Genomic DNA, 115343 nt, shown 5'->3' with positions numbered 1-115343 from the left:
ATGGCGAATGGTCTTCTGGACAGATTGAAGAAATGGAGAGCTTTGTCCGTTCTTCACTGCAAAACCATGATTGGATCTTCTCCAATCCGGGTCTGCCGTTTATCGGGCTGGGTGGAACCCTCCGTACTTTGGCTAAAATCAATCAGAAACGGCAGGATTACTCGCTTCCTGTGACACACCATTACGAAATGACAATAGAAGATGTCGATTATTTTTATAGCAGTCTGCCTCATCTCCCCTATGAAAAACGCAAAAAAACAGCCGGCCTGTCCAAAGACAGAGCCGACATTATCGTACCGGGTCTCATTATATTGAAAACGATCTTTGAAGCTGCTCAAGGCTCCGCATATTTGGTCAGTGGAGCGGGTCTGCGAGACGGCCTGTTTCATGAGCTAGTCAACGCTGAACAGCCTGTGGTGGCTAATCCGCTCATCGCGTCCATTCGCAATATCTTGTCGTTTGCTGTCCCGGTTAGCGAAGCGCATGTCAAGCGGGTTAACGAGTACGCCGTCCGGCTCTATGACACTTTAGCTGAGGGACCTTCAATCGCTATGGACAAACGCTTGTTACTGACCGCAGCAACTCTTTACAAAACAGGCGCAGCCTTGAATTACTATCACTTCCGCCAGCATTCCGTGTTCTGGATCTTGCACGCAGGCATTGGCGGCTTATCTCACCGGGAAACAGTGCTAGCCGCGCTGATCGCTGATTACCACCCTAAAAACCGGACTCCCCGCTTGCTGCGCACACATGCAGATATTTTGGAGCCTTCCGACGAAGAACGTGTACACCGGCTCGGCTCGCTGCTCCAGCTAGCAATCGGTATGGATCGTAGCGAATCCGGCATCATCTCCGGCATCCATCCCACGACAGGAGACGATGCGCTGCATATTCGCCTGGAAAGCAAGAGTGAACCGATTCTGGAGCAACGGGAGCTGGTGGCTGTCGCAAAAGATTTTCAAAAGGCCTGGAATCTTACGTTGTCGTGGTCCATTCTTCCTTCTTCCAGTTTTTAACCTTCATTGCTTCGAATTGGCTCCTGATGGGAGCCTCTTCGTTGTTTCTGGCTACAAATTGATAGCTGCCATTCGGCAGAAGCTGGCGTGCTTTTACATTATCCTTCAAGGATAAACGTAAAATATCCACTAGCATTTCTTTGATTCGGTCGTCATAAATTGGGCACATCAACTCAATCCGGCGAGTCAGATTGCGAGTCATCCAATCCGCGCTGGACAAGAATAGCTCCGAATGACCTGCATTTTCAAAGTAAAACAGTCTGGAATGCTCTAGGAAACGGTCGACAATACTGATAACCCGAATGTTCTCGCTAAAGCCCTCTACTCCAGGGCGTAAACAGCAGCCCCCTCGAATGATTAAATCAATCTTCACACCTGCTTGAGAAGCCGCATATAGTTCATCAATCATTTCCTGATTGGATAAAGAATTAATTTTAGCAATAATACGGGCTGGCTTGCCTGCAAGTGCTTGCTCCGCTTCCCTGCGGATCAGGTCGAACAGCTTATTTTTCATTCCCGTCGGAGCTACGGTGAAAGCTTGCGGGGTCTTGAGCGCCGAGAAGCCCGTGATTTCATTAAACAGCTCAGAGGCATCCTCACCCAGCACCGGATCCGCTGTGAATAACCCGATATCCGTATATACACGTGCCGTGCTTTCATTATAGTTGCCAGTTCCCACATGCACGTATCGTTTGAGCACATTACGTTCATGACGTACTATTAGAATAATTTTGGCGTGTGTTTTCAAGCCGACCAACCCGTATACTACATGACAGCCAGCTTTTTCAAGCGTACGCGCCCAAGCAATATTACGTTCCTCGTCAAAACGCGCCTTCAGCTCGACCACTACGGTCACCTGCTTGCCCGATTCGGCTGCACGTGCCAGAGCCGGAATGAGCTTCGATTCTCCATTGACACGGTACAGGGTCATCTTAATGGCCATTACATCTGGGTCCTCTGATGCCTCAATGATAAAATCAGTTACCGCATCGAACGATTCATACGGATGGTACACGAGCACGTCCCGTTTGCGAAGTACGTTAAAGATATCCTCTTGCGGAGGCAGTTCTTCCGGATACAATGGTTTGATTGCCGGAAATTTCAGATGCGAATACCCCTCCAAATGATCGGCAAAAGACGACAAAAACGTCAGATCTAACGGCCCGTCGATCTCAAATACATGATCGAACAGCTTGAATTCGCGTTGAAGTTCCATCAGGGCAAAGGGATTAATCCCTTTTTCCACTTCCAGTCTGACCGGTGCTCCCCGCCGTCTTCGACGCAGTTCTTTTTCAATCTCTTCGAGCAAATCTTCGATCTCTTCTTCATTAATGGACAAATCAGAGTTACGCGTAACCCGAAAGGCATGAACCGCCTCGGGGATATATCCAGAAAACAACGTTTGTATATGATGCTTAATCAGTTCCTCAATTAAAATAAATGATTTCTTCTTGCTATTGGAACGTAACGGCACCGAAACGACACGCGGAATATTGGAAGGCACCTGCACAATGGCAAAAAGCGGCTTATCCTCCTCCGTATCTCCTGGACGTTTCAAGACAACTGCCAAATATACGTATTTATTATGAACCAGTGGAAAAGGACGGCTTTGATCGACCGCCATCGGTGTAAGCACCGGAAATATAATTTCATGAAAATATGCATCCAGCGACTTGCGCTGTGTCGTATTTAAGTCATTATATTCAAGCAGCAAAAGACCTTTTTTCGTCAATAGGCGAGAAATATCACGATAGGTCCGGTATTGCTCGGATACCATGGAAACGGTACGCTTGATCAGGCGCTTGTACAAACCGGAAGGGGTATAACCCGTAAAATCCTTTTGCATAAAACCCGCCTTGATCTTCTCGCGCGTCTCTGCAACACGAACAGCCATAAACTCATCCAAATTGCTGGACACAATTGCTAAGAATTTGGCTCTCTCCAGCAACGGTGTATCTGCATCCTGAGCCTCCTGGAGCACACGACGATTAAATTCAATCCAGCTTAAATCTCGGTTAAAGTAACGTTCTGACCCGGCTTTATCCTTCTTCTGACTCTCTATCAACATATGGCCTCCATCAATTTCATGCAGTATAGTTACCCTTTATTGTACTATTAGATGAAACGCACTAGCATCACAGAAGTGTAAACGCAATGTAAAATGTGTGTAAACACACAATGGATGTTGAAAAGGTCAAACGGATGCTTTACAAAAATAGCATTAAGCGGTACAGTGTTTACGTCTGTTTCATAGAGTAGAATGACGAACCGTACCTTTTTCAGTTGATTAAGTTCATTATGATGTGTAATAACCACTTAGTAGCCACGTTCAATTGCTGATTTTCAAATGGCATGATATAGGGAGGATTTACATTATGGAACCCAAGAAAACGCCACGCGTACTGCAAAAAAACATCGAATTTTTTACCGCGGCGCTGTCTCAACACCTCGTTTCGGTCTGGCAAGAGGACCCAGCAGGCGTTTACTGTGAGATAGGCTGTGGTTATATCGAATTGTTCAGCAGCGAGATGATTCGGGTGCGCAATCAGGATGGGACCCCAAGCCATTATGACCGCAATATCACCATGTTTCAGCTAATCACGAAGGATCAGCCGATATAATTATTATATGCTATGTCTGCGCTGTTCTTCCAGATTAGAATGGTTATATGTTTAATCTACCAATTTTCATATCTGTTGAATCTTGCAGTTTTCTCCGAAAAAGCGCCATAGAGCGCTTTTTTTGTCGACTTTTTTTGAACATCGTTTGGAAAAGCAGTATGATAAGAAAGCATATTACCTAAATTTAAAGGGGAATCAACCGATGGAGCATACAACATCAGATGGGCGCATCCTGGTCATGACCGCGGTTGAAGGCGAACGGGAGGCTGTGCTGCGCGGCCTGAAAGGCGACACTCGCTTTGTGGTCGAGCTGGCTGGTGTAGGCGCTCCGTCCGCAGCGGCTTCAACCGCGCTGGCACTGGCCACTGGCGGCTACCGTCTGGTCATTAGCGCTGGAATTGGAGGCGGCTTCGTGGAGGTCGCTGCACTGGAGAGCGTCGTCGTTGCTGACGCGATTATTGCCGCCGACTTAGGGGCAGAGACGGCAGAGGGCTTCAGCAGCGTGGACGAGCTGGGTTTTGGCTCCAGCCGCATTGCCGTGAACGCTGCCACCGCGCAGCGATTCGTTCAGGCGTTGCGTGACGCTGGCCAGACGGCCGTCGCCGGACCGATCCTGACCGTCTCGACGGCCACCGGCACAGCGGCTACAGCGGAACGCCTAGCCAAACGCGTTCCCGGCGCTGCTGCCGAAGCGATGGAGGGTTATGGCGTAGCCGTGGCGGCCAACAGGTTCGAGCTGCCGATGATGGAGATTCGCACGATTTCCAATGCTGTTGGTCCACGTGACCGTGCATCCTGGCGAATCAAAGAGGCTTTGCAAGCGTTGGAAGCCGCATTTTCTACATTAACGGAGGTTATATAGATGCAAATTGCTTTTTCACCTTGTCCTAACGACACTTTTGTCTTCCATGCCTTGGTGCATGGATTGATTCCGGGCGCACCCGCGCTGGACATTACATTCGCCGATATCGACATCACCAACAATCTGGCGATCACACCAGACGGACTTGATATCATGAAAATTTCGTACGCTGCACTTCCTTGGGTGCTGGATGAATACGCCCTGCTGCCTTGTGGTGGTGCACTGGGCCGGGGCTGTGGACCGCTCGTGCTGACTAAGGAAGGTTCCACCGTCGAAGGTCCGGAAGCCCTATCCGCCAAGCGTGTAGCTGTTCCAAGTGAACGTTCCACCGCTTATCTGCTGTTCCGTCTATGGGCGGCCAAGCATGTGCCTGGAGGTGTCGGCGAGATCGTCGTGATGCCGTTCGACCAAATTATGCCTGCTGTCCGTGACGGAGAGATAGATGCAGGATTGGTGATTCATGAAGCACGCTTCACATATCCGTCCTATGGACTTAGCAAGCAAGTTGACTTAGGGAACTGGTGGGAAGAAGATACAGGGCTGCCGATCCCGCTCGGAGCTATTATTGCCCGTCGTACGCTGGATCTGGATGCGATCACCAACTGGATACGTGCCTCTTTCGAATATGCCTGGAAACATCCCGAAGCTTCGCGTGAATATGTATTGTCTCATGCGCAAGAGCTATCACCCGATGTTGCCCAATCGCATATCGACCTGTACGTGAACGATTTTACCGCCAATTTGGGCGACAGCGGTTATGCCGCCATTGAAGCCTTACTCGGTCGCGCTGCGCAGGAAGGGCTGGTGCCTCCGTTTGATTTAGCCAAACTGCGCCTTACGTCCACAACAACACGCTAAAAGGTGCAGACATGCCATGCATGTTATCTCCTGAATAGAGCAGCTTAAGCATATAAAACCTCCCGAACGAGCACATTGCCTAGCCATGCGCCCCATTCGGGAGGTTTTATGATTTCATATTGCAAATTCTCATTGGGTCTCGCTTGATCCTTATTCTTAGCTCTGTTCTTGCTCCACGACCTCGGTCTTAAACACGTTATCCAGTTTGGTACCCAATCGTTTGACCAGCGGCACCTTGATATCCCGACTCAGCTCTTTGAAAAAAGCGTCCATGTCACAATTAATCTTATCCAGCACGACCTTCACGGTGCCCTCTTCCAAAATCTGCTCATTCAGATCCTCAGGTACCGTAACCGAGATATCATACTTCTTGCATAACGTTTTAATGTAGCGGCTAAAGATTTCGATAAGCTCCTCATTGTTGAACTTCTCAACTGCAACTTGCCCTTTGTTCGTAAATTTCAAATTCACTCTCACGTTAGCATTTCCCCTTTTCCTTTTGACCATTTATTTTGGATAAACGTTGAACCATTCAGAGGCTCTTCAAAGAAAGGGCCTTACCGGTCGTTTTAGACTCTTGTCCTTTGATATACTAAGTATAACACATTAAGTCCGTTTTCATTTCCCAACTTGTCGTTTTATGATAAAAAATGATACATTTTGCGCATTTTCAGCATAATTTCTTTCTTTTCATGCCAATCATTAGGAATAGTTTATACACAAATACACAAGAAAACGCCTATCTCGCAAAAGAAAGACGTCTCCGTGTAGATGCTTAAGCAGTATGCATTTATAAAGGCTTCGTACATTCCCAACCGTGTGAACGATACTCACGCACAGCATCTCGTATATCCTCAATATCATCTGTATGCAGCAAAATCGCAGGTAGAATTACCCAGTACTCATTCTCCGCTAGATCAATAAATACGTCCTCGACATCATAATATTGCATATCGCCAAATGCCGTATCCCTGATTTTCTGTCCAACCAAAGGTGTAAAAGGGGAATCAAATGTTTTCATCACCTTCGTATATTCCTTCACACCCGTTGCCGAGATTTGCTGTGAAATAATGACACTCAATGATGTTACCTCCCTGACCTAATAATGCTCATTATAACCTTCTCTCAGACCTTCTACAAAACCATGCGCGAAAAAAATCATAAAAATCAATAGGCCAATGCCAATGGCAACGGAGCTGATAACGATAATCAGGATGCCTTGCGTGTTTCTTTGTTCCATCTTTCTAGTCAAAATTCCGAAAACAAGACCTATAAGCCCAAACAAGCCTCCAATGACAAAAAAACTAAATACGAACCCCAAACCTGAAAAAATCCAACCAAATAGAGCGAGCACCCAGCCCTGCGGCTGCGGCTCACTCTGTTTCATCTGCCAGCGTTCCCTCGCTGTAGGTGTGTACCTGTCCATATCCTAGCTCCCCCGCTCAATTTGTATACTTAAGACAAAAATCTGTAAAGTCCAGCATCGGATTAACGTTAGGTTCCTCCTATTGCTGACCAGTGAGCTTAAAAGTGCCGCCTTCCCGCTTACCAAGCGGATAATTTTGAACCGTCACTTCCACCTTCGTATTCTTATCCCATACCGGAAGCTTGTCAGATGTATTGTACTCCTTCATAGCTATGTCGATGACTTCCTCTGCCTTCTTCGTCAATGCAGCAGAAGACATATTATATTTGCCATAACCTTGATAAGCACCGCCAAAACCGAGATTAGGTTGGTTGTTCACATTCAGTAGCACACCCTTCAACTTGCCATCCTCTGCTACATCAAAAGTCACTTTTTCCAATACAAAATCATCTGTAACGACAGATGTCTGCTCTAACAGATGCGTTATGGATGACAGGTTGGCTGCTAATTTAACTTTTCCAAGTAGGGCCTCTGTATCATTTTGTTGCTTGGTTAAGGCTTGTGTTGTCTGTTTTAGCGATGCATTCGCTATAGTTAAAGAATTGACCTTCGTATTCAGATTATAATTCCATACCGCCAAGGCTATACAGCCTAGTACAGCTACTCCAGAAATGACCGTTGCTACAACTGCCAGCTTACGAATAGGCTGTGGTTGTGGCTCCACAGACTGAGTATGACCGCTTAACTCTCCCATACCAAACTTCCTCTCTATTTATATAGTCATATTTTACTATTCCCCTCTCTGATATTCTAGTATATTTTTCCTAATTCTATATTTTCTAAGCATTTGTACAGGAATTCGTTTCATTAGCCTTCGAGCTTTGGTTCGCTCGCTTTCCGGGAGAAGATGTATTTACCAAATACACACTACCTGCAATCAGCACCAACCCCACTACAAATGTCAAAGTGAGGGACTCTCTGAGCATGACCATACTAAAGAGTGTGGATAGCACCGGAATCATAAACGTATATGAGCCGACGGTTCCTGCATCCCCATTGTCGATTAGCTTAAAATAAATCATCCAGCCCATCGCAATCACGAATACTGAAATAAACAATAGAATCGCGATAAAGGAGGCTGTCCAGTGGATATCGCTCCATTTCTCGGTCGTAAACCCAATCCCGTTGAGTATGATCCCTCCCAAAATGAGTTGCATCGTCACCGCCCAAATGGAGTCCAGTTGTTTGCTTTTTTTCTTCATATAAATCGTTCCGAGCGCCCAGCACAGTCCCGAGGCTAGCCCCAACACAATGCCCAGCACAGACAAATGACCTGCCATTCCGCCTGAGCTAATCACGATCACTCCACCAAAACCGAGTACCAGTCCAATGACCTTCAGAGGAAACATACGCTCTCCCAACCACAGCCAGGAGAATAATCCCAACAAGATCGGTTGAAGGAATACCAAAGTGGAAAATAATCCTGCAGGCAAATAACGCAGTCCTACCGTCTGCAAGCCATAGTAGCCTGCAATATTAAATATAGCCAGCACAAGATATGTCCACGCATTTTGTCTAAGGCGTAAGGTTTTCCGATTACGCATAGCGAACAACAGCAGAATCACACCACCCAGCAGCGTGCGGATTCCCGAAAAAAATATCGGCGGCGTATCTGGCAAGGCCAGCTTGGTCAACGGCCAGTTGATCCCCCATACCATCACTAATATCAAGACAAGCCACAACGTAGCTTTAGGCGTTAATTTTTTCATAGATGTCTCTCTCCTTAGAATTTCATTGCGCATTGCTTACGACTAAAATCTGAACAGCCGTTTGCAAAGTTTTGCTTTACTAGCTTATACTGTGGTCACTAATAAATAAAATGAATGTTTTCAATAAGGGAGATAACTTTTCACTTATGACTATTACTCAGATTATGATCTTTGTTCGCGTAGCTGAAACACTAAACTTTACCCAAACTGCCCATGAGCTGCATATGACGCAACCTGCGGTCAGCCATGCCATCGCCAGTATCGAGAACGAGCTCGATGTCCAGCTATTGCTGCGCGATCGAAAAAAAGGCGTGCTCCTGACAGATATCGGACACAAGGTGCTGCTGCAATTCCGCATGATGCTGCAAAGCATGGAAAAGGTGCAGCAGCAGGTGGCCGCTGAAAAAGGCTTAGATGTGGGTACGATCACGATTGGTGCCTTTCCTTCTGCCTCGGCCTATTTTCTGCCCCCGATTATTGATCATATTCGTCAGCACTATCCGAACCTTGTTTTCGATTTACACGAAGGTTCCACGAATGAAGTCAAGGAGTGGGTACATACCAGAGAAATTGAAGCGGGAATCATCCTGTTGCCAGACCCTGAGGTAGATGTAATTCCTTTATGTCAGGATGACATGGTTATTCTCCTGCCTGACGGTCACCCTTTTCAATCGCGCGACAAAATCGCCATCCGAGACTTGAATCAACAGGAGATGATCTTTTGTAAAGGTGGACACGAGGTCGCCATTATGGAAGGTTTTGAACGTGAGCAGAGTCAGTTGCAGGCACAATTCATTACTCACAATATCAGCACCCTCGTCAGCATGGTCCGACAAGGACTAGGTATGGGCATTGTCTCTTCACTCGCCTTATCCACGTTCCCCCATGATCTGACCGTCAAGGAAACCACGCCTCTGATCACGCGTCAAATCGGTATCGCTATCCCCTCTCTACACAATGCTTCACTTGCTGTACAGTTATTTGTGCGTACTGCGCAGGAGCTGTTTACTGATTTGAAGCAATAGGGCATATGTGCAGAATTATTGAATCATCGAACAAGAGGAAAAGCTGCGTGCGAAAACTATTGAAAATGAAATGTGCTATACACGCATTTGGGACAATATAGATGGGGCGTTGAAGATCAATTCAGGGCATTGTAGCACGGTAAAATAGTAAAGCCTAACACCACTTGTAGAAAAGGGAACAGCCCTTTGTTATACTGGAAACAGAAGCTATACTATGTACTACGTGTCATATACCCTCACCATCAACTTTGGCTAAAATGTCTAATGGAGAATTTGTAGCAATGAGTGTCATTGCACGTATATGTGAGGAATTGGACTGTAAAATTGAAGAGGTTGTAGAGTTTATAGAGCAGCAACCATTAGATACAGCAAAAGAGCGCTAGCCTTTTTAGGGGTAGCGTTCTTTCTTTTTTATAACGCAATCAAGTAAAGCCGATCATGTGTTACTACCGACAATTCATCAAGTGGAGAGTAGAAGAACCACTTAATCGGCTCCCTCCAGTGATGGGTTAGTGCACATCATTTTTTAAAGCCACTTCTTGTCGTTCTTTTTATAAGAAGATAAAAACTCTACATTCTACTAAATATATATACTTTCCGTAGTTTAGAATCCAAGTATACGCTAATCTCTCTATTTTACGTTTTCATCTAGATAATATTTCAAACATATATAATATCATATATTTTTTGAAATATATTGACATAAAAAAGAATTAATTGTATATTTTAATAGAGCTCAAATCCAATCATTTCTAGAAATGACAACAAGAATTACATAAAAATAAAATATCTTTTTAATAAGGAGATGGATTTTTTGCATATTTACAAACACTTGTTGGTAGCTCCTATCGTTCTTTCATTAACGCTAATTGGATCCGTTAATGCATTTGCAAGTGGTGAACCTTCCAATCTATTGGATTTAGGAAACTTAACACTTCCTAAAGATCATGTGATTACTCCACAAGCTTTACTTTTGGATAACGACGTTACTTTTCCAGGAGAAGGAACCTCATATTTTAATTATAACGGAACAGCTGATCTTCGGTTCTATATAAAAAATACAGGTAATAAAAGGATTCATGTTGAACTTAACTTCCCTGGAGGTTCTCGGAATTTAATGAGAATAACACTTGCTCCAGGCGAATCTACTACCAATAATTTCCCTCTATATGATGTATATGGTCCTAGTGCTAACGGTCAATACTCTGTATACGTTTATAATGATGACGGTTCTAGAGGTTCATATCATATTTCAGCTCGGACGTTAGAATAAGATGTTTTCCCTTGAAATGTAATGTTTAATGTTATATTTTTAATAAATTACATTCAAAAACAACTAATTAATCACAAAAAAAAACAGGTGTCGGTATTTAACCAACGCCTGTTTTTTTATTTACATAAGCCACTTCAAATTAAAATATTCCCTGAAACGTTCAGCATACAGTCCCTTAGTTCCGATTAACAAGGTTCTTCGCTTGGTTTCCCTGCATCTGTAGCTGTACGGAAGCTTGAACCGCAGCCGCATGTAGCTACAGCATTCGGATTATGAATCGTGAAACCGCCAGACATACCAGACTCTTCAAAGTCGATTTCCAGACCGTCCAGATAGCGGATACTATCCTTTTCCACGACTACTTTCATATCCTGTACATTCATATATATATCCTGATCCGTCTCGTTGTCGTCAAAGCCCATGGCGTACGAAAATCCGGTACATCCACCTGGGGTAACACCCAGACGTAAAAACATATTCGGCGTTTCCTGCTGCTCCAGCATTTCTTTCAGGCGTTCAGCAGCGGAATCGGTGATGTTAATCATAGCTCCATCCTCCTCTTTTACTTCATGCTCCCCTTCAGTATACTCTCTTATTTGCAGGTGCTCAAGTCATGGAATGTCCTTCCGTTACAGGCTTAAACACCTCTTTTTCTACTCGTTTGTATTGAACACCAGTGGTGTGAGGTTTATAATAGGTGAAGAGTGTGTTAAAGAAACTGTCGGAAATTTGTCATTTCAAAGGCGAAATTATGAGACATCCATCATTGTAGCCTGGCATTGTAACATTTTTCACATATCGTATATCCGCGCTGCCGGATTTTACCGACGGAACGGGACATCCTGTGCGCATCAAGCGCTTGTGCCGCTAATTCGGCGGACAGCCTCGCACAGAGCAACTTGAAGGAGGAATAGGCATGTCCACATTAGTTACACCTTTTACAGACCGCAGAATGGCGGAAATTGTAGAAAAGGTACAAAACGGGATTCGTTTGAACCTCGAAGATGGTATATATTTGTATGAAACTGACGATATTCTCACACTGGGCCAGTTGGCTAACGAAGCTAATTTACGCAAGAACGGTAAAAAGGTTTATTTTATCGAAAACATGAGCCTGTACTTCACCAATGTATGCGAAGCGCGCTGCGCGTTCTGCAATTTCCGCAAGGATCAGGGGGAGGAAGGCTCTTATACGTTGTCTGGGCAGGAAATGATTGATTATGTAGAGCAACATATCCATCCAGGCGTAAGAGAATTCCATATCGTCGGCGGTCATAATAATCATGTGCCTTTCCAATACTATGTAGATTCATTGAAGGCACTGAATGAAAAGTATCCCAACGTTACACTGAAAGCATACACTGCAGCGGAAATTGACTTTTTCACACGCATAAGCGGCTTGAGTGTTAAAGAAGTTCTTCAAGAGCTGCAAAAGGCAGGACTTCAATCTCTGACTGGTGGTGGCGCGGAAATCTTATCTGATGAATATCGGAAGAAGATGCGTGTTACCAAAGCCAATGTGGACCGCTATCTTGAAGTACATCGTACGGCCCACAATCTCGGTATGAAAACTCATACGACGATGCTGTACGGTTCAGTCGAAACTTATCAGGATCGTATTGAGCACATGCTGCAAATTCGTGAATTGCAGGATGAAACAAATGGATTTATGGTATTTATCCCACTGTCCATGCAGCCGAAAAGCAAAAACGCCAACATCATGCGCCGCAACTCTGCTTACGAGGATCTCAAAACCATTGCGATCAGCCGTTTGATGCTGGACAATATCGACCATGTTAAAGCTTACTTCATTAATATTGGTCCGCAATTGACGCAGGTCGCTCTTACCTTTGGCGCATCTGATGTCCATGGCACGATTGTGCGCGAGCAGATCAGCCATGCCGCAGGTGCGTTGACTCCTGCCGGATTGACCCGCAAAGAGCTAATCTGGCTGGTCAAAGGTGCTGGACGCATACCTGTAGAACGTGACACCTTCTATAACGAAATCGAAGTTTTCGAATAAGTGTAACATCGGATTCAGATTTCCCGCGTGCATTTTATCCCCATTACTCACACCAAGCAGCCTCAAGCTGCCCCGGAACACGTCGGTCTGTCTGCTAAAGGCAGGCCCCTTTCCGGGCTTTACAACAACAAAACTTGTGCTAGATCGACAAGACACCAGACCATTTGCCGGGGACACGGTAACGAAAGGACGGCGGATTTTGATGAAAAATTTCGTTATTCTAGGGGGCGGCTATGGCGGCCTTACCATTGCCAAAGAATTGCTGGATAAACACATTCCCGACGATATTCAAGTTATTTTAGTGGATCGGATGCCCTTTCAGGGGCTGAAAACAGAATACTATGCCCTTGCGGCAGGTACCGTATCTGATTTTGATTTGCGGGTACACTTTCCGGATGAACAACGTCTTATTCGCAAATACGGAGAGGTCACTTCGATGGATCTTGAGAATAAAATGGTCCATTTTCAAGACGGTGAGCCTTTGCCCTATGACCAGCTTGTCATCGCGCTAGGTTGTACTGACCGCTTTCATAATACACCGGGAGCTGAAGAATACAGCTGTACGATCCAATCCTTTAATCATACCCGCCAAACGTATCTGCGCTTGAATGAAATCAAGCCTTATGGACATGTCCATATTGTAGGTGGCGGTCTAAGTGGGGTCGAGATTGCTGCGGAGTTACGTGAAAGCCGCGCGGATTTGAATATTACGATTATGGATCGGGGCGAGCGGGTACTATCAGCATTTCCGCAGCGTTTGTCTGCTTATGTACATGCCTGGTTCAAGGAGCATCAAGTGAATGCGCTGAATCACGTTGCGGTTTCCCGTATTGAGCCAGGGGCTATTTACAACCGTGATGAGCCAATTATGACCGATGCGGTAGTATGGACAGCCGGGATTCAGCCCGTTAAAATTGTGCAGGATTTAGCAGTTCCTAAAGACCCTCAGGGTCGCATCGTGCTAAATGAATATTATCAAATACCGGATCATCCTGAAGTGTACGTCGTCGGAGACTGTGCGAGCCTTCCTTACTCTCCAAGCGCTCAGGCGGCAGAGGTGCAAGGTGAGCAGATTGCCCACATTGTACGCGACCTGTGGAAAGGCCAAACGCCTCACCCGCATCCTTTAAAGCTACGTGGTACATTAGGTGCACTTGGCAAGAAGGCCGGGTTTGGTTATGGCTTTATGGGCAGTACCTCTTTGCGTGGACGAGTGCCGCGTCTGCTGAAGAGCGGTGTGCTCTGGAAGTCCAAACGCCATTTTGGCTAATTGGATATTCAACAACAAAGAAGACCTGCTTTCAGAGCAGGTCTTCTTTGTTGTTGCATCTATGAATAATACATATTTCCTACAAGAGGAAGCTGGCTTGCCGATGACTTCTATTTTTAATCCAAATCCAGGTTGTCCCATGCTTCGGCTTCTTTAATTTTGTTTAGAATCACTTCGTACAGAAGCTCTGCTGAATCTGCGGAAACAATTTCACCATTAACCATCGCATAAGGCTCAGCGTTACACTGACCGCAATTGCTTAGGCAGCCGTATTCAATCACATCATAATCCGGGTTCTGTTCTAGTTTGGACATAATCTCATCGGTACCAAAATGCATATTACTGGTGCAAAATTCAATAATAGGTCTTAACATTTTTTTCACCTGCTTTGGATGACGGGCATTTTAATTTGGCCCGCTTTGTAATATAATAAATAAGGTATAGGAAAGGAGTTGAATTCTAATGAGCGAAGCACAAAGCGTTCAAATGTATGATGAAGTAGCAGACGTACTGGATAAGCTCCGTCCGTTCCTGCAACGCGATGGCGGTGACGTTGAGCTGGTTGACGTTGAAGATGGTATCGTTAAGCTGAAGCTGGTAGGCGCTTGCGGCAGTTGCCCAAGTTCTACAATTACGCTGAAGGCAGGGATTGAACGCGCTCTTCTCGAAGAAGTCGAAGGCGTCCAAGAAGTGGTACAAGTATTCTAATGCTTGATGCATAATGATCAGAGAGTCTTGACTTCGGTAACGAAGCTCAAGACTCTTTTTTGTGTTACAACGTCTAAAGGATCTCTCGATCTTATATGGTTGGCCGAATGGGGTCCAATCCTCCGGACACATCCATAATATTACCCGTTATAAAATCCGAATGCTCCTCACACAAATAGGCGATCACTCGCGCAATGTCCTCTCCGCTTCCTGGACGCCCACGCGGTGTCTCTGTATCCTGCATGCCGATGACATCGGCAATCGACTTTTCCTTGTTCACTCCTCGGATATCCCCGGGACAGATCATATTGACCGTGATGCCATAGGGAGCTTCCTCTACAGCTAGTGACTTCGTAAAAGACACCAGCCCCACCTTAGCAGCTGCGTAGACGGCGCGATGCGGCCAAGCCCTTGCTTCTCCAGCATGACCAAAGCCAAAATGAATAATACGTCCCCATTGCTGGCTACGCATGTGCGGCAATACCAAATGATCCAGCAACATGGTACCGACCAGATTCCCCTGTATCATGGCATGAATCTCAGCCACACTGTAATCCGCAAACAGACGGCGTTCCCGGATGAACGGTCCGGCATTATTCACCATAATATCGACTCCGCCCAGCCGATCCTGCACTTCACCGATCAGCCTGGTGATATCTTCCTGAACCGAGATATCTGCTTGTAAAGACAGGCAGCGTACTCCCTTAGACTCAATTACCCGCTTAAGCGCTTCGGCTTCAGCCTGGCTATGGACATAATTCAGGGCAATGTCACAACCTTCATCAGCGAGACGCAGAGCGGTCATTTTACCTAAACCTTTGGCACTACCCGTTATGAGTGCGACTTTGTCTCTCAACAGTTTTCCTCCTCTTCACAGAGAACGGTCACCCCCAAGTATAAAATATTTAAGCAATCCCTACAACTCCAACCAAAAAGAAACCCCAGTCCTCTTGTTCAAGAGAAGCTGGGGTTTACGTTCAGCGCATTCTTAGTTTCTGCTTAAAATGCAGGGATAATTGCGCCTTGATATTTGTCTTCAATGAATTTTTTAGTTTCTGGAGATTGCAAAGCTTTAAGCAGTTTTTGGATCGCTTCGGAATCTTTATTATCAGGACGTGCTACCAGTACGTTAGCATATGGTGAATCTTTGTCTTCCAGTGCCAATGCATCCTTGGTCGGATTCAGCTTGGCTTCCAAAGCGTAGTTCGTGTTGATCAACGCAATATCCACTTCAGGCAACTGACGTGGCAGCATAGCTGCTTCCAAAGTTTTAAATTCCAGATTTTTCTTGTTTTCAGTAATATCTTTTACGGTTGCTTCAATGTTGCTTGCGTCCTTCAGCTTGATCAGACCTTGTTTCTCCAACAGCAACAATGCACGGCCTCCATTGGTCGCATCGTTCGGAATCGCTACTGTTGCACCGTCTGGAAGTTCATCAAGCTTTTTATATTTTTGGGAGTAGATACCGAATGGTTCCAGATGAACCGCGCCAACAGAAACCAGATCCATTTTACGCTCTTTATTCATCACATTCAGGTAAGGTACATGTTGATAAAAGTTAGCATCCAGTTGCTTGTCAAACAATTGTACGTTCGGCTGTACATAGTCGTTAAACTGAACGACTTGAAGACGAACCCCTTCTTTTTCCAACTGAGGCTTGATCGCTTCCAAAATTTCCGCATGTGGCACAGGAGAAGCTCCAACTTTCAGCTCGACTTCACGCGGTGACCCGCCTGTATTTTCGGCCGCATTGTTTGTATCCGATGTTGTGCTCTTTGTACCGCAAGCAGCCAGTACCGCAATTAATGTCAAGCTCAATACAGCCAATACCCATTTCTTCATGTTGTTACCCCTCCAATAATTTGTAATATTCAGGATCAGACGTCCTGATCAATAAGGATATCTATATGTTTTCCCTATTTTCGAGTATAATGCCGCACGAGGCGATCTCCTGCCATTTGCAGCAATTGTACCAATACGATCATCAGCACGACCGCAACGATCATTACAGCCGTTTCATAACGATAATAGCCGTAGTTGATTGCCAGCGTACCCAGTCCACCGCCCCCGATCATACCGGACATTGCCGTGTAGGATACGAGTGTAACGACGGTAATGGTTAATGCGGCGAGCAGGCCCGGCAGTGCCTCACGTAACAGCACACGCCGGATAATTTGTCCTGTCGAAGCCCCCATCGCTTGTGCAGCTTCAATGACACCCTTGTCCACTTCACGTAGTGACGTTTCGACAAGACGTGCGAAGAAAGGAGCAGCCCCGATAACCAATGGCGGAATGGTTCCCAGCACCCCGGTCGAGGTACCTACCAACGATCGTGTAAAAGGAATAAGTGCAACGATCAAAATGATAAATGGTACGGAACGCAAAATGTTCACGATGAAGGATAATACAATGTATATCACCTTCATCAAAGTCAACGAGGAGCGGCTCGCCAGAAACAACAATATACCGAGCGGCAATCCAATAACGAGGGTGAACAATGCAGATGCCCCGAGCATCTGAAGGGTTTCCAGAGTAGAATTCCCTAGCTCTTCCCAACTCACTTGCGAAAAATCAAGTTCGCTCATTGTCCGATCACCTCCACATCAAGTCCTTGCCCAGATACTTCGCGCAGCGTATTCTCTATATCTTCATGGTTTCCTTCAAAACGAACGATCAGCTGTCCATACGGTACGTTTTTAATCGTAGAGATGGTGCCCTGCAAGATCGCAAAATCAACACCCGTACTTCGAGCCGTACGCGACAGAATCGCATCATAAGTTTTACTGCCCAAGAAGGAGATACGTACTACCTGCGCCGATTCCCCGCTACCTGCTGCTGCAATCGCTGCTTGTAATTCCTCAGGATGTTCTGCCTCCCGCTGGATAAAATCCTTAGTTACCTGATGCTGTGGCTTCAAAAACACTTCCGCCACCGGACCTTGCTCCACGATATCGCCCTCATGAATGACGCCAACTCGATCACATATACTTTGAATCACATGCATCTCATGAGTAATCAATACGATGGTCAAATTAAAGCGCTGGTTAATATCCAACAGCAATTTCAGGATAGACCCTGTCGTCTGCGGATCAAGCGCAGACGTCGCTTCGTCACACAGCAGCACATGCGGATCACTAGCCAGTGCCCGTGCAATCCCTACCCGCTGCTTCTGTCCACCTGAGAGCTGTGACGGATATTTTCCACTGTGTTCTTTCAGTCCCACCAATTCCAGCAGCTCGCGAACTTTCTTGTCTAGCTCCTGCTTTGGGGTATTTACCAGCCGCAATGGAAATGCAATGTTGTCATACACTGTCGCCGAAGACAACAAATTAAAATGTTGAAAAATCATTCCGATTTTTCGGCGTTGCTTCTGTAACTGGGCTTGACTCACAGTCACAAGGTTAACCCCATCTACCCATACTTCGCCTGAAGTAGGGCGTTCCAATAAATTAATACAGCGGATCAACGTACTTTTGCCCGCCCCGGAATGACCAATCACCCCGAATATTTCTCCACGCTTTATAGAAAGGTTCAACCCGGACAACGCATTAACGCGTCGGTTACCTTTACCATAATGCTTGGTTAATTGCTTAATCTCTATCAACGTGCTGCGACCTCCTTCACTTCTTTCTTACCCTGTTAACCAGTTGTCATCTCTCGGGATTGTATAAAATCACTATTTATTTATACAAAAAAGAGCCCCTTTCACAGAATGAAAAGGGCCCCACCTTGCGAACCTTTTCTCATCTGCCAAAATCGCTATAACTCTAGCGGTTTTGTAGGAATTAGCACCATATGTTCCCTCCCGGTGCATTACACCGGGAAAGAACGGGTTGCCGGGCTTCATCGGGCCAGTCCCTCCACCTCTCTGGATAAGAAAAATATGTTAAACTCCAGCTTTAGCTGTCCGTTAAGTTTATATAAAAAAAATAATTCAAGCATTTTTCTGAAACTAGGTTTCAGTATAGATAGTTTACATTGCTTTGTCAAAGGATATTTTCTGTCATAATTATGGGCGCACTGCCCGGTTCTCCCATTGTTTCGCAGTATAAGAAAATGCGTTTGATAGCGACTGGCATACCATTTCCAAGCCCTGCTGCAAATCTTCCAGATGGTGATCAAGATCCTCCAGTTGGATTTTTCCATATAAAGCACGGTGACGTTGCCAGAGATCGTCCTGCATTTCCGTGTTCATATAATGTATTTCCGTATTTCGACGCTTACGCAAGCGATTGATGGCATCGTTGTATGTGTCCTTGATATCATTTAAATTATCAGTCAATACAGGATGCATTTTGAGATACTTGAGCTGTCTCAACACGGTAAAATACGAATAATGCGCCTTATACTGCCCTGTTTTTAAATCATACAAATCATTCATCCAATTACCAAGCTTATCCAAAATAGAGAATACCCGCACAAACCCATCCTTATAAAAGAAAACATACAAAGCATAATCGGATTTTTCCTCCTTGCTCATATCTTCAGCGTATCCGGCTTTCACTTTCATACGGAAAAAGGCGGCAGCATGATGGCTCTGCTCCAGTTCATCCAAAGACGACATCAGACCACGTGTTAAAATATCCGCCTTCCGAAAGTCATGGGTAGGATCACCACTGGCCTGGATTTGCCGTTCCAGCAAATGTAACATGTCTGACATGCTATTCATGGCATCCAGCAAGACGCCATGATTTTCACGTGGGGGCTCGCCCAACAGCTTGCGTATCATGCTTCACGCCTCCTTCATATCTGTAAAATCCGGCTGTTAGATGCTTGAATTGGCGTCAAGCGAAATAACTCGTCCACCGTTGATCTACAAGCTTAACTATATCCTCACGCGGTAGCACCTCATCAGGGTAGCCTGGCTTCATACGTGCATCCACTACAATCGGCAGCTTATAGTTCAGATGATGCAAACGTACTTCGCTGTCGGCGTACATATCTGTAGCGGGGTTAAAGCGTGTGAATACCGTCCACAGGAACGAGGCTTGGGAGCGAACAACTTCTTTGGCATCGTCCACGATAAAGACAAGCGGCCACTCTTGCTCACCCGCAGCTAATCGCTCCAATACACGCGCAGCGAGTTCAGGCTCCTGCTCAAAGGACGAGCCGGATATAACGAGGCAACCTCCGCAATAGGGTTCGATTTCACGAATTCCCGGCAGATCGCCGCCTTCATAAACGCGAGGCAATTCACGCACAGGTTCGCCTACCCCCATCAGAATCGCCTTGCTGCCGTGATTCAGCTTGCGGCCCGTGTAATCGAGTGTATCGTGAGACGTATGGTTAAAAATAAACAAATCTCTGGCTGGATTAAATCGCTCCAAAATGGTTTCTAGCAACAGGTTAAAGTCGGATAAATCGATCACCCGATCCGTCAGCATCAGGAATTTGGTCAACGACAATTGACCTTGACCCAGAATGGTAAAGCCGGATACCAGCGCTTCACGGGAGTAGCTTTCACGTACGACTGCCGCTGCCAGCGCGTGTACACCTGTTTCTGCATATGCCCATAACGACTTGACAGAAGGCATCACAAGCGGATAGGCGGGCGACAACAGACGTTGCAAAAATTCGCCGAGATAGTAGTCTTCCTGCCGTGGCTTACCTACAATGGTTGCCGGATAAATGGCATCTTTGCGGTGATGCATATGTTTGACATGAAACACAGGGAAATCATGTTGTAATGAGTAATAGCCAAAATGATCGCCAAACGGCCCTTCCGGGCGACGTTCATGAGGCGGCACATAGCCGCTGATCGCAAACTCGGCTTCTGCCGGAATGCGATGGCCTCCAAGCGGGTCTTCTGTCATGGGCAGCTTGCCCCCCATAATCAGAGAAGCCAGCAAGAGCTCTGGCAAGTTTTCCGGGGCAGGAGCAATGGCAGACGCAATCAGAGCAGGCGGGCCACCGATGATGATCGTCGTAGGCAACGGCTCATTACGCAGCTCTGCCTCATGATAATGGAAGCCGCCGCCTTTATGGATTTGCCAATGAATCCCTGTCGTCTGATCATCATAAATCTGGATGCGATACATCCCCAAATTATGGTCCTTGGACTGGCCTGGCTTTTCGGTATACACGAGCGGAAGCGTAATGAACGGTCCTCCATCCTCGTGCCAACTGGTTACTCTAGGCAGCGGAGCCAGCGGAGCATCCGTACGGCGAACGCCCAATACAGGAGCTTCGTTATGAGATACTGTTTTTAGTCCTACTTTTAGCATGTCCTTAATCAGGCCACGTTCATTCCACAACGCTTTGGGTGTAGGTGGAAGCAGCGTCTTGGTTGCACCTACAATTGCATCCATCAGTTGCTCTGGACGAGGGCCAAAAGCCATGTCCACACGGCGATTCGTGCCGAACAAATTACTGGCTACAGGAAACGGGGTTCCTTTGACATTGGTAAACAGCAGTGCCGGACCCTCTTCCTCAATGACTCTTCGGTGGATCTCAGCCAACTCCAAATAAGGATCGACAGGTGCTTCTATAATTTTAAGATCATTTTCTTTTCGCAGCGCTTCAATAAATTGGCGCAAATTCTGGTAGATCAACTGGATGATTCCTCCTAAGCAAATCAAGCCCTCGAGAAACTCGTGGGCCTGGTTTGTTTCTTATGATGTTATTATACGTGTTCCAACGCCTCTTGGGCAAAAATACGTTTCATTATGATCTACGAAATGCTTAGGTACGCTGTGCTTGGGTCGGAACAAGCTTGCGGTCCGGTGACAATTGCCATACACGATAGCTCAGATAAGCCAAAATGGAGAACAACGATGCAATCACCAGCATATGTCCCAGCACGATAAACATATAAATTTCAGGTCTGTTGACGTACAGCAGGATAATGCCAATCACCACTTGAAGTATGATCAATACGACCGATACGACACCTAGGGTACGAATATCCCGGTGATTCGGGTGATAACGGTACGAGTAGTGACCCACAGCCAAAATAATGACGAACAGCAGTCCGGCTGAAATCTGATGAAGCAGCAGTGGAGATATGAAGCCCCCAATATTTACAACCTTCTGGATGACCGAATGACTAAGCAACGCTCCTGAATAAACAGCAATATAGGTATAGATCGTTGATAGCCATATAAAGTTACGATAGCCCCGACTGACACGCCCAGGAATCAGACGTGGAGTGTAGCGTGAATCCGCATGCTCCTGCCAGGCTCCCAGCGTCATCATAGTCGCACTGGCAAAAGCGATAAGCGCAAAGCCAAAATGCAGTCCCATGACTGCAGCCGATTGGGAGAAGATGACAGCCAACGCCCCCATCGCACCTTGTATGATAACAAACAATAGCGTAAGCAACGAGAATAGCTGTAAATCCTTCCGATGCTTCATAAACAGCAAAAAGCCGACAAACGAGGCGATAGAAAGAATTCCGGCCATGGCACTGACGGAGCGATGAGAGAACTCAATAAGGGACGCGATGGTATGTGCCGGAACCAGCTTACCATTACAAAGCGGGAATTCTCGTCCACAGCCGAGACCCGAATCCGTTCGCGTCACGACACCTCCACCGAAGGTAGCCAAAAACATGACAATACATGTTACGAGTGCCAGCCATTTTAATATTCTAATTTTGTTATTCAATGAATTCACCCGTATCCTTCCAAATATAATATTTATTCACTTTAGATGTTGTGAAATGATCACTTAAAGTAATTATAACTGATATATCGTTCCTTGACATACGAGCTTTGTTGACAAAATGTGAACGTGTCCGTAAGAAAGCCGCCTCCTTCAAAAGGAAGCGGCTTTCTGTATAGCGTGATGATTAGGTTTCCCTTCGGAGCCCTCATACATACCGTTATCATTTATTTTGCCAAGTTAGCATGGACTTCTACAGCCCGGTCCAAAAACTGCTCGATTTCCTCGCGGGATTTACGCAGCCTGTTCACCAGACGTACCAGTTCTCGCCCTTCACTGTAAGCGATAAAGCTGGGAATCCCTAGAACATTTTGCTCTTGACTGACACTTTCGGCCTGCTCTACATCAATTTCAATTAATGTAAGCTTGTCTGCATATTGTTGTTCCACATCAGGCATGAACGGATCAATAAAATGACAATCTCCGCACCAGTTCGCCTTAAACACAGCTACCGTTACACCTGAAGTGGATATTGCCTTATTAAAGTCTTCATGAGAGACGATTTTTTGCATACATAATTCCTCCTTGAACTTCTTTTATGCAGGAAATCCTGTAGTTTCTATTGTAACGCCAAGTGAAGCTTTTGCACACACCCCTATTATGCTCACATGCCGATTGGAAGCCCTCTCATTGAGGCATACTAAAGATATACTTAAGAATCCACATAAGCGACGACATTCTAACAGCATACCCAACATACTTAGTGGAATACGGGGATGCCTGCACTTGAAAGGAGGTTATTTAAACATGTCTCTCACTGAATGGCTCCATGTGGCATCTCGACAGCTTCAGGGAGGGCTCAAGCTACTCGGCTCCGTTCCGCGTTTTGCGGAGGAGGCATGGGAGGGCAAACGTGCGGCCTGGACCGAATCCCGTAAATTACGCTATCCCTTACGTGATCTGCCGTGGGATTATCAATCGGCACAAGCCGCCATGAATGAAGTTGAAGCATTAATGCTGGTGAACGGACCCGCTACGCGTCCCTCTTCTCTTAATATGCCCTTATGCGAAACAGACTGTGAGCTGCTGGAGCGGATCAAGAACGATACAGCACAGGAGAATCGCAGCAACATCACGCGCACTGCCGCTTACCTTGAATGCTATCGTGGCTACCCGGAATTACACTGGGCATTACTGGCCCATCTGGTTTCTCGTAATGGCGGCTATAATATGACTGATCTGAAAGGAGAGCTCATTGGCGACCTGTTTGGCGAACAGGAAAAGGAGTGGCTGTATCGACTACTTGAGCGCTGTAACGCCCTTATTTTTCAGGACGCTTATCCACAGTTGCAGCTTTACATGCACAGCCGTCATTTGGGACGAAGTTGCTTCCATTTGTTGCCCTATTTTCACGTTTCGCCATTCATGAAGCCCTTTTGGGAACGTTTCTGGGCTTGGCGGGATAGTTCTCTTTTGACGGTGGCGCTCATTATTAATGAACAAAACTATATTGAAGGACGTGTCGTGAAAGATCCGTATTTTCAAAAATTTGTGACACACAAGCCGGGCTTTTATTTGCATGACTGGCTTCAGCTCAATCAAGTTATATTTCCGCTTGGGCTAAACGGTGGCCTTGCCGGACTTGTCATGGAGCGTTTCGGCCATCTGGACGAGCGGATCGGCTTTGGCAAAAGTCTCTACGCTATGTTATTTGGCCATCAGCAGGTACTGGATCAGGCATCCGCATTTGCTGCCAGCGTGCCGCATACCGGTTCTCGCAGCGACTATTGGCCGGGACTGTTCACTCCGAATGAACAAAAAGCGCTGCGCTCTCCAGAAGAGAGTGCAACGCTTTTAGCACATGAATGGCTCCCGCCAAGTCAACGTCTGTACAGCCCAGAACTGAACGCCGTCTGGTCAGATACAGCCTATGATCCGATTCCCCGTTATGACTGGTTTCAGGACGGTTCTACACTTGGGCATATCAGTGAACCAAGACGCCCTCTGTTATTTGCTATGCGCCATGAGCATCGCCACGGCATTCAAAAAACAGCAATGGCCCATGATGCTCATAATAGCTTTAGATCCTTTCATTGAACAGAGGAAGGATTCTTTTAGCTTCGTTGTCCAGTGGACTCACGCTGTAGGCGCATTAACGGACGCAATACCTTCTGCAACATACGCGGATAGTTGCCCAGCTCGTCCTTGCGCAATACGCGCAATACAACCAGCAATACCAAGTAGCATACCAGTACAACCGCTCCGGCAATACAGCACGCGATCAAGAAGGCTACACGCGCAGGCATCAGGTGTACCAGCAAAATGCAGGCTTCATTTACTCCGTACCCGATAGCGCCCGAGACTACGACAGCGGTTAGGAAGCCTGCCCAGCGACGGCCCATGATTGAGAAAGTAACAATACCTTTCAGCACACGCAAATTCAGCAACGTAATGACGAGAAAACATAATCCGGTTGCGGCAATAATTCCGTAAATTCCAAGCCAACCAGCCAGCAGCCAGCTCGCTGCCAACTTCACGACGATACCAACCATCACATTGACCATTGAAATACGCGGCTTGCCCATACCGATCAATATCGAATTAGAAGTCATCATCGTAATCTGGAAGATCGTTCCGAGTGTCAAAACAGCGATAATTCCGCTGCCTCCAAGCGAGCTGAACAACAGACCATTAATAGAATATGCAGTTACACATAAAGCCAGCACAATCGGCATTCCGGTCAGAATAGAGATACGCAAGGCAAGCGTCATCTGATTTTGTAAATGCTGTTCATCCTTACGGGCAAAAGCCGCCGAAATGATCGGAATGAGCGATTGACTGAGTGCAATGGCCAAAATTGGAGGAATACCTGCCACACTCTGTGCCCTAGAGCCTAGATAACCCAACTGAGTAGTCGCCTGATCCAATCCCACTTGTCCAGACAGCAGTCTAACTACAATCGACGTATCAATAAAATTAACCGCCGGAACCGTCAGAGACGACAATACGATGGGAATAGAGAGCTTAAAAATATCTTTGTAAATGCGCATCATAGGTAACGCGGAGCTTTCCTCTTGGAATTGCTCTTGACGATCTTGGCGATCCTGACGACGCAGTTTCACCGTGTAATACAACATGACCGCCAGAGCGCCGAGACTTCCCATGACACCCCCAAAGGAGGCACCCGCCGCAACCTCACGATCTCCATAGCCAAGCTTCAAAATAATAAAGGCGAGCAGAATTGCGGTTGCTACCCGTGCGACCTGCTCCACAATTTGTGAAATACCGCCTGCGGTCATATTACCACGTCCTTGGAAGTATCCACGCATCATGGCAATAGCAGGAAACAACAGCAAAGCGGGTGCCAAAGCCTGAATAGCCAAAGCAGACTGCGGAACCCCTGCTACATGCTCGGCAAAATAAGGCGCTCCAAAATACAGCAGCGCCGTAATGATAATACCCGCCACGGCCGCGAATATCAAAGCCGCACGATACACACGTCGCGCTTCCGCAGGCCGATCCAGTGCGTAGCGTTCCGAAACCATTTTACTCAGTGTGCTAGGAATACCGGCCGTAGCGACCGTGAGCAGCATCAAATAAGCGTTGTTCGCAATGGTAAACGAGGCGTTCCCGACGGAGCCGAGCAAATGCTCCAATGGAACGCGCTGTACCAGACCAAGCACTCTGGCCACCAAAGCTGCAGCGGCTAAAATAAGCGTACCTTTAAGGAATGTTTCTTTATTGGACAAAATGCGTTCCCTTCTTTCTTGCTGTTCACATGCATGCAAAAGCTCCGCAAAAAACAGTCATGGCCTGAGCCATCACCGGTGCGGAGCCGCATGTCGATTCTGTCTCTGTAAATCATAATAAACGAATCTCAGGTTAAAACACCCAAATTAAGAATACAATAATCATGGCAAGCTGCAAAATTACTTTCATCACGGTGCTAGTAAATAGGCCCAAGACGGAGCCAAAGCCCACTTTTATAGCTCGATCCAGCGGGGCTTTACCAATCAGCTCACCCAGCACAGCACCGATAAATGGTCCCAAAATCAAACCGAATGCTGGAATAACAAAAGGGCCAATAATGATTCCCACAGTACTAAGGATCGCTGACAGACGCGAGCCGCCAAATCGCTTGACTCCCCACGCATTCACAGCATAATCCGCAATAAAAAGGGCAACGACGATTAGTGTTTGTATAATCCAAAACAATGCATTGTATGGAGCAAACGAGAAAAACCAGCCGTATACAAAAAATGCAAAATAAATGGCGAGCGCCCCCGGCAATACGGGATACACCGCTCCCGCCATGCCCACAATGAACAGTACAATGACAACAATCCAACCTACAACGTCCATGGGCCTCCTCCTTCTCGTCTATTCATCTTGCTTGTGCACCATCATTTTATTACACAAGCACATAATCTCGAATCACTTCTACAATGCCGTCCTCATTATTCGAAGCCACAACCACATTAGCGGCTTCTTTTACCGTATCCTGAGCATTCCCCATCGCTACACCCAGTCCAGCCGCTTGAATCACAGCCAGGTCATTCAAACTATCACCTACGGCAACCACCTGCTCCATGGTAATGCCGAGCAGGTCGCACACTTCAGCGATGCCACTGGCTTTGGATATACCAGCTGGATTAATTTCCAGATTCGTCATCGAAGAATTGGAAATTTCAAGTCCCCCCATATCCTGAAGCTTGAGCAAAATTTGATGGCGAATTTCGTCATTTTCCGTATTATAACCGAATTTGAGCCATTCCTGTGTATCCAATGTGTCCGGCCAACGATCTCTGTTGTATAACTCCTCGGTTGAGTAAGCCCAGAACCAGGAGCCTGTTTCTACAGCAATCTGGTGCATCTTGCGAACAAGCTTCTTATCAAGTAAATAGCGGCGCCACAATTCGTGAGGTGATTTCCATACTTCACTGCCGTTTACAGTTACCATTGGCGTCTCCAGGCCGAGTTGCTGACCGTAAGGTAAAGCATGCATCGCTGCACGTCCAGTAGACAAGCATACATGAATCCCTTCCTGAATCGCCTTATTAATCCAATTAATCGTTTCCAAGCTTATTTCATGATTATCGTTCAGTAAAGTTCCATCCATGTCGAGCGCAAGCAGTTTGTATTTATATTGGTTTTCTCCCATGGTCTCTCTTCCTCCTGTTGTCCCTTATGTCCAACGACATTTTACCATGAAAAAGAGAAGCCCACAAAAGTATTCAAGTCCTTAATTCGCTGCCAGAGGCTTTTTGGGAATACCATCAAGCCCGTATACTTCGTCATACGCATCAAATATTTTACGCGCAACGGGTCCCGCGCTCGTCGCACCAAAGCCCCCCTCCGGGATGATCACGGCTACAGCCAGCTTCGGATTTTGACGCGGAGCAAAAGCGATAAATACCCCATTATCTTTAATTGTACGTCCCACCACCTGCTGAGAAGTCCCCGTTTTGCGGGCATAGTCATAGGGAAATCCGTTAAAGGCTTTAACATCGGTAGCCATGCCGCGAATCACAGTATTCCAGTACGTATCTGAAAAAGCGACCTCATTCAGCACCTTCGGCTTAAACTCACGTACGAGATTCCCCTGGTCATCCACAATTTTACTGACTAGATGAGGCTGCATTCGCTTGCCCTTGGTTGCCAGTACAGTCGTATACTGGGCCAGCTGCATCGCTGTATATTTCCCCTGCTGACCAAAGGATGCCTGTACCAAACGTGTCAGTGCACTTTCATGCTTACTGGTGTACTCCAGTCTGCCTGCCCACTCACCGGGCAGATCGACTTCCGTCGGTACACCCAGTCCAAATTGCTTCATATACTTGTCCCATACATCAATTCCCTGATGCATTCCTGCATTACTTCCGTATTTGGCATACAGCGGCTTGCCGATCATATCGACCATGAACGTATTTGACGAGACCTCAATAGCCCTACTAGGTGTTAGTGAACCATACACATGTCCGCCTGAATTACCGACTCGGCTGGAGCGATTTTTTCCATAGTACGCACTTCCTGTATCCTGATATGTTTGTCCAGGCGAAAACAGATTTTCCTTCAACCCGATCAGCACAGTCAGCGGCTTAATGGTTGAACCCAGCAGAACCGAGGATTCCGGGTGCGGACCCCCTTTTCCACTAGGTACAGATTTAATCGTTCCGTTCCCCATTTTATGCTGAATATCGTCATACACTGAAGGCGACGCACTTCCCGTTTTCCATACATTCGAGTCATAGTCCGGCATGCTGGCCATTGCTACGATATGTCCGGTCTCTACCTCCATTGCTACAGCGAAGCCAGTAGTTGCATCCTGATGAAGTTTACCCGATACGGCATGGGTACGAAGCCAGCGGAGTTGATCCATAATCGCCTGTTCAGTTTTTTGTTGAATTTCCTTGTTGATGGTAGAGTACAGATGGTGACCTTTCGCTGGAGGTGTAATGGATCTAATACCCTCCGGCATGCTTCGAGGGTTAACCTCTACCGTTTTATAGCCGTTTTTCCCTCTTAACTCGTCTTGATACTGAAGCTCCAAGCCATCATATCCGACAATTTCGCTTTCCGAATACACTTGTTCCGGTCTTAGAACCTCTGAATTGGCTTCATACAACTCTTTATATTTGGGTCGGTTCGCTCGGGCTCCTTTGAATTTGTACATATATCCAATCGTTTGTACTGCCACCCGATCCGGGTCATAATGGCGTACACTTTCTTCTATAACCTCTACACCTGGAAACTCTGTTCGATGCTCCAGAAAATAAGCAATTTCCTTCTGACTCAGGTCGGATTTGACCAAACGCGGAGTAAATCCCCTATATTGAATATAATCCGGGTCAAGTCGTTGTATAATTTCCTTTGCATCAAGTCGCTCTCCTTCGCTATGACCCAACTCGTTTAATTTACTAGCAAGCTTGTCAGCAAAAGCATTAAGTTCAGGAAGCAGCTTGTCCCCCGGCTTGCGACCTTTCTCCGTACGTTTGCTGTAATCCTTAGGCAAAGTCACATACAGGGATTGCATTGGAGTAGAATATGCCAGTCTAACCTTACCCGTGGAGTCATAAATCGTACCGCGACTCGGGGTTAGCGGAACATTTTTTGTATTTATGGATTGCTGCTGGCCCTTCAGCTCCTCTGATTGTATAAACTGCAATACAGCTAGTCTGGTAATGATCAGGGCAAACAGCACAAAAACACTAAAAAACAGTAGGTTGGTTCGTAAAACCGTCCGCTGTTTTCGCGTTTCTTCGTCCTCTTCACCAATTTTCTTTTTGAATGAAAATTTTTTATCCAAACTTCCTCTGTCCATATTAGCTGATCATTACTCCTTCCAATAGGTCTCATATTCCTGATCCTACCATATTTGAAACAAGAAACAAGGAAATCCAAGATGACAATTTTGTAAGAAAACGTATAAAAAAACACAAAAAAAAGCTTTCCTCAGCTCAGTGGCTAGGGAAAGCTTACCTGAAATAATATCTGTATAAAAATGATTATGGCTGTTTGGCTGTATTAGGATCGGCTGTCGCTGCGTCCTTTTTCTTTGGAACACCGTCCAAACCGTACACTTCGTCGTAAGCATCAAAGATTTTACGCGCCACAGGTCCGGCGCTCCAAGCTCCGAAGCCTCCTTCAGGAATGACAACTGCTACTGCAAGTTTAGGATTCTGACGCGGTGCAAAGGCGATAAATACCCCGTTATCTTTCAGTTCCCTGCCTACACTCTGCTGAGATGTCCCCGTTTTGCGAGCAAAGTCATACGGAAAACCTTTAAATGCGCTAACATCTGTCGCCATCCCGCGTATGACTTCATTCCAGTAGGCATCCGGAAATTTCACTTCATTTAGCACCTTCGGTTTAATTGTTTGAACTACATTGCCGTTGGTATCTTTAATTTGGCTGACCAAATGGGGCTCCATCCGTTTGCCCTTGGTAGCCAATACTGCTGTATATTGTGCAAGCTGAAGCGTTGTATATTTACCCTGCTGACCAAAAGAAGCATATGCCAGTTTAGATAATGAGGACTCTTTCGAATTATGAGCATACTCTCTGCGACCAGACCATTCACTTGGTAAATCCACACCCGTAGACACACCTAGCCCAAACTCCTTCATATAGCGGTCCCATACATTCACACCCTGATCTTCCTTGGCATTATTAATGTATTTGTTATACAATCTCTTACCTACCATATCGACCATAAATGCATTCGAGGAATGCCGTATGGCAGAAGCCGGGTCCAACCCGCCATACACGTGGCCAGAAGAGTTCCGTACTCGTGAAGAATTGTTACGCCCAAAATAGGCTGCTCCTGTATCCTGGTAGTAAGATGAAGTACTGAATAAACCTTCCTCCAGACCTATTAACACTGAAAGTGGTTTAATGGTGGAACCGAGCAGGACAACTGACTCTGGATGCTGGCCCGGTTGACCTGATCCAAAGGAGCGGATAGTACCATTTAAATATACATTTTGAATTTTTTTATAGTTATCATTGGATATATTTCCAGTTTGCCAATAATTCGCATCATAATCCGGCATACTAGCCATAGCTACCACATTTCCTGTATCTACTTCCATCGCTACAGCGAAGCCTGTTTTGGCATAAGGATGAGTCTTGCCAGACACAGCGTGTGAATGGAGCCATCTCAATTGATCCGTAATGGCTTCTTCTGTTTTAACCTGAATCTCTTTATTAATCGTGGAATAAATGTTGTTCCCTTTTTGCGGAGGAGTAACAGAATCTACACCCTCCGGCATGTTTCGAGGATCAATCGGAACCGTTTTATAGCCATTTTTCCCTCGCAATTGTTCCTGATATTGATATTCCAGTCCATCAAAGCCAACAGATTCATTATCCATATAAATGAGGCCCGGATCATTTTCAGCTGACATGGATTTTTGAATATTCTTATATTTATCCAACGTTTCACGCGCACTTTTATAACTTTTAATATAACCGACCGCTTGAACAGCTACTGTATCAGGATCGTAATGACGTACCGTCTCTTCAACGACATCTACGCCTGGAAACTCACTCTTATGCTGCATAAAATAGGCAACTTCATCTTTATTAAGATTCGTTTTGATCAGACGCGGCGTAAAACCGCTAAATCGTTGATAGTTCCGATCCATAGCGTCCATAATTTGCTCTGCCGTCATTTGCGGCTCATCTTTATTGCCATATTGAGCAAATCGATTTGCCAGCTTTTGTGTCATATTTTCTAGCTCAGGCAATAACTTCTTATCTGGATTACGCAAATTCTCCATGCTGTCACTATAGTTCTTGGAGAGCGTGATATACAGCGATTGTACAGGTGTCGAATACGCCAGTCGGTTCTGTCCGGTTGAATCATAAATCGTTCCGCGAATCGGCGTAAGTGGTACATTTTTAGTAACATTACTGGCCTCCTGCTGCTTGAGCTGAGGTCCATCTACAAATTGAAGTATCGCCAATCTTACAATTATGACTGTAAATATAATGAACGAGCTGAAAAAGAACAGATTAATCCGGAAGCTAAATCTTTTTCGGTCGGATGTCTCATTGTCTTTTCCTTGCTCGTTGTCCATCTTTCTCATGTGCCCTTTTCCACTCCTTCTTAAATCACTTTATCCTTGATATGTGTTTGGGCAAAACCTGGCGGGTTAAACCAGTCTCCACTTTGTGCCCAGGTCGGGTCTAACGGAACCCACTGATGCTGTCCGCTCAAATACACCTCATTCCAGGCATGGGACCCGTATCCTCCCTGTCCGTTGTATCCAAGACCTGTTACGACCTTGACCTGTAGCCCCTGCGAACGAGCCATCATTGAGTACAGGCGGGCATAATCAATGCACACTCCTTTACGTGTATCAAACGTATCTCTGGGCGTCTGTTCATGCCAGTCACCACGTTGCTCATAGGCTTCCACCTTACTGTAATCATAGCTAATGCGGGTGCCTACCCATTCATACAACGCTCTGGCTTTTTGCTCGTCACCGCTAGCCCCTTCTGTAATCTTGGCCGCTGCCTGAACGATATCGCTTGGAATGTCTCGGTCAATTATTTCGTATTTGCGCTGCATGATACCATTCAATTCCTTGGTAACAGCTTGCGTAAATACAGGGAGCTTATCCTTAATCAGAGTCCCGGACAACGGCTCAATGACCGATTGCGCACCTTGCTTATAAATCGGCGAAGCTTGTACGTAGCTGCTAAACCCGCTGTCTGGGTACAGACTTACGCCTATGAACAGCAGGGCTATGATCATCATGGCGCGAGCTCCACCAATAAGAGTACCTATGCCGGCCCCTGCCACCCTGCTGAAAAAACCCGATTTTTGAGGATGCCCATGGAGAGAGGAATCTGATTTGCCACCTACCATCAGCACATAAATGGCACGCAGTATAAACTGGGCGATAGCATAACTGAGCATGAACAATACGGCGAACCGCAGCAGTGGAAACCCCTCTATCCCCGCCACAAGCGTATAATAAAATTGCTCAATCCCACTTAGTTTTCGCTGTGGCAAATGCTCCATGTAAGCTGCCAGCCATTGCTGCACCTTTGGTGAAAGCCACATCGCTAACCCGAGCGAGCACAAAATACCCGCCACAGTGAGTATGCCATCCACAATGAGACTAAACAGCGCACCTACAGATCTGGAGGCTCCTCGCCTCCACCCCTGTATCAACGACAATACTACGATGGCGATCAGAAACACCGTCACGCCATTCCAATGAAGAATAGACTCCAGCCAGGATGGATTCATTGTGTTCCTCCTGTCTTTACGGCGACTGTGGCGGCTGTGCAGCAGCCAAGTCTTTCGCGCTTTCGATATATTTCTTGACTGTGTCACTCATACTCCATTCGCCCAGCGACATTCCCTGAAACCATACCTTGACCTTGTCCCCCTCAAACGGACCTTTTACTTCCAGGTTGGAACTGGTCACTGTAAATGTACCATCTCCGTTGGAGGTGTATTTGGCATTTTGCCCCTCTTTTATCATCATGTTCAAAGCCTCGCTCTGAACCTTGTTAATTGCATCATCCTTTGCCTGAGTCACGACCTTACCAACCTGTTCAAAGGAAATACCACTGTAGACTAGCAAGCCTGCAATCACAACAATGACGATCAGCCATTTTACGAGAGTTCTTACAATCTTCAATATGACTAACAATAGGACAAGCCCAATCACTATATACAGCCAGTTATCCTGAACGATCTGCCAATTATGTTCCAAAAACTCTGACCAGACGTTCTTATCCATTCGCTACACTCCCGTTTCCAACTACATGATTCAAATTGCAAAATTGTCTCTGTAATTATACATGATTACGCAATGTCCTGTCAGCTTAGGTCTTATACATACCTTGTCAATCAATTCTTGTCCATACAAAGTGGTCTATGTTCGTCCAATCTGGCGTACAACTTAGGAAGGGCCAATACGAAGTAACATGAAAGTTTACATTTAGGAAAGGGGGTCATTCACATGAAAACAGCCCTCTGGCTGTATCTCTTCTTGTTCATTGCCTTTTTTGATCTGCATGCACAATATCCTATTTTGACACCATTCGCCATCTCTCTGGGGGCAGCGCCTACCTTTATCGGTTGGATGATGGGAATTTACTCTCTGACTCACCTGCCTGGCAATTTGATGGCAGGTCCCAAAGTCGACAAACACGGCAGTCGCCGATATATTATGTTCAGCCTGACAGCCGCAGGCCTGATCCTGATCATTCAATCGTACATCCATACACCGTGGGAATTGCTTTTTCTGCGTGCGATTAGTGGTTATGTGTTGGCCTTTTTATCTCCAGCCTGTCTGGCCATGCTGGCGCAACTGTCCGATCATCCGGTTACGCAGGGAAAATATATGTCGGGACATGGTGTTGTCCACACGTTGGCCTCAGTTCTATCTCCAGCTGCGGGCGCATTTATCGTAGCCAGCTTTGGCTTTAGCGAGACATTTAGCTCCCTTGGTATCATTCTCGTAATCACGGGGCTTATGGCTTATTTCACCTTACCCAAAAAAGCACCCGCTCCGCAGGCCCAATTATCTGATGGTCATACGACACCTGCTCCACAGTCAGCAGCACAGACGCGGTTACCCTTCAATTGGCGTTACCTGCTTCTACCTTTTGTTTTGGCGTGCGCACAAGGCATTTTATTTTACGAGATCCCATTACGAAATAACGGTTCTGCGTCCATGATGTCCACCGGATTGCTCTTTTCCATCATCAGTTTGGGAGCACTCTGTACGCTCAGTTTGCTTTTTCTGAACAAATATTCACCGATGGTAAGGTTAATTTGCGGCATTATTCTGATGTCTTTAAGCTTCTACGCACTCGCCACCACGCCTGAAGCGACCATAGGCATCACCCTGTTTATTTTGGGAACAGCCAAAGGCATCATTTTTCCAGCGCTGGCCTCTCTTTTCATACGAATCGGAGGGGCTCGATTGGGCAAAACCTTTGCCCTACAATCCATTGCAACGTCTATCGGCTCCTTTGCCGGGCCTGTACTGGCGGGTCAGCTTCCGGATCACATATCTCCTTTTTTTATCGCATTTCTAATTTTGATGACTGGTCTACTATTCGTTCCTGTTCAGCGATTATCTCCTACACCACCACTATCTGCCTCGGGTCCTTACCATTCCTAATTATAACTAAGGGGCCATGCTGAGATGCTACCTTTAAAGCCCAAAATACGTTCTAGAGGGCTTACGCACAGTACCTAATACCCTGCTCCTCATAGACTAATTTGACTGAACAATTCAATACAAAGGGAGGTGCAGCCCATGAGCCACTGTCATCCTGTAAGCCCTTGCCCTGTTTTTGGAACTTCAACTGGTACCATTCTTGTTCTTTATATTCTGCTCGTCATCATTCTTCGTACTTGCTGGTTCTAATGTTCTAATTAGCCCTAACATCCGGCTTTGTAACCCATGCCTGCCACTTACGGCAGGCTGTTTTGTTGTTTTTTGCATGAGAACCCCTTTTAGAGCTAAACTATACACATATTCTTTCATTTCCCGGGGAATTTCGAGCACAGGCATCAAGCAAGGGGTGAGCAAAATGGCGATAACCGTGATTGTCGAAGGAAAAAATGACCGCAGTAAACTCCGCCGATTACTCGATCCGGAGGTCAACATTTTATGCACCTTCGGCACACTAAACTCAATAAAATTAGAATCCCTCCGCCAGCGGACTAAGCATGACGAAATATATTTATTTATGGACAACGACAGCTCAGGAAAAAAAATAAGAGGGGTGCTTGCAGACGCTTTTCCAGATGCACTTCATATGTATACACGCAAAGGCTATGCAGGCGTAGAAGGTACTCCAGATGAATATGTAATTGCCCAGCTGGAAAAAGCAGAGCTTGAGGAATACATTGTATACCCTCCTGTTCTTTAGTCCTGCAAATAACAAAAAAGCTGTCCTCAGGTCAATTTCATGCCTGTTGGACAGCTCTATATAGTACAGCTTCTAAGATTGGTATTAGAACTTATGAACCGTATCAACGATCATCAGCAAGAAGCTGAGTGTCAAATGGTTAATGGAAAAGAAAAATACTTTTTTTGCCCACGAATCCGTTTCTTCTTCCTTAATCGTAAAGCCTTTAAAGGCATAAAACGCCCAAAGCACGGACAGTAACACGGACACGATCATAAAAATCATACCGGCATATCCATAAGCATACATAAGGATGGGTACCGGGATCAGTAGCACAATATAAGGAATCATCTGAATCTTAGTCCGATGGATGCCTTTCACGACTGGCAGCAATGGAAATCCTGCTGCGCGATATTCCTCAACTCTGCGAATGGCAAGTGCCCAGAAGTGAGGAGGTTGCCATAAGAACAGTAGTGCGAATAAGAGCCAAGCACCCATGTCAATACGGCCCGATGCGGCCACATAACCAATTACCGGAGGCATAGCTCCAGAAATACCGCCAATGGATGTACTCCATGTAGATGAACGTTTCAACCAGAGTGTATAGATGCCAACGTAGACAAACATACCCAATATGCCCAGTAGTCCTGCCTTCACACCAGAGAAGAAGAATAAAACAGCCAATCCGACAATACCCAAAATAATAGCGTATGACAACACCGTTGTAGGGGTCAGACGTCCTGTTGGCAGTGAGCGATTACGTGTGCGCTCCATCTTCAAATCCAACTCACGGTCAAAGTAGTTGTTAAAGACACAAGAAGACGCCATAACCAGCATTGTACCTAAGAGTGTAAGAATTAACTTTATATAGTCAACGTCCCATTGCGATGCCAACCAAAAACCACCGAAGGCTGCAACCAGATTAGTACGAAGGATGCCTGGCTTGGTAACTGTAATAAAATCTTTCCAAGTGCCCGCCTTGCCGGGTGGTTTAGATTTTACAGAATAGGTAGCCGCATCCGAAGAAGTCTTATAACTAATATTATCCATTGTGAGTAACTCCCCCTTAGAGATGTATGAATTCGGGAGTAAGTTGAACTCCGATATAAATTTTATCATATACCTACCCCAAAAAGTTTGACAGAAAACGCACAAAACGTTCACAATTCAGATGGCAAATCACCCCTGCTGATCGTTTACAGTAAATTTGGGTAGTAATAAGTACAGGAAACAATACAAAAGGAGCGACAGATATGGATACAGCCACACACTTTGTCATGGGAGTCGGGTTGGCCGGGCTGGCCTATACTGATCCTGTCGTCGCCGGAGATCCCAAGCTAGCAGCGGTCATACTGCTCGCTACAGTCGTAGGGTCACAAGCTCCGGATTTTGACACCTTGCTTCGGTTGAAAAATAATGCAGCGTATATTCGCAATCACCGTGGACTGTCGCATTCTATCCCCTTCTGGTTGATATGGATCTTGTCCATAACGGGACTGATTTGCCTGATCTTCAGGGATGTGCCCCCAGGTCATGTAGCATTATGGGTAACGATTGCCGTCTGCCTGCATGTATTCACAGATTTATTCAATACGTACGGAACCCAGGCATTTCGGCCGTTTACGAATAAGTGGATATCTTGGAATATCATCCATATTTTTGATCCCTTTATTTTCGGCACCCATGTTGCTGCGATCATGCTGTGGATCACCGGATTGGTTCCGCCCGCCCCCTTATTTATTACGCTGTACGTCATTATTGGCCTGTATTACATTTGGCGAACCTGGAGTCATTTTTTTACCAGAAAAGCGGTACGTGATATGGACAACAAACGTCAGGAAGGCGACACCTATTATATCATTCCCACGGTATCATGGAACCGGTGGCATGTGGTAAAAGCTCATCAGAATGGAAGCTATGACATTGGCGGATTAAATGGCAAGCATTTATTTTGGACGAAACACGCAACTCCATCCACACATCCAGCCGTAGAGGCCTCCAAATCCTATCGCGATGTGCAAGCATTTCGCTATTTTTCCTCCTTTGCCGTTGCCGAGGTGGAAGAACTGGAGTGGGGCTATATTGTGCGATGGGGAGACGTCAGGTATCGACACCGGAGGCAATATCCATTTGTGGCGGTGGTCGCGATGGATAAGCAATTCGGACTGATCAACAGTTATATTGGATGGCTCAGTGACGAAAAGATGCAAAAACGTCTTTCCTTGCATACGAATTAAAAATATTTCCAAGCTAACAATAGGCCGAGTGTATTACAGACAGCAAGTCTCCCTTAAACGGGGGCTTGCTGTTTTTTTGACTATTCCCGTAAAAAAAGCATTTCATGAAAGCGCCCTCTTGACGAAGCAGACTAACGTGATTCACAATGGTCATAAACATGCGCAAAAAAATCCGGAGCATGTTTGCTCCGGATTTTCTTCATCACAGCTGCTCATAATACAGCTTCCAAGATGGGAGTGTTTATGTGTATTACTGCAAGCGGCTGCTGCCCGACAAGGATTGTTCTGCTTGTTGGACCAGCTTTTTCGTGATGTATCCCCCAAGAGAACCTGTTTCGCGGGAAACGACATTACCGAAGTAACCGTCCTGAGGGATGGTGATGCCAAGTTCTTGAGCTGCCTCATATTTTAATTGTTGTAAAGCGGCGTTGGCCTGCGGTACTTGCAGGTTGTTTGAACGACGTCTGCTCATATTTGAATCTCCTTTCAGTTCTTTGTGAGTGAGGTTCATTGCAAGCTTGCAAGATTATTATGGCTCACTTACATCTACTTATTCCTGAAATTCAACATTCGAAGGCTGGAGGTTTTTACCATGAGCAAAGGTCTATCCCTATGGTTCGCCGTTTCATCCATTGTTCTGCTGACAGCAGCAGCTATATCCATCAGCTATTCTGCATGGCTTGCTATATTACTGGGACTTTTATCTGTCGGTAATATCGGCTGGGGCTTCGTAATCAAGGCCCGACAACGCCGTTCTTAAGTTAATTTGTAGAAGACCCCATCTGTCTGTCTTCAATTGGCTCTAGCGTAGACGTGGCAAAAAGCCCATGCGCTCTTTGACCGCAGACAGCGTGACTTCAGCAGCTTCTTGAGCACGCTCTGCGGATTGGGCCAAAATATGCCCAATTTCACCGGATTCCCGGATATCGCGATAGCGCTGCTGAATCGGTTCAAGCATAGCTACAACCGTCTCTGCCAGTTCTTTTTTAAATGTCCCGTACATTTGGCCTTCATAGCGATCCTGCACTTCTTGGAGCGACAAACCGGAACATTGGCTGTAAATGCCCATCAGATTACTAATTTCCGGTTTATTGGCTGGATCATATCTAACCTCACTGCCCGAATCGGTAGTAGCGCGGCTGATTTTTTTGCGTATGACTTTTGGATCGTCCAGCAGTGCAATAAAACTACCTGCATTCGGATTACTCTTACTCATTTTCTTGGATGCATCATCCAGGGACATAATTCTCGCCCCTACTTCAGGGATATACGGCTCCGGAATAGTAAAATAATCTCCATAACGGTGATTAAAGCGGCCCGCTAAATCACGTGTCAGCTCCAGATGCTGTTTTTGGTCGTCGCCTACTGGGACAAGGTCCGCATTGTAGAGCAAAATGTCAGCTGCCATCAATGACGGATATACGAACAGCCCTGCTCCTACGGAATCCTTGCCGGCGGCTTTGTCCTTAAACTGAGTCATACGCTCCAGCTCGCCCATATTCGTCAGTGTTGTCATCAACCATCCCAGCTCAGCGTGCTGTGGAACATGGGATTGCAAAAAGACATTGGATTTCTCTGGGTTAATACCCGCTGCGATAAATAATGCCGCTACCGCCTCCGACTGCTCACGTAATTGAGCTGGTTCCTGCGGTACAGTAATCGCATGAAGGTCTACGACCATAAAGTAACATTGATGATCCTCTTGCAATTTGACAAAGTTTTTCATTGCGCCGATGTAATTACCCAAAGTAAGTTGTCCACTAGGCTGAATACCTGAAAGTACGGTTTTCATATTCTTCCTCCTCCGATTATTTCAATATTTTAGAACGCAAAAAGGCCCCGCATCCTCAAGGGACGCGAGACCGTGGTACCACCCTTATTCATTGCTGTCAGCCTATGAGTTGTCGGAGCTATCCTCCGTGGCCGCTGCAATCTTGAAGCTCCGTTAACGAGGAGCAATCGGCCGTCATACTGAGGAAAGTAAAATCCTGTTCTGTGCGGCACTCCAAGGTCCATTCAGCAGTGCAGGCTCGCCGATTCTCATCCACCACCGGCTTTCTGAAGAGCTTATGCAAAAGCTTACTTGTCCTCATCATCGTGTTATCCATGTCATTTCTTTCTAAGCTACATTAATGATAATTCCGCTTACTGTTATTGTCAAATGACGATTGTGCCATATGACCAAAAATCTGTTATCATAATGACACGAAGCTTCAACCGATTATAGTGGACAAAGGAGCATGAATATGAAACAAGTGACCAAAGAACACTGGAACGGTTACGACACGTATGTTTTACATAGTGGTGAATTGGAAGTTACAATGATCCCTCGTCTGGGGAATAATATTATCTCCGTGCGTGATCTGAAGCTGAACCGGGATATCGTACGTCGACCTGGCGAGGAAGAATTGGCATTTTATTTACAAAAGCCATATCATTTTGGCTTACCTATTTTGATTCCTCCTGGCCGAATTCGCAAAGGACAATTTGAGTTTGACGGCGTCCCATATCAGTTTGACCGTAATACAGCCAACGACAATCATATACACGGTCTGCACCGTAATCAATCCTGGCGTTGCAGCGATATTGAAGAGGATGAAGAAGGTTGCAGCGTAACAACCGAGTTTCTGACAGAAAGTGATCCGCACTGGATGGAACAATACCCCATTCCTTTGCGGCTGGAAATGACATATCGTTTGCAGGGAACTGTATTAAGCCAAACGCTGCGCGTCACTAATCTAGGTGAAAAAACAGCCCCATTCGGCTTGGGATACCACACTTGGTTTATGGTGGATGGAGAACCTCAGCGCTGGCGCCTGAAGCTGCCGGTGAATGGAGTATATGAACAGGATGCTGAGCAGCTGCCTACAGGTGTCATTACTTCTTTAGATCATTTGGAACAGCTCTCCTCAGGTTTATCTTTGAAAGGAACAAATTTGGATACTGTGCTGCGAGCAGCGGAAGGCCCTGCTGAAGCTGTTTTGACTCGTGATGATGGCTATCAAATCCGCTACACCGCAGATGAGCAATACTTTAAGTATTGGGTACTATATACCAAAGGGGAATGCGATCAGTATCTTTGCATTGAGCCTTATACCTGGCTATCTGATGCTCCCAATTTTCCTGACCCAGTCGGAGATGGTGGGCTGATTCGTCTGGAGCCTCAACAATCCATCGACCTCAAAACTCAGATTCATATCATATATCCTTAATTTCCCTATAGTCGCTTTTCTTCCTTCGGCGCATATTTTCATAACTCTGTCGCATACTAACCTCATCACAGCCGAAGGAGGTGACTACACATGTATGAAGCCAATCAAGGCAGAGGACGTCGTAGCAATACTCTGGTCGTTCCTCAAGCCAACAACGCATTGCAACAATTGAAATATGAAGCTGCGCAAGAACTGGGCATCACCATTCCGGCAGACGGTTACTATGGTGATATGCCGTCCCGTGAAGCTGGGTCTCTGGGAGGCTATATCACTAAACGCTTAGTACAGCTGGCCGAACAGCAATTATCAGGTCGTTCAGGTCAATAAGCGTCATTATTCCACATGAGCATTCCGTTATCGTAATTTACCAAAATGCGTTATAACGGGTATATAACAAAGGCGGTCTTCCTTCGGAAGGCCGCTTTTCTTTGCTCTTTTTAATGTCGATGGTTATTCAGATTTAGCCGCGCGATATGTAGGCTTGTTATAGCGGATCATGAGATTCGCCATGTTGTAGTTAGACTCTAATGTTGCATCTACCAAGATTGTTCCTTGTCTGATGGCAAAATCGAAAGCAATCTCACCATGAGTCCAGCTACGCTTGTGATTTAGCGTTTCTAGGGCCATACGCCGAAAATGGTCCCGATGCTCTACAGATAAGCCTGGGTCTACTGCTGCAAATGTGCCACCTTTGCCTGCAATTGGATTATGCCGAATCCCAAATTTACCAACCACATTGTTCCGTATTTGTACAAATACGATCCCTGACGATAAACCCGCCAATTCATTATCCAATTCTTTAAAAACAATATCCATCTGCCTCGCCAACGACAATTGACCTACTTCATCCATCAAAAACCCTCCTATATACCTTATATGAAAATATTTAATAGGTCTTACGGCTCAATTATATGCGAAGGTTTTTAAGCTTACAATCAAATTCAACATAATTGGGTATTTATAACTATTTTCTAAGTATATCCATCATTTTAAATTTCGCTAACAGGTAGCATCAATTGCACTTCGACATTTTGCGACTTTATTCATCATCCTCTGCAAAAATTACAAAAAAGGCCCCCCTTACGGGAGACCTTCTAAAATGTAACTCGGTTATTTTGTCATTTGCAAAAATTGCTCAATATCCTGAACAGTAACTTGTGCGGCGTTACGCCAGAAGTCAGCCTGTGTTAAATCGGTCCCCAAGTGCTTGGAGGCCAGTTCTTCTACTGTCATGCGACCTGTATCACGCAGCAAAGCATCATATTGGTCGGCAAAGCCATCCGGATTTTCCTTCGCAAAAGCGTAAATCCCTGCACTGAACATATACCCGAAAGTGTATGGGAAGTTGTAGAAAGGAGTTTCCGTAATATAGAAGTGCAGCTTGGAAGCCCAAAAATGAGGATGAGCCTCATCCAGAACCCCACAAAACGCTTCACGCTGCGCTTCTTCCATCAACTCGCTTAATTGCTGTGCTCCTACAACACCTTTTTTCCGTAGCTCGTAAAAACGGGTTTCAAACAGGAAACGGGCATGAATGTTCATAAAGAAGGCTACACCACGCTGAATTTTATCCTCCAGCAAAGCTCCCTTTTCCTGACCCTCAGCAGCTTCCAGCAGAGCATCTGATACAATCAGTTCTGCCAGCGTCGATGCTGTCTCAGCCACGTTCATAGCATAATTTTGATTCAATGGATGCAATTCATTCATCACATGTTGATGATAACCGTGTCCTAGCTCATGGGCCAGTGTCGAAACGTTGGATGGTGATCCGGCATAGGTCATAAAAATACGGGTTTCTTTGCTTAGACGCAGAGATGTACAAAACCCGCCTGGACGTTTGCCTGGACGATCCTCTGCTTCGATCCAGCTTTTCTCAAAAGCCATCTGGGCAAAGTCGGCCATTCTCGAACTAAATTTACCAAATTGCTCAACAATCGTTGCGGCTGCATCGTCGTAAGGGATTTTAGTGGTCGATGTTCCCAGCGGAGCTTCAATGTCATGCCAGGACAGTTTTTCTAAGCCTAGGAGCTTGGCTTTCCGCTCCAGGTACTTGACTACAATAGGCTTTGTTTCATTAATCACCTGCCACATCGTATCCAACGTTTGGGCTGACATACGACTGATTTCCAGCGGTTCCTTAAGCACGTCTGTCCAGCCCCGGTTTTCATATAGCTTGAGGCGGAAGCCTGCCAGATGATTCAGCGTATCGGCACAATAGTCCTCTACCTGAGTCCATGCCTCTTCCCAACGTGCAAATACGTCTTTACGTACGCTGCGATCTGCTTCATCCAGTTTATTCGCTGCCTGACCTACAGACAGGTGTACAATTTCACCATTTTCAGGCACCGGGATCGTCATATTTTTGACAATGGTATCATAAAAATCACCCCAGCCATGGTAACCATCCACTGCCAAATCCAATGCAAGGCTCTCCAGCTCAGGAGCCATTTTTTCGCGCGCTTCGTTCCGGTATTCAGTTAGGACAAAAGAAATCGGCTTGATCGCTTCGCGCTCCATCCACTTCTGCCAAATGTCTTCACTGGTTTGTGCCAGCAAGTTCTGGAAAGCGACTAAAGCACTTTTTCCTTGGGCATACAACGAATTGACACGCGCCCCCAGTTGAACAGCCAGCTTGTCATGCTGATTTTGAGCAGTTAAACAAGATACAAAAGAACCTGCCTGCGATGCTCCATTAAACAGCTCCTGTATGCTATTCAGAACACTATCCAGACGCTCGGTATCCAACACCGTTTGTGGCACTTTGGCTACTTTAAGCTGGGATTGCAGCTGTTGGACCTTGCTCTCCAGTTCTTCCAAAAATGCATGAAATGAGGCAGAGGAAGAGCCTCCGCTAAAAATAGATTCCAGATCCCATGTTTGCTTTAACGGTGTTTTCATAATAGTTCCACCTTTCTTTTTTGGCGAATTCATGTGGTTTCATATACAATAAAGCTACATCGTGATGGTACAATCACTACAATTAGGAGGAAAACAGGATGAGACCCTTACAAATTTCGCCGGAAACGGCTGTGAAATTATCCGAAAAACTCGGCATTCCGCTGGAACACCTTATGCATACACCCCAGCACATTTTGATGCAAAAGCTAGCCGAACTAGCTAAAGAAGAAGCCGCTGGCTCGAACGGCGGAGAATCGGACAAATCATGATTCCTTTTGATAAAACCTGGCCTTATGACATTGTCATGGGAGATGTTTATGTACAGTCTTGTCCGTTTTGCAACCATGATAACGTCTTGCTGCCCCTGAAGCCCAAAGAGCTTAAGCTCATTCATGAAGGCATGAAAAAGCTGCTTGTGTTTCCATGCTGCCATAACAAGGTTACTTTGGTGGACTGTGACGACGATTATTTGCTGTCAGATACCACGTTGCGCCATCATTAATTCATGAGGCAGTTGCAAGATAACTCGTTTTACAAACAAGGTGTGAACCATGAGCCTAAATTGGTCATAGTGCACACCTTTATTTCTTCAAGAGGAGCTTGCGTTCTGCATTTCCTCAGGTAGCTGGAAGTTTTTTGCCAGCATTTGTTCACGCAGGACAGACCACTGTTCACGAGAAGCTCTAATCATCGCTGCATCCATAATTTTCTTATCATTAATGACACGCGAAAACCAGCGCACTGCTTCGTTAAAGTTCCCCGTACGTCGATGCAGTTCACCAATCAGATAAAGCAGTTTGGCATTATTCGCACCAACGCCCTCCAGCTCATAGACTCGAACATAGGAATCCAAACTAAATTTGAGAAAGCGAAGCTCCTGCTCCTCATTCCCCTGGTATCTGTACATCCATGCAATATGCTGCAATAGACTGGCTACTACGCGTTCCTTTTCTCCGATGACCTGTGCACAGAGTAAACCCAACTTGTACGTTTCTAACGCCTCTTCCCAGCTACGATGCCCGCCATATTCGCGAGGCTGCCAGCGATTACCGATTTTATCCTTAAATAGCTTGGTTTGCTGATCGCTTAACTGAACGGTAGAGTGCTCTGTCGAAGTAAATCCACAATGAGGACAGACCCGTACGACATAAAAATCGGGATTTTCGTTCTTATAATAAGCGCAAAAATCTGAATCGGTACGAATAGCCTTCTTTAGGCTTGGTCTGACACGGGATGTCTGAAATTCTTGTTCGCATTGCGGACAGACGATTTTGATCTGATATAACGGTTCAAGTTCCAATGTTTTTACAACCCTCTCCAAAATTCGGCAATCCCCGAAAGCTTACGGGGTATTTACAAAATGATGCGCAGGACCGGACAAACGACTAAGTATGATGGAACGAAGCGGCTCCTCAATTCCCGTATCCGTTAACGCATCTGCCATACAAGACAACCATGCCTCTGCTCGCTCCTCCGTCACGGGGAACTTCATATGTCTGGCACGTAACATCGGATGACCATATGCATCAGAAAAGAGGGACGGCCCTCCAAAAAACTGGCTCAGGAACATAAACTGCTTTTCCTTTACCGGCTCCATGTCTTTAGGAAACAGGGGACTTAACAACGGATCTTTATAAACTCTCGGGTAGAAGGCCTCAATAATAGCACGAATACCTTCCGCACCCCCAAGGTTGTCATAAATGCTCAGGCTAGGATTCACTTTTCCTCCAACTTTCTGTGCTATGGTAATAAATATACACTCGTATTATAACAAAAAACAAAAAATGACGCTAAAAATAAGCGTCATTTTATCAATTTAACATATGAAGAGGTTTGCTTCACTGCACATCGCTTCGTCATTCCATGAATACCACTAATAACTCCGCCAATCCTCTTCACCGGGATGGACGAGAGAGGCACGAATGACATACACAAAAGCACATACAAACAGACCGGCAACGATACTCATCCTGATCACTCCATCCTTAAGGTTATGGAATCGTTGTTTTCTTATTTTAACATACTCTTTACAAAAAAACAGCATTCCATGTAATCGTTTTCTTTACTTTTTTGTACTCTTTGTCCATCCTCGACATAGGTATAATAGTACAACTCCAAAGGAGGGGCCTCTATGTCGCTGTACCGCCGTTTCTCGCTTCCTTTGCTCATCCTTATGCTGTTATTCCTATTCATACTGATGGCCGCGTATCCGCAATCTTCTTTGAATGCCGGGCTTCGCGGTCTTGCCATCTGGTGGGATGTGCTGTTCCCGTCCCTATTCCCATTTTTCGTTATTTCCGAGCTTCTTCTCGGCTTTGGAATTGTCCATTTCATAGGTGCGCTACTGGACCCACTGATGCAGCCTCTATTCCGTGTACCTGGGTGCGGGGGGTTTGTCGCGGCGGTCAGTTGTGCATCCGGCTACCCTATAGGGGCCAAATTAACCGCTAAGTTGTGGGAACAAAAATGGATCACTCGCATTGAAGGTGAACGTTTGGTCGCGTTTACGACTTCCTCTGATCCGATATTTCTGATTGGTGCAGTTTCTGTTGGCTTCTTCCATCAACCCGAAATTGCACTCGTCCTGGGAGCGGCCCATTACGGTGGCGTTCTCATCATCGGACTACTCATGCGCTTCCATGGTTCCCGTTCAGAGAAAAACGATATTCGCAGCAAACGCTCTCAACCTCCTCAAAAAGCCTGGTCGAAGTCTGCTAACACATTAACAACAGGTCGCAATAAACAGCCTGGACCACTGCGCCAAGCGTTATATGCCATGCATACAGCACGTTTGGAAGATGGCCGTCCATTGGGTGAGTTGCTTCGTCAGGCGATTGCTTCCTCCCTACGCCTTATTATTGTCGTAGGAGGGCTGGTTGTATTCTTCTGCGTCATTTTAGAAGCTTTGACGAACTCCGGATTAATGAGCGGGCTTCATCTGCTTACGGCTAGCCTATTGTCTGCCTGTGGTCTTCCTCCTACATTAACAGAGTCCATCGTAGGTGGTATTTTTGAAGTCACTTTAGGTGCGCAAGCTGCAGGTGAAGCTGCAACAGCGGCATTACCGTTCAAGGTAGCCGCAGCAGCTTTTGTTCTCTCCTGGGGCGGGCTATCCGTCCATGCACAGGTTGCAAGTATTTTAAATATGACGAATCTCCGCTATATGCCATTTTTGCTGGCCCGGGCTGCGCACGGGATCATCTCTGCACTGCTAGCTCTCGTATTATGGCGCCCATTAATGGGGCAGGGAGGCTCTCCGGTCTTTTCTCCGGTACACGATATCGCATGGTCCCCTGGCTTCTCGTCCGCTATGCTGCTGCACAGTCTGCTGCTTCTTGCCTGCATACTGGCCGGAATGCTTGCTCTCTCCTGGTTAAGCGTGGGTACAAGTCGCTTATTCATACGATTGAAAGGAACACACCGGCAATGAACGATTGTGTTCTTGCTCATAATTGATTATGATCGATATATACCCATGACAAAGGAGCTTTTCATCTTGAGATATTATGTTCTGGATCGCGGGGATCAGCACTCCATGGACTTGAGTCAGCAATTTCACCGTCTTGCCCAAGAAAAGAATTTCAAGCTGGATGCCGAATCGCCGGAAATCGTCGTGTCTATTGGAGGCGATGGTACGATGCTTCATGCGTTTCATACCTTCATTGACCGCATTCCGGATATTGCCTTTGTTGGTGTACATACCGGTCATCTGGGCTTTTACGCGGATTGGCGTGCGGACGAGCTGGAGGAGCTAATCCACCTGATGAGCCAAAGCGGATCTAAGGGACCGCTTAACCCGAGAATCGTTAAGTATCCACTGATTGAGTTGGAAATTCACAAGAAGTCAGGCAATGCTTCTTTTATTGCCTTAAATGAGTTTACATTAAAAGGGGTAGATGGCACGGTCGTTGCCCAAGTAGATATTAACGATATCACCTTTGAGATGTTCCGTGGTGATGGTATATGTGTTTCTACACCTTCAGGAACAACCGCCTATAATAAAGCACTTGGCGGAGCTATGGTTCACCCTACCATTGAAGCATTACAGTTGACTGAGATCGCTTCCATTAATAACCGTGTGTACCGGACATTGGGATCCCCCCTGCTACTGCCAAAACATCATCATTGTGATATTTTTTCACGGAAAGATCAGCGTCTTTTACTGACTGTAGATCACTTGAACTTTCCTGTGGATGACTTGATCTCTGTTCGATGTCAGGTTGCAAGTCAGAAGATCAGCTTCGCTCGTTACCGTCCTTTCCCATTTTGGGATCGGGTACGTAACGCTTTTCTCAATTAGAACCTGCAAAAGAGCCGATCCTGGCTCTTTTTTTTAATCGATCAGGAGGGTACTCCCTCCATCCTTAGCCTTCTCCGACCCCATCGGGCCAGCCTATTGGGAGATATACAAGAAAGACACGTCTTACACAACAGACGGGTCTTTCTTTTTTAGAAAATAGTAACGGCAGAATAGATGAGCAACAGACACATGATCGTATTGATGATTTTATCGTATTTTGTAAAAATCTTTTTAAAAGCCGAACCAAATATCGCCCACAGTAATAATGCTTTACAACCTATGAGGATGGCTAAACACATCAAAAAGAGCACAGCACCATTTGAATCATGATACGGAAGTATGAAAGTAGACATCGCTATCAGAAAAAACAAGATACTTTTTACATTAAAGATTTGGAAAAGTAAACCTGAGAAGAATGAAAACTGACGGTACGTATCCTGATCATCACTTTTTTTGGGCAGAGCAATTTTCCAAGCCAGATATAATAAATATGCAGCACCAATGACTTTAAAGTAAGGTTCTACCCTAGGTAACCACTGATATAAGCGTGTAGTTAACAAGGTGGTTACTGCACCAAGAATAATAAACCCGGAAATAATTCCAATTATGAAATGCATCGATCCCTTGAATCCGAATCTTCTTGCTTCATTCATCATCAACAAATTACTGGGTCCTGGAGTAAAAGATGTAATAATGACATACGAAAGGAATGCTGCAAAATCCATTTTAGTTAGACTCTCCTCTAAATCAAAGATGGTTGAATAAGGTTTGTTATTCATTGTAATATAGGTCTATTTATCGGTAAAATTGAAATACATGAATTAATCCATTGATTTTTATGATACTATCAGACATAGCTAATTGAAATTTAAGTGGGTGAAGTAGTGGAAATACGCCATTTTGTTACATTCAAAAAAGTTATTGAATCGGGGAGCTTCACACAAGCAGCAGTATTATTGGGTTACACTCAATCTACAGTGACTTCTCATATTCAGGCTCTGGAAGAACATATCGGGGCACCCCTGTTTGATCGAATGGGACGAAAAATAAAATTGACAGATGTCGGAAAAAGGTTACTGGGTTATGCAGAAGAAATTTTAAATACTTATCACAAGATTGAAAACATTACAAATGACGAGAAGGCAGTGCGAGGAGAGTTAAAAATAGCGGCTCCTGAGTCTCTAACGGTCTATCGTTTAGAACCGATATTAAGTGAATATAGGACTAAATATCCCCATGTGCGTATTAAACTTAGTAATGCCGCCTGTGGAGATAATCAAAAAGCGATCCTGAATGGGAGTGCAGATCTCTCGTTTGTCATGTTGCCGGAATTACATGATTCTAATTTAATTGTTCATTCCTTAATGGAAGAACCTATTGTCATTGTAGCAAGTCCTGACTCTACAATAAGTGTTTTAAATAAACAGCTTACTGAGGTCTTGATCACCAACGGAAAAGACTGTATTTACCGTGCCATGTTTGAAAACTACCTAGAAGAGCGAGGGATTACGCCTTCACAAATGATGGAGCTGTGGAGTATTGAAGCCATCAAAAAGTGTGTAATGAGTGGGCTAGGTATTACTTGTTTACCTTTCATGACAGTTGCAGAGGAACTTCATCAAGAAAAATTAAAGATCATTCACTGTGACGGTGGCTTTCCAAAAATTTTTTCTCAAATGGCTTATCACAAAAACAAGTGGATTTCTCCCGCCTTATTGAAATTCATTGATATTACTGTAAAACATGCAAAAAGCTGGTCATAAACCATTAGCGGCTTGGGGTGAACTTACAAACAAAACGGCTCCTGAAAATTCAGGAACCGTTTTGTTGTGGAGATGTGAATGTTTTATTTTTTTGATGCTGGCCCTCGGGTTCACGCGAGACACGAACTTGCCGTCCCTCCCGATTTTCCTTTGGCTGCCGATCATAGCGTGGCCCACGCGATTCCTTTTTATCGAAATTCCCCTGTGGATTGCGCTGCCTACGTGGTTCCCGGGCTTGAGGCCCTTCCCCCGAACTTCGCCCATCCTTTGCTTCACGCGGTTCCCTTGGCTGGCGCGAATCACGTGCTTCACGCTGCCGATTTCCTTCACGTCCTTCTCTGGATGGGCGACTTTCGCGAGCTTCACGTGGCTGTCGTTCACGTACTTCCTGCGCATCCTTCGGTTCCCTACGTTGCAACTCGCGTAGTTGACGGGCTTCTGTAGGCTGTTCCACTCGCGACTCCTCTGTAGCTGCGGAATCCTGCTGTGGTTGTGGCCTTTCCGTTTGTCCAGCTGAAGGCTGCGATACCTCTTGGCGCTCTTCGGAATCTAACGTCCCCGCTTGTTCCCTTTGAGCATCTACCAACTGCTGGATGTCGGGAGGAACGAAGTCATCACTGGTGTCGTTATTATTTTCAACTTCACGGCTTTTTTGCAACACAAAATAGGCACAGCCAAAATTGCAGTATTCATTAATATAATCGTCCAATACCACAATGGATGTATCTTTATTGGCTTTGGGGTGCCCTTCTCGATAAAACCCCTTCAGACGAAGCTGATTGTAACCCCAATCGCCAATAATATAATCATAGCGATCCAACACTTCACTATATCGATCACGAAAGGCTTCGGGATTCCATCCGTTCTTGTGATCCTGCAACACTTCATAGTTTTTACCACCGATTTGAAACAAGCTATTCTGACCGCCTTTCCCGGATCAAACCTGCGAAAGGGCGCTTTCTTCCTTATGCTGAGCGGCCGACTTCACCTGCTCATGCGCTTGGTAGGAGCTGCGGACCATCGGACCGGATTCGACGTGGCTGAATCCTCGCTGTAATCCCTCTTCCTTTAACTTCGCAAAATCTTCCGGTGGATAATATTTTTGCACATATAAATGTTTCTCGGATGGCTGCAAGTATTGACCAATTGTCATAATGTCACAATCGACTTTGCGCAGATCATCCATGGTTTGTAAGATCTCGTCCCACTCTTCTCCGACACCTAACATGATGCTTGATTTCGTTGGGATCGCCGGATTTAATTGTTTTGCACGTTGAAGCAGCTCCAGAGAGCGGTGATATTTCGCTTTAGCCCGAACCTTGTCGGACATGCGTTCCACCGTTTCAATATTATGATTCAAAATATCTGGCTTGGCATCCATGACGATTCGCAGCGACTCAATGTCGCCCATAAAGTCGGGAATCAATACTTCTACACTGCAAAAAGGTAATCGGCGGCGAATCGCACGAACCGTTTCTGCAAATATTGTAGCGCCCCCGTCTTTCAAATCATCGCGGGCCACACTGGTTACGACACAGTGTTTTAAATTCATGTTCTCAGCCGCTTCTGCGACGCGTTCAGGCTCCTGCAAGTCCAGTTCCGTAGGCATTCCCGTATTTACTGCGCAAAAACGACACGCACGCGTACAAATATCACCCAAAATCATAAATGTAGCTGTCCTGTTAGCCCAGCATTCATATATATTAGGGCATCGTGCCTCCTCACATACGGTATGTAATGTCTTGGAACGCATCATGCTCTTGATTTCCTGATAGTTATCGCCTGTCGTAAGTTTAATACGAATCCAATCGGGTTTAGCTTCCTTCACTTTTTTAGACAATGGCATAGACCTTCTTTCTGATAAGCTTAAGCTGTCATTGCCATACATTATAGCATGAAAGCCATGGAAAAACCTCCATTCATTGTTCCCTTTTTGATATGACATTGATGCCGGAAAAAGTAAACTCTTGAGATGGATAAAAGCGGCGGATATGGCTCAATCTAATCAAAAGCGCCCTATTTACGCGAATACGGGCCAGAATTTACCGGGCGGTTAAGCCCTTTTATAGGAGGTCGGTTCACGTGTCTTACCCTACGCGGGCAGTCCGCGCTGTTCGTCTGTTATCGCTGCTGTTGTGCGCTACTACACTGACAACGGCTTGTCCGCTTCCTGCTCATGCCCTTGCCGAGCACACAAAGTCCTCGTCAGCCGGAAATAACCTGACAGCAAATATGGATGCTTCACATGCTTCGTCTTCATCGTATACGTCCAGACTTGCCTTATATCACTCCATCGAAGCCCTGACAGGAGTCCCTTGGTACAGATTGGCTGCCATCGACCAGTACGAACGCACACTCACGGTGGCCCATCCCAAGGATCGCAAGCATGCGGAACGGATCATAGGTATTTTTGTGACAGGACCGGTATGGTCCGGTCTGTTGAACCCTGATGCCGAGGATCAAAATCCACGTTCCATTGAACTATTTTCCGGGCTGGGACAAGACGGCTCAGGCGATGGAATCGCTGACCGCAATAATGACAAAGATTTGCTGTTCAGCATCGCTTCTTATCTCGGAAAGTATGGAAATAACGAGGATGAATTTGGTATTGCCGTGTGGGAATATTACCATAACAGCCGCTCGGTTCAAAGAGTTCAGCAGTTTGCCAAGCTGTATCAGAGGTATGGCAAACTTGATCTGGTCAGTCAAGCTTTTCCGCTGCCTCTAGGCAGCATTTATAGCTACCGCAGCACTTGGGGAAGCCGACGCAGCTGGGGGGGCTACCGTATACACGAGGGGACTGACCTGTTTGCTGGCTACGGAGTTCCGGTTCGCAGCACCTGCTACGGTGTAGTTGAAATGAAGGGCTGGAACCCCTTCGGAGGCTGGCGAATCGGTATTCGTGATCTCAACAACCGCTATCACTACTATGCGCACCTTTCCGGCTTTGATAAAACCGTTCATAACGGAGACATCGTCACGCCTGGTCAGACGGTGGGTTGGGTCGGAAGCTCGGGCTATGGGAAACCGGGTACCCAAGGCAAGTTCCCACCACATCTACACTATGGTATATACCGGGACAATGGCTGGACAGACTGGTCCTTTGATCCCTATCCGCTATTAAGACAGTGGGAGCAGAGTGAACGTAAAGCGCTCAAATCAGGAAAAACCAAAGGGACCTCCTCATAGGCCCCTTTGGTTTTTTTGAGTAACTCACACTCATCCCTCTTGTTTATGGCGTTGGGGACTGATTGAGGGAACTGGGGTCTTCCTGTATCTCTGGAACACTTTCTATGCTGGAACTTACAGCGCCGCTACTCTCTATGGAATGGGAAGGCAGTGCCAACTGCGGAGCGGTTGCACCATTTTTGCCGACTGGTTTCCCCTGATTGTCATAGTAGTACATCGGGACGTTGCCCACCACCAGCAAATAAGAAACCGGGATTTCCGTCTCCACAATCTGAGGTTGCATTTCAAACGGTATAACCACAGACACTTCCGTCGTAATTCGAATGTATACTTCCACCAAGATCATGTTTATGCCCGCATCCTGCTGACGTGTATTTAAATCCACCTTGATTGCTCCATGCGGCTCCACTTTTAGGGGAACCTTGGGTCCATAAGCTGCCAGCAGCGGACTCCCCAATGCCTGACCAATCGGAACACTTTCATCAAAATGACTCATACTATCCATCGTTGCCTTGACTGCTTTGAGCGTGTCTGACGTAATTCTCATATGCTCCGCATAATTTAGAACAAATCCAGAGGTTCTCCCTTGCGTATCCGTTCTCCATTGGATCAAATTATCAGCAGTCTTCCCCTGCTCTACCTGCGCAGTAATTGCTGAATTAATAGCCTCTGTCGCCATTTGTTTGACCCGCACTTTAGCCAGATGCATCATGGGTGGCTTCAAATGCTGTTCCACATAGGCGGCCACCTGTACGATTCCTACCAGCAGCGCCAATGCCACAACGAGCCACATCCTGCGTCTGCCACGTCGCCTTCTGTTCGGTCTGCTGTGCCATTGCGGTTTTCTATTCATTCTGATCCCCCCGCAGCGATGAGCTTACTTTAGAAGGATATGCCGCAAATAAACGAAAAAGAAGCTGCCCGTCCGGCAGCTCCTCCTGGTGGTAAACATATATGATTTCAAATACGATTCAGTCCAAGCTCAACTCATTATTTGAAAATGTGGTCAATCTTTTCGATATCCGCTTGACTCAATTGGACATTCAGCGTTTTCAGATTCGCCAGAACCTGTTCCGGTCCCTTCGCGCCTGGAATGAGGGCATCAATCGAATCGCGGGTCAAGTACCATGCAAGCACCACATGAGCAACCTCTGCATTCAACGCATTGGCAATCTCACGTACCTGCTCCACTTTGTCCAAATTACGGGCAAATGCATCTCCCTGAAACAGTGGATCTTTCGCTCTGATGTCCGTGAAGGTCATGTCTTTCGTATACTTACCACCTAGCAGTCCAGAAGCTAGCGGGAAATACGGCACAAACGAAATGCCATTTTCCTTAGTATAAGGCAGCAAATCCTTCTCAGCTTCCCGTTGCAACAGATTATAATGGGATTGAAGCACATCTACATAGCCGTCACTATTCGCATCTTTAAGTTGTTCAATGGTAAAGTTAGATACACCGATAGCCTTAATTTTACCTTCGTCTTTGAGCTTCTTCAGTTCTCCGACTGCTTCTGCCTTCGGTGTAGCTTCATCTGGGAAATGGATATAGAACAGATCAATATAATCTGTTTGCAATCTTTTCAGACTGGATTCGACGGATTCACGTAAAAAAGCAGGCGAGTTGTCAAAAACAACCTCTCCGTTCACAAATTTATGCGCTCCCTTGGTCGCTATGACAGCTTCCTCACGTTTGCCGCGCTCTTTAAGTACCTCACCGATCAACCGCTCTGAGTGCTCAGGCCCATAAATAAAAGCTGTATCCAGAAAATTGATGCCGTTATCCAAAGCTGTGCGAACGACTTCTTTGCCCGTTTCATTGTTCAAACCGGAAAAAAGATTATGTCCTCCTACCTTATTCGCACCCAAACCGATTGGTTTTACATATAAATCTGTTTTGCCAATACGCACTTGCTCTGCCAATTCACGTCATCTCCTTTTCGAAAGTTACTTCCATTTTATTATTAAATTCCAAAAAAAGCAAAGTGCGTACCTGGCTACTGCTCTTATCCCTTGATCCCCGTTAAGGCAATACCTTCCATAAAATACTTCTGTCCTATGGCAAAAAGAATGATAGCTGGCAACACGACAATTAAAGAAGCGGCCATCAGAACACCCCATTGCGCTGAATATATTCCCTGAAACTGCTGTAGCCCAATCGCCAACGTAAATTTGCTTTCATCATTAAGATAAACGAGCGGTCCCATAAAATCATTCCATGTGTTCAAAAATGTAAACAATCCGATGACCAAAATCGCGGACCGGGACAAAGGTAAAATAATGCGAGTAAAGATAGTAAAATGGTTGCCTCCATCCACAAATACAGCTTCATCCAGCTCTCGCGGAAGAGTCATGTAAAATTGTCTGAGCAAAAAGATATTAAAAACGCCTCCACCAAAAAACGAAGGTAATACCAATGGAACATAGGAATTAACCATACCTAATGCCTGCCAACCAATAAAAGACGGAATCAGCGTAACTGCAAACGGCAGCATCATACTGCTTAATAACACAGCAAATACTTTATCTCTTCCTTTCCATCTCATTCGCGCAAAGCTATAGGCAGAAATGGTACTCGACAGGAGTACACCCGCTAAAGTACCTGCAACGACAATAAATGTGTTCACAAAATAGCGCCCAAACGATAACTCTTCAAACGGCTGTAAAAAATTCTCAAGTACAAATGGCTCCGGAATCCATTTCGGTGGGATCAAAAAAATCTGACTTAAATCCATCATGGAGCTTCTCACCAGCCAGTAAAAAGGAAACATGCAAAAAAGTGACCCCACAATAAGCACTGTGTAGAGAACAACTCTACTCCAACGCAAACCACGTTTTTTCATCGTCATGCCCCCCCGCCTTCGTAGTACACCCATTTGCGGGCTGTCTTAAACAGAAAGGCAGTGAATGTTAAAACTACAATAAAGAGCACCCAAGCAATCGCACAGGCATAACCCATATTCGAAAAAGTAAATGCCTCGCGGAATAAATAAAATGTATAGAACAAACTGGAGTTGTTGGGTCCACCCTGAGTCATGACGTAAGGCTGGACAAACACCTGAAATCCACCGATGAAGCCCATAATCGTATTAAAAAAAATCGTAGGCGATGTCAATGGAATTGTAATATAAACAAGCTTATGAAGAGCACTCCCGCCATCAATTTCAATGGCTTCATAATAATGCCTAGGTATATCTTGCAAGCCAGCCAGAAAAATAATCATGGTTCCCCCAACGGTCCATAAACTCATTAAAACCAGTGTAGGAACTACCGACCCTTCACTATAAATCCATTGACTTTCCGGCAAATGCAGCGCACGCAGCACCACATTCAGTAAACCAAGATCGGGATCAAACAGCCACATCCAGATCATAGACGATGCTATGAGTGGCACAATCGTAGGCAGATAAAAAACGGTTCTGAAAAAAGCTAAACCCTTTACCTTTTGATTGAGCAATATGGCCAAAAAGAAAGCCACTATAATTTGCAGGGGCACACTCAGAAACACATAATAAAACGTAACTCCAAGGGATTTATAAAAAAATTGGTCCGTACCGTCAAATAAGTGGACGTAATTATCCAGACCGATAAAATGGGCCTGTGAAGCAACCTTATAATCGGTAAGACTGAACCAGAGACTAGCGATCATCGGTCCCAGAACAAAAAAGACAAAGCCGAGAATAGCAGGGGCGGCAAAAAGCCACCCCAACCCATTTTCCTTCTTACGAATAGAAGATAATGATTGCATTCTATCCCTCTCTTTCTGTCAAAACCCTCACCTTATTCTTTCGGATATGTCCCCTTAAATTCAGCGTTGGCCTTGGCGGAAACCTCCTTAAATGCTTGCTCCACCGTTTTCTTGCCCAGCCATACCTGATCCAGCGCCGGGTTAATAATTGCATTGATTTTTTCCGAATTCTTCAAATAATAGTCGTAAGAATTGACACCGTTATGCAGCGTTTGGTTCATGACTGCATCACGATATCCATCCGCATGACCTGGCTTGACATCTGCCCATTTGCTAATCAAGTCTGGTTCGGTGTACCACTTTTTCATGACAGGCATCCACAATCCGCTGGAATGCATGTCAAGCCCGCTTTCAGCATCCAGCAAGAATTTATAAAACATCCATGCTTCTTTCGGATGTTTGGTTTTGGCAGAAATTACTTCCGGTTCGCCAAACAGGATTGTTTTGCTGCTTTTCAGTTTGGGTAACACGCCTACACCAAAATTCACCTTCGATTCTCCGAGATCCAATTGGACCCACTGCCCATCCAGATCCATCGCTACACGTTTGCTTTGCAATGCTACGGCCGGGGAAGGGATATTTTTGGACTGCGTGGGCGACGGTGCCACATGATACACGTTGATCAGATCCGCCATCTTTTGCACGGCTTCAATCACATCAGGGTTTTCAAGATTAAGCGAGTCCCCTTTGTCTGAAATGACACTTGCGTTGTTGGAAGGTACTAGCAGATGCCACATCCATGTGTCAAACCGAACTCCATACTGTTTGATGTTACTTGCATCGAAATTGGGGCTAAGCGCATTATTTCCCGCTTTATCAATGGTGAGCTTTTGCGCTGTCTCTAAGAACTGTTCCCATGTCCAAGCCTCTTCAGCTTTGGTTGGCGGCAAGGCAACACCAGCCTCATCAAACAAATCCTTGTTGTAATAGAGCGCAAAGGCTTCCTCCGTCACCTTGACCCCTGCCACTTTATCCTTATCCCAATAGATGACTGAATTAGGAATGAGACTCTCCTTCGTTAGCTCCTTATCCTCCTTCAAAAATTCATTTAAATTATATAGTTTGCCTTGTTCAGCCCATTGCAGAGCCTGTGCTTTATAAATAGGAAATACATCTGGTGCCTGATTGGCGGCAAACATCGTCGTTAATTTGGTGACGTAATCCCCGGGGATGTGCATATAGTTGATTTTGATCCACGGATATTTGTCTGTGAATTTTTGGGCGATCTCCTGTTGAACCTTCTTCTCATTGGTGCTCCCCCAACTGGCATAGGTCAGTGTCACTTGCTCGTGCCCTTGTAAATCTACTGGCTTACTGCTGCTCTCATTTGAACTACAGGCTGACATCAGTCCAACGACCAAGCACATGCAGACGATCCATAACTTTCGTTTTAACATGAGTAACGCCCCCAAACCGTTTATTTTTTATCTTTTCGTTTGTTGCTTCGTCACTAAATTTATTCTAGCAAACGCTTACATTTTTGAAAGTCGCACTCTCATTGGATTGGTGTCATTTGATTAGATCTATGTGTTTCTCCGATTCGGATCAGGACAAATGTCCCTTTATCTTCTGGTGAGTGGAGCGCAACCCCATATTCCATCCCATATAACAGCCGTACTCTTCTGTCTACATTTTTAATGCCCGTTGACCGGATTTCTCCAGCTTGAATGCGGCGTATATGATCTTCTTGAATTCCTAATCCATTATCCTCGACTTTAAAACACACCAATTGCTTTTCGACCCAGGCTGTGATCTTAATCCGACCACCTGATTCCATTTCGGCGAAGCCGTGAATAATTGAATTCTCCACAAAAGGCTGCAAGAAGAGTTTGGGAACCTCCATCTGAAGTAAAATGGGATCAATATCATACTCCACTGTGAACTTGTTCTCAAAGCGATTTTGCATAATATAAATGTATTTTTCCAGCCAATTCAGATCGGTTTCCAGGCTCCAGGTCTCGTTTTTGTTTCGAGTCGTAATTTGCAGCATTTCCGCCAGACTAATGATCAATCGGCCCAGTTCCTGTTGTTTATGTTCTAATGCGATCCAATACATTGTCGTTAAGGTGTTATACAAAAAATGGGGATTAAGCTGTAAATTAAGTGCCATTAACTCCGATTCTTTGGCTCGCAGACGTGATTTGTAATTTTCTTCGATCAAATCTATAATTTTCTCATTCATTTGATTAAATCGGATCACCAGATCCCCCAATTCATCATAGCCGCGTTCAGGGATTCGAATATCAAAATGTCCCTTCTCCATTACCTTCATCGCCTGTTTCATATCCGTGATGGGCTTACTGATGTATACCGACAGCAAATAAGCAAGGATGACAGCAATGAGCATCATAAAGCCTAAAAAGAACAAGGTGTAGGTACGAATCGTTGACAAATGCCCCAGTACATCTTCCATGGGAATGGCTATATATGATACCCAGCCCGTCGTCTTCATCGCTTCGTAAACCAGTAGTATACTTTGACCCTTCACGTTTACCATTTTTGTCCCTTGTTCTGAAGTAATGGCATTCTTCAGCCAATCCGCCACGGGCTCCCCCGTTTGTTGCTGTCGATCTGAGCTCATGACTATCCCGTTGTTATCGTGAATCATACCGTAGGATAGATGTGCAAATCCGCTGCGGGCTGCATAATCTTCAAAACCATCCTTTAACAAATCAGGCCGGAAATTCAATATAAGTATAGGCTTTTCCTTTCCTTCAGGAAGCGTATGGAAGGTTCCAGCATCATCTAATGCAGTCAAATGAAGCTGCTTAACCACAGCAAATAAAGAGCTAAAATCATAGGAACCTTGTTTTAAATCCTGCTGATGAAAGGTGTCGGCATACGAATAGGCAGGAATCCACCTGGTAGCCCCCTCTGCTTGTACCGCCGTTGTCGCCAAGGGAGAAGAATAGAACGGCAGAACGGGAATATACATCCGCTCTGTACTTCCGTATGCATACTTTTGCGTCATAATCTGAGAAGCGTATACTTCCTCTATATTGCCAAAGTATCTGTACAAAATTTTCGTAATGCTGCGATCAGCTCGTAAAAGCGATGAAGAATCCGTAGTATCCACGTCTGTGATAGTCTGTAAAAGATCATGATCAATTGGAATCATATCCACAGTTTTTTGAATAGCTGTCAGCTTGTTATCCAGCAGCTGGTTATTGCTACGCAATACACTTGTAACGCTATCTGTTACATTTGCAGTAATATTCCGCGCACTGGTTTCGAAGTAGACAAAGCCCAGGATCAAAACGATGAAACCAGACAACAAAAAATAGGACAGCATCAACTTCGTACGAAAGCTACTGTCCAAAAATTTTTGATATATATATTTGACTTGGCGCATTGTATCTTCCTTTCACCTAACGATTAAATGAATTTCCTACGAAACTCCTCGGGTGTGTGCTTAACGTTTTTTTTGAACACTTTAAAGAAGTACTTGGTATCTTTATAACCAACCTGTCTACTAATTTCTGCGACCTTGGCGTCTGTATGCAGCAGTAAGTGCTGAGCCTTTTGCATTCTGAGCTTCACCATATATTCCGTGAACGAGAGCCCAAAATAGTTTTTGAACAGAATGCTAAAATAGGACGCATTATAGTGAAAGCGCCGGGCCACAATCTCCAGACTTAGGTCTTCATGTAGATGTGTATCCAGAAATTCCTTGCATTTTTTCATGATGGGTTCACCTTTGGAGCTGCCATCAAGCTCAAGAATCAGCTCTTTTAACCATGCTGCAATACGATCCTCAAGATTTTGGAGAGATGTGGCCTCTTTGACAGCTCGGTTCAACTGTTCCGAGTAACGTGAGTAGACTTCCTCACTCCACCCTATATTTAACCGTGGTAAACTAACTAGCAGAAGGTGTATTAATTTAGCTTTAAGCGCATCAGGTGGAGGATACCCTTGCGTCATTCGTCTCATGTAATGTTGCACCCGTTCCAATAGCTGATCGGGCTTCCGATTAGAGATAGCGCTTTCAATGGATTTCAGAAAGGCTATCTGTTCATGAGTGCTCATTTCCTGTATCGACTGTTCATCATCTAAAACGACAAGGTTCAAACATCTGGTGTGAGGTGTATAAAATCGCATGGAGATAAGGCGAACAGCCTTTTCGTGAGATTGGCTTATTTGCATTTCATCGAAATCAAAAGGCTGACCCCAAGCAAACCAAATGGAGATAGCTTGCTGCTGCTCCACCTTTTTCAGTCCAGCTTGAAGTGCGCTTTTGGCCTCCTTGCCTTCAGCCCTTTCCCTCCAATTCACTACAACGACCATATGCTCTTTAGGGGTTTCAAGTGGGAACACGACAGAAGATGCCCACGGTCGCAATATTTCAACAACCGCGTTTCGTAGCTTAGAATCCCACGCATATATATCCTCGGGGCGGGATGCAGATGTCCCCAACGCGAGGACTTCTCCTACCCCCTGCCATCCAAAGTGACTCTTTAATAAGCTTTTCTCGTTAGGCTGTAACTTGTCTGTCACGCATCTGCTAAACAAATGCTCCACAAAGGCAGGCATGCTTTGCTCGATCTGATTCAACGCTGTTCGATTTTCACCGAGTGCTCCCTGCTCTTCTACAATGATCTTCTCCATTTGTTGAATCACTTCAATAAGCTGCTGTGATTGCACCGGTTTCACCAAATAATCATTCGCTCCGTACCGTACCGCCTGCTGTGCATAGCTAAATTCCTGATAGACTGTCACTAAAATAACTTTGGTCTCATGCTGACCCGATGTTCTCAATTGTTGTAGATATTCAATCCCATTCATAATCGGCATTTGAATATCTGTAAAAACGATCTGGATCGGCTGGGATAATGAAATGGTCAAAGCATCTTTCCCATTCTTGGCTTCCCATACCTTGTATTCTGGACGTAAATCCCGGATCATGGCAGCCAACCCACGACGCTGCCTAGTTTCATCATCTACAACAAGCACTCCCAGCGGGATCGAATTCACAGACTCCCCTCCTGTCGGTCTTATACACGTATGTTTTTTCAGTATAACACTTACAGGCGGGGACCCATCCTATTTTCTTTTTCGCTTCATACTACGAATGGTCGTTTTTGTCGCCTGATCCACCCGGTATGATTCTGTGATTTTTTGCAGAGCTTTATTGAAAGTAAAATCGTCTAATGTATTATGACTTAAATACGCCGTCGTTACCTCTGGCAGCTTGATATAACAGATAGATATCGCCCATGCTACCGCCATTTGTACATAATAATCTTCCCGATGGGTCTGATCTAGCAAAGTAAGCACCCGGTTAATATACTGTTCCTCAATATAAAAATTCAGAAGCATAACCACCCCAAACCGGATTTCATATTCTTTCTTAGAAAACAGATAGGGCTGAATAAAATCCCATACTCTTTCTTTATGTTGCTTCGTAATTTTCAATCCGGCACAGAAACTGTCACATACGGACCAATTATCAATTTTAGGAACAAACTTGGCGGTATAACTCAAGACTTCCTCAATATCTGTTTTAACAGAACCAATCACCATACCTTGCAGCATCACTTCTTCAAAGTGTTCACTTTCAGCGGTCTCCAGATAGAGACGCCAATCTCCCTTGGCAATTTCTTGAGCCAGCTTACGCAGCACTGGCAGACGCACACCCAGCACATTATTAATCGTCGGAAGCAATGCAGCCGTAAATTTCTGAAAATCTGTATCCACATGTGACAATATCTGTTCTCTGATGGTCTTCTCCATATTTTCCACTCCCTGTTTGTTAACGAAATGAAATGCTCCACAAATAAATGGAGGCCACTGAACCATAAGGCGAATACACTCGGCGATACTCCTCAAATTGCTGCTTGGTCAGTGTATCTAAATGGTACAACTTCATCATTCCCCGCCGAATAGCCATATCGCCCCAACTGACGACGTCTGGACGTTCCATGCAATTAATCAGCATCATTTCAGCCGTCCAAGGGCCTATCCCTTGTAGCGAGGATAGTTTCTGGATCACCTGTGTATCGGAAAACTCATACAACTCCTGTAAATCCAACAATCCCTGCTCGATCGTTTGGGCTATATTCAGGATACATGCTGCCTTTTTCATGGTGATGCCACAGCTTTGAATATCCTGAGCTGTCTGAACGGCTATATTTTGTGGAGTGATCGCTCCTAATTTTTCCTGCATCCTTGTCCATATGGTCTGAACCGCCTTGGCGGAAATAAGCTGCCCCACAATCGCATGAACAAGCGCTGCAAACAGGTCGGGAATGATTACCCGTTCTACCTTGCCCATTTGCGTTATAGCTGTACCAAGTACGGTATCTACCGTCTTCAGGTAGTTGATTTCCTTTTCCCCATAGCCAAAGTTCTTGGTCATTACCGTTTCCATTGGTTCTCCCGCTCCCCTTGTAAGGTGCACTCTTCATTTAATGACATAGGTTGCTTTCATATCAGGGTTCGAATCCTTCTTTGCTCACATAGAGCTGTTCTTTCGAAAAAACCTGAAGAAAACGCTCATAAACCGCCTTATACGCAGCTGGGTGATACCATTCCTCCAGCCCCAATGACTCGTACAGCGCACCAATGTTCAAGCTACGCGTCCGCCTTCCCCCGCTGCCGTCTCCCATAAAATAATCATCTATACAGACACGGTTGACCAGAGACACGAGCTTGTTTGCAAAATGCTCACTGCTTGGCAGCATCGGAGCAATGGTAGCTTGCGTCGGTACACCTGCCTCTTTTAAAAGTTGCAGTGTTTGAAGACGAGCCTGGATGGGAGGAGCCTCCGGGGTGAAATGTTTGCGTATATCCTCGCGGTCTGTTTCTACCGTGACGCTCACACGTACACGTTCCTTCAATTGGAGCAATAAATCAATATTCCGTCGTACAAGCGGACTACGCGTCTGTACAAAGAGAAAATCCGGTGGATCTTCCACCATCACTTCCAGCAGAGATCGGGTCACCTCTTGTTTGTACTCGGCCGGCTGATAAGGATCTGTGCTTGACGACATAAAAATCGTAACTTTACCTTTGGATTTGGCCCTACGAAGCTCCTTACGAAGAATATCTGCCGCCTCTTTCTTAATATCAACCCATGTTCCCCAAGCTTCCTTCCGAAACGTAGAGACTGGCAATTGGCGTACATAACAATACGAGCAACCAAAGGTACAGCCGGTATACGGGTTCAACGAGTGTGTATACCCTGACAAGAAGCCAGTCCCTTTATTCAAAAGAGTCTTGGGGGATTTGTAATACTCATTTTTCATACCTGACCTCACTACTGTATTGGTTTGTGTGTGTGATTCTTTTCAAGCTGCAAAAGCTTCACCTTCATGTCCAGCCCCCCACGATATCCGGTCAAAGCTCCATTCTTACCAATGACCCGGTGACAAGGGATGGTGACCAAAATCGGATTAGCACCGATAGCGGTACCAACCGCACGAACAGAGTTCGGCTTTTGAATCGCGTTGGCAATGTCTGAATAGGATTGTGTCTCCCCATACGGAATATTACACAGCGCGTTCCACACAGCCATTTGAAATGCAGTTCCATGAAAGTCAAAAGGGAATGTAAAATGTGTACGCTCCCCTTGGAAATATTCAATCAACTCCTTGGCATAGAGCTGTAAAATGGTATCCTCTTCAACTAAAGGACTGCCGGGAAATCGACTTCCTGCCCATGCAATCAATTCCTCAACAGTTTGATTAAGCGAACCAACATAACATAATCCTTCCGATGTAGCTGCAATATATAAATTCCAATCCTCATGCACCAATAATGACCAATAGATCGTTTTATTCATTTGATATACCATGCTGTGTATCTCCTTTTTGAGTTGCTATGGATTCGAGTTGGCGATATTGCAATGGAGTGTAGCCTATATTCTTTTTAAACAACGTAATAAAGTAAGGGGTATTGGACAGACCTACGTTCTCCCCCACTTCCGCAACAGATTGTTGTGAGCAAATAAGCAGCTTCTTCGCTTGTTCCAACCTCGTACGCTGTATATATTCCATCGGAGTTACATGCATGATTCGCTTGAAGGTACGATGTAAATGGTACGGACTTCCATGACTGATCTCTGCCAGGACGTGCAATGTTAAGTCCTTCATATAATTCGAATCTACGTATTCTGTAACTCCTGCGATCCAGTCGTGATCAGGCAATCGTTGTCCTGTCGGTTTACATCTTTTGCATGGACGAAAATGCTCAGCCAAAGCCTGCTCTGCTGATATAAATAAACGGATGTTCTCTCTTTTAGGAGGTCGGGATTTACAGGAGGGACGACAAAATATTTTCGTTGTCTTCACAGCATACAAAAATACCCCGTCATAAGACTTGTCATTTTCTATAATAGCTCTCCACTTCTCGTCTGTTATGGATAAATCGGATGTTCTCATTTCAATCCCCCCTCTTGTGCAATGTACCCTGTCTCATATCTAAATTATAAACTAAACAGTGAACGTATGTACCCCTTTTGGAATGTAAAGGCAAGATAATGAAAAAAGATGACCCACAAGGAGCCATCTTTAAATGTAGTAATCTATCTTATTTAGGCTTGAATCTTACCCGGTTCAACCGTGATCGTCAACTCATCTGAAGGAAGCTGATATTCCCGTGACCAATAATCTGCATTTGAAATTCCCGCCTGCTTCGGATCAAATACCGGGTCTAGCCCTTGCCTTCGCTGCTGCTCGTAATCCTTAAGCACGAGAAACGCAGGCTTGGCCAGGAGAATCATAGCAATCAGATTGACCCAAAGCATAATACCGACGCCCATATCCCCTAGTGTCCATGCCAAGGCCGATTCTTTGACGACCGTTCCATAAAACGTCGAACCCAGAATTACCAACTTTAACAGGAACATAGGCCATTTGGCTTTACGGTCGGCAACCAGGTAGGCCATATTCGTTTCAGCGATGTAATAATACGCAATAATGGTGGTAAATGCGAAAAAGAACAAGGTTATGGACAAGAGACTTGAGCCAAAACCCGGGAATACCGATTCAATAGCAGCCTGTGTATATTGGGTTCCTTCTTCAACACCCGGGAGATGCTGCACAATATACCCCCCACCTGGTCCCTTCACATTGTACATATTTGTAAACAATACCATGAAAGCCGTAGACGTACAGACTAAAAAAGTATCTACATATACGGAAAAGGCCTGAACCAGCCCCTGTTTTGCCGGATGGGACACTTCTGCTGCGGCTGCCGGATGCGCACCAGAGCCTTGTCCCGCTTCATTAGAATAAATGCCTCGTTTTACACCCCAAGCAATGGCTGTCCCTGCTATACCTCCGAACACTGAATCTACACCAAAAGCACTGCGAAAGATCAGGGCAAATACCTCGGGAAGTGCAGTAATGTTCGTCATCATAATGTAGAAAGAGACAAGGATGTAGCCTAGTGCCATAAACGGTATGACAACCTGAGCCACATTGGCAATTCTTTTGACACCGCCAAAAATGATAAGCGCCAGCAACACGACCACTAATATCCCAGAAACCTTCATATCCATACCAAACGAACTATGAAAAGCTAGGGCGATGGAGTTCGATTGGGTCCCCGGCATCAACAAACACATAGCAACCAACGCTACTACCGCAAAAATAACGGCAAACCATTTTAAGCCTGTTCCTTTTTCAATATAAAAAGCCGGGCCGCCTCGGTACTGACCATCACGCTTTACCTTATATACCTGAGCCAGTGTAGATTCAACAAACGCAGTAGCCGACCCGATAAAGGCCATGACCCACATCCAAAATATCGCTCCAGGCCCCCCCATACCGACTGCCAATGCAATCCCAGCAATGTTCCCCGTCCCTACACGTCCCGATAGCGCCATCGTAAAGGCTTGAAAAGAAGAAACGCCTGCCTCTGAGCTTTTTCCTTTAAAGACAAGACGAATCATCTCTTTGAAATGCCTAATTTGTAAAAATCGAGTCATGATTGAAAATAATAGCCCCACGCCCAAACAGACATATACCACAGGATTGCTCCAAATGACGCCATTTACTGCCTCTGCCCACTTCTCTAACATTCCTTGCATTTCCCCCTGATCCATCAATTCATCTAGTCTATGTTTTCAGAAAATTTGCATAATTACAAAAAATTATAGATTAGTTTTTACAACCGTACAAGCTAATTTAATTGACATATTGTCAATTACAAATAGCCTTATTCGGCATAATAGGACGACAAAAAAGCTCTGATGATCCGAGAATATGGATCATCAGAGCTTGGTCCTTATTTAAGATTTCAGGCGTTGCCTGCTTGCTCATTTGGAGCGCTAGACAGTTTCAACAACGGTGCCTGCTCCGTTACCTGCCCTTGAGGGATGGGGAGGATTTCCGTATATTCAGAAGAATTTGTGATGATAACTGGCGTAATCGTAGGATAACCCTCTGCCTTGATTTGCTCAACATCAAATTCGAGTAGCAAATCTCCTGCTTTTACTTGATCGCCTTCTTTGATATAGGAAGTAAAATGTTTACCGTCCAGCTTGACCGTATCTACCCCAACGTGGATTAGAACTTCTGCGCCATGATGTGAAACCACTGCCAGCGCATGCTTTTTCTTGAACGCTACAGTAATAGTTCCGTCGAACGGAGCTACGACTCTGCCTGTTGTCGGCTGGATGGCGATACCTTTACCCATAGCTTCCGAAGCAAACGCAGGATCGGGAACCTCCGACAGAGCGACCACCGTTCCTTCAATCGGGCTTAGCACCTCTTCGTTAGAAACGGTAACTGTAGAAGTCGATTCTTTAGCCGAGTTGTCAGTGGTTTCTTCCTCTTCAACTGGATCTTCGAAGCCTAAAATATAAGTCAAGATAGCCGAAACCAAGAATGAAACAGTAATCCCTAGAATCAATCCTGGGAAGCCTTGTCCGCCAGGACCGTAAAAGATCGGCAAAGTCAGCAACCCTGGTGCGCCGGAGGCAAATGCTTGCGTCCCCGCTTGGCCGATAATGGCACCACCGACAGCACCGCCGATAACACCAGCAATAAACGGGCGCTTCAGTGGCAGCGTAACCCCATAGACCGCTGGCTCTGTAATACCGAACAAAGCGGTAAGTGTAGCAGAACCTGCCAGCGTTTTCAGCTTTTTATTTTTCGTTTTCAGCATGACACCAAACGCTGCACCGGTTTGAGCAAAGATGGAAGCCGAAGCAGCAGGCTTAATACCGTCTCTGCCGTTAACAGCAATGTTATTAATAAATACAGGTACAAGACCCCAGTGAACACCGAAAATAACGAGCAACTGCCAGCAAGCACCGAGAATTGCTCCAGCCAGCAGCGGACTAAAGCTGAACGCAGCAACGAGTGCGGTGGCGATTGCATTGCCCACATACACCCCAACTGGACCAAAAACCATCAGAGTCAGAGGAAGCATAATTACAAGTAGAATCAAAGGTGTAATAAAGTTTTTGACGCTCTCATGGATCAGTCGATTGCACCATTTTTCCAGCTTACTCATGACGATAACGGCTAAAATAATCGGGATAACGGTTGATGAATAACTCATCATCACAATAGGAATACCGAAAAAGTCTGTTGCTGTACCTTCTGTTTTCAGCGTGACAATCGTCGGGTAAAGCAGCCCTCCGGCAATGGTCAAAGCAACGAAGATATTACCTCCGAATTTCCGTGCCGTTGTAACCGCTAACAAGAGCGGCAGGAAATAAAACAAGCTGTCGGCCGCAGCATACAAAATCATATAAGTAGTGTCTTTCGGAACCAACCAGCCGAGGTTGCTCGCAATCAGCAGCAGACCTTTCAAAATACCGGACCCCGCCATAACTCCAAGCAATGGTGCGAAAATGCTGGAAATTACGTCAATTACAGCGCCAAATCCTTTTTTGCCTTTAGTTGAGTTCTCTTCTTTTCCAGTTTCATTCAAAATGTTGGATACTTGGCCGATGGCATTGTATACTTCTGGTACTTTGTTGCCGACCACAACCTGGAACTGGCCACCGCTCTGCTTGACCGTAATAATTCCATCGGTTTTCTCCAGCTTTGCCTTATCTGCTTTCGCCTCATCTTTTAGCACAAAACGCAGGCGCGTGGCGCAGTGTACGAGCGATACTACATTTTTTTCCCCGCCTACCAGGTGCACAATTTCTTTAGCCAGTTTTTCATAACTCATGATGGACACCTCCATGTTCTAAGGGGCTTTTTACATATTTAGGCACACAAAAAACCTAAGCCTTGAAAAATGGTGGGCACTTGAGTCCCGCGATTTTTCATGACTTAGGTTTTGCCTGCATAACCAGTAACAATCCCAGTTAAAACTTATTAAATTCCTGTTACTCACATAATACATTTAATCTACCATATTTGTCAACAAAAACATTTAAACATATACTTTCGATTCTTTTTCGAATAAAAAGTTTAGAGCTTATCTGTTCACCACTCGTTCAATATGCACAGTCAAATACAGCTTTTCTTCGTTCGTTAATTCATGATTGTATTCTTTTTTAACGAAAGTTCCGATTTTCTCCGTACAAGCGGCTGCATCCTTGTGCTTTTCCTTAATCAAGTCATATAAATGATCATAGTTATTTTCATAGTGATTTCCCTTAAATACGCGCTGAGCGAAAAATTTCAGATGCGTAATAAAGCGGAAATAACTTAGAGAATCCTCGTCAAAATCAACCTTAAAGTGGTATTTTGCGATATTGATAATTTGCTGGATAAACTTCGTAATGCTCATGGTCGTAATGACTTCCTCATTCATTTCAGCATTCACAATGTGAAGGGCAATATAAGCCGCTTCATCCACAGGCAGTTCAATACCGAGCTTTTGTTTAATTTGTTCCAGCGTTCTTAGACCAATCGCGAATTCTTCTCTGTACAGCTGCTTGATTTCCCACAATAACGCGTTTTTGATTTCTAGTCCTTCCCGGTACCTTTCAATAGCGAAATTGATATGGTCGGTCAGAGAAACATAAATATTTTCGTTCAGCTTTCTGTTCAGATTATGCTTGGCGTCATTAATGACTTCCTCCACAATCACAATCAAATCCAGCGGTACCTCGCGCAGCAGCATTTTGAAGTTATCGGATGTCTGCTTGTTTTTCAGCGCAAATACCTTCTGAATTCTGGTTTCATCTACTGTGTCACCAGGCTTTTTCTTAAAAGCAATCCCCCGACCCATGACTACGAGTTCAGTACCGTCTGTCTGGTAAACACTAATTACATTGTTGTTGATGACCTTTGCTATATTCATCTCGATCCCCCGTTCCATATGCCAGCAAGAGCCACTCATGCTCCATCCACTTTATTGCAAACAAAAAAAACCGAAGCACGCCAAATAAACAAGACTGTAAAATCCGCTTATTCGTGGCTTAGGTTTTGCCTGCTCTGCAGTAACAATCCTAAAAATGATGGAATTGCGTCAAGTATAGCCCGAAAAGGAACGATTGTCAACGCTTTCAATTGAAAAACGAGGATCGGAAATTCCCGTTGATTCAGGACGTCCGATCCTATTTTCTTGTCGTACGACTATTCGCCGAGATTTTCGCCATCGGAATGAATTACGTTTTTATACCAGTCAAAGCTTTTCTTTTTAATACGTTTCAACGTACCGTTGCCTTCATTGTCACGGTCTACATAAATGTAACCATAGCGTTTTTTCATTTCTCCAGAGGATGCGCTGACAATATCAATAGGTCCCCAACTGGTGTAACCGATAATTTCGACGCCGTCTTGAAGAGCCTCACCCATTTCAGCAATATGTCGCTTGAGATAGTCGATTCGGTAATCGTCATTCACTTCTCCTTCAGGTGAAACCACGTCATTGGCACCAAAGCCATTTTCCACTACGAAAAGAGGCTTTTGGTAGCGGTCATGCAATTGGTTGGCTGTGATACGGAATCCTTTTGGATCGATCGTCCAGCCCCATTCGGACTTATCCAAATATGGGTTGGCCACGGAGCCGAAAACATTACCGCTAGTCATATTTTTGACAACTTCCGGGTCTGTGCTGGTTGTCCGGCTCGAATAATAGCTAAATCCGATGTAGTCGACGGTATGGTCTTTCAAAATGGCTGCGTCGCCGGATTCCATCTCGATGTTTAATCCATGGTCCTTGAAGAAGCGTTTGGCATAACCAGGATATTCGCCGCGTGACTGTACATCAATGAAGAAGTAGGACTCGCGGTCTTTTTCCATCCCCTGATACACATCTTCGGGATTACATGTATACGGATAGAAGCTTCCAGCAGCAAGCATACAGCCAATTTTCGCATCTGGAATGATCTCGTGACATGCTTTTACAGCCAGCGCGCTTGCAACAAGCTGATGATGCGCAGCCTGGTACTGAATTTGTTTAACGTTTTCGCCTTCTTGGAATACAAGCCCGGCACCGAGAAACGGCAAGTGGAGCAGCATGTTGATTTCATTAAACGTCATCCAGTATTTCACTTTATCCTTGTAACGAGTGAATACGGTTTTGGCATAGGTTTCAAACAGACCAACCAGTTTCCGGTTGCGCCAGCTTCCGTACTTCTCGATCAGAGCTACCGGCACGTCAAAATGAGCAAGGGTCACAACCGGCTGAATGCCATGTTTATGCAATTCATCGAACAAATCATCGTAAAATTGCAGCCCCGCCTCATTGGGAGTAGCGTCTTCTCCAGTTGGAAAAATACGAGCCCAGGCAATGGAAACACGCAGTGCTTTGAAACCCATTTCTGCAAATAGTGCAATATCCTCGCGATATTGGTGATAGAAGTCAATGGCTTCATGGGAAGGATAGAATTCGCTTTCAAGTGGGGTTAGCGAAGGAACATTCCCTTTCATTATGCTTCTTCTCTTCTCTCCGGTAGGCAGCAGATCCACCAGGCTCAATCCTTTACCGTCTTCCAAATAAGCCCCCTCGGCCTGGTTGGCTGCAAGAGCACCGCCCCATAAAAAGTCTTTAGGAAAAATATAACTGGACATAAACGTTCTCCTTCCAAATGTGTGATAAAAGGGTGTACAGAAAGGGAGATGAATAATAAAAAAACCCAAACCAGCCTGGTTACACTTGCGGTGTAAACAAGCCGATTCAGGTTATGCCCTAACGGTAACATCCCATGAAAAGGTTATTCATATTTGATTGAAACTCTAACAAAGATTTAGGAGCCTGTCAAATTTAATAGATATGATACATACGCTATTCACTCTAAACAAAATACGAATTTTTAGTTTATTTTCGCAAAATAACTAAACTAAACAACTAATTTTTTATAAAAAAGCTAATTGACAGCGGTTTACAGAGGTGATACGATGACTTTGAAAATAAAAATTTATATAATTTATCCACTACAATTTAGTTTTGTTTAGTGAAATTTTAATTTGTTTACTTCTAGTACAAGGAGAGTTATTCATGAAAAAGCTGAAACTGGGTTATGCGCCTACTCGACGATTCACCTTCAGTGCTGAAGATGCATTCCGCTACAAAGTTGCCATTCGCCAACAAATCGAGAGCTTCGGAATGAACATTGATATCGTGGATTTGGAAGGGCTTAATGAGGAGGGTTTGCTGTATGACGACCATATTAATGCGGACTTGATTATCAAACGTTTCAAGGAAGAGGAAGTGGACGCCGTTTTCTTCCCCCACTGTAATTTTGGTACCGAGGATACGGTTGCCCGTGTGGGCAAGGCACTTGGCAAGCCGGTTCTATTGTGGGGTCCACGTGATGAGGCTCCGTTGGCCGACGGCATGAGATTACGGGACACCCAGTGTGGATTGTTCGCTAGCGGAAAGGTGCTTCGCCGCTTTAATGTCCCTTTTACCTATATCACAAACAGTCGTGTAGCCGATCCGGTATTTGAACGAGGCTTTAACAATTTTATCTCGGCTGCCAATGTAGTACGACAGTTCAAAAGTTTACGAATTCTCCAGATAGGTCCTCGTCCTGCTTCCTTTTGGACTATGATCTGCAATGAAGGGGAGCTGTTGGAGCGATTCGGTATTGAGATTCATCCAATTACGCTAGTAGATATTCAGCTGCGTTCAAAGAAAATTGCAGCCGGGAGCAGTGCTGAACTTTCAGAAGCGATTGATTATATCAAAGAGAAGCTGGACTACAGTGAAGTCACCGAAGAAGATATCAGACGCATTGCTGCACTTAAAGTAGCCATGAAATCCTACGCTATCGAAACGGGAAGTACAGCCATCGCGATCCAATGCTGGTCCTCCCTCCAGGAAGCTATGGGAATTATGCCTTGTCTGGCCAATGCCATTTTGACAGATGAACAAATTCCGGTCACCTGCGAAACCGATATTCACGGAGCAATTACTTCGGTTATGGTACAAGCGGCTGCGATGAACGAACTCCCCACTTTTTTCGCTGATATTACGGTACGTCATCCTGAGAATGACAATGGAGAGCTTCTTTTCCACTGCGGGAACTTTCCAGTATCCATGTCTATTGAGAACAAACCCAAACTACGCAAGCACTTCCTGTTCGATGATCACGCACCAGGCACACATGAAGGACAAATCAAAGGCGGCGGCATGACCATCGCCCGTTTTGATGGTGATCATGGAGATTATTCCATTTTCCTCGGCAAAGCTAAAGGAATTGAGGGACCTTATACCCGCGGCTCGTATGTTTGGGTAGAGGTCAACGACTGGCCGTTATGGGAAGAAAAGCTCGTCAAAGGTCCTTACGTCCATCACTCTGTTGGCATTCATGCTAATGTCATCCCGGCTCTGTACGAGGCCTGCAATTACCTTCCAGGTGTCACGGCAGATCCGGTAGATCCTACCGAACAGGAAATTCAACGCTGGTTGCGTGGTTCCGATCTCGCTGTCACCAAGTCGGGTATTCTGGTTTAACTATATTATTTTAGGAGGGCACTATGGAAATCCTAGACTTGAAAATCAAAGCCGCACAAATCCGTAAGGACCTGCTCACCATTATTCATCGTGCCAAAACAGGGCATACAGGAGGCTCGCTGAGCAATACGGATATACTCACCGCCCTATACTACGAAATCATGAATATTGATATCACTAATCCTAAATGGGAGGAACGTGACCGCTTTATTGCCAGCAAGGGACATTCCGTCGAGTCTTTATGGTGTATTCTGGCAGACCTTGGTTTCTTCCCTAAAGAAGAACTGGAAACCTATAGCCAGTTCGGAACCCGTCTGATTGGACATCCGAACAATAAAGTTCCCGGTATTGAAATGAATACAGGCGCATTGGGCCATGGCCTCCCCATCTCAGTCGGTATAGCACTGGCTGCCAAGCGTGACGGGCGATCCTACCGTGTATTCTGTCTCATGGGTGACGGGGAGCAAGCGGAAGGCTCCAATTGGGAAGCTGCTATGGCAGGTGCCCATTACAAACTGGATAATCTTGTCGGTATCATTGACCGCAACGGCCTGCAAATTAGCGGTACAACCGAGGAGGTTATGGGACTTGAACCCCTGGAGGAAAAGTGGGCCGCTTTCGGCTGGAACGTGATCTCCATTGACGGCAACAGCATGGAGGAACTGATCCATACATTCCGCAATGTCCCTGAAATTGAAGGCAAACCAACGTTGGTGCTGGCAAACACGATCAAGGGAAAAGGTGTATCCTTTGCCGAGGGTGTTCCAGGCTGGCATCACCGTATTCCAAGTGATGATGAACTTGAACGCGCACTGGCGGAACTGACACAAGAAATAGACGAATTATCCGGGGAAGGACAGGTGAGATAAACAATGAACAAAATCCCAAATCGTCAGGTCATCTGTGAAACGCTGCTTAGCCTTGCCAAAGAGGATCGGGATATTATGGTGTTGGCTAGTGATTCTCGCGGCTCTGCTGCTATGGCTCCCTTTGCCGATGCCTATCCGGAACAATTTGTGGAGGTAGGCATTGCCGAGCAAAATATCGTCGGTATGTCTGCTGGACTCGCACACAGCGGTAAAAAGCCGTTCGTCACCTCTCCTGCCTGCTTCCTGAGCATGCGTAGTATTGAGCAGATCAAGGTAGATGTAGCCTATTCCGGAACCAATGTAAAGCTGATTGGGATAAGCGGTGGTGTTAGCTACGGTGCACTAGGAATGTCCCACCACTCTGTCCAAGATATTGCTGTCGCGCGAGCGATTCCTGGTTTGATGGTCTTACTCCCCGCCGATCGTCATGAAACCAAGAAAATGACCGAAGCGCTGGTTCAGCATGAAGGAGGCGCATATGTAAGGATCGGACGTAATGCTGTTGAGGATGTCTATCCGTCCGAGGATTATCCGTTTGAGATTGGGAAAGCTGTTACCCTACAAGAAGGATCAGACATTACCCTGATTGGCGCTGGTGAGACCGTCCGTATCATTCTGGATGCGGCTGAGTTGCTGGGGCAGATGGGTATTAAAGCTCGTGTTCTCAATATGCACACCATCAAGCCACTTGATGAGGAAGCGATCATCGCCGCAGCCCGGGAAACGGGAGGTATTGTCACCGTAGAGGAGCATAGTGTATTCGGAGGCTTGGGTGCCGCTGTAGCAGAAGTGGTGGTTCAACATCAACCGGTTCCTATGAAAATGCTGGGCATACCGGATGAGCCGGCGATTGCCGGCAAAACAGCTGAAGTCTTTGAACATTATGGACTTACCTCTGAAAATATCAGCAAGATTGTGCTCGAATTGATGAACAAGTAAGGAGCTGTAGCTGTAATGAATATCGAGACCTATATTCTGGCGATCGATCAAAGCACTTCCGGAACCAAAACACTGCTGGTTAATCAGCAAGGCGAAGTGATTACCCGTTATTCTTTAGAGCACAAACAATATTACCCGCAGCCGGGCTGGGTCGAACATGACCCGCTTGAGATATATCACAATGTACTTATTGCTGCGAAAGGCGTACTGGAGAAAGCAGGGCTTTCTCCTTCCTCGCTGGCCGCAGTAACCATTACGAATCAGCGAGAAACGGCTCTGATCTGGGACCGTTCTACTGGCTTGCCTATCTATAATGCCATTGTATGGCAATGCCAGCGAACGGCAGAGGTCTGCACACGGTTGAAGAATACTGGCTATGAAGATATTATACGCTCCAAGACAGGTCTAATGCTCGATCCTTATTTCTCTGCCGTCAAGTTCAATTGGATTTTGGAACATGTACCTCATGCCCCCCAATTGCTTGCTGAAGGTAAACTACTTGCAGGGACTATTGACAGCTGGCTGCTATGGAAGCTTACGGGCGGTCAAATACATGCAACCGATTACAGTAACGCCAGCCGGACTTCCCTTTTTAACATTCATACTCTGGCTTGGGATATGGAGTTGTGCAGTATATTCGGTGTTCCTTCCTCCCTGCTCCCTGAGGTAAAAGCATCCGATGCCTTGTATGGCTATACACAGGAAGTGGAATTATGGGACGAACAAGTAGCGATATCAGGGATAATCGGAGATTCACAGGGTGCACTGTACGGGCATCGTTGCTTCGATACTGGCGATGCCAAAGCGACATATGGGACTGGAACATCTGTACTTATGAATATTGGTTCGCAACCCGTACAGGGCGGTGAAGGCTTGGTTACAACGATTGCCTGGGGGGCTTCAGGAAAGGTATCTTATGCATTGGAAGCTGTTATACGTACGACCGGAGACAGTATAAAATGGACACGGGATAATTTAGGATTATTCTCTTCATTTGAGGAAATGCAATCCATGATCACCGAATTGCAGGACAATGAGGGCGTATATCTGGTCCCTGCTTTTGTCGGTTTAGGTGCTCCCTACTGGAATCCCTCTGCACGTGCTGCAATTGTAGGTATGACCCGTGGAAACGGCAAAGCACATATTGTACGCGCAGCGCTAGAGAGCATCGGGTATCAAGTGAGAGATGCGGTTCAATTTATACGTGAACAATCCGGTGTCCCCCTTACTAGTTTACGTACGGATGGCGGGGGCTCATCTAACAGCTGGCTCATGCAGTTTCAGGCAGATATTCTGGGTACCCATGTTACCCGCTCTACCTGTGCTGAGCTGTCTGCAATGGGTTCTGTGTATCTGGGCGGTCTCGGTGTCGGATACTGGTCAGATCCTAAAGGCATCATCACGGGAAATACCTCTGATCAGAATCTGTATGAGCACTACACCCCTAGTATGGATGAAGTCAGCCGCCAGCGGCTTTATGCAGGTTGGCAGAATGCAGTGCAAATGGTAATACGTTCAGAACAACCGCTTACACCATCTTCTTCCGCTAATTGTTGATGAATCTTCCTCATTTACTTTTGAGCTTACTACAAGCTTCCGATTATTTTACAGGTGTTACACTTGGATAATCGGAGGTTTTTTATGTACACTGCATGTATTCCGCTTTACAGAAAGGGGGAAACCTTGAATGAATGCACGCATGGTTTCAATTCTTCAGTACTTGCTGGCTGCCGATGCTCCTGTCAAAAGTGATTATCTGGCCAAATTGATTCAAGTTACTTCACGTACCATTCGCAGCGATATCCGGGAACTAGATGAATTTCTATCCAAGCACGGGGCAGCAATTGAACCTGTTCGTTCAAGGGGATATGAACTAAAAATTACGGATCATCGTAGCTTTCGTGCGCTGCTGCAGCAGCTGTTCCTGTCCGGCGAGCCCGATGATCCAGGTTCTCCCGGCTATCGGCAATTGTATTTAATCAAGCGTCTCCTGCTCGCTGATCATTATGTGAAGCTGGAAGACCTCGCAGATGAGCTATATATAAGCAAGTCTACGGTGCAGAATGATTTCAAAGAGGTTAAACAAACCCTACAAAGCTACGGAATCACCATTGATAAACGGCCAAATTACGGAATCAAACTGAAAGGTGATGAAGTCCAGCTTCGGTTCTGCTTGTCCGAGTTTATTGTGAGCCGTTCCGAAGAACAAGGCGGAACACTTCATGCAGCGCTACGCATCGTCACCCCGCGCGAAATGACGCTGATTTGTGGAATCGTTCTGGAACAGACTCAGAAATATGAAGTAACACTCTCCGATATCGCCTTCAGCAATTTGTCCATTCATATTGCGATCGCCTGCAAGCGCATCCGTGACGGAAACCAGGTAGCTATGCTCTCGGCGGAAATAGGAGATCTGCGGGGCACCGATGAATTTCGGGCTGCCGAGCATATTGTCGAGCTGATCGAAAAGGAATTGCAGTTGTCTTTTCCCGAAGATGAAATCGCCTACATTGCCATGCATCTTGCCGGAAACAAGTGGTTTGTCGGAATTGAAGGACACCAAATAGAGGACATGGGACCCGAGAAGCTGCTGGACTGGAACCTCTTTGAACTGGGCAAGGAAATGCTCGCCGAGATCGACAGGGATTTGAATCTGAACATCAGCTGTGATACAGAACTGCTCATAGGCATCTACCTTCATCTGAAGCCAGCGCTGAACCGGGTAAAGTATGGAATGAACATCCGAAACCCCATGCTGGATCATGTCAAGAGCAACTACCCTCTGGCTTTTCAAGCGGGAGTTATTGGTGCCAAGCTGATCGAGAGCAAGCTGAATATTGCCATCCCGGAAGCAGAGATGGGCTATCTCGCCATTCATATCGGGGCAGCCATCGAACGACAGCGTATGAACACCCGGCCAAAACGCTGTCTGGTCGTCTGCACTTCAGGAGCCGGAAGCGCCCGGCTGCTCAAGTACAAACTGCAAAGCACTTTTGGTAGCTCGCTTGAAGTGGCGGGTACAACGGAATATTACAAGCTTCAGCAGTTTCCCCTCCATGACATTGATTTCGTGGTGAGCACCATTCCCATTCAGCTGCCATTATCGGTTCCAGTCGTGGTCGTGCAGACTCTTCTTGGCGGCAGCGATATGGAGAAAATTGAAAGTTTGCTGGCTGGTGAAGCCGAGTTTGATTTTCACTACATTCGGAAGGAACTCGTATTTCTGAGACAAAATTTTACCACCAAGGAAGAGGTCATCTCATTTCTGGGCCAAAAAATATATGCTGAAGGGCTGATCCGCTCTGCCGAAGGCTTTATTGGACTCGTTCTGGAACGAGAACAGGCTGCACCCACGGCTTACGGAAATTTGGTAGCCGTTCCTCACCCTATCATTCCGCAAAGCAATCAAACCGTATGGGCGGTCTGTACCCTTCAACAACCTATCGAGTGGGGCGACAAACCAGTGCAGTTCATCTGTCTACTCAGCATTGAAAAAAACGGTAAAGAGCCACCGTCTAAAATGTATAACCATCTCATGGAACTGGTCGACAATTCGGATATCGTCCAGCAGATGTTAAAATGCGAAACGTACGAGGAATTCTCCAGGATTATCGTTAAATATAAGCTGTATTGAACCAAGCTTTCGCAGTGCATCTAGCTGATATTCACAGAGCGGGTGCTGCTTGGAGCTTTTTAAAATGAAAGCGTAGTAGCAATGAATGAATTTCCGTTACTGGCGGAAAAGACTTGGGTTTAGATCTCGGCAGCAAACCTATACACTGAATCTGTAAGTTAAAGAGAAAAAAGCATGAGGTGAACGAGATGGAGGAGTATCAAGAAATCATTATGGGGATTATCACCAACTCAGGTGTTGCCAAGAGTAAAGCGATGGACGCGATCGCTCTTGCTCAAAAAGGTAACACACAGTTGGCGGCAGAGCGGCTTGAAGAAAGCAAAGCCGAGTTGGTTAAAGCTCATAAATCACAAACGAGACTGATTCAACAGGAAGCTGGCGGAACCGCCCACGAAGTCACACTGCTTATGGTACATGCTCAAGATCACCTTATGTCAGCCATCACAACTAAAGATCTGGCGGGACATATGATTGAGCTTTACAACAGATTGAATCGCTATGAAGATATCACAAATCACACTTCCAACGGAGGGAACAACGGATGAAACAAATTACACTCGTATGTGCTGCAGGAATGTCTACAAGTATGTTGGTACAGAAAATGCAAAAGGCCGCACAAGCGCAAAATCTTGAGGTTGAAATTAGGGCGACTTCCGAAAGTTCGTTTAAAGAATATGCTGACAAGACAGATGTACTGCTAATTGGACCACAGGTCGGCTACCTGCAGGATGATTTCAAGGCAAAATATGAACCTAAAGGCATTAAGGTAAGTGTTATCAATATAGTAGACTATGGAATGATGAACGGCGAAAAAGTGCTAGGAGACGCGCTTAAGCTGTAAAGCTCAGAGTCAGATGCTCATCACCAGACCGAACAAGAAGGTTGGTCAAATCGGGCAACGATATATGATATTCTGCATGGTGTTTCGCCAAATGAAAGCGTTCTCTAAGTCATTATATAGACGAATGAAAGTCTATAGTAGGAGTTGAATAAATATGGCTAACCAACAAAAATTCTCTTACAAGCTTCAAAAAGTAGCGGGTACAATTCAGCAAAACCGTTACATGAGCGCAATTTCCAACGGGCTGATGTCCACCCTTCCTTTTCTGATTATCGGAGCATTTGCAACCCTCTTCTCTGCACTTGCTTGGGAGCCTTACCAGAATCTTATTGCACCCGTAAAGGCTATAATCGGGTTGGCATCGACAATGACCACTGGCATCATTGCACTGTATGCGGTATTTTTTATCGCCTACAGACTGGCGCAAGCTTTTGACAAGGACCCCCTTGTGCCAGCGGCAACCGCTCTTCTCTCTTTTCTTATCGTTACACCGATCCAAACCTTTGATAAAGTTCGTGCCTTGCCACTTCAATGGCTCGGCGCGCAGGGATTGTTCGTTGCCATGATCGTCGGTTTGATTGCCGCACGGTTGTATATTTGGATTGTCGACCGCAATTGGACGATTAAAATGCCTGACGGGGTCCCGCCTACCGTTGTCAAAACCTTCTCAGGCTTGATCCCAGCTGTCTTGGTAGCCCTTGTGTTTGTTATCGTTGCTGGTTTGTTTATGCAGACTCCATTTGGTACAGTTCACGATTTTATCTACACTTATCTCCAAATACCACTGGAAGGGTTGGGCGGATCACTCGGCGCTTTAATTATCGCGCTAATCATTATGCAGGCTTTGTGGATGTTCGGAATTCACGGTGCAATTGTTATACTCGCTATCGTTAAACCCATCTGGATGAGTCTGGATCTAGCCAACCTTGACGCTTTCCAGGCAGGCGCTCCACTTCCGAACACGATCGGTCTGGCCTTCTGGTCCATCTACTGCAACTATGCACCGATGCTTGGATTTGCTCTGCTATTGGTTTTCCTGGCCAAGAGCAAGCAGCTTCGCACGATCGGCAAGCTTGGTCTTCCGGGTACCTTTTTCTCCATTCACGAGCCGCTGATCTTCGGAATTCCAATGGTATTGAACCCGTTGCTAGCCATTCCGTTTATCGTTGCTCCCATCATTTGTGCGGTACTCGGCTATATTGCCACCAACATCGGCTTGTTGCCTGCACCCATCGGAATTTACCCGCCTTTCGGCACCCCTATCTTTGCTCTGGGCTTCATTGAGGGCAGTTGGAAACTAGCCGCCGCACAATTGGTACTCATCCCGATCAGTATGCTGATCTACTACCCGTTCTTTAGAGCGCTGGATAAGCAGGCTCTAAAAAAGGAACACGAAGCGCAGGAGCAACTGGACAAGCAAGCAAGTGAAGCTACAGCAAGTCCTGTTATCCTATAATAAAAAAAAGCAGAAGCGGCGGACGGATAAACGCTCGCCGCTTCTGCCATTACATTCGTTAGGAGAGGAAGCTTTTGATTCAACTGAGTATCGCTGAGAACAAACGATATTTCATGAATGAGGGTAACCCCTTTTTTTATTTGGCGGATACGGTTTGGAGCGCATTTACCAACATCACGCTGGAGGAATGGGCCTATTATCTGGATTACCGGAAAAGTCAGGGCTTCAATGTCTTGCAAATCAATTTGCTGCGCCAATGGGATGCAAGTGACAGCGATTTGAAATATGAGCCTTTCGCATATGCCGAGGATGGCAGCTACAATTTCTATATGCCGAACGAAGAATACTTTACCAGAGCCGAGACGATGATCGAAATGGCTGTGAACAGAGGCTTTGTTCCTGCACTGGTTCTACTATGGTGTAATTATATCCCGGATACCTGGGCTGCCAAGCTTCGTGAGGAGAAAAAAATGCCACTTGAAGCAGTGGAACCTTATGTACGTTACATTGCCGATCGGTTCTCCAAATTCTACCCTATTTATATTATAAGTGGTGACACTGATTTCCCTTCCGAGCGTGCCAACCAATATTACCGACTTGCTCTCCATACCATAAAACAGCACAGCCCGCAGTGTCTGACTACCCTGCATATTCAAGGAAGATTAGCAGCACTGCCAGAGGAATTTATTGATGATCCCCATTTGGATTTTTACATGTACCAGTCAGGACATAATTCACAATTTCAACCAACGGCGTATACACTCGCACTGGATTTCTGCAATAAGCCTGTCACCCGACCGGTGCTCAACTCGGAGCCCTGTTATGAACAAATGGGATACAGTCGAAAAGTCTATGGCCGCTTCAGCCGCGCCGATGTTCGTAAGGCAGCCTGGCAAAGTCTTCTGTCCGGGGCGTCTGCGGGCATAACCTATGGAGCTCACGGTATTTGGAGCTGGCATCGGAAAGGCAAAAGGTTCGGTGTAACTGGGGAGGGATTCGACAGTCCATATGATTGGCAGTCTGCACTTAAGTTTGAAGGGGCATGGGATTATGGATTGGCCAAATGGCTCTTCGGGATATATGAAATTACAGATATGCAGCCTTGGAACATAGTGCTTAAAAATACGGAAGAAATTCGTGCGGCTGTAAGCACCGATTACACCAAGGTCGCCATCTACGTTCCAATCAACACGGTGCTGAAGCTAAACGTGGATTTGAGCGAATACGACTTCACGGTCATTGACCTGGAGAATCGTCGTTTTGGCACAGCTTCAATCTCTGTGCAAGAGCAAATCACGATCATTGGGATGCATGACTTTGAAGCTGATGTCTTGCTGATTGGCATAAGAAAATAACCGTGATTACTTACCGCCTTTTTCATCATTTCAACTACTATGTACAACGTACAAACAGCCCCGCAATCGAGATTTCTCATCGGGACTGTTTGTCTTACTTCTTGTTATAAAAAGCAAGCACTCCATTGTGGTCAGGAAATATATCTCAATTTAATACGTTTGGAAGCTCTGTGAAGCGAAGATTTCACTGAATTTTCACTCTTATTTAAAATTCTAGCCGTTTCTTTTATGGAGTATCCTTGGACTACACGCAATTTAAGTACCGTTCTTTGCTCGGTATTACTTGCCATCAAAAGAATTCGATCGACCTCATCCTGAATTTCAAAATCGGGGGTATCCCAGTGATAGTAGACGTGCTCCTTACGCAAGAAATATTCCTCCATCTTTTTTCGCTTTCTTATTATATCTATGGCTAAATTTTTAGCAATTCTCAAAAGATAAAATCGGATACGATCTTCGGGCAAATCAGGGGAAGCTCTTATAAACCGAATAAAGCATTCATGCAACAAATCTTCGGCATCCTGTTTGTTATGCACTATTCTCAAAAGATAGCCAAGGAGTTCTGATTTATGAGATAAATATAGATCTTCCAGATCTTTAATGTCCATATTATGGCTTATCCTTTCTGTTTCGATGGATTACGGTGTTCCCCTTGACTTAAATACACTAGCTATTTTATAGTCTTGAATTCATATCCCTGCTTTTTTAAATATGTTATGATTTCAGGCAAGGCTTTAGCTGTTTCTTCCTTCCCGTAAGTGTCATGCATGAGTACCACTGCTTTTTCTCTAGTCCCAATGCTCTTCATAAATTCGTGTATTAATTCCTCGGCATTCTTAGAGGTACCTTCCGCATCTTTAGGCAACACATTCCAGTCAATCTGATGATAATCCTTATCATGTAAAATTTCATCTAACGCTTCCATACCTTTGGGATCCTTTCTCTGCCACGTCACATGGCCACCCGGAAATCGAATCACTCTTGTGGAAAAATCCTGTCCCAAAATTTGCTTTAAAATTTGATTTGTTTTTTCAATATCGCTCATAAAAATGCTCGAATTCACAGTCTGATTAGGATATAAATAACCATAATCATGTGAGTAGGTATGATTTCCGATAGCATGCCCTTCCTTAATTATTCTTTTGGTTAAATGTTTAGTACCTTCATTTTCTTCGACTGCTTTTCCGACCACAAAAAACGTCGCTTTTACATTTTGTTCTTTAAGAACATCTAAAATCTTAGGCGTCACGGTTACTGATGGCCCATCATCAAAAGATAAATAGACAACCTTTTTACCGTCTATCCCATCGGGCTTTTGACCTTGGATTTGCTGATTTAAGTAGTTTTCAACAAATGCAGCATCCTCAACACCCGAAACATTTTTTACAAGGAATTCGCTCCCTTTGGATTCGTTATTTAATTTGTCGGTTGATACGGATTCTATTTTTTCTGCATACTCAATCGTTTTTACTGGCTGTGGTTTACTACTGAAGATGTCAAAGAGTTTTATAATAACTAGAACAATACAAATGATAATTATAAACAGTAGTCTTCTTCTCTTCCTCTTCATTCGATGAGCTCTGGTTCTATTTTGCACATAGCTTTTTTCCATAGTATATGTTCCTCCAAAATCTAGAAGCAGTTCACGTTTTATGTTGCGACCATGTGCCCATTCAATTATTCGTACCTCAATGCATCTATTGGCCTCAAACTTGCTGCTTTATAAGCCGGATATACTCCGAATAGGATGCCTGTGCCCGCAGAGCTAAGAAACGAATATATGATAGGCGAGATTGTAAATTCAATGGTCATATGCGCAGCCGCCTCAAGTATTTTGGAAGCTCCTATACCTGTAACAACTCCGATTGTGCCTCCTAACAGACCAAAAATGATCGCTTCAGACAGGAATTGAATCATAATATCTCTCGGCTTGGCACCAATGGCTTTCCGAATACCGATTTCTTTTGTACGCTCTATAACTGAGACCATCATAATATTCATAATTCCGATTCCCCCTACCACGAGGGATATCGCGGCTACCCCACCCAATAGGCTGGTCATAATACTATCTACACCAGAAGCTGCACCTGCTGCCTCTGACAGGCTCATAATTTGAAATTGATCTGGTTCCGAAGGTTTTAGCTGGTGTGTCACACGCAAGCTTTCCAAGATGTCTAAGCGAGCCTGATCCATCAAGGCTGGTGACTTGGCAGACACGTCCAATCCGGTAATATTCTTCTCACCCAGACGGTTCATCATGGTTGTAGCAGGGATGTAAATTTGTTCATTACTACTGTAGCTTAAGTTCGTAACTGGCTGAGTATCCAATACTCCGACTACCTTGAAAGGGATCTGCTTAATTTGAAACGTCCGTCCCAATACATTTTGGCTATCTCCACCAAAAAGACGTTGAACCGCTTGGCTTTCAAGTATGGCGACATTCATGCGTTTATCCATCTCGTCATTGGTAAATGTTCTACCCTCGGCAAAGGAAAACTTTTTGACCTTATAAAATGAAGCGGAAGTTCCTACAATAGTGGCGTTATAGTTATATCGCCCCCACGTAGCTTTTGAATTGCTTGTTATATTCGGCATTAATGCATCTATAGACTTCTTTTGTTCCAACGCCTCGACATCAGCCCAAGTAAATGAGGGTGTGTGGTCATAATCTATTTCACCATCGACCATTGTCATAGCCGGCGCAACCATCAATACGTTATTTCCTAATTTATTAATTTCCGCCTTTATGCGGGCTGTAGATCCGTTTCCGATCGCCATAATGGCAATAACTGCTGCCACCCCGATAATAATACCGAGTATCGTTAAAAATGAGCGTAGCTTGTTAGTGATTAAGCTATTCATGGATACACGGATGGTTTCCATTACATTCATAGGCTTACCTTCCTTGATGAAATTCGTCTATTTGCAATAGGCTCATCTCGTTCAATATTACCATCCCGAAAGCTGATCAACCGTTTGGCATATTCAGCAATCTCCAACTCATGCGTGACCAAGACGATGGTTTTTCCCAGCTCATTCAAGCCTTGAAATAATTCCATAATTTCGATACTCGTCTTCGTATCCAGGGCTCCCGTAGGCTCATCCGCCAGCAGAATAACAGGATTATTCACCAATGCCCGGGCAATGGAGACACGTTGCTGCTGACCACCAGAAAGCTCGTTAGGCTTGTTGTACATCCGTTCTGCAAGGCCAACGCTGCGTAGTGCCTCTACGGCTCTTTCCCGACGCTCCTTGGCAGGTACACCTGCATACATCATAGGCAGCTCTACATTTGCTAATGCTGTAGTTCGGGGAAGTAGATAGAATTTCTGAAATACAAAACCCAGCTTCTGGTTTCTAATCTCCGAAAGCTCGTTCTCTCTAGCATCCAATATGGAGTACTCATCCAGGTAGTACTCTCCGGTATCGGGATGATCCAGGCAGCCAATGACATTCATCATGGTAGACTTGCCCGAACCAGAGGGCCCCATGATAGCAACAAACTCCCCTTCGCTAATAGATAAATTAACACTGCGCAGAGCCTGAATCTTCTGTCCGCCTACCTCATACATTTTTTTCAGTTCTTTAATTTCGATTACAGCTTTATGGGATTGAGTTTCACTCATTGTGCCTGCCCCCCATCAGGGTCTTGACCCTCTGGACTGCCATTCGAACCAGCACTACCACCCTGAGGTGGGATCACAATGGTCTCACCGTCCTTGACGCCAGACTTGATTTCCGCCTGATCTGCTGTATAGACACCCAGTTTCACTGGTCTAAACTCATAATCCGCCGGATTCGCCGCGTTCTTCGCCACATATACTCCATCCACACCGCCTTCAGATCTCAGTGCAAACAACGGTACAGACAACGCATTTTTGTGTTCAGCTAACAGAAGGGATACATCCATATTCATCCCTGGTTGCAGCCTTATCTTTTGGCTATCCAAAGACAATTCGATTTTGTATGTAGTCACATTGGATTCGGTAACCGGCTCTGGAGAAACAAAGAGGACTTCGCCTTTAAATTGTTTGTCCGGAAATGAATTCGAGTGCATTGTCGCCTGAAGTCCAGTCTTCAATTTAGCAATATCACTTTCGTTAACCTTGGCAAGAACCTTCATAGCCCCTGTGTTTGAATTATTCATTACAATAAAAGGTGCAGTAGGACTGGTACCCACATCGCCGTTGACCTTCAAAATGATCCCGTCCCACGGCGCCGTAACCTGTAATTTACTCAGGACACTTTTCTTCTGCTCTAATGCCGTTTCAGCCTGCAATAAAGAAGCCTGTGCGGATTGGATGTTGGAAGCTTCGGGTGGGGACTGTGCAGCCTTTAATTGTATTAAAGCTGTTTTATAGCCCATTTCCGCCTCTTCGATCGCCTCAGTTTGCTTGGTCTGTGCCTTCTTGTACTGCAGCTCCACATTGCTCATATCCAATTTTGCCTTATCCAGATTTTGCTTGGCTGTCGCCAGGTCACTTTCTGCTGCCGCATCGTTCTGAACCAGATAAGCCTGGTCATCATAATCCTTCTGAGCCTTATCCAAAGTCACCTTGGCCGACTCCTTTTGAGCAGCGGCTTCCTCTAATTCCATCGTGTTCTTGGCTGTTTTAATCGCCATCTGTGCCTTTAAGACATTAGCTTTCTGTAACTCTATATCATTCGTTTTGGGTCCGCGCTTGGCTTCCTCCAGCTTGGCTCTTGCAATCGCCACATTCGATTCGGCATCCTTAATTTGCAGCCTGGCATCCGAATCATCTAATCGTGCTAGAACCTGACCTGCTTTGACGCTATCTCCTGCTTTGACATTAACAGCGACGAGCTTGGCACCCTCGACATTTGTAAAATTAATGTTTACTTCCTTGGAAGCCTGAACGGTTCCAGTGACTTTAAGCGACTCGGTCATGTTTGTCTTCTGTACCTGTACGATCTGGTTTGCAGGACCCTCCACAGGCTTTTCCTTACTCCTGTTCATATAAACAGTACCGCCAATCCCCGCTATAATGATCAGGACAAAAATGCCTATAATTCTTTTCAGCCTTCTTTTCTTTCTTACTACCTGCAATGCATCTTTCTTTTCTATTTCTGACAATGTTATATCCCCTTCAAAAGTATTTTTTCTAAATCCTATACGCTCCACGGCTTGTTCAAAGCATGTTGCAGCAACGTCATTTGAACAATCAGTTCATCCATATTCCGTTCGATTTGCTTCACTTTTAATTGATTTGTGGCGACTTCCGTACCCGTAGCAAAACCACGTTCCTTTTTTTTACGAGAAATGTCCAATACTTTATTGACGTTCTGTAGATTACTTTGCATTTGCTCGTATTGTTCAACATTTTGCTGTAAGTTAAAGTACATACTCTTCAAGGTTTCTGCCAGTTGATCCTTGGTATTTTCCAGTCCGCCTTCTGCTGAATCTACATCAATCTGCTTAATTTCATAATCATCAGTTCCTGAGTTCCAGGTGTAATATTTAACTTCCATCTTGGCCAGCTTGACAGCTTCCTCCTGTCTCCACACCGAAGGACTCGCCGAGATTGCACGCGTCACCAACGTATCCAAATTCGTGTTGTCTATTTTGGGGTAAACAGGGCGATCAACCAGTTCATATACCGTACCTTGAGGTTGACCCATTTGCGTATTTAATGAATCCATCGCTTTTCGCAATGCAGTCTTTGCAATGTCTACATTCTTTTGAGCCTCTATACGAGTCTGAATAATCGTACTTTGATCACCTGGAGAAATTTTTCCACGGTTGGCCTTCGCTTCAGCAGCCTTTTCCTCTAATAACGCGAGCGAAAGTGCATCCTCACTACTCTTCACTTTGTTATCAGCCAAAAGTACATCGTAATAGTTTTTCATTGCAGCGTAGTCTGTCTGATCTTGGGCAAGTTCAATTTGCTTCTTGGATTCCAGATAAGAAACCGTCGATGAAGCATACCCCTTCCAGGCTGAACTACTAGCCGCATCCTCTTCACCGTTGCCTGTACCTGCCGGAATAAAATCCAGATTCTTACCAGCATTTTTTAGGTTAATCCGGTTACGATCTATCGCTTGCTGGGCCTCCTTCAAGCTAAAGCTATTAGACCGCGCCCATTGCTGGGCTTGGCTCAGTGTTAGTTTCACGCTCGCTTTGGTAACCTGCTGCTGCGCCTCCTCTGCTTGAACAAAGGACTCTGATAAAGAACTGGCCGACAAGGCGAGCAGCAATAAAATGAACAAACTTTTTTTCATGATATCCCCACTTTTAAAATATGGTATCGACTTGAATAGAATTCACTAATGCGTTGTTATATGAATTAAATATCTTCTGATGAACAAATTCGCCCTGCACCTACTCGTCAAGGCTCTCAGCCCATTGAGACCTTATTTTGTATTTGATGAAAATTCCAGAAAGGAGGAGTCTAACCCTACCCTTCTGCAACTTTTTTCATGTGGCTTATCGCTCTTTACAGCATCTTTAAATCCAATTGACGAAGGTACAGGAAACGTACAATAAGAAAGGAAAAGAATTGAATTACCCAAAAGCAAATCATAATTTGAATAAGCGTAAGATGAAAGGGTACTACAGATGGTTCTGACATAACTAAACAAAGCACTATTCCTATGGATGAAACAACTAATGGCAGAAGAAATAGGAATGCAATTTGTCTGGATGCAGCTCGTCTCATTTCCCTTGAGCTTAGTCCAATTTTGGATAAAGCCCGGTATATTTCCTCATCCCGTTTAAGATCTACATACAATCTGAAATAAAGCAGGCTTACTGTGCTTGCCAACATAATGATGGCGATAAATCCGCCAATAAATTTACTAATATTCAGATCCATCTCCGATGTCAGATAATCCACTGCTCTAGAGTTAAGCGATCCTTTATTCACCTTGTTGGCCAGCAGGGAATACAACCACACCTCTTCTTGGGTCTCAGAAGTTTCCAATGATACTTGGCCACTCTTCCATTTAGGCACAAAATAATAAACAGATTTGTATGCCAATGGAACATTGAAATACTGTTGTTTAACTAAATGTTCGTAAGTTTGATCTGAGACAACAAGCAACCTTCCTAGTTCAGAAATGATGTTTCCATCAAACTTTAGGCTATGGTCTATCTTCTGAGTATCCACAATCTGGATACCCGTAATTCGGGATTTCCCTTGATTGTAAGTTAGCTTTTTTTCAAAAAAGGTTTTCTGTTCTTCTAAAGACATCCCGTTTGAATCAAAAATGAAAAAGCCTTGATCATCTCGAAGCGCAGGTACCTGTATTTGTTTCTTTAATTTAGAAGCAAGAGGCTCATAGTTGGATTGTTTCATCACAGGTGCCAACTGTTCACGAAAGGGAAAGATCAGTACTTCACTTTTCGAATAATCCACCCCAGCCTTATAAAGATTTTGATCAATCTCATCTTCAAGATCTATGGAACTTACAACATCAGAAAAAAATGCAAATGAATAAGACTGCTCCCTAAGAAATCTATTTTGCTGCTGCATGGAGTCAAAAGTTGAAGCTGCTCCTAGAAAGGAAACGATAGAAATTAGGGTAACCAATGTAAACAGCCCGGCATTATTCCTCATTTTGTATGTGATTTCAGAAAGCCATAACAAACGAGTTCCACTCCAACACCATTTCCTGTTGGCTCTAAGCAATTGAATGAACAAAACACTTGATTGGGCGTATAGTAAGTAAATTCCAATAAACCCCATTACAATCGTATATTTAAATGTGTCTCCAACTGAATAGTGCAACATATAAAAGGATAGAGTCCCCAAACGATACGGTGCCAGATAAATATATGGTGGAAAATCCAGCTTCATTAAATACACAGCCGCTCCTATTAGCGCTATTGCAAGAAAGGACAGGCTCCATGAAGCTTTGGGCTCTTTTTTGAGCTGAGTAACCTTGCTAAAAAGCTGCTGTAATTTAGATTGGCGTATGAAGAAAACAGATACAAGTGAGATCAAGGTAAACAAAAACATAAAGCCAACTACGGTGAAAGCCAGTGCTTTCCAAGGAAAATAAAATGTTAAATACAGCCCTGTGGCACTGGAGCCCAAAAGTAGAAAGAATTTTGCGGAAACAAATCCTCCCGTAATCCCGGTAATCAAGGATAAAAAGCCTATAATCAGATTCTCATAAGCAACCAAAAAATAAATTTGTCTGCGATGTGTCCCCAAAATGGTCAGTATACCGAATTCTTTTTTACGTGCAGCAATAAAAATATTGTTTGTGTATAATACGAAGAAAAAGGAAAATACAAAAATCAATAGATCAGCAACTTGTAATCCCTTTTTTACATTAAAGGCCATGATTGCATTGGAGACATCCGGATGAAAAATAAACATCGCATATACGAAAAAAATTGTAATCATCAAGGAGCTGCTTAAATAATAAGGTACATAAGCACGCGCATTATGCTTGAGATTATTCCATGCTAACAGACGAAAGCTCATGTGCATGTCTACTTCCCCCCAGAAAGGAGAGCATATCTATGATTTCCTGAAAAAATAATTGCTGACTGTGACTACGGTGGATTTCATTAAATAACTCGCCATCTTTAATAAAAATTACCCGATCACAATAGCTGGCTTCCAAGGCACCGTGTGTTACCAGCACGATTGTGGAATTGTCTACGCGATGGATGAGTTCTAACATTTCCATCACAACTCGTGAAGATTTGGAATCGAGATTTCCAGTTGGTTCATCTGCCAACAGGAGTGAAGGAGAATGAATAATAGCTCTGGCTATAGCTGCTCTTTGCTTTTGCCCTCCTGACACCTCAAGAGGCCGTTTGTCTAAAATATCTGCAATATCCAGTTTCTTCGCTACCTCTTCCAGTTTGTGTCCCATTTCCTTTAATCCTTTTTTATTCAGCATCAGAGGAAATAGTATGTTCTCTCCCAGACTAAGAGTTTCCAGCAAATTATAGTCTTGAAATACAAGCCCCAATTCTTTGCGACGAAATAAAGCGAGCTTATCCTTCTTGAGCAGATGTGGATTTTCCCCATTAATGCTAACCTCGCCAGAAGTCGGCATATCAATGGAGGAAATCATATTTAGTAATGTTGTCTTCCCACTACCAGACGGACCCATAATGCCTACAAACTCACCTTGTTGAATCGTTAAATGGATATTGTTGAGAGCTCGGTAGGGAACCTTACCATAGTATATTTTGGTGACTTGATCCATTCGTACAATCTCCATCGTTCATTCCTTTCTTTTTCCTATGTCATGATCATAATTCATCCAGAGGGATGAAGCGATCGATTAACATTACAGAAACCTTAAATGTGTTGTAAGGTTCTTATTTGTGAATTGAAAACAAGATCTCAACCGTCGTTCCTTCACCAACCGTCGATTTCAGTTGAATGTCATGACTCAGCCTTTTGCAGATTTCTGACACCATGTACAGACCCATTCCGGTAGATTCACTATACTTCCGTCCGTTTTCACCTGTGTAATAAGCCTCAAATACCCGTTCAATATCTTTTTTAGGGATACCGATTCCTTCATCCTGTACTTTCAGCACAAACACTTTATCTCTTATCTCAGATATCAACTTCAGACTGTGGGCATGACCTGAAGAGTATTTCACCGCATTGGTCACCAATTGATTAATTATAAATCTTAGCCATTTGGCATCGGTAATCACACTCAACTGCTCGTCCACTTCATTGGAAGGATAAATTTCGTTACGAATCAATAATCTTTTGTTATCATAAATCACTTCACTAACCAGCTTTCGTAATACAACAGGCTCCACATGAAAGTCAGGTTCAAAGGCCTCCAATCGTGACATATATAAGATCATTTCCAGTCCTTTTCCCATTCGATCAATCTCATCATGAATCTGATCCGACTCGGGATCTATTTTTCCTTTGAGAATTAAATGAATAACAGAGAGGGGAGTTTTCATCTGGTGAACCCACTGGTTAATAAAAGTAATGTGATCACGCTGTTGATGCTCTAACTGATGAATTCGAGACTGATACAATCGGTAAAATTGTAAAAGCAAATTCTGTAAAGAAGAGGCAAGAGGATTAAGTACCTTCATCTGAATGAGTTCATCTAGATCTCTAATATTTGCAGTGGAAAGTAATCGATATAAACTAGAATACATGACATACCGGAACAGTAAATAGATCAGCAATATAGAGGTCCCAAAAAAGACGGAATAAAGAGCAGTAGACAAGTTATGATAACCATCCATCCAATAAATGCTTAACACAAGAAAAAGTTGGACGATATTGAATATGATCATTGAGAAATGATCACGCCAAAAAAGCTTCACTATTCTTCCTCCTCAGTCAAGTGCAGCCGATATCCAGCTCCTCTAACCGTCTCTATGATATCCTCCAACCCCAACTCGGCCAGCTTTTTACGGACACGAGTAACATAAACATTCAGTGTATTTTCACCGACATATTGGTAATCATCCCATAAAGCTTCTAAGAGATGAACTCTCCCTACAACCTGCTTAGGATATGTCATCAGTAGCTCCAGTAGCGCAGCTTCTTTATGGCTCATTTCTACCTGCTTGTCATGAAACACAAGCTCCATAATGTCAGGATATAGAGTCAAGCCTGACACTGCTATGGAGCGTGACTTTTGGGCAACTGCATATAAACCATAGGCACGTCGCAGATTACTTTCTATTTTGGCTAACAGTACTTCGGGATGAAACGGTTTAGTAATGTAATCATCCGCCCCGTTCTGCAAAGCAATGACCTGATCCATCTTATCATCCCGCGCGGACACAAAAAGGATAGGACAAGTAGATTGGGTGCGAATTTGTCTGCACCAATAAAATCCATCAAAACGAGGTAAATTCACATCAAGTATGACCAAATCAGGCTTTACTTCCTGAAAAGTACTCAATACCTGATCAAAATTTGAAACGACAACTCCTTGATAACCATACTTTTCAAGATAGGATTGGAGTAAAGAGCTAATTTGAGGGTCATCCTCTACGATTAATATTTTATGCATTGTGTTTTCTACCTTCTTAGTGCTTGAATTTTTAATAACATGATTTTCTCTATATAATGCCTTGATTTAATCGTCCAAGCAATAACAACAATCCATTTTCTTTAATTGTAATTAGGAAGATTCAATTGTGATATAGATTGAGTCTCGAATAATATGCATTGTGCCAAGCACCAGAGCAGTTAACGTTATAATCATCATAACGATAACCGTTACTGTAATAATGATCCCTTTATATTTTTTTAACGTCTCATCGAAGTCTTTTTTTGATTTGATTACCTTTTTTATTTTGTTCTTTGAATACTTCATATGCTCACATCTTTCCTTGCCTAGCTATTAAACATACTAACTAGCCTATACATCACAAACAACAGTCAAAGCTTACAAAAACCTTACTTTGTTGTAAGGTATATAGAAAACAGCTCAACAGTAATATATGTATTATGTCCAAATGAAGACCTACCCTTAAAAGGGATTAAGATTATGACAGATATAACATTCTCTAAAAAAATGAGTCGGGCTCTATGACCCGACTCATTTTAGTATTCATTGATGCTATAACCCAGACAAATCCGTGTTCATTCTCTTAGCTTCGCTGTCTCATCGCCTCGAATAATAACACCGTAGAGGCCATGGCTGCATTCAGTGACTCTGCTTGTCCCTGCATTGGAATGAATACTGATTCATCCACCATACTAGCGGTAGCAGCAGAAATACCTTGGCCCTCGTTGCCAATCACGAGCCAGGTGGATACACGCAAATCCACGGCATAGCATGACAAGCTTGCATCCAGCGAGGTGCTGAGCAAGCGGGCCCCTTTACTTTTGGCCTGCGGCAAAAGCTCCTCCAGACTGCCTTCGATGACCGGCAGATGAAATAACGATCCCATCGTGGAACGGATCGTTTTGGGGTTGTACAGGTCGGCGCAGCCATGACCCAATATAACGCCTGCGGCTCCAGCAGCGTCCGCGCTGCGGATAATGGTGCCTACATTGCCGGGGTCCTGTACCCCGTCCAACACCATCACCAGCGCATCTGGCTGCTCAAGTAATGCTGCGAATGCGCTCTGCTCCTGCTTACGCACGATAGCAAAGACAGACTGCGGCGTCTTGGTATCGGTGCATTTGGCAATGACCGCCGTCGACACGGGAATCCATTCCACCGGCTGGTCGGCTGAATCCAGACCATTCAGCTCGGCAGGAATCCCCTTGTCCAAATCATAGGCGACGCTTTCTACTGCCGCGTTCGAACGCAACGCTTCCTGCACTAGATGAATACCCTCAACAATATATTTATGCTGCCGTGTACGATGCTTTTTCTCCAGCAATTGCGACCATTCTTTTACACGTGCATTATTCGGTGAAATGATTTCCATTCGTTTAACCTTCCGTTCTATGGTCCGTTTCTTTAAAAATAAATGATGCATCACTTGTACTTGAACATCAAACCTCTCTAAGCTGCAAAAGCCAGCTCCAGCTTGGTTAGATCGTCCTTGTGACCCACAATGACCAGCACATCACCCGCTTCAAGACGATCCTCAGCATAAGGTGAAATGTTCATCTCCTGGTTTCTGCGAATCGCCATTACATTGCAGCCGAAGCGTGCACGTATGTCTAGCTCCTTCAGATTTTTGCCGATCATGGAATCAGCGGCTCGCATCTCCAAAATACTGTAGTCCTTGGACAGCTCGATATAATCCAGAATATTAGGAGATGTTAGATGATGGGCTACCCGCAGTCCCATATCCCGTTCAGGATAAACCACTTTATCCGCACCTATTTTTTGCAGCACTTTCCCGTGTAGTTCATTTTGTGCTTTGACCACAAGAGCGGGCACACCCATGTCCTTGAGAATCAATGTTGTTAGAATGCTGGCTTGTATATCTTCACCAATTGCGACTACAATTACGTCAAAATTGCGGATACCCAGTGCTCGCAGTGCTTCCTCATCCGTCGAATCGGCAGAAACCGCATGCGTCACAATATTCGACATTTCCTGTGTACGCTGCTCGTCCGAGTCGATAGCCAACACATCAAAACCCATCTCACTCAGCGCGCTGGCAACACTGGACCCAAAGCGCCCCATGCCAATGACCGCATACTGTTTTTTCGCCATTCCTTCTTTACCTCCCGCTCACCATACTGTCCGTCATAGTATAGCATATCATGCTACAAACATAAATTTTGGCATCCTTATTCCAAATGCTTCTCCATGTATACTGGACCACAGCCCAAGCCATAATACATTCGATCACTATTACAACATACGGGAGGTACACATGCCCATTACAATGGATTTACGACAAGCGATTGTTCACAAAGTTCACGGCAAATCAGAGGCTGATCTTACGGATATGATTATTGGGTCAGTGGATGGACCGGAAGCCGCTTTGCCTGGATTGGGTGTCATTCTTGAAATCGCATGGAAGCATATGAGTCCAAACCAGCAGCATGACTTCGTCCATTTGGCACATGAACAAATCGATAAAATCAAACCCGTGCCCTTAACCTAGCTCTAGCTATTCAACTTCTTGTTATGCTTTAATTGTGCTCATTATTTTTACCCGTATTCGAAAATAAGAATAGTCCACTCGCATTCATATCGAGTGGACTATTCGTGGTATATATCAAATGACTGAGATCAGACTGCTCTGCATATAAAATTTTATGGAGCCATTTCCAAAAACTTAGCAGTCGGATTTTTTTCTATAGCCGTACGCATGGCATACTCATTTTCGAACAAGGCGACATAATTGCCTTTCTTATCTTTCACCAGCGTAGAGTTGATACGGAACTTGCTCGGATCAATCTGCTCATCCACAATCCAGCGAGCAAATTGGAACGGCATACGCTGAAGCTGTACATCTACCCCATATTCACCCTTCATGCGGTATTCAAATACTTCAAATTGCAGTTGGCCGACTACGCCTAGAAGCGTATCATCGAAGCTTACCGTACGGAACACCTGAATCATACCTTCTTCAGTCAACTGGTCGATACCTTTCAGATACTGCTTGTGCTTTAAAGCATTCTTTACAGTAACCTTGGCAAAAATCTCAGGTGAGAAGGTTGGCAGTTCATCAAATACAACCTCGCCACCTTGACTCAGTGAATCGCCAATGCGGAAAATACCTGGGTCAAACAATCCTATAATATCCCCAGGGAATGCTTCTTCGACAATATCACGGTCCTGTGCCAAGAACTGCTGTGGTTGGGACAGCTTAATCTCCTTACCCATTCGAACATGTTTAACACTCATCCCGCGTTGGAACTTACCAGACACGATACGCAAAAATGCTATACGGTCACGGTGAGCCGGATTCATATTGGCCTGAATTTTAAATACATAGCCAGTAAACTTCTCGTTCGTTGGCTGAATTTCCCCAACTGTACTGCGGCGCGGTTCTGGCTTAGGCGCAAGCTGGAGGAAGTTTTCCAAAAATGTTTGCACGCCAAAATTGTTAATCGCACTGCCAAAGAATATAGGCGTCAATTCTCCACGCTGTACTTTTTCCATATCAAAAGGGTCACCTGCGACATCAAGCAACTCTAAATCCTGGCATAATTGGTCGTGCAAATATTCGCCCGCCATCTCGCGAATAATCGGATCATTGTAACCTTCCACTTTTTGTACCTTGATCGTGGAATGGTCATCTCCCTGAAACAACTCAACCTGATTTTTGACACGATCATAAACACCGCACAGATCACGCCCAGTACCAATCGGCCAGTTCATCGGCACCGAACGGATACCAAGAACCTGTTCCAGTTCCTCCATCAGATCAAAGGGACTGCGTCCCTCACGGTCCAGCTTATTAATGAAGGTGAATATCGGTATTCCGCGCTTCGCACAAACCTGGAACAGCTTGATCGTTTGCGCTTCCACACCTTTCGCTACGTCAATCAGCATGACCGCACTATCTGCAGCTGTCAGTGTGCGGTACGTGTCTTCACTGAAATCCTGGTGACCCGGGGTATCCAGAATATTAACGCGATGCCCATTATAATCAAATTGCATTACTGAGGATGTTACCGAAATCCCCCGCTGTTTTTCAATCTCCATCCAGTCACTCGTCGCATGCTTGCTAGCTTTACGAGCTTTGACTGTACCTGCAAGACGAATAGCGCCCCCGAACAGCAGCAACTTTTCCGTCAGTGTCGTTTTACCCGCATCCGGGTGAGAAATAATCGCAAACGTACGCCGTTTGTCGACTTCCTGTTGAAGTATATCTGTTGTTTTACTCATTTCACATATCCCTTCATGATCGAATCCATTGCATTTCTGCTCAAGCTATTATAAAAAGGCCATGATGCACGCCTATTTTCACAAGTTCATCGGCTCATTGCCGTTAGCTCCAGTATTCGGCATACTCCGTCACCATATTCATGATAAATACGATCTATTTACATGTTTTAGCCTGCCTTTAACGTATAATCAGTTGCAAACTGAAAACCTGAGACTAAGCTATTATAGCATACTCCGAACGCAAAGCATCCCCTTACATCCTGAACAGGACATAGGGGGATGCTGGACAAATCGGGATTACTGAGTGCCGCCTACTCGCCAGATGACATTATCTTCATCCTGACCGCTAACCGGCCACCACTTGTAGCCATCCTGCTCCAACAGCTTGTGAGCACCATCAGGTCCCCATGAGCCTGCAGCATAGGTTTCCAGTGTATCCGGGGTCTGCTGCCATGCTTTGGCGATTCGATCAACGAATCCCCACGCTGTAGCCACCTCATCCCACCGCGTGAAGTACGTCGAATCACCCTCGATCGCATCCATCAGCAACCGTTCATAAGCTTCCGGTGAGTTGATCCCCACCATACAGCTTTGGCAAAAATCCATCGCCAGCGGCTCAATATCTGACTCCGAACCAGGCTTCTTGGCATTGATTTTAATGTAAATGCCCTCCATTGGATTAACCCGAATGACGAGCAAGTTGGGTTCGAGCTTATGCTTTTGACCGAGATATACATTGGTCGGCATACTCTTAAATTCCACAACGATCTCCGTAGTTTTTACAGGGAGGCGTTTGCCCGTACGAATGTAGAACGGTACGCCAGCCCAACGGAAGTTATCAACAAACACGCGTGAAGCAAAATAAGTCTCTGTATTCGATTGTGGATCAACCTTGTCTTCTTGACGATACCCTGGCAACTGCTGACCGCGATAACTGCCCTCAGTATATTGACCACGTACCACGTTGGTCTTCACATCCTCAGATGATCCAAAAGGTCGTAGTGAACGCAGCACTTTTACCTTTTCATCGCGGATATCCTCAGGCAACAAACGACTAGGTGGCTCCATCGCGATCATCGTAAGCATTTGCAGCATATGGTTCTGTCCCATATCACGCAAGGCACCGGAATGATCATAATAACCTCCGCGTTCCTCTACCCCTACCGTTTCACTCAGCGTAATTTGCACATTGGCAATATGCTTGTTATTCCATAGTGGTTCAAAAAAGGCGTTAGCGAATCGGATCACCTCGATATTTTGTACCATTTCCTTACCAAGATAGTGATCAATCCGATAAATTTCTTCTTCGGCAAATACTTCACGAATTTCAATGTTCAGTTCTTGTGCAGATTCGAGGTTGTAGCCGAAAGGCTTCTCTATAACCAGACGATTCCAGCCCTTGCCGTCCAACATGCCGCCCTCTTTCAAGCTCTTCGACACACTTCCGAATAATTCAGGAGCCAAGGCCAAATAAAACAACCGATTTCCCGGTATGTTAAACTTACCTTCTATAGCCTCCGTCTGCTGTCTCAGCTCATGAAACCCATCGACATTGTTGATATCCAGCGATTTATATTCAAAATGCTCGGCAAATGCCTGCCATTCTTGATCATTTTCTGCTTTATAGCGACTAAACTCCTGTATGGAGGCGTACAGGTCATTACGGAATTCTGCTTCTGTGCGAGGACGTCTTGCTACACCAATAACAGCAAAATCTTCAGCAAGCTTGCCTTCGCGGTACAAGCTGTAGATAGCAGGAAATAACTTGCGGCGAGCCAAATCGCCCGTAGCACCAAAAATAAACAGAACTGCACCTTGTGTCACAAGAGATTCTTTAACAGGTATGTCAGCCATGAAGTACCTCATTCTTCCCATGTCAAGATTCCGCAATCCACAATCCTCGAAATCCGCATGTAGTATTGTGTATATTTATACAAGATCATACTTGATTTTCGAAAAACATGGAACTAAAGATTTGATGACATTTTAACATATTCCACATGGATAAGCTATCCGATGAATCATAAATTTACCTTATAAGTCAGTATTCAATCGTGATAAGCGGAAAACCAAGTGTTATGCGTTTATCCTGCTGCTCCTTATTTTCATGTACAGCCATCTGCATCTGAACTTGATGCTCACCGCTTTGAACCATTAATGGCAGGTCTGGAGCTTCATAAGATACGGCTACTGTATTTACATCTGTGTATCTTTCTTTAGCCTGCATAGAGATGGTCCCTGCTAAGCTCGCTTCTGTTTGTTTCATCAGTTGATCCACGCTTTCCTTTGCTTGCAGCGAACGCTGAACGGAGGTGTTCCACTGCGCTTGCACCCCTATAGAATTTAATTGCTCAGCACAAAGCTTATGAAGCTGAATCAATGGCTCACGTCCTGTGTCACTGCTTTCCAGCTGAACGACTACATACCATTGTCCAGTTTGACGTTCCATCACATTTAAACGAATTTTCAAATCCTCACGATCACGAACAGAACGATAAAGTGTATGTCCATTTTCCACGAGTTTACTTGCTGTGGGTATATTCAGTTGATCAGCTATCTGTGCCGCTATATCTGCCGGATCTCCATGATTAGGAATCCAATCGCCTTGCCATTTTACAACTAGCTTATCCAGTGTACCCGGGGTTTGATCCGATAGGAATAACAACGAGCGTAAAGCCGTTTCTGCCTCGCGGGAATCAGTTCCGTTGGTCTGAATAGTTCCGTAACGCCAGCCAGCCAGTACCAACACCGTTCCTAATACCAAAATCGCAATAACTCCCTTTTTAAACATCTCTGCTTTTAACATAGGCGTTCCTTCCCCTCCATAACCATTCGTTCTCCTCATACACACGATAGAATGCTTCTTTTTTCGGCTTGATTGAAATCTATGAATCTATCAATAGTATGCCCGTTGCCAGAGGTTTTATACGCAGAGGAAGTCAGCACAACCGTTCAGAAATATTCATTCGCCTACTGGGTGTTCGACCATACACCGTAGGCACTATAGGAATAGACTATAATCACAACGCATCTTACACCAAAAGAGGTGAAATCATGTTTCCCATTTATCCAGTAAATGAAGCCAGTGTGGCACCTCATGGCGGACGGATGGTCTGTGCCGTCATGCGTGATGGTACACGACACATCGGCATCTTAAGCGGGTGTAGCAAAGGCAAGCTGATGTTGAACGGATATCCATCCTCCTTTCCTGGTAGTCTCTATGCCGGAAGCTACAGTAACAAAGGAAAACAAAAAGCTAAAAAAATCTCCTCTAAAAAGAAAAAAAGGAATTCCAAAAACAAAGCTCGCCCTTCTGCCAAGCTAAATGCCTTTAATAGACCGCCCGACGAACTTCTAAATCCATACTTTCCTTATAACGTAGGCGAATTTGGCTCAAACGGAAATGGAAATTATGCAAATGGCAGAGCAGGCTATCGCGGCAGATATGGATACGGGGGAGGGCTTGCACTAGATCTGGCCTTAATCGCCTTTCTATTCCTCCTTATCTAAACGCCGTATTTCAGAACACAAAAAAACCGGAGGACCATTCATCGCCTCCGGTTCTTTGTATTTGTCGTTTTATAATCTACTCTGCTAAGCCGTTCTTATAGGCATAGATTGCCGCCTGTGTGCGATCCTCTACTCCTAATTTGGCGAGAAGGTTCGTGACATGGAATTTTACCGTCTTAATCCCGATAATCAGTTCATCTGCGATATCCTGGTTAGACTTCCCTTGTGCCAACAAGCGAAGAACCTCCATCTCACGATCTGTTAGCTCTGTATGTGCGGGCGCTTCAGCCTGTGGCTGGCGGAATCGATTCATCATCTTAGAGGCCACCTGTGACTCGAGTACGGACTGTCCGCGTGCAGCTGCACGGATCGCATCCGCAATCTCGGAAGCACGAGACGTTTTGAGCAAATAACTGAATGCACCTGCCTCAATGACCGGGTACATTCTCTCATCATCCAAATAACTCGTCAGTACAATCACCTTTGTCTCTGGAAGCAGGCGTGTCACTTGGCGTGTCGTTTCAATACCATCCATGCCATCCATGACCAAATCCATTAAAATCACATTTGGCTTGTATTCTGATGCTAACCGTATGCCTTCTTCTCCGCTTCCAGCCTCGCCGACCACTTCAATCCCTTCTTCTGTCCCCAGCACTGCCGCAAGCCCGATCCGCACCATTTCATGGTCGTCTACCAGCAGTACGCTAATCGGTAATTCCGTTTCCATGATCATCGTTCCTTCCGCTTTCATCATAAATAACTGGCACAGACACCTCGATGCGTGTCCCTTTTCCCGGAGCCGTTATATACTGAATGGCTCCCCCAATTTCACTGACCCGCTCCTGCATGGTGGATAATCCATATGATGTCTGCTTTTTCTCATCCATTTCAAAACCAATACCATTATCCCGAATCGTCAGCCTAATGGAATCCGGGCGCTGCACGATACGAATTTCCATACGAGTTGCTTTGGCATGGCGCAATGTATTAGACATCGCTTCCTGAACAATGCGAAACAAGTGATTCTCAATGCCTTTAACCAACTGTACTCCGCTTTCCATCTCAAAATCAATCTCCATTGGTACTTTTGCCTGTAATTCCTGTACCAAATCACGCAAACCCTGCTCAAGCCGTTTTCCTTCCAGATAGACAGGCCGTAAATGAAGGAGTAACGCCCGCATTTCGGATTGTGCCACGGAAGACATTTCTTCAATTAATGCAACCTGACGTTGCGCTTTATCAAAATCCTTGTCCAGTGTCCTGCCCACAGCCGTCGCTGTCATTGAAATAGCAAATAATTGCTGCGATACTGCATCATGCAACTCTCTGGCCAGCCGCTGCCGTTCCTCTACGATCGCAGTCATTCGTGCCTGTTCTGCCAGCTGAGCATTATCTGTAGATAAGCGTTGTAAAGACGTAACTTGTTCCTGCCATTTACGCCCGATTCGTTCTAACTGCTCTCCTAGCCTGCCAAGCTCATCATGCCCTAGGGGTGGCAACTCACGTGCAGGGGTGCCCTTTTCCCACATTAGCAATGTCTCTCTTAACATTTCCAGTCTGCTTTTAAAGCGATAACTTTCATAAAATCCGTACATTGCGCCTGTACCAATCAACACCAGTATAACAGCTCCTGCTACTTTCAGTATCATTCCCCAGGTTGGGAACGACTTCACATATCCATATGTATACAGCATATAAAAGACAACTACGCCCACAACAACACACAGGAGGATACCTTCACCCATACTGCGGGTTACCATGTTGGACGTTTTTTTTTGATTCATCCCGGTTCCTCCTGATTCAATAAAATCGAATGCGGACATCGCCCGCCAGGTACGAAACGACAAACTTCACTTTATATTCACTCTGCTCAAAATGAGGAGACTTCCACACCAGTCGGTTGAGCATCCCCGCCTCATGATCCCGGTCGAATTGAATCTGCCCGAACAATACGAACATCTCCACCTCTACACCGTAATTATCCGGCAGCGTGATGTCAATGTCACCGAAGATCCCCTGTAAAAATATGACGGGCTCACGTTCCTCTGGAAGAGCCAGCGTCAGGTCAGCATCCACATCCCCAACCACATGCCATATGCTTGTGCTGCGCAAGCTCCACGGCACTTCATCCCATTTGTGATTGGATATGAAATTGTGTTTGAATATGGAGCTTTGACCTTTATGCAGCTTCCTGGAACGTGAATAGAACACAGCCAGCGAAGCCAATGTGATCACCACAAACAAGAACAAATGATCCAGCACCAGCAGACCAGCACCGATGGCAAGCATCGTATAGCCCTTTTTGATTTTGGAATTGCGAATCTTATATATTCCCGCCAACATTAGGATCAGTGCAAACACGGAGAGGAACCCAATCCACTGACCGAATAAAACGATAATCCCGATGCCAATCCCTGCCAGTGCCAAGGCTGATTTTCTTCTCTCCATGCTGCACCCCCTTTTTTGTTTATACAGGAAGGAAAAGCCATAGTGGCGCAATTTATCGCCATATGGCTTCCCGAACCATACAGATTGAGCACTGTTATTGGTCAGTGTCCATCTATACAGCATATCATAATGTTTGGGTTCCGAGTAGTTAGTCCTTCTTCATATCTACAGGTTTAGCACCTGTCTGAATTTTGGACTTCAATTGTTGAAGCTGCTCATCCACTTTAAATTGTTTTTCAGCTTCTGCGGGATTAACATATGCCTCTCCCGGTGCTTGACGATAAGGGGCACGCAGTACGTCAGCTTCCGCCTCCATTTGCATGATTTTTTCCTCCATGCGGTGGAAGCCCAGCGAAGCAGACCCGCTTTCAATCGTGTGCAAGCTATTGATTTGCGACATTTGCTTTTTGGCTTTTGCCATTTGAGCACGGGATACCAGCTCATTACGCTTATTGCGCATTTTGTAGAATTCATCCTTCATTCCATGAAGCTGCTGTACCAGTTCTTTCGCTTGAAGCTCGGCTTGAGTGTGCAAGTCACGGTATTCATCCTGCTTTTGCACAAAATAAATCTTCTCGCCCAGCAGCTTACGGGCTACTTCTTCCTGACCATTTCGCAATGCAGATTCGGCCTGCTTTTCGCGCTCATTGGATACACGTACAGCCTCCTCCAAGCGCTGTTTCATACGACGCTCATTTGCCATTTGCTTGGCGACTGTTACCTCAGCCTCATGAATTTCTGCCTCCATATCACGCAAGTACTGATTTAACATGATAATCGGATCTTCAACTTTATCCAACATTTCATTCACCGATGCTCTTGTCATATCCTTCATTCTTTTAAAGATTCCCATTATTTACGTTCTCCCTTCTCGAATTGCTCTACTTTTTTACGTAACTCTTCCAGTTCCTTTTTCATTGCTTTTTTCTCGATATCTTCCATCATGGAATCCAGATCACTGTTGTGTCCTGCATTAAATTTGGATGAATAGCGGGCATCCTGACCAAACGGGTTCGAGTTGCCGTATGCTCCGCCTTGATTGTAACCAGTTCCTTGTCCGTACTGTGTTCTAGTATTACTACCCCCATAATAGCGCGGATCTTGCTGGGTATAGGGACCGCTATCTGGACCGAATCCTCCATCGTAAGGAGATCTTGGTTCCTTGGAAATAACCAACGCTGCAATCACATAAATCATAAATGTGGTGCCTGCTGTAATAAAGAAACTGATCACAACCAGAATACGTATCCAAGTTGAGTCCATTCCTGTTGCGTCAGAAAGACCGCCACATACTCCAGTTAATACTCTATCCCGGCTTGATCGGTAAATTCGGGTCATAATTTACTTACTCCTTCCCGCTGTTGTTCAGCTTGCTTTTCAATCTCGCCCACTCTTGTTCGAGCAGCGATCCACCGCTGTGAGCATCCCTTGTATACTCCTCACCCCGACGCAATTCACGCAGACTCATCGTTTCTGCTTCCATATCGGCTACCCGGTCTTCCAAGCGGTTGAACATTCGGGGAACATTTCGTCCACCGTATGTACCTGCCCGTTCGTTCATTTGCTGCTGGAGTCTCAACGTTTGTACACGTGCAGCGTAATACTGACGCTTACTGTGTACCGTTTGGTATTCTGTCTTTAATGTATCCAGCTGTTGCTCCAATTCACGTAATGATTCACGGCTCTGCTCCCACAGTTCTCTATACTGCTCTTCTTTTTCTGCATACAGCATTTTTTCCTGAAGGGCTAGCTTTGCGACGTGTTCCTCATCTGCTTTCAAAGCCAGAAGCGCTTGTTCCTCCCGTTTGGCCTGCATGGACAATGCATGATCCAACTGCTGCTTCATTTGTCTTGTATGCACTGCATACTGCTGATGAAGCTTTTCCGCTTCGGCGATTTCCTGACGGGTATTATATAGAAACTGGTCAATAAGTTGTACCGGATCTTGACTTTGTTCCAAATGCTCATTGAAGGTTGCTACCGTAATATCACGCATTCTTCGAAAAACACTCATTGGCGTCTACTCCTTTCACAAGTCCGTATTTTCATCATTTCTTGCTCTTTGCTTTCGTACATTTTTCTTCATCCTCAAACTGTCACATTCAGTAGCGTCTTCTACGGTCACTCAGCATGGATACACCAAATATGATTAATCCGATTGCCAGCAGTGGTCCAATAAGCCAGGACAGCTTGCCCAGTAAAATCAGTACCCCGAGCACAAGCACGATCCAACCGAAGAGCGCATTTCCTCTTTTCACACCGTAGTACCCCAGCATAATCATCGCTATCGGAATTAAGTAACCAATCAGATGTCCTACAAAGTGACCGAAAAACGGAGTAAACTTACCGAGCAGCATAATCGAACCCAACACGATCAGTACAATGGCTAACCCATTCCCTTTGTTAACTCTCATCATCTCTCACCGCCTTTCACTGTGTCTTGCTTATGTCCTTATTGTACGCTGACCTAACGTTTGACAAAACGGACCCCAGACGGTTTTTGAACCTAGACCTAAGTCGGGGGTGAATATAGACCTGCGGCTAACCACTTCTACGCTGCTCTACTGCAAGGGTTGTTGAGTGTCGCTTTCCTGCATGCTTAGAGCGTAGTGAAAGGACGAGACAAGCAAATAAGGCTACCGCTGCCACCATATAAGGCAAATTAATATGAACATCAAACAGCAGTCCTGCAACTAACGGTCCAATTACATTCCCCAAGCTGGTATAGGACGAGTTCATACCCGCTACAAACCCTTGCTCATCCCCAGCCTGCCGCGATAGAGAAGTGCTTACTGCTGGGCGAAGGATATCCATAGCCAGAAAAATGATAAAAGTCGTCAGCATAATCATCACGTACTGCTCGGCAAATAAAGTTAGGAAAATAAACAGTCCTCCAATAGCCAAGCAAAGGTGAATTACTTTTTTTTCACCAAAACGGTTAATGATCCAACCAAATATAGTTGCTTGAACAACTGCCCCCAAAATAGACCCTGTCGTTATAATGATGGCAATATCCATCGGTGTAAAACCATATTTATGGTCAACAAACAGTCCAAATACCGTTTCAAAATTCGCCAATCCAAAAGCAACGACAAATACAATGAGCAAGCCCATGAAATACGGAGATTGATAGGACTTGGCAAATTGCTGTAAAAGGTTTTCCTTTTCACGCGGAAGCTCTCTATTGTACTGTTGTTTTTCCTCGCTCAAAGACTCAGGCAGCACGAACAGAGACAAAATAGCCGCTATTCCTGCAGCACCTGCCGCCGCAAAGAAGGGAATACGTATTCCATAGGCTGCAAGCAAACCGCCAATCCCTGGCCCGATTATGAAGCCTGTGTTAATCGCTGCATTAATCATGCCCATACCCTTGCCTCTTTCCTCAAATGAGGTCACATCAGCGACGTAGGCCATTATAGAGGGAGTAAGCAACGCAGCCCCTACCCCGCCCATGATTCGTGCAACAAACAAGGTAGGAACGGAACTCGCCAATCCAAAAACAAGCTCTGACAGCATGAAAATAAACATCCCAGAAACAATCAACTTTTTACGTCCATAACGGTCAGACAACTTTCCTGACAAAGGTGATAATAAAAGCTGTGTCAGCGCAAAGGCTGCAACCATTAGTCCCATTGAAGAACCGTTCATCCCTAGCTCACTTATAAATTTAGGTAAAACAGGAACGACTAATCCAATCCCCATGAATGCTAAAAAAATGTTAAGCATCAATAACAGCATTGCTCCCCGATTTCTTGTTAGTACAGACATATTTCCACCCTTCCTTTTCAGAACCCCTTTTATTTATCAGTAGTTAATTTCAGTATCCTAGCTTCAAAAACAAAAAAACCTTAATTGTTTTATTAGTTTTCATATAAAAAAATAGCCTCTTTTAATACACACATATTATTAGGCTATTTTTGTTTTTCGACTAACCCAAATAACAATATATCTACAATGGAATAAGTTGCTTCCTCTACCGTCACACTGTTATCCAGAAAGAAACGCTGATCAAGCGTTAAATTCACTGAATCAATAATTAGCTTCATGATTAGAGCCTCATTTTTATTCACAATAATTCCTTCTCGAATACCTTCCTGAATTAATGTTCTGATCGGAGACCAATCATTTAAATCAGCATGTACTCTTTTCCATTGCTCAGGATAATACTTTTTCATCTGGTCCAAAATTCTTAAATCATAAAACTTATAATACAGCGGCATAACCCTAATCGACTGCTTAATCTTTTCTAACAAAGATAATTCATTGTTTTGGATAATTTGCTCCGTCTTTTGAATCATATCATCATTTGTACGCTCAATAAGTGTCTCTAAAATAAGAGTCTTAGACGAAAAATTTTCATACAACGTACGCTTACTGATGGCAAGTCTTTTCGCAAGATCATCCATAGTAAATTTCAATCCATTCTCATGAACTTCCTCTACAAAAGCTTCCAAAATTCTTTCTTGCATATGCATTCCTCATTTCTTTTACACTTAATAAACTATAAATGTTTTTTCAGTACCATTATCCTACTACAACCTCAAAGTCACAGTCAAATATACTATTTAGAAAAGAAACTATGTGAAGTTCTTATCTTCATTCATCTGACACCCGATTAATTATGTAGCCGAAATTGAGAATGCAATTAATAAAAAGGGTGATAAAATGCCTTTAAGCATTTTATCACCCTTTTGTGTATACCGGCGAGAGGACTGAACCTCCACGATTTCCCACTCGATACCGAATTAAATCTTGATAATACCTTGTTTGACGAAGGTAAAAAAGCGCTGTTCGTCGATTTCTACCCGCAAGGTAATCTGTCGATGTACTTTGGTATTGAGCAGCGGGATCAACTTCCGTAGCTATGGTCTGCGACAGGAATAACTCAGTTGCTCAGTATCGAGGAATTTTAGAATACTTGTACAACTTCTTTAATATCATCAATTTCCTCAAGAATTGCGCGCTCAATAGCAACCTTTAACGTAATCGTAGCACTTGGGCAACCATTGCATGCTCCCAAAAATCTTAATTTTGCTATACCGTTCTCAACTTCGACCAGTTCAGCATCTCCACCGTCACGCAGTAAGAAAGGACGTAGTTTGAGAAGAACTTCCGATACTTCATCGAATAAAACTCCATTTTCATCCATTATGTCAACTCCTCCCATTGTTTTACCAACCGTCATTCAGACCTTTTTTCATCCTAGATCGTCTGAGTGATCCTTTGCTTTTTGCCTAAGAGTAACCTCTTGATCCGAAAGTTCCCTTATAAGCGTATGAATAGAGTCTAAAGGTATCATCACACCACAACTTGCGCTCAATCCTGACAGCATATGGAGGCAGAATTGAAGTTTTCTTATCTCTCGGGTAATTTGAGCTAGTTCTGAATCGTCCGATTTATTTTTCTTCATTACTAGCACCTCTTTAAAGAATGATAAAGGTTTGATCTATTAAATTAATGAATCAACCGATGCTTCCTTCCATCTCAAATTGAATCAACCGATTCATTTCAACGGCATATTCCATTGGCAATTCTTTGGTAAACGGTTCAATAAAGCCCATTACAATCATTTGTGTAGCATCTTGTTCTGTAAGCCCGCGGCTCATTAAGTAAAACAATTGTTCCTCAGACACTTTGGATACTGTTGCCTCGTGCTCCAAAGTAATCTGATCGTTTTTAATTTCATTGTATGGAATCGTATCTGATGTTGACATGTTATCCAATATCAACGTATCGCACTTAATATTGGACTTAGACCCTGCGGAATCGCGGCTGAAGCTGGACAACCCTCGGTAGTTTACTTTTCCGCCCTGCTTGCTGATGGATTTGGATATAATCGTAGATGTTGTCTCGGGAGCAAGGTGTATTACCTTCGCGCCAGCATCTTGATGCTGATCTTTACCGGCTACGGCAATAGACAGGATGGACCCCTTGGCTCCCCGTCCTTTCAATAATACTGCCGGATACTTCATTGTTACCTTGGAGCCGATGTTGCCGTCCACCCATTCCATTGTGGCATTTTCTTCTACCACAGCCCTTTGGGTTACCAAGTTGTAGATATTAGGAGCCCAATTCTGAATGGTCGTGTAACGGACACGGGAATCTTTCCGGCAAATAATTTCAATAACTCCACTATGCAAAGAACTGGTACTATAAATAGGTGCTGTACATCCTTCAACATAATGGACAAAGCTGCCCTCTTCGGCAATAATTAATGTCCGCTCGAATTGACCCATATTTTCAGAATTAATACGAAAATAACCTTGTATAGGAACCTCGCAATGAACACCCTTCGGAATGTATACAAAGCTACCGCCTGACCAAACCGCACTATTAAGCGCCGCAAATTTATTGTCTGCGGGAGGGATGATCGTCCCAAAATATTGCTTAAACACTTCGGGGTATTGCTTTAATGCAGTATCCGTATCAAGGAAAATAACGCCCTGATCCTCCAGTTCTTTCCGCATGCTGTGATAAACTACTTCCGACTCATATTGAGCGGATACGCCCGCCAGGAACTTTTGCTCCGCTTCAGGGATTCCCAGCTTGTCAAAGGTTGCTTTGATCTCGGAAGGAACCTCCTCCCAGGTCTTTCCTTGTTTTTCAGAAGGGCGAACGTAATACTGGATGTCATCAAGATTTAGCCCGGTCAAATCCGCTCCCCATTCAGGCATCGGCATTTTGTAGAATTGATTCAAAGCTTTCAACCGAAAATTGAGCATCCACTCCGGCTCTTCCTTGATCCGGGAAATTTCCCGGACAATCTCTTCCGTCAGACCTTTTCCAGATTGAAAAATAGACTGGTGCTTGTCGCGAAACCCATATTTATATTCGCCCATATCTGGTGCTTTTTTAGCCATTAGTATCACTCCTTTTTAACCTTTCAAGAATCATTTTGATTTGCTATGATCTGCCGAGCTTGCTTTCCACTAAATCTTTTAGGCGACTACGAACACCTTCCAGCGGGATCTCCGAAATGACAGGAGCGAGAAATCCGAAAATAACAAGATGTTCGGCTACACTCCTTGATATCCCGCGCGACATCAGATAATAGATTTGCTCTGCATTTACTTGCCCCACGGATGCAGCATGACCCGCGGTTACATCATCCTCATCTATCAGCAGGATCGGATTGGCATCGCCGCGAGCTTTAGGACTTAGCATAAGCACGCGTTCTGTTTGCTGACCATCACAATGGGTTGCACCTTTTTCAATCTTTGTAATGCCGTTGATAATGGCCGTAGCTTCTTCAAGCATGACTGCACGCGTAATCATCTGGCTTACCGAGCTTCTGCCAAAATGCTGAGCTTGAGTTGTATAGCTCGATTTTTGATTACCCGTGCCAATAGCAATTACCTTATTGTCGGAGACCACCCCGTTGCCTTGTAGCAAAGTCTTGGTATCGCTGGCGGTATAACCATTGTTCATCTCACCGATAATCCATTCCACACCCCCATCAGCAAGAACGACCGCCCGTCGCTGGGTGAAATCTGTTGTAGTTGCAGCAAGCTGATGAACCGAAGCTACTTGCACCTTTGAGCCCGCCCCCGCGAAGACCTCCGTCACACCGTTATGCAATACCTTGACATCATCACCACTCGATACACAATTATCCACATAAGTGATCTTGCTGTTGCTCCCTGCCACAATTAAGACGTGAGGAGCAAAACACACACCGCTTGTATCGTTAAGAAAGATCGCTTGAATAGGTGCTTCAACCTCTACACCGTCTGGGACATATAGAAAAACGCCACCACTCCATAAGGCACTGTGTGCAGCAGATAAACGATGTTCTTCTGGCTTTACTGCCTGAAAGAGATAACGTTGAACCAGCTCCTCATGCTCTTTTGCCGCAGTATGCAGATCCGTTAAAATGACTCCCTGGGCGGCTAAGCTCTCGGACAATTTCGTATACACTACATCCGAGTTGAACTGAACGATTAGTCCGCCTTTCACCGGAGAAGTAACCAAACCTCGAACAACCTCCGGCGCTTCCTCCAAACTAGACCACGCATTCTCAGCTTTGTAATCTCCACTTTCGTAGATATCCCATTTTTCAAGATTGATTTTCTCCACTTTAGGCAACTCCAGCGTCCCTGCCAGTTCGAGTGCATGAACGCGGCGTTCAATCAGCCAACGAGGTTCATCCTTAGCACTTGACCATGCGCGTAAATCGTCCACATTCATTGAAACTCTAGCTTGTATATCCACGTGCTGTTCCTCCTCTCCGGCTTTTAAGCTTCCCTTACCGTCTCATCCGTAATCCCAAGTTCCTCCTTCACCCAATCGTACCCTTCAGCCTCCAAACGGTGGGCAAGCTCCGGACCGCCAGATTTAACTATCTGGCCTTGCATCATGACATGCACAAAATCCGGGGTAATATAATTCAACAGTCGTTGATAATGGGTGATGATTAAAAAGCCTCTATCCGGGCTGCGCATCTCATTTACGCCATTGGCCACAATACGCAGTGCATCAATATCAAGCCCTGAGTCCACTTCATCCAGGATCACAAACTTGGGTTCAAGTAGCATCATTTGCAAAATCTCATTCCGCTTTTTTTCACCGCCAGAGAATCCCTCATTCAAATAACGATGCACAAATTCCGGGTTCATCTCCAGCCCCTTCATTTTGCTCTCCATTTCACGGATAAAACGGATTAAGGATATCTCATCGCCTTCTTCACGCCGTGCATTGATGGCACTTCTGAGAAAATCCGAGTTGGTCACGCCAGCAATTTCACTTGGATATTGCATAGCGAGGAACAAGCCTGCCTGGGCACGCTCATCCACCTCCATCTCCAGAAGGTCTTCATTGTCCAATGTCACCTTACCGCCAGTAACCTCATATTTGGGATGGCCCATTAAAGCTGAAGCCAATGTACTTTTCCCCGTCCCATTAGGCCCCATAATCGCATGAATCTCTCCGCCATGAATCTCCAGTGTGAGCCCTTTTAAAATTTCTTTCCCTTCAATCTTGGATCTTAATTCCTCAATCTTTAATGTCGTCATTTATCATAAACTTCCCTTCGGAGTATTCTTCGGCACGCGCCACCAAATCACTCATAAATTTTCCAATAGTCTGCAGTTCAACCTCTGAATAGGATTCAATGAATTGGTAAAACCTTTCTTCTTTTTCTTTGTGCAGTTCTTTATGCAAATGATAAACGTGTCTTCCCTTATCCGTTAAACTAAAGTAAATCTCCTTACGATTGCTGTTCAGTTGACTTTTCATAATGAAGCCCATTTCCAGCAGCTTTGCACTAATTTTAGTAATACTAGCTTTGGACAACCCCATCTTCTCCACAATCCCGGTATGATTTATCGGTTCATAATCACCAATGCAATCAATAACGTGTACACTAGTAATATTGTTGGAGAGCATGTCAATCTGGTACTTTCTGGCCTGTTGCCGAAACGAGTTAATTTCTTGTTCAGTATACAGTTCATTCAGATGTAGCATTTTAATATATTGCTCGTAAAGATGACCTTTAAAATGATTTTGAAACTCCAATTTCCCAATCTCCCCTCTTTTGTAGTAGTTGCAGACCAAGTTTAGTGTCACCATTAGATTATTTTTGTTCACTAGTAAACAAAGTTATATTAACACAATTGATATTGATTATCAATATCAATTGTGTTAAATGTGATACAATTTTGGAGGCACTTTTCATCATGGGTTTGTTGTCATTGTCATCGGCCTCAGGCTGTGTTTTGACTAGGGCACGTTCTGGAAATGGTTTTGAATACCTACGTCATGGTACACCTGCCAAAGACCGGGGTCGCTATCGTAAAAGAGGACAAAGGTGGTGCTTGGCCGAGCTGTTTTAAAGCCGTATCGCCGCGTTTGAGTACGCTATCGTGAGCATGTATAGCAATGAATAATCAGTCAGTTACCTGTGTCTGGATATGTTATGAGGCCAAAGAGTATACCAAAAACTGTGGTTTTTGCTGGTGAATCCGAACAGGCGATGCTCCATTCTAGCCAGCACCGATCTGACACTGGAGATGACCTAGATCATCGAACTTTATCCGCCCAGTTCAAAATCAAATGCACCTTCTGGGCGCTAAAGCAATCCATCGGCGGATTAGCTACCACTTTTGTAGCAAATCCATTCCGAAGCTCAACTGGTATTTGAAAAAGGATCGGGTTCACCCTCTGGAGTTGTTGGAAGAGGAGAAAGTGCAACGGGACATCCGCCTAACTGTAAAGATGAGAATGGTAAATGATAACCAAAATGGATCCCTACGGGGCTTAAGATAAAAGGAACCAAGAAAAGAGCCGAAATCTTGCTTCAGGAAGCCAGAAAGAATTATCATATGGAAGGACAAGCACTCGCGGTTGAAAACGAAGATATGCTGCAAGAGTAAAAGCGACTACTCCATCCGGTAATAGCTAAAGGCTGTTCGCAGACTTTTTGCTTCAATGGCAAGAGATGATGAAAAGGACCGAACCAAGAATAAAGCCAGTCGCCATATACTGCCATTGGTGAGACACGTTCTATGAGCTTCTGATTCGTATGAAGGAATAACAGGAATCCTATCGCTTATCTTCTGACAATTCTTATTGTCTTGAATACCTGGAGTATATTTATGTAGATGTATTAGGAGTAAGCATGAAAGAAGTTCAGGAATGGTTCCGCAGCGATTATGCAACAACGGCAAATATTTATTCGCATTTGGAATACAACTCAAAGGTGTCTTCAGCTCAAGCAATAAGTGGGGTACTAAAGCTCAAATAAAAAAAGTTCATTAGAGAATGTCTCTAATGAACTTTTTTAGTTAATACCGGCGAGAGGACTCGAACCTCCACGGTTTCCCACTCGATTTTGAGTCGAGCGCGTCTGCCATTCCGCCACGCCGGCATATTTAATTATGGAGGCGCCACCCAGATTTGAACTGGGGAATAAAGCTTTTGCAGAGCTTTGCCTTACCACTTGGCTATGGCGCCAGAATATAACTAAGCGGACGACGGGAATCGAACCCGCGACCCTCGCCTTGGCAAGGCGATGCTCTACCGCTGAGCCACGTCCGCATAAGATGGCTGGGGATATAGGATTTGAACCTATGCATGACGGAGTCAAAGTCCGTTGCCTTACCGCTTGGCTAATCCCCAA

Annotated in this window: 113 protein-coding genes, 4 tRNA genes, 2 pseudogenes, 1 riboswitch and 1 other annotated feature (1 of these 121 running past the window's edge); of the genes and pseudogenes, 37 read left to right on the top strand and 82 right to left on the bottom strand. The window is 45.0% G+C overall.

What is annotated here, in order from left to right:
* Window positions 1-1016: the 3' portion of a Ppx/GppA phosphatase family protein gene (locus HFE01_RS19275; protein WP_019688519.1), read on the top strand. The gene continues 520 nt to the left of window position 1, outside the view; the window shows 1016 of its 1536 coding nt (coding positions 521-1536); its start codon lies off the left edge, out of view; its stop codon occupies window positions 1014-1016.
* Here HFE01_RS19275 and ppk1 read toward each other — a convergent pair.
* Window positions 976-3084 carry a polyphosphate kinase 1 gene (gene ppk1 / locus HFE01_RS19270; RefSeq protein ID WP_107734719.1) on the bottom strand — a complete coding sequence of 703 codons (2109 nt, stop codon included), beginning with the start codon at window positions 3082-3084 and terminating at the stop codon, window positions 976-978. The genes HFE01_RS19275 and ppk1 overlap by 41 nt on opposite strands.
* 307 nt (window positions 3085-3391) lie before the next feature.
* Here ppk1 and HFE01_RS19265 point away from each other — a divergent pair, with 307 nt between their 5' ends.
* From HFE01_RS19265 to HFE01_RS19255, 3 genes are all read left to right on the top strand, one after another.
* Window positions 3392-3637, top strand: coding sequence for a hypothetical protein (locus tag HFE01_RS19265; protein ID WP_016820022.1), 246 nt, complete (start codon window positions 3392-3394; stop codon window positions 3635-3637).
* 202 nt (window positions 3638-3839) lie between these two features.
* Entirely contained in the window at window positions 3840-4499 is a 660-nt protein-coding gene (locus tag HFE01_RS19260) for a futalosine hydrolase (protein ID WP_045244891.1), read from the top strand.
* Window positions 4500-5357 (top strand): 1,4-dihydroxy-6-naphtoate synthase, encoded by an 858-nt coding sequence (locus HFE01_RS19255; RefSeq protein WP_107734720.1) that lies wholly within the window; start codon window positions 4500-4502, stop codon window positions 5355-5357.
* Between the two features lie 156 nt (window positions 5358-5513).
* Here the strand turns inward: HFE01_RS19255 and HFE01_RS19250 are convergent, their stop codons facing one another.
* The 5 genes from HFE01_RS19250 to HFE01_RS19230 all read right to left on the bottom strand — a co-directional run bounded on the left by HFE01_RS19250 (window position 5514) and on the right by HFE01_RS19230 (window position 8492).
* On the bottom strand, window positions 5514-5834 hold the full coding sequence (locus HFE01_RS19250) for a hypothetical protein (RefSeq protein ID WP_013372898.1): 321 nt from the start codon (window positions 5832-5834) through the stop codon (window positions 5514-5516).
* Between the two features lie 313 nt (window positions 5835-6147).
* Window positions 6148-6438: a hypothetical protein gene (locus HFE01_RS19245; protein WP_019688524.1), complete on the bottom strand. Its 291-nt coding sequence runs from the start codon at window positions 6436-6438 to the stop codon at window positions 6148-6150.
* 18 nt (window positions 6439-6456) lie between these two features.
* A complete protein-coding gene (locus tag HFE01_RS19240) occupies window positions 6457-6783 on the bottom strand; it encodes a hypothetical protein (protein ID WP_016820018.1) in 327 nt (108 codons plus the stop codon).
* Window positions 6784-6862: 79 nt separating this feature from the next.
* Window positions 6863-7477 (bottom strand): hypothetical protein, encoded by a 615-nt coding sequence (locus HFE01_RS19235; RefSeq protein WP_044788106.1) that lies wholly within the window; start codon window positions 7475-7477, stop codon window positions 6863-6865.
* Between the two features lie 85 nt (window positions 7478-7562).
* A complete protein-coding gene (locus tag HFE01_RS19230) occupies window positions 7563-8492 on the bottom strand; it encodes a DMT family transporter (protein ID WP_044788107.1) in 930 nt (309 codons plus the stop codon).
* Between the two features lie 146 nt (window positions 8493-8638).
* Here HFE01_RS19230 and HFE01_RS19225 point away from each other — a divergent pair, with 146 nt between their 5' ends.
* From HFE01_RS19225 to HFE01_RS19215, 3 genes are all read left to right on the top strand, one after another.
* Window positions 8639-9517, top strand: a complete 879-nt coding sequence (locus HFE01_RS19225; RefSeq protein ID WP_025365762.1) for a LysR family transcriptional regulator — start codon at window positions 8639-8641, stop codon at window positions 9515-9517.
* A 248-nt stretch (window positions 9518-9765) separates the two neighbouring features.
* On the top strand, window positions 9766-9900 hold the full coding sequence (locus HFE01_RS27390; RefSeq protein WP_025365763.1) for a helix-turn-helix domain-containing protein: 135 nt from the start codon (window positions 9766-9768) through the stop codon (window positions 9898-9900).
* Window positions 9901-10331: 431 nt separating this feature from the next.
* Complete coding sequence (locus tag HFE01_RS19215; RefSeq protein ID WP_107734721.1) at window positions 10332-10790, top strand: hypothetical protein; 459 nt, start codon at window positions 10332-10334, stop codon at window positions 10788-10790.
* Between the two features lie 185 nt (window positions 10791-10975).
* On the opposite strand, the gene HFE01_RS19210 is transcribed toward HFE01_RS19215, so the two are convergent.
* The gene (locus tag HFE01_RS19210; RefSeq protein WP_016820013.1) at window positions 10976-11335 is read right to left on the bottom strand and encodes a HesB/IscA family protein; all 360 of its coding nucleotides are present in this window, start codon (window positions 11333-11335) and stop codon (window positions 10976-10978) included.
* Between the two features lie 371 nt (window positions 11336-11706).
* Between HFE01_RS19210 and mqnE the strand changes: the two genes are divergently transcribed.
* Both mqnE and HFE01_RS19200 read left to right on the top strand, forming a co-directional pair.
* Complete coding sequence (gene mqnE / locus HFE01_RS19205; protein ID WP_016820012.1) at window positions 11707-12813, top strand: aminofutalosine synthase MqnE; 1107 nt, start codon at window positions 11707-11709, stop codon at window positions 12811-12813.
* A gap of 202 nt (window positions 12814-13015) precedes the next feature.
* The gene (locus HFE01_RS19200; protein WP_031462165.1) at window positions 13016-14083 is read left to right on the top strand and encodes an NAD(P)/FAD-dependent oxidoreductase; all 1068 of its coding nucleotides are present in this window, start codon (window positions 13016-13018) and stop codon (window positions 14081-14083) included.
* Between the two features lie 116 nt (window positions 14084-14199).
* Here the strand turns inward: HFE01_RS19200 and HFE01_RS19195 are convergent, their stop codons facing one another.
* Window positions 14200-14457, bottom strand: a complete 258-nt coding sequence (locus HFE01_RS19195) for a YuzB family protein (RefSeq protein WP_016820010.1) — start codon at window positions 14455-14457, stop codon at window positions 14200-14202.
* An 88-nt stretch (window positions 14458-14545) separates the two neighbouring features.
* On the opposite strand from HFE01_RS19195, the gene HFE01_RS19190 reads away from it, so the two are divergent.
* Complete coding sequence (locus HFE01_RS19190) at window positions 14546-14791, top strand: NifU family protein (protein WP_013372910.1); 246 nt, start codon at window positions 14546-14548, stop codon at window positions 14789-14791.
* 91 nt (window positions 14792-14882) lie between these two features.
* Here HFE01_RS19190 and HFE01_RS19185 read toward each other — a convergent pair whose 3' ends face one another.
* The 8 genes from HFE01_RS19185 to HFE01_RS19150 all read right to left on the bottom strand — a co-directional run bounded on the left by HFE01_RS19185 (window position 14883) and on the right by HFE01_RS19150 (window position 22965).
* On the bottom strand, window positions 14883-15647 hold the full coding sequence (locus HFE01_RS19185; protein ID WP_044788110.1) for an SDR family oxidoreductase: 765 nt from the start codon (window positions 15645-15647) through the stop codon (window positions 14883-14885).
* A 143-nt stretch (window positions 15648-15790) separates the two neighbouring features.
* The gene (locus tag HFE01_RS19180; protein ID WP_017427284.1) at window positions 15791-16633 is read right to left on the bottom strand and encodes a MetQ/NlpA family ABC transporter substrate-binding protein; all 843 of its coding nucleotides are present in this window, start codon (window positions 16631-16633) and stop codon (window positions 15791-15793) included.
* 74 nt (window positions 16634-16707) lie between these two features.
* Window positions 16708-17376, bottom strand: a complete 669-nt coding sequence (locus HFE01_RS19175) for a methionine ABC transporter permease (protein WP_031462166.1) — start codon at window positions 17374-17376, stop codon at window positions 16708-16710.
* Window positions 17373-18395 (bottom strand): methionine ABC transporter ATP-binding protein, encoded by a 1023-nt coding sequence (locus HFE01_RS19170; protein ID WP_044788111.1) that lies wholly within the window; start codon window positions 18393-18395, stop codon window positions 17373-17375. The genes HFE01_RS19175 and HFE01_RS19170 overlap by 4 nt, the downstream gene beginning before the upstream one ends.
* A 136-nt stretch (window positions 18396-18531) precedes the next feature.
* A riboswitch (SAM riboswitch) is annotated at window positions 18532-18670 on the bottom strand.
* A gap of 130 nt (window positions 18671-18800) precedes the next feature.
* A complete protein-coding gene (locus tag HFE01_RS19165) occupies window positions 18801-19520 on the bottom strand; it encodes a Cthe_2314 family HEPN domain-containing protein (protein WP_017427281.1) in 720 nt (239 codons plus the stop codon).
* Between the two features lie 55 nt (window positions 19521-19575).
* Window positions 19576-21342, bottom strand: a complete 1767-nt coding sequence (locus tag HFE01_RS19160) for a UbiD family decarboxylase (protein WP_017427280.1) — start codon at window positions 21340-21342, stop codon at window positions 19576-19578.
* A gap of 130 nt (window positions 21343-21472) precedes the next feature.
* Entirely contained in the window at window positions 21473-22405 is a 933-nt protein-coding gene (locus HFE01_RS19155) for a COX15/CtaA family protein (protein WP_013372916.1), read from the bottom strand.
* Window positions 22406-22620: 215 nt separating this feature from the next.
* Window positions 22621-22965 (bottom strand): thioredoxin family protein, encoded by a 345-nt coding sequence (locus HFE01_RS19150; RefSeq protein WP_017427279.1) that lies wholly within the window; start codon window positions 22963-22965, stop codon window positions 22621-22623.
* A gap of 235 nt (window positions 22966-23200) precedes the next feature.
* Here HFE01_RS19150 and HFE01_RS19145 point away from each other — a divergent pair, with 235 nt between their 5' ends.
* Entirely contained in the window at window positions 23201-24490 is a 1290-nt protein-coding gene (locus HFE01_RS19145; protein ID WP_017427278.1) for a DUF2515 family protein, read from the top strand.
* A gap of 17 nt (window positions 24491-24507) precedes the next feature.
* Here the strand turns inward: HFE01_RS19145 and HFE01_RS19140 are convergent, their stop codons facing one another.
* From HFE01_RS19140 to HFE01_RS19110, 7 genes are all read right to left on the bottom strand, one after another.
* The gene (locus HFE01_RS19140) at window positions 24508-26142 is read right to left on the bottom strand and encodes a putative polysaccharide biosynthesis protein (protein ID WP_017427277.1); all 1635 of its coding nucleotides are present in this window, start codon (window positions 26140-26142) and stop codon (window positions 24508-24510) included.
* 133 nt (window positions 26143-26275) lie between these two features.
* Complete coding sequence (locus HFE01_RS19135) at window positions 26276-26755, bottom strand: DUF456 domain-containing protein (RefSeq protein WP_013372920.1); 480 nt, start codon at window positions 26753-26755, stop codon at window positions 26276-26278.
* A 49-nt stretch (window positions 26756-26804) separates the two neighbouring features.
* Complete coding sequence (locus HFE01_RS19130) at window positions 26805-27554, bottom strand: Cof-type HAD-IIB family hydrolase (protein WP_167438349.1); 750 nt, start codon at window positions 27552-27554, stop codon at window positions 26805-26807.
* Window positions 27555-27635: 81 nt separating this feature from the next.
* The gene (locus HFE01_RS19125; protein WP_107734722.1) at window positions 27636-29714 is read right to left on the bottom strand and encodes a peptidoglycan D,D-transpeptidase FtsI family protein; all 2079 of its coding nucleotides are present in this window, start codon (window positions 29712-29714) and stop codon (window positions 27636-27638) included.
* A gap of 184 nt (window positions 29715-29898) precedes the next feature.
* Window positions 29899-31983 carry a peptidoglycan D,D-transpeptidase FtsI family protein gene (locus HFE01_RS19120; RefSeq protein WP_107734723.1) on the bottom strand — a complete coding sequence of 695 codons (2085 nt, stop codon included), beginning with the start codon at window positions 31981-31983 and terminating at the stop codon, window positions 29899-29901.
* Between the two features lie 20 nt (window positions 31984-32003).
* Window positions 32004-33155, bottom strand: a complete 1152-nt coding sequence (locus tag HFE01_RS19115) for a transglutaminase domain-containing protein (RefSeq protein ID WP_107734724.1) — start codon at window positions 33153-33155, stop codon at window positions 32004-32006.
* A gap of 16 nt (window positions 33156-33171) precedes the next feature.
* On the bottom strand, window positions 33172-33654 hold the full coding sequence (locus HFE01_RS19110; RefSeq protein WP_107734725.1) for a hypothetical protein: 483 nt from the start codon (window positions 33652-33654) through the stop codon (window positions 33172-33174).
* 222 nt (window positions 33655-33876) lie between these two features.
* Here HFE01_RS19110 and HFE01_RS19105 point away from each other — a divergent pair, with 222 nt between their 5' ends.
* The 3 genes and pseudogenes from HFE01_RS19105 to HFE01_RS19100 all read left to right on the top strand — a co-directional run bounded on the left by HFE01_RS19105 (window position 33877) and on the right by HFE01_RS19100 (window position 35803).
* Complete coding sequence (locus HFE01_RS19105) at window positions 33877-35046, top strand: MFS transporter (protein WP_107734726.1); 1170 nt, start codon at window positions 33877-33879, stop codon at window positions 35044-35046.
* Between the two features lie 180 nt (window positions 35047-35226).
* A pseudogene (locus HFE01_RS27385) lies at window positions 35227-35295 on the top strand (YjcZ family sporulation protein); the annotation flags it as partial.
* A 166-nt stretch (window positions 35296-35461) separates the two neighbouring features.
* Window positions 35462-35803, top strand: coding sequence for a toprim domain-containing protein (locus tag HFE01_RS19100; RefSeq protein ID WP_167438348.1), 342 nt, complete (start codon window positions 35462-35464; stop codon window positions 35801-35803).
* A gap of 84 nt (window positions 35804-35887) precedes the next feature.
* On the opposite strand, the gene cyoE is transcribed toward HFE01_RS19100, so the two are convergent.
* Window positions 35888-36832, bottom strand: coding sequence for a heme o synthase (cyoE, locus tag HFE01_RS19095; RefSeq protein ID WP_017427270.1), 945 nt, complete (start codon window positions 36830-36832; stop codon window positions 35888-35890).
* Window positions 36833-37035: 203 nt separating this feature from the next.
* On the opposite strand from cyoE, the gene HFE01_RS19090 reads away from it, so the two are divergent.
* A complete protein-coding gene (locus HFE01_RS19090) occupies window positions 37036-38019 on the top strand; it encodes a metal-dependent hydrolase (protein ID WP_017427269.1) in 984 nt (327 codons plus the stop codon).
* Between the two features lie 250 nt (window positions 38020-38269).
* On the opposite strand, the gene HFE01_RS19085 is transcribed toward HFE01_RS19090, so the two are convergent.
* The gene (locus tag HFE01_RS19085) at window positions 38270-38491 is read right to left on the bottom strand and encodes an alpha/beta-type small acid-soluble spore protein (RefSeq protein ID WP_013311857.1); all 222 of its coding nucleotides are present in this window, start codon (window positions 38489-38491) and stop codon (window positions 38270-38272) included.
* A gap of 120 nt (window positions 38492-38611) precedes the next feature.
* On the opposite strand from HFE01_RS19085, the gene HFE01_RS19080 reads away from it, so the two are divergent.
* On the top strand, window positions 38612-38779 hold the full coding sequence (locus HFE01_RS19080) for a hypothetical protein (RefSeq protein WP_016324694.1): 168 nt from the start codon (window positions 38612-38614) through the stop codon (window positions 38777-38779).
* A 42-nt stretch (window positions 38780-38821) separates the two neighbouring features.
* Here the strand turns inward: HFE01_RS19080 and trpS are convergent, their stop codons facing one another.
* A complete protein-coding gene (gene trpS, locus HFE01_RS19075; protein ID WP_167438347.1) occupies window positions 38822-39811 on the bottom strand; it encodes a tryptophan--tRNA ligase in 990 nt (329 codons plus the stop codon).
* Between the two features lie 55 nt (window positions 39812-39866).
* Window positions 39867-40124, bottom strand: a binding site (T-box leader).
* A gap of 141 nt (window positions 40125-40265) precedes the next feature.
* On the opposite strand from trpS, the gene HFE01_RS19070 reads away from it, so the two are divergent.
* Both HFE01_RS19070 and HFE01_RS19065 read left to right on the top strand, forming a co-directional pair.
* Window positions 40266-41231: an aldose 1-epimerase gene (locus HFE01_RS19070; protein ID WP_017427268.1), complete on the top strand. Its 966-nt coding sequence runs from the start codon at window positions 40266-40268 to the stop codon at window positions 41229-41231.
* 90 nt (window positions 41232-41321) lie between these two features.
* On the top strand, window positions 41322-41558 hold the full coding sequence (locus tag HFE01_RS19065) for an alpha/beta-type small acid-soluble spore protein (RefSeq protein ID WP_013372934.1): 237 nt from the start codon (window positions 41322-41324) through the stop codon (window positions 41556-41558).
* Between the two features lie 123 nt (window positions 41559-41681).
* Here the strand turns inward: HFE01_RS19065 and HFE01_RS19060 are convergent, their stop codons facing one another.
* Window positions 41682-42083: a hypothetical protein gene (locus HFE01_RS19060; protein WP_017427267.1), complete on the bottom strand. Its 402-nt coding sequence runs from the start codon at window positions 42081-42083 to the stop codon at window positions 41682-41684.
* Between the two features lie 258 nt (window positions 42084-42341).
* Window positions 42342-44129: a M3 family oligoendopeptidase gene (locus tag HFE01_RS19055; protein ID WP_017427266.1), complete on the bottom strand. Its 1788-nt coding sequence runs from the start codon at window positions 44127-44129 to the stop codon at window positions 42342-42344.
* A gap of 98 nt (window positions 44130-44227) precedes the next feature.
* On the opposite strand from HFE01_RS19055, the gene HFE01_RS19050 reads away from it, so the two are divergent.
* Entirely contained in the window at window positions 44228-44398 is a 171-nt protein-coding gene (locus HFE01_RS19050) for a YycC family protein (protein ID WP_016819983.1), read from the top strand.
* Window positions 44395-44631 (top strand): hypothetical protein, encoded by a 237-nt coding sequence (locus HFE01_RS19045; protein ID WP_013372938.1) that lies wholly within the window; start codon window positions 44395-44397, stop codon window positions 44629-44631. Before HFE01_RS19050 ends, HFE01_RS19045 begins: the two co-directional genes overlap by 4 nt.
* Window positions 44632-44718: 87 nt before the next feature.
* On the opposite strand, the gene HFE01_RS19040 is transcribed toward HFE01_RS19045, so the two are convergent.
* Window positions 44719-45450 (bottom strand): DUF2225 domain-containing protein, encoded by a 732-nt coding sequence (locus HFE01_RS19040; protein WP_013372939.1) that lies wholly within the window; start codon window positions 45448-45450, stop codon window positions 44719-44721.
* A gap of 21 nt (window positions 45451-45471) precedes the next feature.
* Window positions 45472-45849 carry a globin domain-containing protein gene (locus HFE01_RS19035; protein WP_013372940.1) on the bottom strand — a complete coding sequence of 126 codons (378 nt, stop codon included), beginning with the start codon at window positions 45847-45849 and terminating at the stop codon, window positions 45472-45474.
* A gap of 411 nt (window positions 45850-46260) precedes the next feature.
* Between HFE01_RS19035 and ylbJ the strand changes: the two genes are divergently transcribed.
* Both ylbJ and HFE01_RS19025 read left to right on the top strand, forming a co-directional pair.
* Window positions 46261-47559 (top strand): sporulation integral membrane protein YlbJ, encoded by a 1299-nt coding sequence (gene ylbJ, locus HFE01_RS19030; protein ID WP_107734729.1) that lies wholly within the window; start codon window positions 46261-46263, stop codon window positions 47557-47559.
* Between the two features lie 66 nt (window positions 47560-47625).
* Window positions 47626-48429, top strand: a complete 804-nt coding sequence (locus tag HFE01_RS19025; RefSeq protein ID WP_017427262.1) for an NAD kinase — start codon at window positions 47626-47628, stop codon at window positions 48427-48429.
* A 149-nt stretch (window positions 48430-48578) separates the two neighbouring features.
* Here the strand turns inward: HFE01_RS19025 and HFE01_RS19020 are convergent, their stop codons facing one another.
* A complete protein-coding gene (locus HFE01_RS19020) occupies window positions 48579-49154 on the bottom strand; it encodes a LysE family transporter (RefSeq protein ID WP_107734730.1) in 576 nt (191 codons plus the stop codon).
* Window positions 49155-49313: 159 nt separating this feature from the next.
* Here HFE01_RS19020 and HFE01_RS19015 point away from each other — a divergent pair, with 159 nt between their 5' ends.
* The gene (locus HFE01_RS19015; protein ID WP_107734731.1) at window positions 49314-50192 is read left to right on the top strand and encodes a LysR family transcriptional regulator; all 879 of its coding nucleotides are present in this window, start codon (window positions 49314-49316) and stop codon (window positions 50190-50192) included.
* Between the two features lie 49 nt (window positions 50193-50241).
* Here HFE01_RS19015 and HFE01_RS19010 read toward each other — a convergent pair whose 3' ends face one another.
* Both HFE01_RS19010 and lipA read right to left on the bottom strand, forming a co-directional pair.
* Window positions 50242-51105 (bottom strand): YutD family protein, encoded by an 864-nt coding sequence (locus tag HFE01_RS19010; protein ID WP_107734732.1) that lies wholly within the window; start codon window positions 51103-51105, stop codon window positions 50242-50244.
* A gap of 24 nt (window positions 51106-51129) precedes the next feature.
* Window positions 51130-52032, bottom strand: a complete 903-nt coding sequence (gene lipA, locus HFE01_RS19005) for a lipoyl synthase (protein ID WP_107734733.1) — start codon at window positions 52030-52032, stop codon at window positions 51130-51132.
* A gap of 242 nt (window positions 52033-52274) precedes the next feature.
* Here lipA and HFE01_RS19000 point away from each other — a divergent pair, with 242 nt between their 5' ends.
* Window positions 52275-53381 (top strand): M23 family metallopeptidase, encoded by a 1107-nt coding sequence (locus HFE01_RS19000; RefSeq protein WP_016819977.1) that lies wholly within the window; start codon window positions 52275-52277, stop codon window positions 53379-53381.
* Between the two features lie 43 nt (window positions 53382-53424).
* On the opposite strand, the gene yunB is transcribed toward HFE01_RS19000, so the two are convergent.
* The 16 genes from yunB to HFE01_RS18920 form a co-directional block, all read right to left on the bottom strand.
* Window positions 53425-54174, bottom strand: coding sequence for a sporulation protein YunB (gene yunB / locus HFE01_RS18995; protein WP_167438380.1), 750 nt, complete (start codon window positions 54172-54174; stop codon window positions 53425-53427).
* A gap of 197 nt (window positions 54175-54371) precedes the next feature.
* Complete coding sequence (locus tag HFE01_RS18990) at window positions 54372-55304, bottom strand: aldo/keto reductase (RefSeq protein ID WP_013372948.1); 933 nt, start codon at window positions 55302-55304, stop codon at window positions 54372-54374.
* An 83-nt stretch (window positions 55305-55387) separates the two neighbouring features.
* Complete coding sequence (locus HFE01_RS18985) at window positions 55388-56224, bottom strand: carbohydrate ABC transporter permease (protein WP_107734734.1); 837 nt, start codon at window positions 56222-56224, stop codon at window positions 55388-55390.
* 2 nt (window positions 56225-56226) lie between these two features.
* Entirely contained in the window at window positions 56227-57129 is a 903-nt protein-coding gene (locus HFE01_RS18980) for a carbohydrate ABC transporter permease (protein ID WP_107734735.1), read from the bottom strand.
* A 32-nt stretch (window positions 57130-57161) separates the two neighbouring features.
* Window positions 57162-58526 (bottom strand): ABC transporter substrate-binding protein, encoded by a 1365-nt coding sequence (locus HFE01_RS18975; RefSeq protein ID WP_031462192.1) that lies wholly within the window; start codon window positions 58524-58526, stop codon window positions 57162-57164.
* 98 nt (window positions 58527-58624) lie between these two features.
* On the bottom strand, window positions 58625-60481 hold the full coding sequence (locus tag HFE01_RS18970; RefSeq protein WP_107734736.1) for a sensor histidine kinase: 1857 nt from the start codon (window positions 60479-60481) through the stop codon (window positions 58625-58627).
* A 23-nt stretch (window positions 60482-60504) separates the two neighbouring features.
* Window positions 60505-62100 carry a response regulator transcription factor gene (locus HFE01_RS18965; protein WP_107734737.1) on the bottom strand — a complete coding sequence of 532 codons (1596 nt, stop codon included), beginning with the start codon at window positions 62098-62100 and terminating at the stop codon, window positions 60505-60507.
* Between the two features lie 69 nt (window positions 62101-62169).
* A complete protein-coding gene (locus HFE01_RS18960; protein WP_107734738.1) occupies window positions 62170-62859 on the bottom strand; it encodes a DNA alkylation repair protein in 690 nt (229 codons plus the stop codon).
* Between the two features lie 19 nt (window positions 62860-62878).
* The gene (locus tag HFE01_RS18955; protein ID WP_167438346.1) at window positions 62879-63496 is read right to left on the bottom strand and encodes a DNA-3-methyladenine glycosylase family protein; all 618 of its coding nucleotides are present in this window, start codon (window positions 63494-63496) and stop codon (window positions 62879-62881) included.
* Window positions 63497-63557: 61 nt separating this feature from the next.
* The gene (locus tag HFE01_RS18950; RefSeq protein WP_167438345.1) at window positions 63558-64373 is read right to left on the bottom strand and encodes an SPL family radical SAM protein; all 816 of its coding nucleotides are present in this window, start codon (window positions 64371-64373) and stop codon (window positions 63558-63560) included.
* 11 nt (window positions 64374-64384) lie between these two features.
* Window positions 64385-64921, bottom strand: coding sequence for a methylated-DNA--[protein]-cysteine S-methyltransferase (locus tag HFE01_RS18945; RefSeq protein WP_016819966.1), 537 nt, complete (start codon window positions 64919-64921; stop codon window positions 64385-64387).
* A complete protein-coding gene (locus tag HFE01_RS18940) occupies window positions 64902-65507 on the bottom strand; it encodes a bifunctional transcriptional activator/DNA repair enzyme AdaA (protein ID WP_016819965.1) in 606 nt (201 codons plus the stop codon). Before HFE01_RS18940 ends, HFE01_RS18945 begins: the two co-directional genes overlap by 20 nt.
* A 152-nt stretch (window positions 65508-65659) precedes the next feature.
* Window positions 65660-67150 (bottom strand): alanine/glycine:cation symporter family protein, encoded by a 1491-nt coding sequence (locus HFE01_RS18935; protein ID WP_167438344.1) that lies wholly within the window; start codon window positions 67148-67150, stop codon window positions 65660-65662.
* A gap of 218 nt (window positions 67151-67368) precedes the next feature.
* Window positions 67369-69258, bottom strand: coding sequence for a beta-glucoside-specific PTS transporter subunit IIABC (locus HFE01_RS18930; RefSeq protein WP_044787951.1), 1890 nt, complete (start codon window positions 69256-69258; stop codon window positions 67369-67371).
* 252 nt (window positions 69259-69510) lie between these two features.
* Complete coding sequence (licT, locus tag HFE01_RS18925; RefSeq protein WP_025365791.1) at window positions 69511-70341, bottom strand: BglG family transcription antiterminator LicT; 831 nt, start codon at window positions 70339-70341, stop codon at window positions 69511-69513.
* 275 nt (window positions 70342-70616) lie between these two features.
* Window positions 70617-72056: a 6-phospho-beta-glucosidase gene (locus HFE01_RS18920; RefSeq protein ID WP_017427249.1), complete on the bottom strand. Its 1440-nt coding sequence runs from the start codon at window positions 72054-72056 to the stop codon at window positions 70617-70619.
* 427 nt (window positions 72057-72483) lie between these two features.
* Between HFE01_RS18920 and HFE01_RS18915 the strand changes: the two genes are divergently transcribed.
* The 9 genes from HFE01_RS18915 to HFE01_RS18875 all read left to right on the top strand — a co-directional run bounded on the left by HFE01_RS18915 (window position 72484) and on the right by HFE01_RS18875 (window position 83038).
* Entirely contained in the window at window positions 72484-73944 is a 1461-nt protein-coding gene (locus HFE01_RS18915) for an L-fucose/L-arabinose isomerase family protein (protein WP_016819960.1), read from the top strand.
* 23 nt (window positions 73945-73967) lie between these two features.
* On the top strand, window positions 73968-74813 hold the full coding sequence (locus HFE01_RS18910) for a transketolase (RefSeq protein WP_019688558.1): 846 nt from the start codon (window positions 73968-73970) through the stop codon (window positions 74811-74813).
* Between the two features lie 3 nt (window positions 74814-74816).
* Window positions 74817-75752 carry a transketolase family protein gene (locus HFE01_RS18905; protein ID WP_044787953.1) on the top strand — a complete coding sequence of 312 codons (936 nt, stop codon included), beginning with the start codon at window positions 74817-74819 and terminating at the stop codon, window positions 75750-75752.
* Window positions 75753-75767: 15 nt separating this feature from the next.
* Complete coding sequence (gene glpK, locus HFE01_RS18900; protein ID WP_025365794.1) at window positions 75768-77309, top strand: glycerol kinase GlpK; 1542 nt, start codon at window positions 75768-75770, stop codon at window positions 77307-77309.
* 130 nt (window positions 77310-77439) lie between these two features.
* The gene (locus tag HFE01_RS18895) at window positions 77440-79386 is read left to right on the top strand and encodes a BglG family transcription antiterminator (RefSeq protein ID WP_167438343.1); all 1947 of its coding nucleotides are present in this window, start codon (window positions 77440-77442) and stop codon (window positions 79384-79386) included.
* 188 nt (window positions 79387-79574) lie between these two features.
* Entirely contained in the window at window positions 79575-79931 is a 357-nt protein-coding gene (locus HFE01_RS18890) for a PTS sugar transporter subunit IIA (RefSeq protein WP_019688562.1), read from the top strand.
* Window positions 79928-80227, top strand: a complete 300-nt coding sequence (locus tag HFE01_RS18885; protein WP_019688563.1) for a PTS sugar transporter subunit IIB — start codon at window positions 79928-79930, stop codon at window positions 80225-80227. Before HFE01_RS18890 ends, HFE01_RS18885 begins: the two co-directional genes overlap by 4 nt.
* Window positions 80228-80381: 154 nt before the next feature.
* Window positions 80382-81683 (top strand): PTS sugar transporter subunit IIC, encoded by a 1302-nt coding sequence (locus HFE01_RS18880; protein ID WP_016819953.1) that lies wholly within the window; start codon window positions 80382-80384, stop codon window positions 81681-81683.
* Window positions 81684-81757: 74 nt separating this feature from the next.
* Window positions 81758-83038: a glycoside hydrolase family 140 protein gene (locus HFE01_RS18875; RefSeq protein WP_167438342.1), complete on the top strand. Its 1281-nt coding sequence runs from the start codon at window positions 81758-81760 to the stop codon at window positions 83036-83038.
* A gap of 131 nt (window positions 83039-83169) precedes the next feature.
* Here HFE01_RS18875 and HFE01_RS18870 read toward each other — a convergent pair whose 3' ends face one another.
* From HFE01_RS18870 to HFE01_RS18815, 12 genes and pseudogenes are all read right to left on the bottom strand, one after another.
* The gene (locus tag HFE01_RS18870) at window positions 83170-83646 is read right to left on the bottom strand and encodes an RNA polymerase sigma factor (protein ID WP_025365800.1); all 477 of its coding nucleotides are present in this window, start codon (window positions 83644-83646) and stop codon (window positions 83170-83172) included.
* A gap of 62 nt (window positions 83647-83708) precedes the next feature.
* Entirely contained in the window at window positions 83709-84650 is a 942-nt protein-coding gene (locus tag HFE01_RS18865; protein WP_164965062.1) for a polysaccharide deacetylase family protein, read from the bottom strand.
* 65 nt (window positions 84651-84715) lie between these two features.
* Window positions 84716-85930 (bottom strand): ABC transporter permease, encoded by a 1215-nt coding sequence (locus HFE01_RS18860; RefSeq protein WP_045244921.1) that lies wholly within the window; start codon window positions 85928-85930, stop codon window positions 84716-84718.
* Window positions 85927-86664, bottom strand: a complete 738-nt coding sequence (locus HFE01_RS18855; RefSeq protein ID WP_016819949.1) for an ABC transporter ATP-binding protein — start codon at window positions 86662-86664, stop codon at window positions 85927-85929. Before HFE01_RS18855 ends, HFE01_RS18860 begins: the two co-directional genes overlap by 4 nt.
* The gene (locus tag HFE01_RS18850; RefSeq protein ID WP_045244923.1) at window positions 86661-88133 is read right to left on the bottom strand and encodes an efflux RND transporter periplasmic adaptor subunit; all 1473 of its coding nucleotides are present in this window, start codon (window positions 88131-88133) and stop codon (window positions 86661-86663) included. Before HFE01_RS18850 ends, HFE01_RS18855 begins: the two co-directional genes overlap by 4 nt.
* 35 nt (window positions 88134-88168) lie before the next feature.
* Window positions 88169-89278: a TolC family protein gene (locus tag HFE01_RS18845; RefSeq protein WP_167438341.1), complete on the bottom strand. Its 1110-nt coding sequence runs from the start codon at window positions 89276-89278 to the stop codon at window positions 88169-88171.
* 215 nt (window positions 89279-89493) lie between these two features.
* On the bottom strand, window positions 89494-91497 hold the full coding sequence (locus HFE01_RS18840) for an ABC transporter permease (RefSeq protein WP_153794221.1): 2004 nt from the start codon (window positions 91495-91497) through the stop codon (window positions 89494-89496).
* Complete coding sequence (locus HFE01_RS18835) at window positions 91463-92242, bottom strand: ABC transporter ATP-binding protein (protein ID WP_025365805.1); 780 nt, start codon at window positions 92240-92242, stop codon at window positions 91463-91465. Before HFE01_RS18835 ends, HFE01_RS18840 begins: the two co-directional genes overlap by 35 nt.
* 100 nt (window positions 92243-92342) lie before the next feature.
* Window positions 92343-93329, bottom strand: a complete 987-nt coding sequence (locus tag HFE01_RS18830; protein ID WP_016819944.1) for a sensor histidine kinase — start codon at window positions 93327-93329, stop codon at window positions 92343-92345.
* Complete coding sequence (locus tag HFE01_RS18825) at window positions 93329-94027, bottom strand: response regulator transcription factor (protein WP_153794220.1); 699 nt, start codon at window positions 94025-94027, stop codon at window positions 93329-93331. Before HFE01_RS18825 ends, HFE01_RS18830 begins: the two co-directional genes overlap by 1 nt.
* 583 nt (window positions 94028-94610) lie before the next feature.
* Window positions 94611-95399, bottom strand: a complete 789-nt coding sequence (locus HFE01_RS18820) for a TrmH family RNA methyltransferase (protein ID WP_117289251.1) — start codon at window positions 95397-95399, stop codon at window positions 94611-94613.
* 77 nt (window positions 95400-95476) lie between these two features.
* Window positions 95477-96145: pseudogene (locus HFE01_RS18815) on the bottom strand (potassium channel family protein); the annotation flags it as partial.
* 157 nt (window positions 96146-96302) lie between these two features.
* Here HFE01_RS18815 and HFE01_RS18810 point away from each other — a divergent pair.
* A complete protein-coding gene (locus tag HFE01_RS18810; protein ID WP_016819939.1) occupies window positions 96303-96536 on the top strand; it encodes a small acid-soluble spore protein SspI in 234 nt (77 codons plus the stop codon).
* 152 nt (window positions 96537-96688) lie between these two features.
* On the opposite strand, the gene HFE01_RS18805 is transcribed toward HFE01_RS18810, so the two are convergent.
* The 3 genes from HFE01_RS18805 to HFE01_RS18795 form a co-directional block, all read right to left on the bottom strand.
* Entirely contained in the window at window positions 96689-98269 is a 1581-nt protein-coding gene (locus HFE01_RS18805) for a peptide chain release factor 3 (protein WP_016819938.1), read from the bottom strand.
* Window positions 98270-98566: 297 nt separating this feature from the next.
* Window positions 98567-100123 (bottom strand): glucose-6-phosphate dehydrogenase, encoded by a 1557-nt coding sequence (zwf, locus tag HFE01_RS18800; protein WP_019688577.1) that lies wholly within the window; start codon window positions 100121-100123, stop codon window positions 98567-98569.
* A gap of 187 nt (window positions 100124-100310) precedes the next feature.
* Window positions 100311-101075 carry a YwmB family TATA-box binding protein gene (locus HFE01_RS18795; RefSeq protein ID WP_167438340.1) on the bottom strand — a complete coding sequence of 255 codons (765 nt, stop codon included), beginning with the start codon at window positions 101073-101075 and terminating at the stop codon, window positions 100311-100313.
* A 248-nt stretch (window positions 101076-101323) separates the two neighbouring features.
* Here HFE01_RS18795 and HFE01_RS18790 point away from each other — a divergent pair, with 248 nt between their 5' ends.
* Window positions 101324-101779: a hypothetical protein gene (locus HFE01_RS18790; protein ID WP_016819935.1), complete on the top strand. Its 456-nt coding sequence runs from the start codon at window positions 101324-101326 to the stop codon at window positions 101777-101779.
* A gap of 76 nt (window positions 101780-101855) precedes the next feature.
* Here HFE01_RS18790 and HFE01_RS18785 read toward each other — a convergent pair whose 3' ends face one another.
* From HFE01_RS18785 to HFE01_RS18745, 9 genes are all read right to left on the bottom strand, one after another.
* Window positions 101856-102506: a response regulator gene (locus tag HFE01_RS18785; RefSeq protein WP_167438339.1), complete on the bottom strand. Its 651-nt coding sequence runs from the start codon at window positions 102504-102506 to the stop codon at window positions 101856-101858.
* Complete coding sequence (locus HFE01_RS18780; protein WP_167438338.1) at window positions 102484-103563, bottom strand: sensor histidine kinase; 1080 nt, start codon at window positions 103561-103563, stop codon at window positions 102484-102486. The genes HFE01_RS18785 and HFE01_RS18780 overlap by 23 nt, the downstream gene beginning before the upstream one ends.
* A 16-nt stretch (window positions 103564-103579) precedes the next feature.
* On the bottom strand, window positions 103580-104227 hold the full coding sequence (gene liaF / locus HFE01_RS18775) for a cell wall-active antibiotics response protein LiaF (protein WP_164965055.1): 648 nt from the start codon (window positions 104225-104227) through the stop codon (window positions 103580-103582).
* Between the two features lie 148 nt (window positions 104228-104375).
* Complete coding sequence (locus HFE01_RS18770; RefSeq protein ID WP_016819933.1) at window positions 104376-105080, bottom strand: PspA/IM30 family protein; 705 nt, start codon at window positions 105078-105080, stop codon at window positions 104376-104378.
* Complete coding sequence (locus tag HFE01_RS18765) at window positions 105080-105565, bottom strand: PspC domain-containing protein (protein WP_016819932.1); 486 nt, start codon at window positions 105563-105565, stop codon at window positions 105080-105082. The genes HFE01_RS18770 and HFE01_RS18765 overlap by 1 nt, the downstream gene beginning before the upstream one ends.
* A 7-nt stretch (window positions 105566-105572) precedes the next feature.
* Window positions 105573-106241 carry a PspA/IM30 family protein gene (locus HFE01_RS18760; RefSeq protein WP_019688580.1) on the bottom strand — a complete coding sequence of 223 codons (669 nt, stop codon included), beginning with the start codon at window positions 106239-106241 and terminating at the stop codon, window positions 105573-105575.
* 88 nt (window positions 106242-106329) lie between these two features.
* On the bottom strand, window positions 106330-106641 hold the full coding sequence (locus HFE01_RS18755) for a LiaF transmembrane domain-containing protein (RefSeq protein ID WP_017428655.1): 312 nt from the start codon (window positions 106639-106641) through the stop codon (window positions 106330-106332).
* A gap of 127 nt (window positions 106642-106768) precedes the next feature.
* Window positions 106769-107995 (bottom strand): MFS transporter, encoded by a 1227-nt coding sequence (locus tag HFE01_RS18750; protein ID WP_107734754.1) that lies wholly within the window; start codon window positions 107993-107995, stop codon window positions 106769-106771.
* A gap of 143 nt (window positions 107996-108138) precedes the next feature.
* A complete protein-coding gene (locus HFE01_RS18745) occupies window positions 108139-108696 on the bottom strand; it encodes a TetR/AcrR family transcriptional regulator (protein ID WP_016819928.1) in 558 nt (185 codons plus the stop codon).
* 222 nt (window positions 108697-108918) lie between these two features.
* Between HFE01_RS18745 and HFE01_RS26975 the strand changes: the two genes are divergently transcribed.
* Entirely contained in the window at window positions 108919-109089 is a 171-nt protein-coding gene (locus HFE01_RS26975) for a ParA family protein (protein ID WP_174822002.1), read from the top strand.
* 47 nt (window positions 109090-109136) lie between these two features.
* On the opposite strand, the gene HFE01_RS18735 is transcribed toward HFE01_RS26975, so the two are convergent.
* The 5 genes from HFE01_RS18735 to HFE01_RS18715 all read right to left on the bottom strand — a co-directional run bounded on the left by HFE01_RS18735 (window position 109137) and on the right by HFE01_RS18715 (window position 113740).
* Complete coding sequence (locus HFE01_RS18735; RefSeq protein WP_013373004.1) at window positions 109137-109376, bottom strand: NifU family protein; 240 nt, start codon at window positions 109374-109376, stop codon at window positions 109137-109139.
* Window positions 109377-109689: 313 nt separating this feature from the next.
* Window positions 109690-111087: a Fe-S cluster assembly protein SufB gene (gene sufB, locus HFE01_RS18730; protein ID WP_019688583.1), complete on the bottom strand. Its 1398-nt coding sequence runs from the start codon at window positions 111085-111087 to the stop codon at window positions 109690-109692.
* A gap of 43 nt (window positions 111088-111130) precedes the next feature.
* Window positions 111131-112438 (bottom strand): Fe-S cluster assembly protein SufD, encoded by a 1308-nt coding sequence (gene sufD, locus HFE01_RS18725; RefSeq protein ID WP_374984583.1) that lies wholly within the window; start codon window positions 112436-112438, stop codon window positions 111131-111133.
* A gap of 23 nt (window positions 112439-112461) precedes the next feature.
* Window positions 112462-113238 (bottom strand): Fe-S cluster assembly ATPase SufC, encoded by a 777-nt coding sequence (sufC, locus tag HFE01_RS18720; protein ID WP_016819924.1) that lies wholly within the window; start codon window positions 113236-113238, stop codon window positions 112462-112464.
* Window positions 113219-113740 carry a MarR family transcriptional regulator gene (locus HFE01_RS18715; protein WP_016819923.1) on the bottom strand — a complete coding sequence of 174 codons (522 nt, stop codon included), beginning with the start codon at window positions 113738-113740 and terminating at the stop codon, window positions 113219-113221. Before HFE01_RS18715 ends, sufC begins: the two co-directional genes overlap by 20 nt.
* Before the next feature lie 1102 nt (window positions 113741-114842).
* Here HFE01_RS18715 and HFE01_RS27645 point away from each other — a divergent pair.
* Window positions 114843-114968, top strand: coding sequence for a hypothetical protein (locus tag HFE01_RS27645; protein WP_019688586.1), 126 nt, complete (start codon window positions 114843-114845; stop codon window positions 114966-114968).
* A gap of 44 nt (window positions 114969-115012) precedes the next feature.
* Here HFE01_RS27645 and HFE01_RS18710 read toward each other — a convergent pair.
* From HFE01_RS18710 to HFE01_RS18695, 4 genes are all read right to left on the bottom strand, one after another.
* Window positions 115013-115091, bottom strand: a tRNA-Leu gene (locus HFE01_RS18710).
* A gap of 11 nt (window positions 115092-115102) precedes the next feature.
* Window positions 115103-115177 (bottom strand) — tRNA-Cys (locus tag HFE01_RS18705).
* A 12-nt stretch (window positions 115178-115189) separates the two neighbouring features.
* Window positions 115190-115261 (bottom strand) — tRNA-Gly (locus tag HFE01_RS18700).
* Window positions 115262-115267: 6 nt separating this feature from the next.
* Window positions 115268-115342 (bottom strand) — tRNA-Gln (locus HFE01_RS18695).
* Between the last annotated feature and the right edge of the window lies 1 nt (window position 115343).

Origin of the sequence: Paenibacillus sp. EKM10P (assembly GCF_011800655.1) — a bacterium.
GTDB classification, from domain to species: Bacteria; Bacillota; Bacilli; order Paenibacillales; family Paenibacillaceae; genus Paenibacillus; species Paenibacillus polymyxa.
This window is presented reverse-complemented; position numbering and strand designations above follow the sequence as displayed.

Excerpts from the sequence above, each read along its gene's own strand:
- ppk1 (WP_107734719.1), bottom strand. The coding sequence starts at position 3,084 with ATGTTGATAGAGAGTCAGAAGAAGGATAAAGCCGGGTCAGAACGTTAC.
- HFE01_RS19265 (WP_016820022.1), top strand. The coding sequence starts at position 3,392 with ATGGAACCCAAGAAAACGCCACGCGTACTGCAAAAAAACATCGAATTT.
- HFE01_RS19260 (WP_045244891.1), top strand. The coding sequence starts at position 3,840 with ATGGAGCATACAACATCAGATGGGCGCATCCTGGTCATGACCGCGGTT.
- HFE01_RS19255 (WP_107734720.1), top strand. The coding sequence starts at position 4,500 with ATGCAAATTGCTTTTTCACCTTGTCCTAACGACACTTTTGTCTTCCAT.
- HFE01_RS19240 (WP_016820018.1), bottom strand. The coding sequence starts at position 6,783 with ATGGACAGGTACACACCTACAGCGAGGGAACGCTGGCAGATGAAACAG.
- HFE01_RS19235 (WP_044788106.1), bottom strand. The coding sequence starts at position 7,477 with ATGGGAGAGTTAAGCGGTCATACTCAGTCTGTGGAGCCACAACCACAG.
- HFE01_RS19230 (WP_044788107.1), bottom strand. The coding sequence starts at position 8,492 with ATGAAAAAATTAACGCCTAAAGCTACGTTGTGGCTTGTCTTGATATTA.
- HFE01_RS19225 (WP_025365762.1), top strand. The coding sequence starts at position 8,639 with ATGACTATTACTCAGATTATGATCTTTGTTCGCGTAGCTGAAACACTA.
- HFE01_RS19210 (WP_016820013.1), bottom strand. The coding sequence starts at position 11,335 with ATGATTAACATCACCGATTCCGCTGCTGAACGCCTGAAAGAAATGCTG.
- mqnE (WP_016820012.1), top strand. The coding sequence starts at position 11,707 with ATGTCCACATTAGTTACACCTTTTACAGACCGCAGAATGGCGGAAATT.
- HFE01_RS19200 (WP_031462165.1), top strand. The coding sequence starts at position 13,016 with ATGAAAAATTTCGTTATTCTAGGGGGCGGCTATGGCGGCCTTACCATT.
- HFE01_RS19195 (WP_016820010.1), bottom strand. The coding sequence starts at position 14,457 with ATGTTAAGACCTATTATTGAATTTTGCACCAGTAATATGCATTTTGGT.
- HFE01_RS19190 (WP_013372910.1), top strand. The coding sequence starts at position 14,546 with ATGAGCGAAGCACAAAGCGTTCAAATGTATGATGAAGTAGCAGACGTA.
- HFE01_RS19180 (WP_017427284.1), bottom strand. The coding sequence starts at position 16,633 with ATGAAGAAATGGGTATTGGCTGTATTGAGCTTGACATTAATTGCGGTA.
- HFE01_RS19175 (WP_031462166.1), bottom strand. The coding sequence starts at position 17,376 with ATGAGCGAACTTGATTTTTCGCAAGTGAGTTGGGAAGAGCTAGGGAAT.
- HFE01_RS19165 (WP_017427281.1), bottom strand. The coding sequence starts at position 19,520 with ATGATACGCAAGCTGTTGGGCGAGCCCCCACGTGAAAATCATGGCGTC.
- HFE01_RS19150 (WP_017427279.1), bottom strand. The coding sequence starts at position 22,965 with ATGCAAAAAATCGTCTCTCATGAAGACTTTAATAAGGCAATATCCACT.
- HFE01_RS19145 (WP_017427278.1), top strand. The coding sequence starts at position 23,201 with ATGTCTCTCACTGAATGGCTCCATGTGGCATCTCGACAGCTTCAGGGA.
- HFE01_RS19135 (WP_013372920.1), bottom strand. The coding sequence starts at position 26,755 with ATGGACGTTGTAGGTTGGATTGTTGTCATTGTACTGTTCATTGTGGGC.
- HFE01_RS19130 (WP_167438349.1), bottom strand. The coding sequence starts at position 27,554 with ATGGGAGAAAACCAATATAAATACAAACTGCTTGCGCTCGACATGGAT.
- HFE01_RS19125 (WP_107734722.1), bottom strand. The coding sequence starts at position 29,714 with ATGGACAGAGGAAGTTTGGATAAAAAATTTTCATTCAAAAAGAAAATT.
- HFE01_RS19120 (WP_107734723.1), bottom strand. The coding sequence starts at position 31,983 with ATGAGAAAGATGGACAACGAGCAAGGAAAAGACAATGAGACATCCGAC.
- HFE01_RS19115 (WP_107734724.1), bottom strand. The coding sequence starts at position 33,155 with ATGAATCCATCCTGGCTGGAGTCTATTCTTCATTGGAATGGCGTGACG.
- HFE01_RS19110 (WP_107734725.1), bottom strand. The coding sequence starts at position 33,654 with ATGGATAAGAACGTCTGGTCAGAGTTTTTGGAACATAATTGGCAGATC.
- HFE01_RS19105 (WP_107734726.1), top strand. The coding sequence starts at position 33,877 with ATGAAAACAGCCCTCTGGCTGTATCTCTTCTTGTTCATTGCCTTTTTT.
- HFE01_RS19100 (WP_167438348.1), top strand. The coding sequence starts at position 35,462 with ATGGCGATAACCGTGATTGTCGAAGGAAAAAATGACCGCAGTAAACTC.
- cyoE (WP_017427270.1), bottom strand. The coding sequence starts at position 36,832 with ATGGATAATATTAGTTATAAGACTTCTTCGGATGCGGCTACCTATTCT.
- HFE01_RS19090 (WP_017427269.1), top strand. The coding sequence starts at position 37,036 with ATGGATACAGCCACACACTTTGTCATGGGAGTCGGGTTGGCCGGGCTG.
- HFE01_RS19085 (WP_013311857.1), bottom strand. The coding sequence starts at position 38,491 with ATGAGCAGACGTCGTTCAAACAACCTGCAAGTACCGCAGGCCAACGCC.
- HFE01_RS19080 (WP_016324694.1), top strand. The coding sequence starts at position 38,612 with ATGAGCAAAGGTCTATCCCTATGGTTCGCCGTTTCATCCATTGTTCTG.
- trpS (WP_167438347.1), bottom strand. The coding sequence starts at position 39,811 with ATGAAAACCGTACTTTCAGGTATTCAGCCTAGTGGACAACTTACTTTG.
- HFE01_RS19070 (WP_017427268.1), top strand. The coding sequence starts at position 40,266 with ATGAAACAAGTGACCAAAGAACACTGGAACGGTTACGACACGTATGTT.
- HFE01_RS19065 (WP_013372934.1), top strand. The coding sequence starts at position 41,322 with ATGTATGAAGCCAATCAAGGCAGAGGACGTCGTAGCAATACTCTGGTC.
- HFE01_RS19060 (WP_017427267.1), bottom strand. The coding sequence starts at position 42,083 with ATGGATGAAGTAGGTCAATTGTCGTTGGCGAGGCAGATGGATATTGTT.
- HFE01_RS19055 (WP_017427266.1), bottom strand. The coding sequence starts at position 44,129 with ATGAAAACACCGTTAAAGCAAACATGGGATCTGGAATCTATTTTTAGC.
- HFE01_RS19050 (WP_016819983.1), top strand. The coding sequence starts at position 44,228 with ATGAGACCCTTACAAATTTCGCCGGAAACGGCTGTGAAATTATCCGAA.
- HFE01_RS19045 (WP_013372938.1), top strand. The coding sequence starts at position 44,395 with ATGATTCCTTTTGATAAAACCTGGCCTTATGACATTGTCATGGGAGAT.
- ylbJ (WP_107734729.1), top strand. The coding sequence starts at position 46,261 with ATGTCGCTGTACCGCCGTTTCTCGCTTCCTTTGCTCATCCTTATGCTG.
- HFE01_RS19020 (WP_107734730.1), bottom strand. The coding sequence starts at position 49,154 with ATGGATTTTGCAGCATTCCTTTCGTATGTCATTATTACATCTTTTACT.
- yunB (WP_167438380.1), bottom strand. The coding sequence starts at position 54,174 with ATGTGGCTCGTTGTGGCATTGGCGCTGCTGGTAGGAATCGTACAGGTG.
- HFE01_RS18985 (WP_107734734.1), bottom strand. The coding sequence starts at position 56,224 with ATGAAAAAACGTGGTTTGCGTTGGAGTAGAGTTGTTCTCTACACAGTG.
- HFE01_RS18980 (WP_107734735.1), bottom strand. The coding sequence starts at position 57,129 with ATGCAATCATTATCTTCTATTCGTAAGAAGGAAAATGGGTTGGGGTGG.
- HFE01_RS18975 (WP_031462192.1), bottom strand. The coding sequence starts at position 58,526 with ATGTTAAAACGAAAGTTATGGATCGTCTGCATGTGCTTGGTCGTTGGA.
- HFE01_RS18970 (WP_107734736.1), bottom strand. The coding sequence starts at position 60,481 with ATGCGCCAAGTCAAATATATATATCAAAAATTTTTGGACAGTAGCTTT.
- HFE01_RS18960 (WP_107734738.1), bottom strand. The coding sequence starts at position 62,859 with ATGGAGAAGACCATCAGAGAACAGATATTGTCACATGTGGATACAGAT.
- HFE01_RS18955 (WP_167438346.1), bottom strand. The coding sequence starts at position 63,496 with ATGGAAACGGTAATGACCAAGAACTTTGGCTATGGGGAAAAGGAAATC.
- HFE01_RS18950 (WP_167438345.1), bottom strand. The coding sequence starts at position 64,373 with ATGAAAAATGAGTATTACAAATCCCCCAAGACTCTTTTGAATAAAGGG.
- HFE01_RS18945 (WP_016819966.1), bottom strand. The coding sequence starts at position 64,921 with ATGGTATATCAAATGAATAAAACGATCTATTGGTCATTATTGGTGCAT.
- HFE01_RS18940 (WP_016819965.1), bottom strand. The coding sequence starts at position 65,507 with ATGAGAACATCCGATTTATCCATAACAGACGAGAAGTGGAGAGCTATT.
- HFE01_RS18935 (WP_167438344.1), bottom strand. The coding sequence starts at position 67,150 with ATGTTAGAGAAGTGGGCAGAGGCAGTAAATGGCGTCATTTGGAGCAAT.
- HFE01_RS18930 (WP_044787951.1), bottom strand. The coding sequence starts at position 69,258 with ATGAGTTATGAAAAACTGGCTAAAGAAATTGTGCACCTGGTAGGCGGG.
- licT (WP_025365791.1), bottom strand. The coding sequence starts at position 70,341 with ATGAATATAGCAAAGGTCATCAACAACAATGTAATTAGTGTTTACCAG.
- HFE01_RS18920 (WP_017427249.1), bottom strand. The coding sequence starts at position 72,056 with ATGTCCAGTTATATTTTTCCTAAAGACTTTTTATGGGGCGGTGCTCTT.
- HFE01_RS18915 (WP_016819960.1), top strand. The coding sequence starts at position 72,484 with ATGAAAAAGCTGAAACTGGGTTATGCGCCTACTCGACGATTCACCTTC.
- HFE01_RS18910 (WP_019688558.1), top strand. The coding sequence starts at position 73,968 with ATGGAAATCCTAGACTTGAAAATCAAAGCCGCACAAATCCGTAAGGAC.
- HFE01_RS18905 (WP_044787953.1), top strand. The coding sequence starts at position 74,817 with ATGAACAAAATCCCAAATCGTCAGGTCATCTGTGAAACGCTGCTTAGC.
- glpK (WP_025365794.1), top strand. The coding sequence starts at position 75,768 with ATGAATATCGAGACCTATATTCTGGCGATCGATCAAAGCACTTCCGGA.
- HFE01_RS18895 (WP_167438343.1), top strand. The coding sequence starts at position 77,440 with ATGAATGCACGCATGGTTTCAATTCTTCAGTACTTGCTGGCTGCCGAT.
- HFE01_RS18890 (WP_019688562.1), top strand. The coding sequence starts at position 79,575 with ATGGAGGAGTATCAAGAAATCATTATGGGGATTATCACCAACTCAGGT.
- HFE01_RS18885 (WP_019688563.1), top strand. The coding sequence starts at position 79,928 with ATGAAACAAATTACACTCGTATGTGCTGCAGGAATGTCTACAAGTATG.
- HFE01_RS18880 (WP_016819953.1), top strand. The coding sequence starts at position 80,382 with ATGGCTAACCAACAAAAATTCTCTTACAAGCTTCAAAAAGTAGCGGGT.
- HFE01_RS18870 (WP_025365800.1), bottom strand. The coding sequence starts at position 83,646 with ATGGACATTAAAGATCTGGAAGATCTATATTTATCTCATAAATCAGAA.
- HFE01_RS18865 (WP_164965062.1), bottom strand. The coding sequence starts at position 84,650 with ATGGAAAAAAGCTATGTGCAAAATAGAACCAGAGCTCATCGAATGAAG.
- HFE01_RS18860 (WP_045244921.1), bottom strand. The coding sequence starts at position 85,930 with ATGAATGTAATGGAAACCATCCGTGTATCCATGAATAGCTTAATCACT.
- HFE01_RS18855 (WP_016819949.1), bottom strand. The coding sequence starts at position 86,664 with ATGAGTGAAACTCAATCCCATAAAGCTGTAATCGAAATTAAAGAACTG.
- HFE01_RS18845 (WP_167438341.1), bottom strand. The coding sequence starts at position 89,278 with ATGAAAAAAAGTTTGTTCATTTTATTGCTGCTCGCCTTGTCGGCCAGT.
- HFE01_RS18840 (WP_153794221.1), bottom strand. The coding sequence starts at position 91,497 with ATGCACATGAGCTTTCGTCTGTTAGCATGGAATAATCTCAAGCATAAT.
- HFE01_RS18835 (WP_025365805.1), bottom strand. The coding sequence starts at position 92,242 with ATGGAGATTGTACGAATGGATCAAGTCACCAAAATATACTATGGTAAG.
- HFE01_RS18825 (WP_153794220.1), bottom strand. The coding sequence starts at position 94,027 with ATGCATAAAATATTAATCGTAGAGGATGACCCTCAAATTAGCTCTTTA.
- HFE01_RS18820 (WP_117289251.1), bottom strand. The coding sequence starts at position 95,399 with ATGGAAATCATTTCACCGAATAATGCACGTGTAAAAGAATGGTCGCAA.
- HFE01_RS18810 (WP_016819939.1), top strand. The coding sequence starts at position 96,303 with ATGCCCATTACAATGGATTTACGACAAGCGATTGTTCACAAAGTTCAC.
- HFE01_RS18805 (WP_016819938.1), bottom strand. The coding sequence starts at position 98,269 with ATGAGTAAAACAACAGATATACTTCAACAGGAAGTCGACAAACGGCGT.
- zwf (WP_019688577.1), bottom strand. The coding sequence starts at position 100,123 with ATGGCTGACATACCTGTTAAAGAATCTCTTGTGACACAAGGTGCAGTT.
- HFE01_RS18795 (WP_167438340.1), bottom strand. The coding sequence starts at position 101,075 with ATGTTAAAAGCAGAGATGTTTAAAAAGGGAGTTATTGCGATTTTGGTA.
- HFE01_RS18790 (WP_016819935.1), top strand. The coding sequence starts at position 101,324 with ATGTTTCCCATTTATCCAGTAAATGAAGCCAGTGTGGCACCTCATGGC.
- HFE01_RS18785 (WP_167438339.1), bottom strand. The coding sequence starts at position 102,506 with ATGGAAACGGAATTACCGATTAGCGTACTGCTGGTAGACGACCATGAA.
- HFE01_RS18780 (WP_167438338.1), bottom strand. The coding sequence starts at position 103,563 with ATGAATCAAAAAAAAACGTCCAACATGGTAACCCGCAGTATGGGTGAA.
- liaF (WP_164965055.1), bottom strand. The coding sequence starts at position 104,227 with ATGGAGAGAAGAAAATCAGCCTTGGCACTGGCAGGGATTGGCATCGGG.
- HFE01_RS18770 (WP_016819933.1), bottom strand. The coding sequence starts at position 105,080 with ATGGGAATCTTTAAAAGAATGAAGGATATGACAAGAGCATCGGTGAAT.
- HFE01_RS18765 (WP_016819932.1), bottom strand. The coding sequence starts at position 105,565 with ATGACCCGAATTTACCGATCAAGCCGGGATAGAGTATTAACTGGAGTA.
- HFE01_RS18760 (WP_019688580.1), bottom strand. The coding sequence starts at position 106,241 with ATGAGTGTTTTTCGAAGAATGCGTGATATTACGGTAGCAACCTTCAAT.
- HFE01_RS18755 (WP_017428655.1), bottom strand. The coding sequence starts at position 106,641 with ATGAGAGTTAACAAAGGGAATGGGTTAGCCATTGTACTGATCGTGTTG.
- HFE01_RS18750 (WP_107734754.1), bottom strand. The coding sequence starts at position 107,995 with ATGTCTGTACTAACAAGAAATCGGGGAGCAATGCTGTTATTGATGCTT.
- HFE01_RS18745 (WP_016819928.1), bottom strand. The coding sequence starts at position 108,696 with ATGCAAGAAAGAATTTTGGAAGCTTTTGTAGAGGAAGTTCATGAGAAT.
- HFE01_RS18735 (WP_013373004.1), bottom strand. The coding sequence starts at position 109,376 with ATGGATGAAAATGGAGTTTTATTCGATGAAGTATCGGAAGTTCTTCTC.
- sufB (WP_019688583.1), bottom strand. The coding sequence starts at position 111,087 with ATGGCTAAAAAAGCACCAGATATGGGCGAATATAAATATGGGTTTCGC.
- sufC (WP_016819924.1), bottom strand. The coding sequence starts at position 113,238 with ATGACGACATTAAAGATTGAGGAATTAAGATCCAAGATTGAAGGGAAA.
- HFE01_RS27645 (WP_019688586.1), top strand. The coding sequence starts at position 114,843 with ATGAAAGAAGTTCAGGAATGGTTCCGCAGCGATTATGCAACAACGGCA.